At 52.9% G+C, this 81,312-nt stretch carries 78 protein-coding genes, 4 tRNA genes and 1 other RNA gene; 67 read left to right on the plus strand and 16 right to left on the minus strand.

What is annotated here, in order from left to right; all coding sequences use genetic code 11:
* Together AC3DKE_RS03750 and AC3DKE_RS03755 are read left to right on the plus strand one after the other, a co-directional pair.
* Positions 1-767: hypothetical protein (locus AC3DKE_RS03750; protein WP_487990098.1), on the plus strand; the 767-nt coding region annotated here is incomplete at its 5' end.
* 2 nt (positions 768-769) lie between these two features.
* Positions 770-2,311, plus strand: coding sequence for a hypothetical protein (locus AC3DKE_RS03755; RefSeq protein WP_487990099.1), 1,542 nt, complete (start codon positions 770-772; stop codon positions 2,309-2,311).
* Between the two features lie 613 nt (positions 2,312-2,924).
* On the opposite strand, the gene AC3DKE_RS03760 is transcribed toward AC3DKE_RS03755, so the two are convergent.
* Both AC3DKE_RS03760 and AC3DKE_RS03765 read right to left on the minus strand, forming a co-directional pair.
* Positions 2,925-3,000: transfer RNA gene (locus AC3DKE_RS03760), tRNA-Lys, on the minus strand.
* 86 nt (positions 3,001-3,086) lie between these two features.
* On the minus strand, positions 3,087-4,601 hold the full coding sequence (locus AC3DKE_RS03765) for a DUF3336 domain-containing protein (RefSeq protein ID WP_379069007.1): 1,515 nt from the start codon (positions 4,599-4,601) through the stop codon (positions 3,087-3,089).
* 150 nt (positions 4,602-4,751) lie between these two features.
* Between AC3DKE_RS03765 and AC3DKE_RS03770 the strand changes: the two genes are divergently transcribed.
* From AC3DKE_RS03770 to AC3DKE_RS03790, 5 genes are read left to right on the plus strand one after another with little or no spacing between them, the layout of a single operon-like run.
* Complete coding sequence (locus tag AC3DKE_RS03770) at positions 4,752-7,676, plus strand: insulinase family protein (protein ID WP_487990100.1); 2,925 nt, start codon at positions 4,752-4,754, stop codon at positions 7,674-7,676.
* A gap of 58 nt (positions 7,677-7,734) precedes the next feature.
* On the plus strand, positions 7,735-8,589 hold the full coding sequence (locus AC3DKE_RS03775; protein WP_411730173.1) for an alpha/beta fold hydrolase: 855 nt from the start codon (positions 7,735-7,737) through the stop codon (positions 8,587-8,589).
* Positions 8,586-9,461, plus strand: coding sequence for an alpha/beta fold hydrolase (locus AC3DKE_RS03780; protein WP_379069016.1), 876 nt, complete (start codon positions 8,586-8,588; stop codon positions 9,459-9,461). The genes AC3DKE_RS03775 and AC3DKE_RS03780 overlap by 4 nt, the downstream gene beginning before the upstream one ends.
* A 41-nt stretch (positions 9,462-9,502) precedes the next feature.
* Positions 9,503-9,976, plus strand: coding sequence for an Mpo1 family 2-hydroxy fatty acid dioxygenase (locus tag AC3DKE_RS03785; protein ID WP_379069019.1), 474 nt, complete (start codon positions 9,503-9,505; stop codon positions 9,974-9,976).
* A gap of 24 nt (positions 9,977-10,000) precedes the next feature.
* The gene (locus tag AC3DKE_RS03790) at positions 10,001-10,912 is read left to right on the plus strand and encodes a DMT family transporter (RefSeq protein WP_487990101.1); all 912 of its coding nucleotides are present in this window, start codon (positions 10,001-10,003) and stop codon (positions 10,910-10,912) included.
* A gap of 74 nt (positions 10,913-10,986) precedes the next feature.
* Here AC3DKE_RS03790 and AC3DKE_RS03795 read toward each other — a convergent pair whose 3' ends face one another.
* From AC3DKE_RS03795 to AC3DKE_RS03805, 3 genes are all read right to left on the minus strand, one after another.
* Complete coding sequence (locus AC3DKE_RS03795) at positions 10,987-12,441, minus strand: mechanosensitive ion channel (RefSeq protein ID WP_340674929.1); 1,455 nt, start codon at positions 12,439-12,441, stop codon at positions 10,987-10,989.
* A gap of 138 nt (positions 12,442-12,579) precedes the next feature.
* A complete protein-coding gene (gene folE, locus AC3DKE_RS03800) occupies positions 12,580-13,128 on the minus strand; it encodes a GTP cyclohydrolase I FolE (RefSeq protein ID WP_340674991.1) in 549 nt (182 codons plus the stop codon).
* A gap of 58 nt (positions 13,129-13,186) precedes the next feature.
* Positions 13,187-13,864, minus strand: a complete 678-nt coding sequence (locus AC3DKE_RS03805; RefSeq protein WP_379069026.1) for a Smr/MutS family protein — start codon at positions 13,862-13,864, stop codon at positions 13,187-13,189.
* Positions 13,865-13,994: 130 nt separating this feature from the next.
* On the opposite strand from AC3DKE_RS03805, the gene prmB reads away from it, so the two are divergent.
* Genes prmB through AC3DKE_RS03820 form a run of 3 tightly spaced genes read left to right on the plus strand, consistent with a single transcriptional unit; the run spans position 13,995 to position 17,226 of the window.
* Complete coding sequence (gene prmB, locus AC3DKE_RS03810) at positions 13,995-14,951, plus strand: 50S ribosomal protein L3 N(5)-glutamine methyltransferase (protein WP_487990102.1); 957 nt, start codon at positions 13,995-13,997, stop codon at positions 14,949-14,951.
* Positions 14,951-16,066 carry a chorismate synthase gene (aroC, locus tag AC3DKE_RS03815; protein ID WP_379069030.1) on the plus strand — a complete coding sequence of 372 codons (1,116 nt, stop codon included), beginning with the start codon at positions 14,951-14,953 and terminating at the stop codon, positions 16,064-16,066. The genes prmB and aroC overlap by 1 nt, the downstream gene beginning before the upstream one ends.
* A complete protein-coding gene (locus AC3DKE_RS03820; protein WP_487990103.1) occupies positions 16,063-17,226 on the plus strand; it encodes an MFS transporter in 1,164 nt (387 codons plus the stop codon). The genes aroC and AC3DKE_RS03820 overlap by 4 nt, the downstream gene beginning before the upstream one ends.
* Here the strand turns inward: AC3DKE_RS03820 and AC3DKE_RS03825 are convergent.
* The gene (locus tag AC3DKE_RS03825) at positions 17,223-18,089 is read right to left on the minus strand and encodes a class I SAM-dependent methyltransferase (RefSeq protein WP_487990104.1); all 867 of its coding nucleotides are present in this window, start codon (positions 18,087-18,089) and stop codon (positions 17,223-17,225) included. The two genes, AC3DKE_RS03820 and AC3DKE_RS03825, sit on opposite strands and share 4 nt — an antisense overlap.
* A gap of 171 nt (positions 18,090-18,260) precedes the next feature.
* On the opposite strand from AC3DKE_RS03825, the gene AC3DKE_RS03830 reads away from it, so the two are divergent.
* Together AC3DKE_RS03830 and AC3DKE_RS03835 are read left to right on the plus strand one after the other, a co-directional pair.
* On the plus strand, positions 18,261-19,124 hold the full coding sequence (locus tag AC3DKE_RS03830) for an alpha/beta hydrolase fold domain-containing protein (protein ID WP_487990105.1): 864 nt from the start codon (positions 18,261-18,263) through the stop codon (positions 19,122-19,124).
* The gene (locus AC3DKE_RS03835) at positions 19,124-19,876 is read left to right on the plus strand and encodes a hypothetical protein (protein ID WP_487990106.1); all 753 of its coding nucleotides are present in this window, start codon (positions 19,124-19,126) and stop codon (positions 19,874-19,876) included. The genes AC3DKE_RS03830 and AC3DKE_RS03835 overlap by 1 nt, the downstream gene beginning before the upstream one ends.
* A gap of 40 nt (positions 19,877-19,916) precedes the next feature.
* On the opposite strand, the gene AC3DKE_RS03840 is transcribed toward AC3DKE_RS03835, so the two are convergent.
* Positions 19,917-20,816, minus strand: coding sequence for an alpha/beta fold hydrolase (locus tag AC3DKE_RS03840; RefSeq protein WP_487990107.1), 900 nt, complete (start codon positions 20,814-20,816; stop codon positions 19,917-19,919).
* Positions 20,813-21,724, minus strand: a complete 912-nt coding sequence (locus tag AC3DKE_RS03845) for a LysR family transcriptional regulator (protein WP_340674938.1) — start codon at positions 21,722-21,724, stop codon at positions 20,813-20,815. Before AC3DKE_RS03845 ends, AC3DKE_RS03840 begins: the two co-directional genes overlap by 4 nt.
* 152 nt (positions 21,725-21,876) lie before the next feature.
* On the opposite strand from AC3DKE_RS03845, the gene leuC reads away from it, so the two are divergent.
* The 18 genes from leuC (at position 21,877) to AC3DKE_RS03935 (ending at position 41,274) form a co-directional block, all read left to right on the plus strand.
* Positions 21,877-23,295, plus strand: coding sequence for a 3-isopropylmalate dehydratase large subunit (gene leuC, locus AC3DKE_RS03850; RefSeq protein WP_379069051.1), 1,419 nt, complete (start codon positions 21,877-21,879; stop codon positions 23,293-23,295).
* Positions 23,296-23,322: 27 nt separating this feature from the next.
* The gene (leuD, locus tag AC3DKE_RS03855) at positions 23,323-23,973 is read left to right on the plus strand and encodes a 3-isopropylmalate dehydratase small subunit (protein WP_340674940.1); all 651 of its coding nucleotides are present in this window, start codon (positions 23,323-23,325) and stop codon (positions 23,971-23,973) included.
* A gap of 40 nt (positions 23,974-24,013) precedes the next feature.
* Positions 24,014-25,093: a 3-isopropylmalate dehydrogenase gene (leuB, locus tag AC3DKE_RS03860; protein ID WP_379069055.1), complete on the plus strand. Its 1,080-nt coding sequence runs from the start codon at positions 24,014-24,016 to the stop codon at positions 25,091-25,093.
* 81 nt (positions 25,094-25,174) lie between these two features.
* Positions 25,175-26,290, plus strand: coding sequence for an aspartate-semialdehyde dehydrogenase (gene asd, locus AC3DKE_RS03865; RefSeq protein WP_340674942.1), 1,116 nt, complete (start codon positions 25,175-25,177; stop codon positions 26,288-26,290).
* Positions 26,291-26,295: 5 nt separating this feature from the next.
* Positions 26,296-27,267, plus strand: coding sequence for an Asd/ArgC dimerization domain-containing protein (locus AC3DKE_RS03870; protein WP_487990108.1), 972 nt, complete (start codon positions 26,296-26,298; stop codon positions 27,265-27,267).
* A 48-nt stretch (positions 27,268-27,315) separates the two neighbouring features.
* On the plus strand, positions 27,316-28,923 hold the full coding sequence (locus tag AC3DKE_RS03875; protein ID WP_487990109.1) for a motility hub landmark protein FimV: 1,608 nt from the start codon (positions 27,316-27,318) through the stop codon (positions 28,921-28,923).
* An 11-nt stretch (positions 28,924-28,934) separates the two neighbouring features.
* Positions 28,935-29,735 (plus strand): tRNA pseudouridine(38-40) synthase TruA, encoded by an 801-nt coding sequence (truA, locus tag AC3DKE_RS03880; RefSeq protein WP_487990110.1) that lies wholly within the window; start codon positions 28,935-28,937, stop codon positions 29,733-29,735.
* 112 nt (positions 29,736-29,847) lie between these two features.
* Positions 29,848-30,999, plus strand: a complete 1,152-nt coding sequence (locus tag AC3DKE_RS03885; RefSeq protein WP_340674946.1) for a FimV/HubP-related protein — start codon at positions 29,848-29,850, stop codon at positions 30,997-30,999.
* Between the two features lie 77 nt (positions 31,000-31,076).
* Positions 31,077-31,712, plus strand: coding sequence for a phosphoribosylanthranilate isomerase (locus AC3DKE_RS03890; protein WP_379072079.1), 636 nt, complete (start codon positions 31,077-31,079; stop codon positions 31,710-31,712).
* Positions 31,709-32,929: a tryptophan synthase subunit beta gene (gene trpB, locus AC3DKE_RS03895; RefSeq protein ID WP_340674947.1), complete on the plus strand. Its 1,221-nt coding sequence runs from the start codon at positions 31,709-31,711 to the stop codon at positions 32,927-32,929. Before AC3DKE_RS03890 ends, trpB begins: the two co-directional genes overlap by 4 nt.
* A 3-nt stretch (positions 32,930-32,932) precedes the next feature.
* Entirely contained in the window at positions 32,933-33,739 is an 807-nt protein-coding gene (gene trpA, locus AC3DKE_RS03900) for a tryptophan synthase subunit alpha (RefSeq protein WP_487990111.1), read from the plus strand.
* A gap of 39 nt (positions 33,740-33,778) precedes the next feature.
* Positions 33,779-34,645, plus strand: a complete 867-nt coding sequence (accD, locus tag AC3DKE_RS03905) for an acetyl-CoA carboxylase, carboxyltransferase subunit beta (protein WP_340674949.1) — start codon at positions 33,779-33,781, stop codon at positions 34,643-34,645.
* A gap of 20 nt (positions 34,646-34,665) precedes the next feature.
* The gene (gene folC / locus AC3DKE_RS03910) at positions 34,666-35,955 is read left to right on the plus strand and encodes a bifunctional tetrahydrofolate synthase/dihydrofolate synthase (RefSeq protein ID WP_487990112.1); all 1,290 of its coding nucleotides are present in this window, start codon (positions 34,666-34,668) and stop codon (positions 35,953-35,955) included.
* Positions 35,956-35,958: 3 nt separating this feature from the next.
* Positions 35,959-36,753, plus strand: a complete 795-nt coding sequence (locus AC3DKE_RS03915) for an SPOR domain-containing protein (RefSeq protein ID WP_487990113.1) — start codon at positions 35,959-35,961, stop codon at positions 36,751-36,753.
* Positions 36,754-36,830: 77 nt separating this feature from the next.
* The gene (locus AC3DKE_RS03920) at positions 36,831-37,340 is read left to right on the plus strand and encodes a CvpA family protein (RefSeq protein WP_340674952.1); all 510 of its coding nucleotides are present in this window, start codon (positions 36,831-36,833) and stop codon (positions 37,338-37,340) included.
* Between the two features lie 15 nt (positions 37,341-37,355).
* The gene (gene purF, locus AC3DKE_RS03925) at positions 37,356-38,864 is read left to right on the plus strand and encodes an amidophosphoribosyltransferase (RefSeq protein ID WP_340674953.1); all 1,509 of its coding nucleotides are present in this window, start codon (positions 37,356-37,358) and stop codon (positions 38,862-38,864) included.
* Positions 38,865-38,884: 20 nt separating this feature from the next.
* Positions 38,885-40,072, plus strand: a complete 1,188-nt coding sequence (locus AC3DKE_RS03930) for an O-succinylhomoserine sulfhydrylase (protein ID WP_379069081.1) — start codon at positions 38,885-38,887, stop codon at positions 40,070-40,072.
* An 8-nt stretch (positions 40,073-40,080) separates the two neighbouring features.
* A complete protein-coding gene (locus AC3DKE_RS03935; RefSeq protein WP_340674955.1) occupies positions 40,081-41,274 on the plus strand; it encodes an MFS transporter in 1,194 nt (397 codons plus the stop codon).
* On the opposite strand, the gene AC3DKE_RS03940 is transcribed toward AC3DKE_RS03935, so the two are convergent.
* Positions 41,239-41,478 (minus strand): GlsB/YeaQ/YmgE family stress response membrane protein, encoded by a 240-nt coding sequence (locus tag AC3DKE_RS03940; RefSeq protein WP_340674956.1) that lies wholly within the window; start codon positions 41,476-41,478, stop codon positions 41,239-41,241. The two genes, AC3DKE_RS03935 and AC3DKE_RS03940, sit on opposite strands and share 36 nt — an antisense overlap.
* 255 nt (positions 41,479-41,733) lie before the next feature.
* On the opposite strand from AC3DKE_RS03940, the gene AC3DKE_RS03945 reads away from it, so the two are divergent.
* From AC3DKE_RS03945 to gltX, 3 genes are all read left to right on the plus strand, one after another.
* Complete coding sequence (locus tag AC3DKE_RS03945; RefSeq protein WP_340674957.1) at positions 41,734-42,120, plus strand: (deoxy)nucleoside triphosphate pyrophosphohydrolase; 387 nt, start codon at positions 41,734-41,736, stop codon at positions 42,118-42,120.
* 122 nt (positions 42,121-42,242) lie between these two features.
* Positions 42,243-45,254 (plus strand): parallel beta-helix domain-containing protein, encoded by a 3,012-nt coding sequence (locus AC3DKE_RS03950; RefSeq protein ID WP_487990114.1) that lies wholly within the window; start codon positions 42,243-42,245, stop codon positions 45,252-45,254.
* A gap of 106 nt (positions 45,255-45,360) precedes the next feature.
* Positions 45,361-46,911 carry a glutamate--tRNA ligase gene (gene gltX, locus AC3DKE_RS03955; RefSeq protein WP_487990115.1) on the plus strand — a complete coding sequence of 517 codons (1,551 nt, stop codon included), beginning with the start codon at positions 45,361-45,363 and terminating at the stop codon, positions 46,909-46,911.
* Between the two features lie 27 nt (positions 46,912-46,938).
* On the opposite strand, the gene AC3DKE_RS03960 is transcribed toward gltX, so the two are convergent.
* Both AC3DKE_RS03960 and AC3DKE_RS03965 read right to left on the minus strand, forming a co-directional pair.
* Positions 46,939-47,481, minus strand: a complete 543-nt coding sequence (locus AC3DKE_RS03960; RefSeq protein WP_340674960.1) for a methylated-DNA--[protein]-cysteine S-methyltransferase — start codon at positions 47,479-47,481, stop codon at positions 46,939-46,941.
* Positions 47,456-49,150: a 2-isopropylmalate synthase gene (locus AC3DKE_RS03965; protein WP_487990116.1), complete on the minus strand. Its 1,695-nt coding sequence runs from the start codon at positions 49,148-49,150 to the stop codon at positions 47,456-47,458. Before AC3DKE_RS03965 ends, AC3DKE_RS03960 begins: the two co-directional genes overlap by 26 nt.
* A 142-nt stretch (positions 49,151-49,292) precedes the next feature.
* On the opposite strand from AC3DKE_RS03965, the gene AC3DKE_RS03970 reads away from it, so the two are divergent.
* The 11 genes from AC3DKE_RS03970 to AC3DKE_RS04020 all read left to right on the plus strand — a co-directional run bounded on the left by AC3DKE_RS03970 (position 49,293) and on the right by AC3DKE_RS04020 (position 56,579).
* Complete coding sequence (locus tag AC3DKE_RS03970; RefSeq protein ID WP_340674962.1) at positions 49,293-49,778, plus strand: Lrp/AsnC family transcriptional regulator; 486 nt, start codon at positions 49,293-49,295, stop codon at positions 49,776-49,778.
* 49 nt (positions 49,779-49,827) lie between these two features.
* Complete coding sequence (locus AC3DKE_RS03975) at positions 49,828-50,289, plus strand: flavodoxin family protein (RefSeq protein WP_340674963.1); 462 nt, start codon at positions 49,828-49,830, stop codon at positions 50,287-50,289.
* Between the two features lie 176 nt (positions 50,290-50,465).
* Positions 50,466-50,541 (plus strand) — tRNA-Ala (locus AC3DKE_RS03980).
* A gap of 5 nt (positions 50,542-50,546) precedes the next feature.
* Positions 50,547-50,621 (plus strand) — tRNA-Glu (locus AC3DKE_RS03985).
* 178 nt (positions 50,622-50,799) lie between these two features.
* Complete coding sequence (locus AC3DKE_RS03990) at positions 50,800-51,678, plus strand: SDR family oxidoreductase (RefSeq protein ID WP_379069101.1); 879 nt, start codon at positions 50,800-50,802, stop codon at positions 51,676-51,678.
* An 8-nt stretch (positions 51,679-51,686) separates the two neighbouring features.
* Positions 51,687-51,956, plus strand: coding sequence for a 4a-hydroxytetrahydrobiopterin dehydratase (locus AC3DKE_RS03995; protein WP_340674965.1), 270 nt, complete (start codon positions 51,687-51,689; stop codon positions 51,954-51,956).
* A gap of 57 nt (positions 51,957-52,013) precedes the next feature.
* The gene (locus tag AC3DKE_RS04000; RefSeq protein WP_340674966.1) at positions 52,014-53,777 is read left to right on the plus strand and encodes a cation:proton antiporter; all 1,764 of its coding nucleotides are present in this window, start codon (positions 52,014-52,016) and stop codon (positions 53,775-53,777) included.
* A gap of 24 nt (positions 53,778-53,801) precedes the next feature.
* Positions 53,802-54,776, plus strand: a complete 975-nt coding sequence (locus AC3DKE_RS04005; RefSeq protein WP_340674967.1) for an alpha/beta fold hydrolase — start codon at positions 53,802-53,804, stop codon at positions 54,774-54,776.
* 86 nt (positions 54,777-54,862) lie between these two features.
* Positions 54,863-54,958, plus strand: an RNA gene (gene ffs / locus AC3DKE_RS04010) — signal recognition particle sRNA small type.
* A 31-nt stretch (positions 54,959-54,989) separates the two neighbouring features.
* The gene (locus tag AC3DKE_RS04015; RefSeq protein ID WP_487990117.1) at positions 54,990-56,258 is read left to right on the plus strand and encodes a BaiN/RdsA family NAD(P)/FAD-dependent oxidoreductase; all 1,269 of its coding nucleotides are present in this window, start codon (positions 54,990-54,992) and stop codon (positions 56,256-56,258) included.
* A gap of 30 nt (positions 56,259-56,288) precedes the next feature.
* Positions 56,289-56,579: a sll1863 family stress response protein gene (locus tag AC3DKE_RS04020; RefSeq protein ID WP_340674969.1), complete on the plus strand. Its 291-nt coding sequence runs from the start codon at positions 56,289-56,291 to the stop codon at positions 56,577-56,579.
* Between the two features lie 68 nt (positions 56,580-56,647).
* On the opposite strand, the gene AC3DKE_RS04025 is transcribed toward AC3DKE_RS04020, so the two are convergent.
* Positions 56,648-57,919, minus strand: a complete 1,272-nt coding sequence (locus AC3DKE_RS04025) for an alpha/beta hydrolase family protein (RefSeq protein ID WP_379069116.1) — start codon at positions 57,917-57,919, stop codon at positions 56,648-56,650.
* Between the two features lie 166 nt (positions 57,920-58,085).
* Between AC3DKE_RS04025 and dnaX the strand changes: the two genes are divergently transcribed.
* The 6 genes from dnaX to AC3DKE_RS04055 are packed head-to-tail and all read left to right on the plus strand — an operon-like array spanning position 58,086 to position 63,085.
* Positions 58,086-59,924 carry a DNA polymerase III subunit gamma/tau gene (gene dnaX / locus AC3DKE_RS04030; RefSeq protein WP_487990118.1) on the plus strand — a complete coding sequence of 613 codons (1,839 nt, stop codon included), beginning with the start codon at positions 58,086-58,088 and terminating at the stop codon, positions 59,922-59,924.
* Between the two features lie 27 nt (positions 59,925-59,951).
* Complete coding sequence (locus AC3DKE_RS04035; protein WP_340674972.1) at positions 59,952-60,281, plus strand: YbaB/EbfC family nucleoid-associated protein; 330 nt, start codon at positions 59,952-59,954, stop codon at positions 60,279-60,281.
* A 3-nt stretch (positions 60,282-60,284) separates the two neighbouring features.
* The gene (recR, locus tag AC3DKE_RS04040; protein ID WP_379069122.1) at positions 60,285-60,884 is read left to right on the plus strand and encodes a recombination mediator RecR; all 600 of its coding nucleotides are present in this window, start codon (positions 60,285-60,287) and stop codon (positions 60,882-60,884) included.
* 21 nt (positions 60,885-60,905) lie between these two features.
* Entirely contained in the window at positions 60,906-62,015 is a 1,110-nt protein-coding gene (locus AC3DKE_RS04045; RefSeq protein WP_340674974.1) for an NAD(P)H-dependent flavin oxidoreductase, read from the plus strand.
* A 12-nt stretch (positions 62,016-62,027) separates the two neighbouring features.
* Entirely contained in the window at positions 62,028-62,585 is a 558-nt protein-coding gene (locus tag AC3DKE_RS04050; protein WP_487990119.1) for a nitroreductase family protein, read from the plus strand.
* Positions 62,586-62,602: 17 nt separating this feature from the next.
* Positions 62,603-63,085: a YiiD C-terminal domain-containing protein gene (locus AC3DKE_RS04055; RefSeq protein WP_379069129.1), complete on the plus strand. Its 483-nt coding sequence runs from the start codon at positions 62,603-62,605 to the stop codon at positions 63,083-63,085.
* An 80-nt stretch (positions 63,086-63,165) separates the two neighbouring features.
* Here AC3DKE_RS04055 and AC3DKE_RS04060 read toward each other — a convergent pair whose 3' ends face one another.
* Positions 63,166-63,339, minus strand: a complete 174-nt coding sequence (locus AC3DKE_RS04060; protein ID WP_379069132.1) for a PA1571 family protein — start codon at positions 63,337-63,339, stop codon at positions 63,166-63,168.
* A gap of 86 nt (positions 63,340-63,425) precedes the next feature.
* Between AC3DKE_RS04060 and AC3DKE_RS04065 the strand changes: the two genes are divergently transcribed.
* Positions 63,426-64,607: an ATP-NAD kinase family protein gene (locus tag AC3DKE_RS04065; protein ID WP_379069135.1), complete on the plus strand. Its 1,182-nt coding sequence runs from the start codon at positions 63,426-63,428 to the stop codon at positions 64,605-64,607.
* Positions 64,608-64,632: 25 nt separating this feature from the next.
* Positions 64,633-65,724 carry an N-ethylmaleimide reductase gene (gene nemA / locus AC3DKE_RS04070; protein ID WP_487990120.1) on the plus strand — a complete coding sequence of 364 codons (1,092 nt, stop codon included), beginning with the start codon at positions 64,633-64,635 and terminating at the stop codon, positions 65,722-65,724.
* Positions 65,725-65,992: 268 nt separating this feature from the next.
* Here nemA and htpX read toward each other — a convergent pair whose 3' ends face one another.
* Positions 65,993-66,889, minus strand: a complete 897-nt coding sequence (gene htpX, locus AC3DKE_RS04075) for a protease HtpX (protein WP_340674980.1) — start codon at positions 66,887-66,889, stop codon at positions 65,993-65,995.
* An 88-nt stretch (positions 66,890-66,977) separates the two neighbouring features.
* Positions 66,978-68,222 (minus strand): pyridoxal phosphate-dependent aminotransferase, encoded by a 1,245-nt coding sequence (locus AC3DKE_RS04080; protein ID WP_340674981.1) that lies wholly within the window; start codon positions 68,220-68,222, stop codon positions 66,978-66,980.
* 175 nt (positions 68,223-68,397) lie between these two features.
* Between AC3DKE_RS04080 and msrB the strand changes: the two genes are divergently transcribed.
* The gene (msrB, locus tag AC3DKE_RS04085; RefSeq protein ID WP_340674982.1) at positions 68,398-68,784 is read left to right on the plus strand and encodes a peptide-methionine (R)-S-oxide reductase MsrB; all 387 of its coding nucleotides are present in this window, start codon (positions 68,398-68,400) and stop codon (positions 68,782-68,784) included.
* Between the two features lie 32 nt (positions 68,785-68,816).
* Positions 68,817-69,302, plus strand: coding sequence for a glutathione peroxidase (locus tag AC3DKE_RS04090; RefSeq protein WP_340674983.1), 486 nt, complete (start codon positions 68,817-68,819; stop codon positions 69,300-69,302).
* Between the two features lie 2 nt (positions 69,303-69,304).
* On the opposite strand, the gene AC3DKE_RS04095 is transcribed toward AC3DKE_RS04090, so the two are convergent.
* The gene (locus tag AC3DKE_RS04095) at positions 69,305-70,141 is read right to left on the minus strand and encodes an SDR family NAD(P)-dependent oxidoreductase (protein ID WP_487990121.1); all 837 of its coding nucleotides are present in this window, start codon (positions 70,139-70,141) and stop codon (positions 69,305-69,307) included.
* Between the two features lie 125 nt (positions 70,142-70,266).
* On the opposite strand from AC3DKE_RS04095, the gene AC3DKE_RS04100 reads away from it, so the two are divergent.
* The 13 genes from AC3DKE_RS04100 to AC3DKE_RS04160 form a co-directional block, all read left to right on the plus strand.
* On the plus strand, positions 70,267-71,280 hold the full coding sequence (locus AC3DKE_RS04100; RefSeq protein WP_379069146.1) for a 2-dehydropantoate 2-reductase: 1,014 nt from the start codon (positions 70,267-70,269) through the stop codon (positions 71,278-71,280).
* Between the two features lie 108 nt (positions 71,281-71,388).
* Positions 71,389-71,464 (plus strand) — tRNA-Glu (locus tag AC3DKE_RS04105).
* A gap of 76 nt (positions 71,465-71,540) precedes the next feature.
* Entirely contained in the window at positions 71,541-71,942 is a 402-nt protein-coding gene (locus AC3DKE_RS04110; protein WP_340674986.1) for an OsmC family protein, read from the plus strand.
* 210 nt (positions 71,943-72,152) lie between these two features.
* On the plus strand, positions 72,153-72,539 hold the full coding sequence (locus AC3DKE_RS04115; RefSeq protein ID WP_340674987.1) for a metalloregulator ArsR/SmtB family transcription factor: 387 nt from the start codon (positions 72,153-72,155) through the stop codon (positions 72,537-72,539).
* Positions 72,540-72,558: 19 nt separating this feature from the next.
* Complete coding sequence (locus tag AC3DKE_RS04120) at positions 72,559-73,032, plus strand: arsenate reductase ArsC (protein WP_340674988.1); 474 nt, start codon at positions 72,559-72,561, stop codon at positions 73,030-73,032.
* Between the two features lie 3 nt (positions 73,033-73,035).
* A complete protein-coding gene (arsB, locus tag AC3DKE_RS04125; RefSeq protein WP_379069155.1) occupies positions 73,036-74,055 on the plus strand; it encodes an ACR3 family arsenite efflux transporter in 1,020 nt (339 codons plus the stop codon).
* Complete coding sequence (locus AC3DKE_RS04130; RefSeq protein WP_487990122.1) at positions 74,052-74,756, plus strand: glutathione S-transferase family protein; 705 nt, start codon at positions 74,052-74,054, stop codon at positions 74,754-74,756. Before arsB ends, AC3DKE_RS04130 begins: the two co-directional genes overlap by 4 nt.
* A gap of 171 nt (positions 74,757-74,927) precedes the next feature.
* Positions 74,928-75,290: a response regulator gene (locus AC3DKE_RS04135; protein ID WP_411730206.1), complete on the plus strand. Its 363-nt coding sequence runs from the start codon at positions 74,928-74,930 to the stop codon at positions 75,288-75,290.
* Between the two features lie 10 nt (positions 75,291-75,300).
* On the plus strand, positions 75,301-75,768 hold the full coding sequence (locus AC3DKE_RS04140) for a hypothetical protein (protein ID WP_487990123.1): 468 nt from the start codon (positions 75,301-75,303) through the stop codon (positions 75,766-75,768).
* Positions 75,765-77,459 (plus strand): chemotaxis protein CheA, encoded by a 1,695-nt coding sequence (locus AC3DKE_RS04145; protein ID WP_487990124.1) that lies wholly within the window; start codon positions 75,765-75,767, stop codon positions 77,457-77,459. The genes AC3DKE_RS04140 and AC3DKE_RS04145 overlap by 4 nt, the downstream gene beginning before the upstream one ends.
* Positions 77,460-77,468: 9 nt before the next feature.
* The gene (locus AC3DKE_RS04150) at positions 77,469-77,978 is read left to right on the plus strand and encodes a chemotaxis protein CheW (protein ID WP_379069169.1); all 510 of its coding nucleotides are present in this window, start codon (positions 77,469-77,471) and stop codon (positions 77,976-77,978) included.
* A 20-nt stretch (positions 77,979-77,998) separates the two neighbouring features.
* On the plus strand, positions 77,999-80,362 hold the full coding sequence (locus AC3DKE_RS04155; RefSeq protein ID WP_487990125.1) for a methyl-accepting chemotaxis protein: 2,364 nt from the start codon (positions 77,999-78,001) through the stop codon (positions 80,360-80,362).
* A gap of 86 nt (positions 80,363-80,448) precedes the next feature.
* A partial coding sequence (locus tag AC3DKE_RS04160; RefSeq protein WP_487990126.1) for a CheR family methyltransferase occupies positions 80,449-81,312 on the plus strand: 864 nt, incomplete at its 3' end.

Genomic DNA, 81,312 nt, shown 5'->3' on the forward strand with positions numbered 1-81,312 from the left:
CCGCGCCCGGTATCGTGACGGCTGACTACACGGCAATTTTCCTGGGCGGGGCCTACAAAAATCAGGACTGGAGCAGCAATGCGCGCATTGAGTGGCGCGGTAGCGTCGCCGACACCAAGACCAACCTGTTGCTAGGCGCGCAGCGCAACCTTGAGAAAGGTCGCAGCGTGGCCGCCGGGTTGGCTTACAGCTTGGTCAATGGCAGCAGAAACAGCCGCAAGCTCGACACCCGACTGAGTTATGCGCACCGGCCCTTGAATACCCGATGGATCTGGCTTGACCGGCTGGAGTATGTGCAAGAGTCCACGCAAGATGCAGTGGTGGTCCGCCTGCGTACGCGCAAGCTCATCAACAACCTCAACGCCAACTGGATGCCGAGCCGCAGCACCCAGATCGCGCTGCAGTATGGCGCCAAGTATGTGCAAGACAGCATCGACGGCAGCGCCTACAAAGGCTTTACCGACCTGATCGGCATCGAGGCCCGGCACGACCTCGGCAAACATCTGGACATCGGCCTACATACCGGCATGCTGCGCTCGTTGCAGACCGATGCGTGCGACTACCAGCTCGGCATGTCGGTGGGTATCAAGCTGGCCGACAATGCCTGGCTGTCGGTAGGTTACAACCAGCGCGGCTTTGTCGATCCTGACTTCATCGGCGCTGCGTACCGTGCCCAGGGCCTGTACCTGAACCTGCGAATCAAATTCGACCAGCACACCTTCAACCTCAACGACCGCGACCCGGGTCAGTTGCTACTCAGGCGATAGGTATGCATTTCATGCGACTTTTCAAGTTCTTCAAAGTATGGGCTCTGACTGGACCGCTGCCCTGGATCAGTAAACAGCGCTCGTCCGTGTTTTTGACGCTGTTGCTGCTCTCGCTGCCAGCACAGGCTGTAACATACACTTTCCCCGGTTTCCTGCCCCCAGGTTGCGTCGACAATGGTGGCGGAAGTTACGACTGCGGCGTGCTCTCGCTCGCCGCTGGCGATACGGTCACCATTGACGCACCGACACCTGCCACAGTCACTACCAGCGGTGAATTCGGTACCGGTGCCGGCGTTTTCGTTAACGCAGGGGGGAATATAGCCAATCTCACCCTGGTGATAAACGGCGCGACCACGCTGGGTGCCGGCTCGATTGTGAATGCGAATATGAAAACCTTGGGCGCCGGCGCCGTGACCGTCGGCGCGGACAGTTGGATTGGCGGCAGCGTCAGTACCGAAACGGGCTTCGTCTCCATAGAGGCCGCAACCATTCCACCGCCAGCAGCACCGGCGCCTCAGCAAACTGGGGTGGGTGGCAATGTCAGCACCGTGACGGGCTATGTGCTGATTGGGGCTGATTCAGTCATCAATGGCTCGATTACCACACAGAGTGCTGGCTACGTCGTGCTGGGGGCTAATGCAAAAGTTGGCGGCTCGATTACCACGCTGGGTGCCGGTTACGTCACACTCGGGGCTGACGCACAGGTCAGTGGCTCGATTACAGCCAGTGGCACCACGGGGGCAGACTATGTCACAACCGGGGCTGGAGCCGTAGTCGGCTGCGGTATCAGCACCGCCGGCAGTTATATAGTCCTCGGTGCCAGTACCCAGGTGAGTGGCAATCTCAGCACCAAGATTGGTTACATTACCGTCGGTGCTACTAGCACGGTCGGTGGGCAGATCTCCATGAACGATCCCACCCCGAGCTACATTAGTATTGGTGCGGGGAGCAAAGTTTATGCCGTATGCTGTAATGGCAGCGACGCAAGTTGCGTGAGTGATGGCTCGGGCATAACGCCCGGCCCGTTAGTATGCGTCGTTCCAAGTGAGTCTACCGGAAGTCAATGTGCAGTACCGACGGACCCGCCCAGCCTGGTCTTCATGAAAACCGTCTCTGTCACCAGCGACCCGGTGAACGGCACGACCAACCCGAAAAACATTCCAGGCGCCGAAGTGCTGTACAACCTGCGCGTCACCAACACCGGCGCGGGCTCGGTAGACAACACCACCATCTTTATCACCGACCCGATACCGGCCAACACCGACCTGTTCGTCGGTGATTTGGGGGTGGTGGGTTCGGGACCGATCGTATTTGTGCAAGGCAGCCCCACCAGCAATCTCACCTACACTTTCACCTCGCTCGCCAGCAGCACCGATGATGTCGAGTTTTCCAACGACGGCGGCGCCACTTGGACGTATGTGCCGACGCCGCCCTTTGACCCGACGGTCAATCGGATTCGCCTGAACCCCAAGGGCACCATGGCCGGAGCCAGCGGCGGCTTGAGTCCTTTCTTCGAATTGCGATTCCGAGCGCGCGTCAGATAGTTTTCCGGTTGGCGCAAGGGTACTGACAAGTTAACTCGTGGGTTGAGATAGTTTGGTCATGAGTACCTACAAACGACACCGTTTTCATCCCAGCATCATTAGCTATGCAGCCTGGATCTACTATCGATTAAACATGAGCTTCCGTGATATCGAAGACTTGCTGGCAGAGAAGGGCATCTTTGTCAGTTATGAGGCGATCCGATTGTGGTGTATCAAATTCGGACCTAGCTATGCTCGTAAGCTTAAGCAAAGACATCGCGGTTCAGGGAGCGGGGAATGCGACGGTTCAAATCTCTGAACCAGGCGCAACTATTTCTAACGAACCATGCAGCAATATCTAATTTATTCAATCTTGGAAGACACCTAACCACAGCAAGTCATTATCGACGCAGTCGGACAGCTGCGTTCACAGTGTGGAGAGCAGTGGTTGCTTAAAGGCGCAAAGGTCAACTATTGCTGAGCTAAGAAGTTAACTTGCCAGCACCTACTAAAGGCTTATTTTTAGTGTGCTAACAAGATTGGGCAAAAAAGAGGCACAAAAAGGGCACAAATCGCAGGCAAAAAAAGACGCTCATCAGAGCGTCTTTTTTTCGTTGATAAATCAACAGTGTAGTGGTGGGCCGTCCGCGACTCGAACGCGGGACCAATTGGTTAAAAGCCAACTGCTCTACCAACTGAGCTAACGGCCCACATGCTTGCAAGGCTTGGCCTGTGCTAGCGGGGCGTAGTTTAGGGGCACACTGTCAGTAGGGCAATACCGTTTAGGTTCAACTGATCAAGATTTTACCAATTTATGTGATTTTTCTTGGCTAATGATGGCGCGAACCTCTGCATCGTGCCAATTATGGGCTTTTCGTTTGCGTAAATGAGCAATACAGCGCTCGAGTGTGATGCTGATATCGGACTGTGTGCGGATCTGATCGATCTTCGGCCAAGTCGCGCGCTCGCCTTGCTGGCGGAACCAAACCACGGATTCTTTTGTGGGATTTTGCAGCATGTGCTTGTAGTGCTGGCGCGTGTAGCCATTTGGCGCGATGGTGGCGTCGCCGTGGTAGCTCTGCGAGATCATGGTGTAGGCGTGGCTGAGCATTTGCCGTAGAGCTTCATTGCGCGAGTTATCGTGGATGGTCTGCAAAGTGCCCATACCGAGCATGCGCGCTTGGGTTTTTAAAATACGGCGTGGCAGTGAGCGAATTTTCGCCTTACCTGAGTGGCGCTGCTCGGAAGCCAGTAACGGCACGATGTGCGGGTTAACTTGGCTGGCGATGAAATAGTTGACGTTATAAAGGCGCATCAGGCGGCGGCGCGGCATATCACTGCGCATTGAGCCATCGACCCAACGTTCTAGCGGCATATAAGGCGAGTGTGTGCCTTCAGCGGTTTTCGTAGTCAGTGTCACTGGCGGGAACATAATTGGCACGGCGCAGGATGCGAGCACGGCGCTCCAAACCAATAAGTATGGCGAGGTTAGCTCGTTCATCAGGCGTGACTTTTGGTTGCTACCCACTGGCGAGATGCTGACGTTGATGTGACGGCCAGTTTTCTCGAAGGCTTCTTGGAAGCTCAGCTCGCCGACATTTTGGCGAATAAAGGTCTCTAGCTGTTTCTGATTGGCAAAACCTTTGCCGCGCAGGCCATCGCTAATTTTGTTCCAGCTCCAGGCGTGCTTATAAAGCGCATCGCCATCGTAATAGGATTCCATTTCTTCGCGGGTATGGGTGCCGATCATGGAGGCGACGAGTGAGCCGGCACTAGAGCCGGAGATGACATTGGGCAATAGGCCTTGTTCATCGAGCGCTTTGCAAACACCAATATGGAACATGCCGAGTGTGGCGCCACCAGAGAGTTGTAGGGCAGGGCGGCCGAAGCTGCTTAAGATGTCTTCAAACAGTGTGAGCTTCTCGTCATTGCTGAGGTGCTCGATCTCGGAGTCGCAGAGATACTCCATGCTGGCGCAAACTTGAGTGACGAAATCTTCAATCAGGCGTTTGGTGCCGACATGCGTGCGCGTAAACAAGAGAGGGTTACTCATATTGCCGAGGTCGTGGTGCAGACCTTCGCGTAAGGCACGAATCAGCAGCTTGTGATTATGCGTCGCTTGGCATTGGCGCAGAGTGAGCATGCGCTCGCGCAATAGTTCGTGGTGGTACTGACTCGATGCAGTCTCAATTTTCCATAAATCTAGGCCAGTTAGTGCATCTAGTTCGAGTGAGATTTTGCGCCATTCGCCGTAGCTACTAGCTTGTTCGCGGGCAGCTTTTAAGCGACCGATTTTCGGATTGATGGCCATAATCGAGTACAGTACCGACAATTGTAAAACGTCGATGCTACCATGCGGTCAGGCCTCGTTCATCCGTTTAGAGTATGGAAAGCGGCGTGTCACTGTATGTTTTTTGTCTAGTTATTTATTACGACTTTGTAGTGTGTTTCTTTGGAGGCTATGTTGAATTCTTCTTTATCCCCTGAGTTAGTCAACCATTCTGCTTTTGAGTGCTTGCGCGTGGTGGAGTTGCCGCATTTACAGGCCACGTTTGCGGAGTACCGCCATCGCGTTACCGGCGCGCGCCATTTGCATTTAGCCGCAGATAATCCCGAGAACGTATTTTTGGTGGCGTTTAAAACCATGCCCGAAGATTCGCGCGGCGTGGCGCATATTCTTGAGCACACGGCCTTGTGCGGCTCGGAAAAATACCCCGTGCGCGACCCATTCTTTTTGATGATTCGGCGCTCACTCAACACTTTTATGAATGCCTTCACCGCCAGTGATTGGACAGCGTATCCATTCGCCAGCACCAATACTCAAGATTTCGATAACTTGCTCAGCGTGTATTTAGACGCAGCGTTTTTCCCGCACTTGCACGAATTAGATTTCGCTCAAGAGGGTATACGCCGCGAATTTGCTAGCGACGCCGCTGATGCGCCACTGGTCTATAAAGGTGTGGTGTTTAACGAAATGAAAGGCGCAATGAGCTCGGCGCATAGCGTGCTCTACGAAACGCTCAATCATTATCTATTCCCCAACACGACTTATCACAATAATTCCGGTGGCGACCCAGCGCATATTCCTGATTTAACTCACGATGATCTGCTGGCGTTTCACCGCCGCCATTACCATCCCTCCAATGCCGTGTTCATGACCTTTGGCGATGAGTCGGTGCTGAGCCTGCAAACGCGCTTTCAGGACCAAGCATTGGCGCGCTTTAATGATGTTGCCACGCCAGTTTTGGGCCGCGATGAGAAGCGCTATGTCGCGCCATTAAGCGTTGAAGCTGCGTATGCACCTGAGAGCGATGAAGGCCCGCAAACGCATCATGTCATGGGTTGGTTGCTGGGTTCGGCGAGTGATACCAATGCGCGCTTTGAGGCACATTTATTAAGCGGCGTGTTGTTGGAAAACTCGGCCTCGCCATTGCGCGCGGCATTAGAAACTAGCGAGTTAGGCGAAGCGCCATCAGGCCTATGTGGCGTTGATGACAATAGCCGTGAGATGACGTTTTTGTGCGGGATGGAGGGCTCCGAGCCAGAGCGCGCTGGCGCAGTTGAGGCTTTGATTCTTTCAACGCTTGAGCAGGTTGCGCGCGATGGCATCCCGCTGGCCGATGTTGAGGCTGTGCTGCATCAGTTCGAGCTCAGTCAGCGCGAAATTGGTGGCGATAGCTATCCCTACGGCCTGCAACTATTGCTCAATGGCCTAAGTCCGGCGCTGCAAGATGCCGACCCGATCGCTGTCTGGGATGTTGAGCCAGCCTTGGCGCGCTTGCGTGAGGCCATTAAAGACCCACGTTTTGTGCCTGATCTGGTGCAGCGCGTATTGCTTGATAACCCGCATCGCGTGCGCCTCACCTTGCGCCCCGATGCCGAGCTGTCAACTCGCCGCGATGCGCTTGAAGCTAGCCAATTAGCCGCTGAGTGCGCCCGCTTGAGTGAGGCCGATTGTGCCGATATTCGTACTCAAACCGAGGCCTTGAAGCAGCGCCAAGAAGAAACGCCAAATACCGACATCTTGCCGAAAGTCACACTGGCCGATGTGCCGGCGAAGGCGAAAGCGCTGACTGGCGAGCGAGTGCCGGTTAAGCACGCCGAGCTGCCATTAACGACTTACGCTCAGGGCACTAATGGTCTGTTTTACGAGCAAGTGATCATCGAGCTGCCGCATTTCAGCGCGCGCCAAACGCAATTATTGCCGCTTTATACCTCGGTATTTGCCGAGCTCGGTGCTGGCACGCAGGACTATAAGCAGCTGCAGCAACGCCAAAGTGCCGTGACTGGCGGCTTGCGCATGAGCTTGTCGGCGCGCACCACGCGCACTCAGGCCAATGTGGCGCAGGCGCATTTGATCGTTAGCGGTAAGGCTCTGAGCTATAACCAAGGCGCATTTCAGCAGTTGCTAGACGAGACTTTATTTAACCAACGCTTCGATGAAATCGCGCGTATTGGCGAGCTCTTGGCTCAACTCAAAGGTCGCTGGGAAGGTAGCGTTACTGGTCAAGGCCACGCTTTGGCAATGGGCGCGGCATCTCGTGGCATGAGCGCTTTGGCGGCGTTTCAGCAAAGCCATAGCGGCCTGTTTGGCATTCGTTTCTTGCGCGAATTACATAGCGCAAATGATTTAACGGCGCTGGCTGCTGAGCTCTCAGCCATGCACAGCTTGGTGCTGGCGATGCCGCGCCAACTCTTGATGATTGCCGAGCCTGAAACGCTGGCTCAGGCCAGTGCGCAGGCGCAAAGCATCTGGACAAGCCGCACAGCTGCCGGTGGCGAGACCATGCCGTGGGTAGTGCCAACGGAGCGCGTCAATGAGGCGTGGCTCACGCAGACTCAGGTGCATTTCTGCGCCAGGGCTTATCCGGCAGTGCCGACTGGTCACGCCGATGCTCCGGCCCTGATGGCATTGGGCGGCATTCTGCGAAATGGCTTTTTGCATCGCGCCATCCGTGAGCAGGGCGGTGCTTATGGTGGTGGTGCGAGCTTCGATGGCAATAGCTGTGCCTTCCGCTTCTTCTCCTATCGCGACCCACGCTTAACCGAAACCTTGGCCGACTTCGACGCCAGCTTAGATTGGCTGCATAGCCAGCCACTGCCGGCATCGGCCTTGGAAGAAGTCTTGCTTGGCGTGTTTGCTGATCTCGATAAGCCGATGTCGCCTGCTGGCGAGGCGCGTCAAGATTTCCATCAGCAACTTTATGGCCGCACGCTAGCCGATCGCCAATCGCTGCGCGAGAAACTGTTGGCACTAACTAGCGATGACATTGTGCGCGTGGCCAGCGACTATTTGCGGCCTGAGCTGGCACAAACAGCGGTTATTGCGCCGGTTGCTGCTGCTGAACAGGTTGCCGCGCTGGGCTTGAGCGTACAAAAACTCTAACTTTGATTATGCCCATGTCGCTCAAAGCAGCGGCAGGGCAGCGCGCAGGAGCGCAAGCATGAGCAACACAACACGACCGCTGGTGCATTTTGGCCATGCTAATGGCTTTCCTAGTGGCAGCTACGGCGCTTTTTTTAAAGCGCTAGGCGATGACATCGACGTTATTTCTATACCTAAGCTTGGCCACAATCCGCGCTATGCCATTGCGCCAAATTGGCATGGTTTAGGCGATGAGCTTGCCGACTCTGTGCGCGCGCAAGCCAATGGCCGCCCGGTTATTGCTGTAGGTCATTCCTTGGGCGGCATGTGCTCATTAATTGCTGCACATCGCGACCCCACGTTATTTCAAGGCATGATCCTGATGGACCCAGCCTGTGTTAGCCCTCTGGCCGGGGTATTTGTTGCGTTTATGAAGGCGATTAGGCAAGTCGATCGCATCACGCCCGCTGGTCGCAGCAAAAATCGTCGAGCGCAGTGGCCCAACGCGCAAGCTATGCACGACTCATTGCGCACTAAAGGCCTGTTTAAAGCCTTTAGCGATGAAAGCTTTAAGCTCTATGTGGAGCATGGTCTAGTCGCCGACGGCGATGGCGTGCGTTTGGCATTTGATCCCAAGCGTGAAGTGGAAATGTTCCGCAATACACCGAGCGATAGCTGGCGTTATTGGCGGCCACTGAATATGCCGCGCGTAGTGATGACCGGCGCTGAAAGTGAGTTTTTAAGCAGCGGCGAAATGACGAAGTTGGCGAAAGCCCAGCGCGTACCATTAGAGATAACCGCTGGTAATCATATGTTCCCGCTAGAGCAGCCTGAGCATACGGCTGCGCGTGTACGTGAGCATATTTTGGCGATGCACGCTGGTACGCATGCCAGCATGCCACGCTCGATCAACACTGGCTCGCAAGCAAAATGAGCGACTATCGCATCGCGCTACCGTTAGACCGTGGCGACTTGGCGGTGAAAACATGGCACGACGCATCGATTCAAGCCGTGCCCATCCTCGCAGTACACGGCTGGATGGACAACGCCGGCACATTTAATCGACTCGCGCCTATGCTCAAAGGCCATCGCATTCATGCCCTAGACCTTGCTGGCCACGGCCTTAGCGATCCGCGCCCCGATGGCATGCGCTATCACAACGCCGATTTTCTCGACGACATTTACGCCGCCATGCAGCATATCGCGCCAAATGATGGCCCGCTGATACTACTCGGGCATTCGCTTGGTGCCGGCTTACTCATGCTCTTGGCCGGCATTTTCCCTGAGCGCATCCAAGCCTTGATCATGATCGATGGTCTCGGCCCAATCAGTGCCGACCCTAGCAACTACGCAACCGATACTCGCGCGGCATTGGAAGGCTTAATGAGTTATAGCCCAAGCCGAAGGCCTATCGCCACGGTAGAGCAGGCCGTGACCGCACGCCGCCAAGGTATCACCGGCATGCTTAGCGAATCTGCCTCACGAGATTTATGCGAACGCGCCTTGATCGAGTTTGAGTCTGGCGAATTGCGTTGGCGCACGGATAAACGCTTACGCTTAAACTCGCTGATGCGCTTCAGCGAAGAGCAGGTATTGGCCTGTATTAACGCCATCACTGCGCCGTGCTTATTAGTCACCGGCGATGCTGGCCTGCCTAAGCAGTTGGGCAAAAATAAACCACGTTACGCCGCAAGACTTTCCCACTTTAATCAGCTTGAGCAGGTGAATTTGGCCGGAGGCCATCATTTACATTTAGATGATTGCCCTGAGCAAGTTGCAGATGCTATTAATGCGTTTCTAGCGTAGTTTCACACCTATAACTAAGCGGATTAATCAGGGAGAGTTTTATGCGCAGTATTGACGAATTTTTAAACGAATATGGCAAAACCCATCGCAATCCACGCAATCAGCTCATTCATTTTGTTTGCGTGCCGGTTATTTTAATCAGCTCATTGGCCTTTGGTTGGCCATTAAGCATGGCGATGCTAGGCAGTGAGGCTGCTTGGGCGCCTTATGTCAATGTCGCGACAGTGGCTTCGATATTGATGTTGGCGGCGTTTTATTCGCGCTTAGGATGGCGTGCCGTTGCGGCCATGGTCGTATTCTTAGGCGTCTCCATCGCGGTTATTATGGCGGTCGAAAGCAGTCCCTTGCCGCTGATTTGGACGGCAGTTATCGCTTGGATAGCGGCGTGGCTTGTCCAGCTTATTGGCCACAATATTGAAGGTGCCAAACCTAGCTTTCTTGATGATTTAGTGTTTTTGTTGATCGGGCCATTGTTCGTTCTGGAGGAATGGGGCGTTCCATTGCGCACTAAGTAAGCTCATCCCCCTTGAGGTCTGTCCATGCGTGCGCTGCAACCTGTTGAAAAAGGCTATATTTTCGCGCTGTTAACTATCTGCATTTGGTCAGGCTTCATCGTCATATCGCGTGTTGGCGGGCAAAGTCCGCTAACACCATTCGATGTTGCCGCACTGCGCACGGTGTTTGCCGCTGCCATCCTGATGCCGTGGTGGTTGCCTCGCGTACTGAACTCTTCTAAGCGCAAATTGCCGTGGTATCAATCACTTACCTTTGCCTTATTGGCAGGCGTGAGCTATCCCTTGTTTGCCTATGGCGGCTTCCAATACGCACCGGCTAATCACGGCGCGGTGCTAATCGCTGGCACATTGCCATTTTTTACTACCTTATTTGCCTTGGCGCTGGTGCGCGAAAAGCCAAGCTTTCAGCGCATGTTGGGCTTGGCATTAATCATCTCCGGTGTAACCACGCTATTTGTCGCCATGATGCGCGGCGTCAGCTGGGAGAGCTTGCCTGGCGATCTGATGTTTCTTGGCGCGAGCATTTGTTGGTCGTTATTTGCGGTGTTGCTGCGGCACTGGCAAACCCGCGCCTTCGATGTGACCTTGGGCGTGGTGGCGTTTTCGCTGCTGGTGTATATCCCGATTTATGCCGTGTTTCTGCCAAAAGCTCTATCACAGGCAAGCTGGGGCGATATTGCGCTGCAGGGCTTTTATCAGGGTGGAATTGTTGTCTGTTGCGCGATGTGGACCTTTGCTAAGGCCACCGAATTGCTCGGTGCTGTGCGTGTGGCGGTGATGATGTCTGCGGTGCCAGTAGCTGGTACGTTATTGGCGATTGCCATACTGGGTGAGGTGTTAACACCGGCGTCTGCTATCGGTCTCATGCTTATCTTTTTAGGTGCACTAGTTGGCGCGCTAGCTAGGGCAAGAGTGATATTGCCAGTTAGCCCTTAGTGCATATCCACGGCAGGGCCAACTGACAACATCTTCATGGCGTCACTGCAAGCAGCGCCGCCATGTGCAAGGCTTTAGTCTTCCTTGCGTGATACCCAACGATCAAGCAATTTAGCGGCGGCTTCACGGCCACCCAAGCCAAAGGCGAGGGCGAATGCCACGGCCACAGCGCCTAGCGTTAGGCCAAAGGCGAGATTGACGATGGAGTCGGCAATGCCCATGGCGCGTAGGCCCATGGCAATGACTAAGCCCATAACCAAGGTGCGAACGAGACCGGAGAGCCAGGTGCTTTCGCTGCGATTGTTTTGTGCAACGACCTGCGCCAATACATTCGCTAGCCAGAAGCCCACCAGCAAGATCACCGCACCCAGCAGAATGTCGCCGCCGAACAGGATAAACGCGCTGACTAAGTGGCTGACGGCGCTAAAGCCAAGCTGATTAGCGGCTTCGATGGTGGCGAAGAGCATAGCGAAGAACATCACCAACTGACCGATCACAGCTGACAGTGGACGTGAGCCTAGGGCTTTAGCCATGCCAATTTTTTCTGGCAAGGTGTCGAAGCCGGCACTGGCCATTAGGCGAGTAACAAAGGCCGAGGCGAAGCGCGCGACATAGTAGGTCAGCACAATGATCAACGCGGCTGCGATGATGCCTGGTACGGCTGAAACCAACTGGTCTAGCAAGTTTTTCGCAGGCCCTGCAATCGCTTCAATGGCGAGTGCGTCGAGAGCAGAGATCAATGCTGGCACGAAGATCACCAGAAACACGATGCTGCCAATGCCTTTTGCTAGGTCAATGCTGTCACTTAAGCCCATTTGCGAGGCCGCAGAAGATAAGCGTGTGGCACCTAATAGATTGCTGACGACACCGCTAACGATCTTGGCAACGCCATAACCAACGACGCTTATGACAACAGCGGCGATGATATTGGGCAGATAAGCCATCAAGCTATCGATAAGGTTTTGCACCGGCTGCATCAAACCATCGAGGTTTAATGTACCTAAGATCAGTGGCACAAAAAGCAATAAAATCAGCCAGTAAGCCACTTGGCCCATGTTTTCGCTGATCGGACGCATGCCTGCTTCAGCACTCAAGCGCTCATCGACAGAGGTGGAGTCTAGAAGCTTGGTAATGCCGGTGCGTACTAGCGATGCCAATACCCAACCCACGACTAAAAGCACAAGGCCAGACACTAAGCGCGGCAAATACGTCATGACCTCGCCGAGCATATTCGACAGGGGCGCTGAGACATTGAACAGACTGAGTATATTGAAGCTAGCAATTAGCGCGATTAGGAAGATGAACCAGAACGCAATGCGAGACACAATGGCTTCTAAGTTAGCTTCGATGCCGGTGCTGCTTTGCACGCGAGTATTGAGGCCAACACTGCTTAAGACTTTACGCGATAGGGCCGCAGCCATGAGCGCGACAATCCAGCCAACGAGCAGAAGCAAGAGCGCGCCAATAATGGCAGGCACTTGACCGCTGAGGGTGTCTTGTAGGCGCTCGGCTAATGAAAAATGTTCCACGGGAAATTCTCCAAACCAAGGGAAGTAGCTATCTTATTGATTTCAATAAGGTGCTGCCTTTTTACCCTAGGGGAGATAGCCGCCGCTGTAAACCTTTCGCAGGCTTTCAGCGACGACTGTCATGGTTGGTGGCGATTTTTATCCTGTAATGAGTGACAAATACTCATTACGTGTTTGTGGGTTATCGCGGAACATACCTAGCATGATGGATGTTTTCATCACTGAATTTTGCTTTTCGACTCCACGCATCATCATGCACATATGCTTGGCCTCAATCGTTACTGCCACGCCATGAGCATTAGTAACCTGCTGAATTGCGTCGGCAATTTGCTTGGTGAGGTTTTCTTGAATTTGCAGGCGGCGCGAATACATATCGGCGATGCGAGCTACTTTCGAAAGCCCCAAAACTTGGCCTGATGGAATATAGGCAACATGAACCTTGCCAATGAAGGGCAGTAAATGGTGCTCACAGAGCGAATACAGCTCGATGTCCTTAACCAACACCATTTGGTCATTGTCCGACGGAAAGACTGCACCATTGACCAAGGTGTCTAGGTCTTCGTTATAGCCTTTGCACAGATACTTAAAGGCTTTGGCGGCGCGTTTTGGTGTGTCGAGCAGGCCAGGACGGCCCAGGTCTTCACCCACTGCGCGGATAATATCTGCGTAGGCGTTTTCCATGATTATTCTCGTGTCTTGATTGATAAGGCCTGCACGCTAGCGACTAACGCTCAGGGAGTAAAGCCTACAGCACTTCGGGCTTGTCTAGTCTTGGATCAATTCGCGCTTGCCGGTCGCGTTTTAGCAGCAATAGCACCGCGCCAGTGCCGCCTTCGCGTGCTGGTGCTGAGCTAAAAGCCAGTATTTGCGGCAGCTGTTTGAGCCAGCCATTAACAGCGCTTTTTAGCACGGCTTGGCCGTTAATCAGGCCTTTGCCGTGAACGATTTTGGCGACATGCAGCTGCTCTTTTTGGCAGTTATCGAGCAGGCTAAGTACTGCCTCACGAGCTTGATCTAGTGTGCAGCCGTGTAAATCAACCGCTGCCTGCCATGGTAGTTTGCCGAGCTTGAGTTGCTCGAATTGGCGAGGCTGCACGCCATTTTGCCGAAACTCTAAGATGGCTTCGGGTGCGACACCAGCGAGTAGGGCGACAGTGTCTGATAATGGTTGGTTGGCACGTTCAAGCTCGCCTTCGGCTTGGGCGCGCCGCATTAAGGCTTGTGCGCTAGGTGTGGGGCGGCGCTTGGGTCGAGGCGGTGGCGGTGGAGCTTCCATGCGCGTGGCACCCTGCATGGCTCGAGTGAACAGTTCTTCTTCGCTCAACTCAGGTGGCGGGGCGGCCACAATAGGCTTGGCCAGCTTCGGCACTGGCGTTTCGGCTTTAAGTTGACGCTTCAATGTGGTCAACAACGGGTCTTTCATGACGCTAATTCCTCGTCTGTCGGCGACAGTCTCCCCTTAAGGGCGCTAGCTAGTATAAAATCCAAAGTCTTTGCAGCCTACACGAGGTTGCCGTTTTTTCTGCTATCTACGTGATGGCCTGGGAGTGCATGTGAGCGAATCGAGCGCTGAACTAACCTTATCCGATGAGGTTTTGGCTGAAGCCCAGCAACATTTAGTCAATATTCGTGACTGGATTCGTTTTTGCGTTAGCTGCTTTCGTGGCTGCGATGTGCATTTAGGTCATGGCAGCGACGATCCCTTTGCTGAGGCGACAGCATTGGTCATGCAAACGCTGAACTTGTCGTGGTCCGCCGATGGCGAAATCATCGATGCACGCGTACTGCCCAGCGAGGCAGCGGCGATTGCCGATATTCTCAAGCGCCGCGTCAATGACCGCACGCCTTTGGCCTATTTACTGAATCTGTCTTACTTCGCCAATCTGCCATTTTATGTCGATGAGCGCGTGCTCGTACCGCGCTCGCCCATTGCTGAGCTGATTGAAAGCCGCTTTTTGCCTTGGCTAGATCATGAGCCACAGCGCATTTTAGATCTTTGCACTGGTTCTGGCTGCATCGCGATTGCTTGCGCTGTGGAGTTCCCTGATGCCTTGGTCGATGGCACGGATATTTCCATCGATGCCTTGAGTGTGGCTGCGCTCAACGTTGAGCATCACGACTTACAAGAGCGCGTTGGCTTACTCGAGTCTGATGTGTTTAACAAATTGCCTGGCCAACGCTACGATCTGATTATCAGCAACCCGCCTTATGTTGATGCCGAAGACATGGCTGATTTGCCGCTAGAGTTTACTCGCGAGCCGGAGTTGGGCTTGGCCTCGGGCATTGATGGCTTAGACATTACCAAGCGCATTTTGGCCGAAGCGGCTGATTACCTCAGCGAGGACGGCGTATTGGTGGTGGAGGTGGGCAATTCGCAATGGGCCTTGCAGCAAACCTTCCCTGACGTGCCCTTTGTTTGGGTCGACTTTGTCCGTGGCGGGCATGGCGTGTTTGTCTTGACCGCGGCCGATTGCCGTGAGCATCAAGCCACTTTTGAGAGCAGCATCTAATGGCCGGCAATAGCATTGGGCAAGTGTTTCGCGTGATGACCGCAGGTGAGTCGCATGGGCCGGCACTAACAGCGATTGTCGATGGCGTGCCCCCGGGCATTACGCTGTCTGAAGCAGATTTGCAGGGCGATTTAGATCGCCGTAAACCTGGCACATCTTCGTTTTCTACGCAGCGCCGCGAAGACGATGTGGTGCGTATTTTATCCGGCGTATTTGAGGGGAAAACCACCGGCACGCCGATTGCGCTGGTGATTGAAAACACCGATCAGCGCTCGAAAGACTACGGCAATATTGCCGACACCTTTCGCCCCGCACACGCCGACTACACTTACACGCATAAATATGGTTTTCGTGATTACCGTGGCGGTGGTCGCTCCAGTGCGCGTGAAACCGCAATGCGTGTGGCTGCCGGTGCCATTGCTCGCAAGGTTTTAAGCGAGCAGTTTGGCGTCAGTATTCGCGGTCGTGTCTCGCAAATTGGCGACATTAAAGCGCAGGTCTGCGACTGGAATTATGTCCGTGAAAATCCATTTTTCTGCGGTGATCGCGACGCCGTGACACAGATGGAGGCCTTGGTGCTGAGCATGCGCACCGAAGGTTCGAGCATTGGCGCGGCCATTGAGGTGTTTGCCGAAGGCCTGCCCGTGGGTTGGGGCGAGCCGGTATTTGATCGTCTCGATGCCGATTTGGCACACGCGATGATGAGTATTAACGCGGTGAAAGGCGTGGAAGTCGGTGATGGTTTTGCTGTGGTCAATCAGCGTGGCGAGCAGCATCGCGATGAGATCACACCAGAAGGCTTTTTGAGTAATCACGCCGGTGGTGTGTTGGGTGGTATTTCCACTGGGCAAGAGCTGGTGGTGCGTATTGCTTTGAAACCTACTTCGAGCATTACCACGCCAGGCCGCAGCATTAATTTGGCCGGTGAGGCGATAGATGTGGTCACTAAAGGTCGTCACGACCCCTGTGTCGGTGTGCGTGCAACACCGATAGCCGAAGCCATGATGGCCATCGTTTTACTCGATCATGCGCTGCGTCATCGTGCGCAAAATGCTTTGGTGCAATGCACTACGCCAGTCGTGCCAGGCCGAGTCTTGGGCTCAACGACTTCGTGAGTTCGAGTCCCCGCCCGCCGTTTATTCGGCTGGGCGCGTTTTACTTCTTCTACTTCGCCGTCATCGGCGGCTTCATGCCCTACTGGGGCTTGTATCTGCAAAGCCTTGGCTTCAACGCCGAGGCTATCGGCCAGCTAATGGCCGTGGTCATGGCCACGCGCATCATTGCGCCGAATTTCTGGGGCTATATCGCCGACAGCACCGGTCAGCGTTTGCGCTTGGTGCGTATCGGCGCCTTCATGATTTGCATCGGCTGGTTGGGCGTCTTTGTTGCTCGCGAGTTTTGGCCATTAGCCGCGGTATTACTGGCCTATGGCTTCTTTCAAAATGCCATTTTGGCGCAGTTTGAAGCAGTGACTATGGCGCACTTGGGCCGCCAGCGTGAACGCTATAGTCAAGTCCGCGTCTGGGGCTCGCTGGGCTTTATTGTCACCGGCACGGGGCTAGGGTTGGCGTTTGATCATTATGACGTTGCAATGTTGCCACTGGCATTGCTCGCCTGTGCTGTAGCCACATGGTTGGCGAGTTTATTTGTGCCAGACATCGCCACACCCACACGGCACGAAGCCGATTCAAATGTTTGGCAGCTACTAAAGCAGACGCCGGTCTGGAGCTTTTTTCTTGCGCATTTCTTGCTGCAGCTTTCGCATGCGCCGTATTACACCTTCTACAGTATTTTTCTCGAAGAGCATGGCTACTCGCGCACGCACATAGGTTGGTTATGGGGTGTTGGCGTGTTTGCCGAAGTCGCAATTTTTATCGTCATGCATAAGTTTTTGCCGTGGGTTGGCGAGCAACGGCTGATGCTGATTAGCTTACTGCTGGCGGCTCTGCGCTGGGTATTGATAGGGCAGTTTGTTGATACTGTAGAGGTTATTTGGTTGGCGCAGCTGCTGCACGCCGCGAGTTTTGCCACCTTCCATGCCGCTGCTATGACGCGAATTTATCGCTACTTTGGCGATGGCAACCAAGGCCAAGGTCAGGCGGTGTACAGCATGCTGTGGGGCACAGGTGTGGCGTTGGGTTCATGGTGGGTCGGCATGTTGTGGGCGCCAGATACCGGACCATGGATATTTACAGTTGCTGCTGGCCTGTGCGTGCTGGCATTTATAGCACTGCACTATGGCGCACGGCGTTCACTGCCAACAATCAGTGCCTAACCCCAGTTGCCAGTTCGAGCCGCAATCACTCGTACTTGATTAGCACCTTTTGCGCGGCAATAAGGCAGTCGCTCAGCAAAATCGCGTGGGCGTAGCAAATGTGCGCTGCCAAAGCCAGAGAGTAATAAGGCCTGTTCAGCACTCGCTTCACCATCAAAATGCAGATGCACCTGGCTGCGAACAAAGCGTGACAGCATTTTCACAAAGGCTTTGCTTGCTAGATCGTTACTGAGGTTACTTAGATGAATGTCGGATAGATAAATACCACGTTGCATATGGCCTAGTGCATCGGCTATACGGCTCCAAAGGCCAATCACGCTGTTGGTATCGAAGTAATTGATCAAACCCTCGGTGATGATGGCTGTGCCTTTGCGGCGGTCTAAGGTGCTGATCAGTGCGTTCAAGCTTAGCGGGCAATCATCGCTAAAAGCATCTATATCAACGACACGATGATTGCTGCTTTCGAGGCCAGCGTTTTTTAGTAGCTCGCGTTTGCGCTGAGCCATGGCCGGCAAGTCCGCCTCGATATACTCAATCGCATCACCATGACGCTCCGCAAAGCGCCAACCGCGAGGTGATAAGCCACTAGCAATTTCGATCACTTGAGTGATTGCGCCGCTACTAATGGCACGCTCTAGCTGGAGGTCGATGAGTGTGTGTCGCGCCAGTAAAATATTATCCATGCTGGGGCCGCTTAGGCGTTGCGAAAGCCATTGTGGCCCGCGTAATGCGGCGTATAAGGCTTGGCCTTTAAGTGTGGCAAAAGAGGGGTGGGATAGGCCGTTGGCAACCCAGACATAGCCGGTGTAATGCGCGGTGGGGCTGATGTTATTGTTATTTTTTTCTTGGCTATTTTTGGCCATGACCACTCCAATTAAAAGTCACGCTAGGCGGCTCTCGCACTCGTGCTTAGCGCTCGCAGACTACGGCGATTTTTATGATGGCGCTAGCGCATTGGTCGTTCTTGTTGTGTAACGCTTGCCAACTTGCGGAGTCTAAGGGTGTAGATGGGCCATTTAATGAGTGTAATGACTATGCGATTACCGTGTCTGATTCGATCTGTACTGCTCCACGCGCTGCTGCTTTGCGGTCTCTCACCATTGCTTCATGCCGAGGAGTTACCATCGCCAGAAACTGTGCGTTATAGCTCGCCGCAATGGCCAGCTAATCTGCAGGCCGATATTTATCGCCCCAATAGTTTAGCGTTAGCGCCAACGGTCCTGGTGATTCACGGCGGTGGCTGGAGTAGTGGTGCGCGTGACGATGGCTATGTAAAAGAAATTTGCGAACATTTACAGGCTGCGGGCTATGCCGCTGTCTCAGTGTCGTATCGACTAGCACCTGAATGGCGCTTTCCTGCACAGCTAGATGACATGAGTGAGGCGGTGCGCTGGCTAGCCACGCAGGGTGCTGAGCATGGTCTTGATACGTCGAGTATTGCCGTATGGGGATATTCGGCGGGCGCACACTTGGCTTCGTTATTGGCTATGCAGCCACAGGCATTGCCGATAGCAGCTGTCATTGCTGGCGGCATACCGGCCGACCTGCGCGAATGGCCGAACTCAAATATGGTGAAAGACTTGCTCGGCAAGTCGCGTGATGAGGCACCTGAACTCTGGGCTCTAGCTTCGCCAGTGACGCAAGTGAGCGCGCAGACTCCACCGTATTTTCTCTATCATGGCCGCCTAGATACGATGGTGAGCTATCAGCAGGCTAAACAAATGCAGGCAGCGCTAGCGCGCGCTGATGTGCCAGTCACACTCTATACACGCTGGTTTTATGGCCACTTTTTTGCAGCACTTTTCACCGGTGGTAGCAGCGCTGCGGCAACTAATTTTCTCGCCTCATACTTGGCGCCTGCCTCGATACCTGCGCATGTCGTCGGGAGTGATATGTGATGGGCGTGATTAACGTAGTGGCCACGCTAGTTATTGCTGCTAGTGCCTTATTGAGCACTCCTGCATCGGCAATAGAAACGAAGTCCTATTATGGCTATGCCACCGATTTGAAGACAGGCGAGTACCTTTATACCGAGGTGCATAATCACCAATACGATGGCGATCGTTGGCTATCTGGCACGATGAAGTTCTACGCTCCTGATGGCCGCTTCATGGGCGATAAAGCCTTAGATTTCAGCAAAGACGCCTATATCCCACTAGTAACATTCACGCTTGGCGGCGGCCGCTACCAAGACTCCATCACCGCGATCAGCGCCAAATCTGTCACGGTGAAAACTAAGCGTGATAAAGACATAGAAACCAAGAGAGTTGCCCGCCAAAAAAACCTAGCAGCCGACTCTGGTTTTAATGCATTACTCGTCGATAACCTAGACGATTTTAAGGCGGGAAATTCCATCGACTTAAGCTTGATAGTGATTGGTCGTCGCGACTTTTATCGCTTTAAGGCTGTACCCAAAGGCCAGTTGAATTTTGCTGGAGAGACGGCCATTCGTATAAGCATTCAGCCCGACTCGCTGCTGCGCTTTGTGGTTGATCCTCTCAATGTCATTTACGGCTTAGAGAGTAAGTCCTTGCTGCGTTATGAGGGCATCTCTAATATTCTCGATCGTGCTACGGGCAAACCCTTCAATGTGCGCATCGATTATCGCGTCAAACCTGATAAAGCACCGGCAAAACTGCCTGGACTCTAATACGTAAAAGACGAAATTGGCGGCTACCGATGGTGTTTGATCATCGCTTCTGGGTAGTGATAAATCTCAACACATAATCTGCCACCATTCGTGGGTTTTCAGCTTGCAGAAAATGCCCTACGCCAGGCAGCAAATGGCTTTGTGAGTTTCCAACTAGATCTTTCGTGAGCCGCTCATGAAAGCCACTGTGCATGCATCCATCATCGCGGCCGGCTAGCAAAAGCAGCGGCTGGCGGATGGGCTTACTCATCAATGCGTAGACTTGGCGAGTGCTGGCCCGCCACGGTGTAAATAGCGAACGATAATAGCGAGTGGCGGCCCAGGCGATGTCGGGCTGGCTCAGTGTCGCGCGTGCTTCCGCGATGTCATCTGGCGTGAATAACCAACTTGGTGACCAACGCTGCCAGGTTTTTTCTACCCAAGCGGCATGGTCTGCACTGACCCATCGCCACGATTGTGCAGATTGCAGATGCGCCATATAGGACGATAGCTTGAGCTGTTTTGGCAGGCTGGGTAGGGCGTGAGTGCTTCTAAGCAGCGGATAAAAGGCCGGAATGGCTAACAAGCTGATGCTTTGCCATAACGGCTGGTCTGCTTGTGTGGCGTGTAGTGCCGCGATTTGCGCTAAAACTGCGCCCCAATCATGACCAACTAAATGCGCTTGCGGCTGGCCAAGCTCATTGCACCATGCCGCTAAGTCTTCAGCGCAAGAGATTAAGTCATAGGCCGCATCGCGCTTTGCGCTGTCTTCGGTATAACCACGAAGCCACGGCATCAGAACCTGATATCCCGCGTCAACAAGTTGCTCGGCAACGCCATACCAACTGTGCGGCGTGTCGGGGAAACCATGCACAAGCATAACTAAGGGCGCTGTTGGTGAGCCCCAGTGTTCGGCGCGCAGCAAAAGGCCGCCGCGTTGCATAAAGCGGGTGTTTTTCATTGCGAGTCATCTCCAGAAGCGTGTTCACGTAATAGTGTCAGCATGGCTAGCGCCGCTCGTGAGAGCGCGCGTTTAGGGTGATAAACCACGCCAAGCTCTCGAGCCAGTGCGACTTTTTTCACAGGAATTGCCACCACGTCGGCATCACATAAATTAGTCGGCAATACGCTCCAGCCTAGCCCAACTGAAGTCATCATCTTTAGCGTTTCAAGATAATTAGTTTCTAAGCTGACCTGCAATTGCAGCCCCTCACGCGCCAACATGGCTTCGGTTATTTGCCGCGTGAAGGTGTTGCTGGCGGGTAAAATAGCCTCATATAAAGCCAAGTCTGCTGCCGCAATGCTGCCCTTGCGAGCGGCTTTGATAGCAAGCGGATGCGTCGGTGCTGCGACTACACTTAAAGGGTCTGGCCAAATAACTTCGTTATGCAGACGAGGATCTGGCGTTGGCGGCAGAGTAACGATGCCCAACTCAAGATCGCCGCTGCGCACTGCTTCATAAGCCTGCTCGGAGTCAATAAAGCGAATATCGAGCCGGACTTTGGGGTGCGCGCGGCTAAATGCGCGCAAGGTCGGCGGCAGGCGGTGGAGGCCAATATGATGACTGGTGCCCAGCAGCAAAGTGCCGCTCAAGGGTTCTTGTGCGGTGGCGGCGACATCGCGCGCTTGCCGATGCATATCGTCTAACTCGTGCAGCCAGTCGCGTGCTCGTGGCAGCAGGGCATGGCCAGTTTCGGTCAGGCTGATGTGCCGACCAACCCGATCAAATAGCGGCGCGTCGAGATGCGCCTCGAGCTGGCTGATGCGTTTGCTCACTGCCGGCTGCGTAATATGCAGAGCATCGGCAGCTTGTGAAAATGAAGCATAGCGCGCGACTTCGACAAAAGCGCGCCATAAAGAGCTATCCATTCGCATTCCATTTGGTAATGGCTTGTATGAAAACTATAAATTGGATTTATCACATACGCTAGCCTATTCTGGCAGGCCTAAAAGCAGTAAAGACACTGAAACGCGCCCAGCGAAGCTATAAAAGCTCATGCAGCGCAGACAAGGAGGCAATCATGGCCGGCAAAACTTTATACGATAAATTGTGGGAAGACCACGAAGTGACGCGCCGAGATGACGGCTCGAGCTTGATTTATATCGATCGCCATCTCTTGCATGAAGTTACTTCGCCGCAAGCGTTTGAGGGCTTGAAGTTAGCTGGCCGCAAGCCTTGGCGTTTGGATGCCAACGTGGCAACGCCTGACCATAATGTGCCGACTGAAAGTGTCGAGCGTGCTGGCGGCGTGGCGGCGATTGCCGATGTTACCTCGCGCATTCAAGTGCAAACGCTAAATGACAACTGCAATGATTTCGGCGTTGTCGAATTCACCATCAATGATATTCGCCAAGGCATTGTGCACGTGGTGGGGCCAGAGCAGGGCTTAACTTTGCCGGGCATGACCGTGGTCTGCGGCGATTCGCATACGGCAACTCACGGCGCATTTGCCTGCTTGGCGCATGGCATTGGTACCTCAGAAGTTGAGCATGTGTTAGCGACTCAATGCTTGATTCAGAAGAAAAGTAAAAACATGTTGGTACGTGTCGATGGCGTGCTTGGCGCTGGCGTGACACCGAAAGATGTGGTGTTGGCCATTATCGCGAAAATTGGCACGGCGGGCGGCAATGGCCATGCCATCGAATTTGGCGGCCAAGTCTTCCGCGACATGAGCATGGAAGGCCGCATGACCGTGTGCAATATGGCGATTGAGGCCGGTGCACGCGTAGGCATGGTTGCCGCCGATGATAAAACCATTGCCTATTTTGAAGGTCGCCCGTATGCACCAACTGGTGAGCAATGGGCTGGTGCGGTGGCTTATTGGCAGACTTTGCACTCCGACAATGATGCTGTTTTTGACACCACAGTCATCATCGATGGCAGCACCATTGCGCCACAAGTGAGCTGGGGCACTAGCCCTGAAATGGTCGTGCCGATTACCGCCAATGTGCCAACACCCGCCGATGCCCGTGACGCCGTGCAGCGCAGCTCGTTTGAACGCGCTTATGAATACATGGGCTTAACGGCTGGTCAGGCAATCACCGACATTTATTTAGATCGCGTGTTTATTGGTTCTTGCACTAACTCGCGCATCGAAGATTTGCGCGCCGCCGCAGTAGTAGCAAAAGGCCGCAAAGTCGCTAGCAGCATCAAGCAAGCCTTAGTGGTGCCGGGTTCTGGTTTGGTTAAGCAGCAAGCCGAAAGTGAAGGTCTGCACACGATTTTCATTGAAGCTGGTTTTGAGTGGCGCGAGCCCGGCTGCTCAATGTGCTTGGCGATGAATGCCGACAAACTCGGCTCGGGCGAGCATTGCGCTTCGACCTCGAACCGCAACTTTGAAGGTCGCCAAGGCAATGGCGGGCGTACGCATTTGGTCAGCCCCGCGATGGCGGCAGCGGCAGCGATTGCCGGCCATTTTGTCGATGTCCGTTCGTTCTAATCGACCACGAGTTTAGGAGTTAGCAGCATGCAAAAATTTACGACTATGACTGGCTTGGTTGCACCGCTAGATCGTGCCAATGTCGATACCGACCAGATTATTCCAAAGCAATTTTTGAAGTCGATTAAGCGCACCGGCTTTGGTGTCAACTTATTCGATGAGTGGCGTTATTTAGACGAAGGCTATCCTGGTCAAGACAATAGTGTACGGCCGTTAAACACCGAGTTTGTGTTGAATCAGGCACGCTACCAAGGCGCGCAAGTGCTGTTGGCGCGGCAAAACTTTGGTTGCGGCAGCTCGCGTGAACACGCGCCTTGGGCCTTAGATGAGTACGGTTTTCGCACCGTAATTTCATCGAGCTTTGCCGATATCTTCTTCAATAACTGCTTCAAAAATGGCTTATTGCCCGTGGTGTTAAGCGAAGCCGAACTTGACCAGCTATTTACAGAATGCGAAGCCAGCGAAGGCTATGCCTTGACTATCGATTTAGCCGCCCAAGAAGTACGCACGCCCAGCGGTGCGGCCTTTAGTTTTGAGGTCGATGCTTTCCGTAAGCACTGCTTGATCAACGGCCTCGATGATATTGGCCTGACCTTGCAAGATGCCGATGCTATTAGCGCCTTCGAAGTCAAAGCACGCGCCGCACGCCCATGGGTTTTCAACGCGCTCGCGCGCTGATATTAAGCACAACTTTTAGAGAATTTTTAGGAAATTAAACATGAGCCAACACATTGTTTTACTCGCCGGCGATGGCATCGGCCCTGAGATCGTCGCTGAAGCAGAAAAAGTATTAACACAGGTCAATGAGCAGTTTTCATTAGGCCTAAGCTGGAACCATGAGCTATTAGGTGGCGCCGCCATCGATGCTCACGGCGTGCCGCTGCCCGATGTCACCTTAGATGCCGCGCGTAAAGCCGATGCGATCTTGCTCGGTGCCGTTGGCGGCCCAAAATGGGATGCGATTGAGCGCTCCATTCGCCCTGAGCGCGGCCTGCTGAAAATTCGTGCTGAGCTGAATTTGTTCGCTAATTTGCGCCCAGCATTGCTGTATCCGCAGTTAGCTGCTGCCTCATCGCTGAAGCCAGAAATCGTCTCAGGTCTAGATCTGCTGATCGTGCGTGAGTTGACTGGCGGTATTTATTTCGGCCAGCCACGAGGCATTCGCATCCTAGAAAATGGTGAGCGCCAAGGCTTCAATACCGACATCTATAGCGAGTCAGAAATTCGTCGCATTGCGCATGTGGCTTTCCAGCTTGCGCAAAAGCGCAATAAACGCGTGCTCTCGGTCGACAAAGCCAACGTCTTGGAAGTCACTGAATTGTGGAAGCAGGTGGTCACTGAGGTCTCGGCCGAGTATCCTGACGTCGCCTTGTCGCATATGTATGTCGATAACGCCGCCATGCAGCTAGTGCGCGCGCCAAAACAGTTCGATGTCATCGTCACCGGTAACTTGTTCGGCGATATTCTCTCTGACCAAGCCGCCATGCTCACCGGTTCGATTGGCATGCTGCCATCGGCCTCGTTAGATCAGCAGAAGAAGGGCATGTATGAGCCTTGCCACGGTTCGGCTCCAGACATTGCCGGCCAAGGCATTGCCAATCCTTTAGCGACTATTTTGTCGGTGGCGATGATGCTGCGTTATAGCTTGAATGCACCGCTGGCCGCTGAAGCTATCGAAGCCGCCGTTGGTCGCGTGCTCGATCAAGGTCTGCGTACTGCCGACATTTTCAGCGAAGGCACTACGCGAGTTGGCACCAAAGCCATGGGCGATGCCGTTGTTGCCGCGCTTGCTGGCTAAGGCTCGAGACCCAGTACAGACATTTTAAGCGTCATTCTCGATGAGTTTGGTGCCACTTAATTTGATGAGATGGAGACGAAAATGAAAGTAGGTTTAGTCGGTTGGCGTGGCATGGTGGGTTCAGTACTGATGCAGCGCATGAGCACTGAAAAAGATTTCGATCACATCGATCCCGTGTATTTCACCACATCAAGCCCAGGCAGCATCGCGCCGCATTTTGGCGATAAAGATGCCGGTGTATTGCAAGACGCACACAGCATCGACGCGCTCAAAGCCATGGACACCATCATCAGCTGCCAAGGCGGTGATTACACCAGCGAAATTTTCCCTAAACTGCGCGAAGCTGGCTGGGATGGTTACTGGATCGACGCCGCCTCCACATTACGCATGGAAGACGATGCCGTCATCGTGCTCGATCCCGTCAATGACGACTTGATCGACGCTGCACTCGATAAAGGCGTGAAAAACTTTATCGGCGGCAACTGCACCAACTCTATCTTGCTGATGGGTGTTGGCGGTTTGTTCAAAGCCGGTTTGGTTGATTGGGTCACGTCGATGACTTACCAAGCAGCCTCGGGTGGTGGTGCCAATCATATGCGCGAATTATTGCGCGGTATGGGCGTGATTCACGATGCCGTTAGCGAAGAGCTAGACACGCCATCGTCGGCAATTTTGGCCATCGATCGCAAAGTCTCCAACACCATTCGCAACGATGTGCCGCGCGAATTTTTCGGCGCGCCATTGGCCGGTGGTTTGATTCCGTGGATCGATAAACAACTCGACAACGGTCAAACCAAAGAAGAGTGGAAGGGCCAGGCTGAGGTCAACAAAATTCTTGGTACTAGCGCCACAGTGCCCGTTGATGGCCTCTGCGTGCGCATCGGTGCCATGCGCTGCCATAGCTTAGCGCTCACGCTGAAGCTGAAAAAAGATCTGCCATTGGAAGAAATCGAGCAAATCATCCGAGCCGGTAACGACTGGGTGAAATGGGTGCCGAATGACCGCGACGAGACTGTTGCTGAACTGACGCCAGCGGCTATTACCGGCACTTTGCAAATAGGTGTTGGCCGTGTTCGCAAGCTCAATATGGGCCCTGAGTATGTCTCGGCCTTTGTCATTGGTGACCAATTATTGTGGGGCGCTGCTGAACCATTGCGTCGCATGCTGCGCATCTTACTTGCGCGTCAAGGAGCTTAAAATAGATGGCCGCTATCACGCAGTCAGTGGGTTTGTTTGGGGTGACAGGCGAGGTCGGGCGCGCATTTTTCGATGGTCTCGAAGCGCAACCCGCATTCGTTGGGCGTTTGCGTTTGTTCGCCAGTGCCGCCTCCGGCGAGGAAACCCGCGTCTATCGTGATCGGCCCATCGCCATCGAGGTGGTCGAGGAGTTAGCGGCCGACCGCTTCGATGATTTGAGCGAAGCCATTTTGGCCGTGCCTGCTGATGTTGCCGACGAGTTAGCCGCGCAGCTTTTGCAGGCCGGCGTTCGCGTTTGGGATGTCACCGGGCATTTGCGTGCTCACCCACGCGCCGTGCCCTTGTCACAAGCTACTGGTGCTGACCTGTTGATCGTCTGCGATGATCCATTAGTCGCGCTGTGTCAGCCCGTGCTCGATGCATTAGCTGAGCAAGCACCGCTCACAGAGTTGGCAATTACAGCACTGTCATCAGTGTCGTTGCGCGGTAAAGCTGGTGTGAAAGAGTTAGCAGCCCAAACCGGCAACCTACTCAACGGACGTGGCATTGAGCCTACAGTCTGGACACAGCAAATTGCCTTTAACGTACTTTTAGCTGATGGCCAACGCGATAGCTCAGGCCGTACTGCTCGCGAACGCCGCATCGAAAAATCATTTAGCGCCTACGCACCAGTGATTAGCGTCGAGCAAGTCGTTATGCCGCTGTTTTTCGGCGCTATGGTGCAGCTGCGCTGGCATACAGAAACAGCCATTACCGCAGATATAGATAAGTTACTGAGCACGCTACCGCATACGCAAGTGACAGCGGCTCAGGCCAGCGAATTACCAAGCCCAGTGTCCGATGGTGCTGATCATGATGGCGTTAGCATTGCCCGTGTGCAGGTCAGTGATAATCGCGGTTCGTTATGGATAATTGCCGACCCAATTCGCGCTGGGCTGGTACGCCCTGTGCTTAACGTCTTGATGAATTTAGGATAAAGCGGCATTATCGCGACAAGAAGAATACGTTCGCCAAGGAGACACCCCATGCGCCACGGCCTGCAATACGCCGCCTTTGTGGCCCTAGGCCTGATGTTGACGACGCCTGCATTGGCTGTCTCCGTCGGTGAAATACGCCCGCAATCACGTGTTGGTGAACCATTGGCAGTGCAAATTGCCATCATCGATAGCGAAGGTTTTGCTGACGATAGCATTCTAGTTACGCCAGCAACCGCCGCTGATCACGCACTTCTGGGCATGCAACGCCCAATTTGGCTCGACCAAATGGTGTTTACCACTGTGCGTGATGCCAAGGGTCAGCTACAGGTGCGTGGTAAAGCTTCAGCATTGGCTCCCAATAGCGAGCAAAACTTCTTAGTGCAACTCAGTTGGCCTGGCCATGTGCGCTTGCAGCAAGTCAGCGTTAGCTTGCCCGCTGCGGGTAGTGCGTTGCCAGCAAACGACAGTGTTGCAGAGTCGGCAGGGCCAGCGGCATTACCGACAACTGAAGCTACTGTCGTTATTCCTGTGCGGCCTAGAGCTGTCGAAAAGTTCACCGCAGTGCCGGTGGTCGAGAGCCCAGTGCAAGCTCGTAGTGGTCAACTTTTAGTCCGCCACGGCGATACATTGAGTCAAATTGCCAGTGAATGGGATCAGGATTTAAGCCTGAATCAACGCCAAAAAATCATTCGTGAGCGTAACCCGCAGGCCTTTATCAGCGGCAATATAAACCTTATCCGTGCCGGTGCTAGCCTTAGCTTGCCTGATACTACAACTATCGAAATCCCAACTGAGCGCGCTGCCAATCGTTGGTATCAAAAAGCTTTAAAACAGGCCGAAGGCTTACTTGAGCCGACACTGAAGAAGCCAGTGGTTGCTGCTGCAGGCGCTGAAAATGGTGAAGCAAGTGCTGATGCTAATCTGACACTGGTATCACCAGGAAAAGATAGTGGTGGTGCTAGTGGTGCGGCCGAAAACTCAGGTAGTGACGCCGCTGCTAGCGCTTTAGCCGATGCTGAGACTGAGCGCACGAGTCTGCTCGACAAACGCCTGCAATTAAGCAATCGACTAGCTGCTTTAAATGAAGAAAATGCCGATGCTGATAAGCGTTTGCAGGTATTGGATGAGCGTTTAGCTGCTATGGAGCGCGGTGAGCCAGTGGCAGATGATGCGGCCGACGCTGTCAGCGATGAATCATCGGAACATGACAATAACTGGCTGTGGTGGCTAGCCGCTGGCATCTTTTGGCTGCTGCTTTTTGTGGTGTTGCTGCGCCAACGTGCTCAAAACAAAGAAGCTGCAAGCGCAGCAGAGTCAGCTCCAGAAAGCTCGAAAGAGGATGCCGTCGAAGCTGCTACCGAAGATCGCACCGAACCCACATTCGACGATACCTTCGCGAATTTGACAGCAGGCTCATCCTCATTAGGTAGCTATGCTGATGAACCCGCTGGCGACGATGATGCCGAAGATGAGGGTGAGTACGACTTCCTCAATGACAGTGAATCCGAAGCGTTCCAAACCCGTCTCGATTTAGCTCAAGCCTATTTGGATATGAACGAGGTTGATGCTGCACGTCAATTGCTCGATCGTGTTGTTGAAGGTGGCACTAGCGAGCAGCGTGCGCGCGCTAAAGCACTTATTGATGAGCTAGGCTAAGCGCGAATTTGATGACTCAGCGCTATGCTATCGGCATCGAGTTCGATGGCCGTTTTTATCGTGGCTGGCAAACTCAGCAAGTCGGCGTTGCTAGTGTTCAAGCTACGCTAGAGGCGGCGCTCAGCAAGGTCGCCAATCATCCTGTCATTGTTCATGGTGCCGGCCGCACCGATGCCGGCGTGCATGCTTCTGGCATGATCGCCCATTTCAATAGCCCATCGATTCGTACCGAGCGTAACTGGCTAATGGGCGTCAATACCTGCCTGCCCGAGAGTATTACTCTACGCTGGCTAACGCCGATTCGTGATGATTTTCATGCGCGCTTTCAAGCCACAGCGCGACGCTATCACTACATTATTTATAACCATCCGCGCCGCTCCAGCCATTTAACTGGGCGAGCAACTTGGCATTACCATGCGCTCAACGCAGGGCGCATGCACGAGGCCGCTCAGCACTTGGTCGGTGTCCATGATTTCAGCGCTTACCGTGCAGTCGCTTGCCAATCCAATCGGCCGGTACGCGATGTTCATTTCATTAATATTGAGCGGCGCGGGCCATTGATTCGTTTGGATATTCAGGCCGATGGTTTTTTGCATCATATGGTGCGCAATATCGTGGGCGTGTTACTCGCGATAGGGCAGGGGGATGCCGAGCCTGTCTGGGCGGCTGAGGTGCTTGCCAGTGGCGATCGCAGTGCTGGTGGCATTACGGCAGCACCAGATGGCTTGTACTTTGTCGACGCGCACTATCCTGATGCATTGCCGCGTGAGACTTTGGGCCCAAGCTGGCTGTCGGCTTGGCCGATTGCTTAGGCTGTTAAGCTGCTTGAAAAGTGTCATAAAATTGGCGTAGCACTTGGCAGCAAGCTCATTTGCGAGTTTACTGCGCAACATATAAAAATAATATGATCATTGGAGAACGTCTGTGCAGAAATTATTTCAAGCCACATGTTTGGCGATAGCTACTTTAGGCTTGAGTGCAACTGCGCAAGCATTCACTGTTGAAAATATGTCGGCGTGGTCGGCTGCCAAGCAGCCATTACGCATGGATATTGAGCTGGGTGATTTGGCCATTACCAATGCCAATGAAGTTCAGGTACGTGTTGCCAGTGAGGCCGAACACGCTCGTCTTGGCCTGACCCGCCCAAGCTGGGGCGATAACGTTCGCTTCCAAATGATTACGCTGCCCAATTTTCATGTCGTAGCACGAGCCACTACTGCCGATGCCTTCCCCGATGAGCGCGTGTCGTTTGTCGTGAACATTAGTACAGCTGGCGAAGGCCGCTTACAGCAAGTGGGCTCGGCTTTAGGCCTGCAACCCATTGCTGCGAAAAACCCGCCACCTGAGCGTCCAGTAATTAAAATTACGCCTGAGAAGAAGCCGGTTGAGGTAGTTGATTCAAAGCCCGCTGCCTCTAATGCAGTTAAGCCGGTATCTATTCAGTCGCAGGCTAAGCCCTATAATCCAACGGTTGAGTCTGTAGCTCCAGTAGCTAAAGCGGAAACCAGTAAGCCTGCTGCAGAAGCGCCGGCACCAAGCAAGAAGCCAGCTACTAAGCCAACCGCACCAGTCGTCAAAAAGTCTGCCGAGGTCGCCGCGGCTCCTGTTGTTGCCGCCAAGCCTGCCCAGCCAGCTCAGTCAAGTGCCCCGACAAGTTCGCAAGACCGTGCCACTCTTGAGCAAGGGCTGAAGGCAGCGAAAGCGCAAGTGGCCGATTTGGAAGCGCAAATTGCTGCATTCGATAGCGCTGCCGCCAAAGGTGCGGCGACTAAAGAAGCTGCTGCCGCAAACGTAACTGCTGATGTGGACTCTGCAGCAACAGATGGCGCAGTGGTAGCTTCTACAGATGACATGCTCATCGTTGAAAGTGATGCAGCTACTGAGAATGAGGTTGATGCTGAAACAGCAAATGCTCAGGCAGTAGCAGCGGCTACAGTTGTCAGTGATGAGACACTGGTAGCTCCGGTGACCTCTACACTGAAGCCGTATCAGTGGTTTGCCCGTATCATGGTCCTCTTTGTTTTGCTGATTTTACTGGTTTTCTTCCTTATCGATAAAATACGCAATCGTCGCTAATTACGCGGCTCAGGCCGTGCCACTAGGCACGGCCTTTGCTACACTCGCAGGCTGATTTGGCCAAGGGTGTCAGCACAGTGTCATTGCCTATTCACGCAAGAACGCGCGTTAAAATCTGCGGTATCACCCGCAAGGAAGATGCACTTCATGCTATTACAGCTGGTGCAGATGCTTTGGGCTTTGTGTTTTATGAGCCTAGCCCACGTGCCGTGAGTGCAGCTCAGGCCGCCGCCATCATTGCTAGCTTGCCGCCGTTTGTGAGCACCGTTGGGCTCTTTGTCGATGCTCCTGCCCAGCAAGTGCACGCTACGCTAGCGACCGCACCATTAAGCCTGCTGCAATTTCATGGCGATGAGACCGAAGCCTACTGCCAGCAATTTCAACGTCCTTATATCAAAGCGTTACGTGTGCAGTCCGGCGATGATGTTGCCGCTCGTATGCGTGAATATCCATCTGCGGCAGCGATTTTGCTCGATGCATGGCACCCAAATCAGCCCGGTGGCACGGGCTTATGTTTTGACTGGCAGCAAGTTCCTAAAGAGATGTCTACGCGTGTGGTGTTGGCAGGCGGCTTAAGCGCGTCTAATGTAGCCGATGCCATTCGCGCAGTCAGGCCTTATGCCGTAGATGTTAGCGGTGGCGTTGAATCAGCTAAAGGCATTAAAAGTGCCGAAAAATTAATCGCCTTTATGGCAGGAGTTCAAGCAGCATGAGTGCACCGCAGTCCATTGATTTTTCTAAATTTCCCGATGCTCGCGGTCATTTTGGCATCCACGGTGGTCGTTTCGCCTCAGAAACACTAATGGCCGCACTTGATGAACTCGATCAGCTTTATGCGCGCCTAAAAAATGATCCTGATTTTCTTGCAGAGTTTGATCACGATTTAGCGCATTACGTTGGCCGTCCATCGCCGCTGTATCACGCAGAGCGCTGGAGTCGTGAGCTCGGTGGCGCACAGATTTATCTTAAGCGTGAAGATTTAAATCACACTGGCGCACACAAAATTAACAACACCATTGGCCAGGCTTTGCTGGCCAAGATTTCGGGCAAAACCCGTGTGATTGCTGAGACGGGCGCAGGCCAACATGGTGTTGCTACGGCGACCATTGCTGCGCGTTTAGGCATGGAGTGCGTGGTCTATATGGGCTCCGAAGATGTTAAGCGCCAGTCGCCAAATGTCTATCGTATGAAGCTCTTGGGCGCGACGGTAGTGCCGGTGACTTCTGGCTCGAAAACACTGAAAGATGCCTTGAACGAGGCCATGCGTGACTGGGTAACCAACGTCGAAAACACTTTTTACATCATTGGTACTGTGGCCGGCCCACACCCATACCCAATGATGGTGCGCGACTTCCAGTCAGTCATTGGTCGTGAAGCGCGGCGTCAGTGTTTAGAGCAGACTGGCAAGCTGCCCGACGCGTTGGTTGCTTGCGTTGGCGGTGGCTCTAATGCCATTGGCTTGTTCCATCCTTTTTTAGCCGATGAGTCAGTGAAAATATTCGGCGTGGAAGCAGCAGGGCACGGCATTAATGCTGGCGATGGCCAACATTCGGCACCATTAAATGCCGGCCGCCCAGGCGTATTGCACGGCAACCGCACCTACCTAATGAGCGACAAAGACGGTCAAGTCATCGAAACACATTCAATTTCTGCTGGTTTGGATTATCCCGGTGTCGGCCCAGAGCATAGCTGGTTAAAAGACATTGGCCGTGCCGACTACGTCACCATTAATGACACTGAAGCGCTTGCGGGCTTTCATCGTTTAACACGTACTGAAGGCATCATTCCTGCGCTTGAGTCCAGCCATGCTTTGGCCTATGTCGAAAAGCTGGCACCAACCATGAGCCCAGAGCAAATCATCATTGTGAATTTATCTGGCCGTGGCGACAAAGACTTGATGACTGTCGCCAATCTTGATCAAGAGGGTTAATGCGTGAGCCGTTTAACAGCCTGTTTTGCCGCGCTAAAAGCTAGCGGCACCAAAGCCTTAATACCCTATATTGTTGCTGGCGATCCAACACCAGAAATTACCGTTGATGTTCTGCATGCGCTAGTCACCGCAGGCTCCAATGTGCTCGAAATTGGCGTGCCATTTTCTGACCCAATGGCTGATGGTCCGACCATTACCTTGGGCCATGAACGTGCATTGACACATCACGTCTCATTGCGTGATGTACTAAAAATGGTCACCGAGTTTCGCCGCAAAGATAGCCAAACACCGATTGTCTTGATGGGCTATTTAAACCCCGTCGAAGCCATGGGTTACGCCACATTTGCCGATGCCTGCGCTGAAGCGGGCATTGATGGTGTGCTCACTGTAGACATGCCGCCAGAAGAGGCTGATGAGCTAATGGCAGAATATAAGCGAGTGGGCATCGATCCAATTTACTTGCTCGCACCAACCACTACCATGGCCCGCGCCGCCCGCATTACCGCAGCAGCCAGCGGCTATGTGTATTATGTCTCGCTTAATGGCGTAACCGGCTCTGCCGCGCTCGATGTTGGCGCGGTAAGCGCACGTATTGCCCAACTGCGTACTTTGACGCAATTGCCCATTGGCGTTGGTTTTGGTATCAAGGATGCTGAATCTGCCGCTGCTGTGGCGCGTGTCGCTGATGGTGTCGTGGTGGGCTCAGTATTAGTGCAGCGTATGGGCGAGCTTGCCGCTACGCCACAACAAATTCCTGCTGCCGTAGCGAATATTTTAGCGCCGCTACGCGCTGCAATAGATCAGGCCTGAGGGCCGAGTCAGCGTGAGCTGGCTCATAAGGAGTCATCGATGAGTTCGAGTTGGTTAGAGCGCATTCTTCCGAATGTTGGTGCCCAGTCTGCAGCCGATCGCCGTGTTGCGGTGCCTGAGGGCCTGTGGCGTAAGTGCCCCAAGTGTGAGTCCGTACTCTATCAAGCAGAGGTTGAGCGTAACCAACATGTCTGCCCTAAATGCCAGCACCATTTACGCATTGGTGCACGTCACCGTATCGACATCACTCTCGATACCGAAGGTCGTGAAGAGCTAGGGCAGGAACTATCGCCTGTCGATATTTTACGCTTCAAAGATTCCAAGCGTTACAGCGATCGCCTAGCCGATGCTCAAGCAAATACTGGCGAAAAAGACGCGCTAGTGGTGATGAAAGGCACAATCAATGAGCTGCCTGTTGTTGTCGTCGCTTTCGAATTTGACTTTATGGGCGGCTCCATGGGTTCAGTTGTGGGTTCGCGCTTTGTTTTGGCAGCTGAGTATTGCTTGAAGCACAGAGTGCCTCTGATTTGCTTCGCGGCCTCTGGCGGTGCCCGTATGCAAGAGGCGCTATTTTCGCTGATGCAAATGGCGCGTACATCGGCTGCTTTGGAGCGTATGAAAGAGGCTGGCGTACCTTATATTTCAGTGCTCACCGATCCTGTTTATGGCGGCGTCTCAGCGAGTTTAGCCATGCTTGGTGACATTAATGCCGCAGAGCCAAACGCCTTAATCGGCTTTGCCGGCCCGCGCGTGATTGAGCAAACCGTCCGTCAAAAATTGCCTGAGGGCTTTCAGCGCTCGGAGTTTTTGCTCGCTCATGGCACGGTCGATGTCATTATTCATCGCCACGAAATGCGCGATAGCTTATTCCGCCTACTCGCTAAATTTATGCACTTTCCCGTGTGATCAAACCGGTAGGTGCCCGCATGATGTCTGCGTTAGATGAAAATGCCAAAAGCGTCAGCGATTGGCTTGCGATACTTGAGCAGCGTCATCCAAGCGCGATTGATCTTGGTCTTGAGCGTGTTGGCGAGGTAGCCGACCGACTCAATCTGCGCCAATTTCCCTGCCCTGTAATCACCGTTGCAGGCACCAATGGCAAAGGCTCGACCGTGGCGACTATTGTCGCCATTGCGCGTGCTGCCGGATGGCGCGTGGCCAGCTATACATCCCCACATTTAGTGCATTTTCATGAGCGTATTAATTGCGATGGCGCATTCATTTCCGATGCAGATTTAGTCAATTCGCTTGATGCTATTGAGGCTGTGCGTGCCGACACCTCATTGACCTATTTCGAACATACCACGCTTGCTGCTTTTTACTGGTTTCAGCGCCAAAACCCAGACCTGCTTGTGCTTGAAGTGGGATTGGGTGGGCGCTTAGACGCTGTTAATTTAGTAGACCCCAGCGTGGCTGTTATCACTAATATCGGCCTCGATCATACCGACTGGCTAGGCGATAACTTAGCCAGCATTGCGCGTGAAAAGGCTGGCATCATGCGTGCCGGCCGCCCAGTAATCTTAGGCGAGCGCGAGCCACAAGCTGCGCTGATTGAGCATGCTCAAGCCTTAGATGCACCGACTTGGGTGAAAGGCCGAGACTACGATTTTGCTGTTAAGGCCGATCGGGGCGCATGGCAGTATGGTGATTGGCTTTTGCCTTTGCCGAGCGTGGCCTTAGACAACGCCGCTACGGCCATTGCTGCATTGCAAGCATTGGCAGAGCTCACGGATAAACCTATTGCCGCTGCAGAAATAGCTGAAGGTCTCCGCCAAACTAGTGTTGCAGGGCGGATGCAGCGCCTGCCTTGGCCTAAGAATCTTGCAGGCAAGGCATCTGTGCCTGAGCTAATACTAGATGTCGCGCACAACCCTCATGGCGCTAAGTTTTTATGGCAGCACATAGCGCCGTTGGCTGCACCAGGGCGCACCATCGCGGTCTTGGCCATGCTTGCCGATAAAGATAGCGCCGGCGTGATGGCGAGCAGTAAGGCCTATGTCGACAGCTGGTGTTTGGCCAGTTTGTCGTGCCCTCGCGGACAGTCCGCTGCGGCATTGGCAGATATAGCAGCAAGTATCGATTTAACTGCGTGTTCTGCGCACGATAGTGTGGCTGAGGCGTTAGCATCTGCTCGTCTTCAGGCTACTGAGCACGATAGAATTGTCGTCTTTGGTTCGTTCTACACGGTTGCCGCCGTGTTGGCACTCAGCGAGTAAGCTATGGAAAAAGTGATTGGGCAGCGTGTTTTAGGCGGTGTGGTGTTAGTAGCAGCCGCTATTTTATTTTTGCCCATGGTATTGGAGGGTGCCGGTGTTGCTGCGTTGCAGCCGCCAGAGATCCCTGCGAAGCCCGCTGTGCCTACCGCCAATGACCTTGCGCCAGCGCTGCAAGACCAAGCAGCAGAGCTTGAGGCAAGTATTGCCGATAGTCATGGCGAACCAACATTTTATCCTGTGCAGCCGACTACTCAGGCCGCACCCGAAACAACCGAAGATGTTCCTGAGCGCTTTCGCTTAGCGGGCGAAAATGAAAAAACTAGTGCTCCGGCTGCTGCGAAGCCAGCTGCTCCAGCGCCAGTTAAAGTTGCGCCGACTGTAGTGGCTACAACTAAGCCAGTAGAGGTTAAATCGGCGGAGGCCAAGGTTGCAGCCGCGCCAGCTGTCGAGACCAAAGCTGCACCGGTCAGCAAGCCCGAAGCTAAGCCTGTCGTCAAAACTGAAGCGAAGTCAGATCCCAAACCAGCCATTAAAGCTGAGGCCAAGCCGGCTGGCCCAGGTTTACCAAGCGCTTGGGTTGTGCAAGTTGCCAGCCTTAGTAGCAAAGCCAGTGCCGATGACTTAGTTGCACGATTGCGCAAAAATGGCTTCCGTGCATCAGCTGTAGAGCAGGGCGGTGTATTTAAAGTGAGTGTTGGCCCTGAGTTAGATCGCGGCATTGCCGAGTCTTTAAAACAGCGCTTAAGCGCCGATGCTGAGCTCAAACTCAACGGTTTTATTGTGCCCTATCGCCCTTAAGTCCATGACGGCGCAAGTCGCAGTTGGTATGATGCGCGCCATCCGGCCTTAGCCTCCCGCCATTGACTCTGAGTTCTATGCATCCGGCAGATATCGTCATCTTGGTTGTGCTCGCGCTATCGCTAATCTTCGGATTCTGGCGTGGTTTGGTGCGCGAGGCGATCTCCCTCACCGGTTGGGTTCTCGCAATTTATCTCGCCCGCACTTACAACGAGCCCATGGCCGCATGGCTGGCACAGTGGGTCGGCACTCCCTCAATACGCCTCGTCATGTCCTATGGCGGCTTATTTTTAGGCACATTAGTGGTGTGCAGCCTTGGCGGATACGCCGTTAGTATGATGTTGCGCGCCGGCGGCTTAAGCCTTGTCGATCGATTTTTTGGCGGCGTCTTTGGTGTTGCCCGAGGCTTTGTGCTCTGTCTTGTCGCGCTCATGCTGATGGCACCGTTTATCGTTAACGATGCTTGGTTTCGCGAAGCCCAGCTACCGCGTGCCATCTTGAAATATGAATCCGTTGCTCGTCACCTGAAAGATCAGGCGATTACCATTATTCGTTCCCCAAATACTAGCGAGTCAGCTAGCCACTAAGCTCGAGAGGTCACCATGTGCGGAATCGTTGCCATCGCCGGCAAAGGCCCGGTTAATCAGGCACTTTATGACGCGCTCACGGTGTTACAGCATCGCGGACAAGACGCTGCTGGTATTGTCACCAGCGATAATCATCGCTTATTTCTGCGCAAAGACAACGGCATGGTGCGCGATGTATTTCATACCCGCCACATGCTGCGCTTGGTCGGCAACTATGGCATCGGCCATGTTCGCTACCCAACAGCCGGCTCGTCTAGTTCAGCTGAAGCGCAGCCGTTTTACGTCAACTCACCGTATGGCATCACGCTCGCGCACAACGGCAACCTGACCAACTCAGAAGCCTTGGCGAAAGATATTTATCGCTCCGATTTGCGTCACGTCAACACCGACTCTGACTCCGAAGTATTGCTCAATGTGTTTGCACATGAGCTGCAAATTCGCGGCAAAATTGTGCCCGGCATTGACGATATTTTTGCTGCTGTCAGTGGTGTGCATGTTCGTTGCAAGGGCGCTTACGCAGTCGTCGCAATGATCAGTGGCTACGGCATTATCGGTTTTCGCGACCCCTTCGGCATTCGCCCGATTATTTTTGGCGAACGCGACACCGCGAATGGTAAGGAATACATCATCGCATCGGAGTCGGTAGCGATTACTTCAGTGGGCTTCCGTGTTGTGCGCGACTTGAAGCCGGGTGAAGCGATTTTCATCGATAACGAAGGCAATATGCACACGCGCCAGTGTGCGGAGAATCCGGTGTATTCACCGTGCATTTTTGAGCATGTGTATTTCGCTCGCCCTGACTCGTTTATCGATAAAATTTCGGTCTATAAAGCTCGCCTGCGTATGGGTGAGACGCTGGCCAATACCATTTTGAAAGAGCATCCCGACCTAGAAATCGATGTGGTGATTCCGATTCCTGACACTAGCCGCACGGCGGCGTTAGAGTTGGCAAATCATTTGAACGTGAAGTACCGCGAGGGCTTCATGAAAAACCGTTATATCGGCCGCACGTTCATTATGCCGGGCCAGGGTCAGCGGAAAAAATCCGTACGCCAAAAGCTCAACCCGATTGAGCTCGAGTTTATGGGCAAAAATGTCCTGCTGGTTGATGACTCCATTGTCCGTGGCACCACCTGCCGTGAAATCATCCAGATGGCTCGCGATGCTGGCGCTAAGCATGTCTATTTCGCTTCGGCCGCACCGGCAGTGAAATATCCAAATGTGTATGGCATCGATATGCCGGCGCGCACGGAGCTGATCGCTCATGGCCGTACTGAGCAAGAAATTTGTGAGCTTATTGGCGCTGATGCGTTGATTTTCCAAAAGCTGGAAGATTTAGTCGCTGCTGCACGCGAAGGCAATCCCGATATCGAGCGCTTTGATTGCTCAGTATTTGATGGCGAATACGTAACTGGCGATATCGATGAGTGCTACCTCGATGCCTTACAAGCCTCGCGTAGCGATGGCGCTAAGCATCGAGTTCAGCAAGGGCCAAACCTCGTCGATTTATCCAACGGCGACTAATTTCTTAGTGTGAGGCAAGCATGTCTAACGAGCATTCCACCCCGAAGTTTGACACGCTTGCCGTGCGTGCCGGCAATATTCGTAGCGATCATGGCGAGCATTCAGAAGCTTTATTTCTGACTTCGTCGTATGTTTTTGCCTCTGCAGAGGAAGCCGCGGCACGCTTCGATGGCTCCAAGCCTGGCAATGTCTATTCGCGCTATACCAACCCCACAGTGCAATGCTTTGAGGAGCGCTTAGCCGCACTCGAGGGCGGTGAAAAAGCGGTTGCCACCAGCTCCGGCATGGCAGCGATTTTGTCCACCGTGCTAGGCCTTTTGAAATCGGGTGATGCTATCGTGACATCGCAAAGCCTATTTGGCACGAGCAATGTCTTGTTCACCAAATACGCTCATAACTTCGGCGTTAGCACCACCTTCGTGCCATTAGCCGATCTATCTGCATGGGAAGCGGCCATTACGCCGGCGACAAAATTGTTCTTTGTAGAATCGCCGAGCAATCCATTGGGTGAGTTAGTCGACATTGCCGCACTCGCCACATTGGCGCATAAGCATGGCATTTTGCTTGCCGTGGATAACTGTTTCTGTACACCGGCTCAGCAATTGCCTTTGGCGCTAGGCGCTGACTTGGTGATTCATTCCGCAACTAAATACATCGATGGTCAAGGCCGTACGCTAGGCGGTGCTGTGGTTGGTTCAGCGGTGCTTATTAATGAAATTTTGGGTGTTGTGCGTACTTGTGGGCCAACCATGAGCCCATTCAATGCCTGGGTCTTTCTCAAAGGCCTAGAGACCTTACGTATTCGTATGACTGCGCATGCGCAAAATGCCCTAGCCTTGGCGCAATGGCTGGAGCAGCAGCCGAACGTACTAGCCGTACATTACACCGGCTTGAAGTCGCACCCGCAGTATGAGCTGGCTTGTCGTCAGCAAAGTGGTTTTGGCGGCGTATTGTCGTTTGAAGTAGAGGGCGGGCGAGAAGCCGCTTGGCGCTTTATCAATGCGACTCAGCTGCTCTCAATCACCGCTAATTTGGGCGATACGAAATCGACAATTACTCATCCGGGCTCAACGACTCACGGGCGCTTAAGTCCTGAGGCAAAAGTGTTGGCGCGAATTAGTGAGGGGCTGATTCGCATTGCTGTCGGCCTTGAAGATATCGACGACTTGAAAGCGGATTGCGCGCGCGGGTTTGCTGCCCTTGCATGAGTAAACAGATGCCCGGTTACCGCCGGGTTTCGTATGCGCTTTTGCTCGGTGGCTTTGCCACTTTCTGGCTTCTGTATTGGCCGCAGCCATTGCTGCCGCACTTTGCCCGCGACCTACAGTTATCGCCAGCGCAAAGCTCATTTATCCTCTCTATTGCCACCGCCGCATTAGGTTTGGCATTAATCCCTGCAAGCCTACTCGCCGACCGCTTTGGCCGCCGCCCGGTTATGTGCTGGGCGATGTTCATTGCTGCTGTATTCACGGTGATGACTGCATGGGCGCAAAACCTCGAGCAACTTCTCATGCTACGTGCATTGGCCGGAATTGCGCTCGCCGGCCTACCTGCGACAGCGATGGCTTATGCCGGCGAAGAGGTTGAGCCACGAGCAGTGGGCGGCGTGATTGGCATCTATGTTGCCGGCACCGCATTGGGCGGCATGAGTGGTCGTCTAGTCACCGCCGTAGTTGCTGAGCATTGGCCATGGGCAGATGCGGTCGCAGTAGTTGGAGTTGTCGGCGTACTTGCTGCTATCGTCATGTGGTGGTTTTTACCACCTTCTCAGCACTTTCACGCCCGCGCTTTGCCATGGTCTCGACAGGGGCGACAGGCCTTTGCCGGCGCGATAAAAGCCATTACCTCCGATACCCAGCTCTGGGCGCTCTACATCACGGGCTTTTTGCTTTTAGGCATATTTGTCGGGCTGTATAACTATTTAAGCTTTCGTCTTGAGTTGCCGCCATTTTCGCTCAGTTCGGCGGCTATCGGCGCTGTATTTCTACTGTATTTACCCGGCTCATTGGCTTCAGCGTGGTCGGGTCGCCTAACACGGCAGCTAGGGCGACCTGCAGCATTGGCTTGGATGTGGTTGCTGATGTTTCTGGGTTTATGGCTGTCATTGGCCAGTAACTTGGCTTGTCTTCTCGCAGGTGTGGCGTTGCTAACGTTTGCTTTTTTTGGTGCGCATGCCATTGCGAGTAGCTGGGTAGGGCAGCGCGCTGGCCAATATAAAGCATTGGCCGCCGCGCTGTATTTACTGAGTTATTACCTCGGCGCCAGCGTGCTCGGCACTTTGGCTGGTGTGGCCTGGGCTGGCCAAGGTTGGTTAGGCGTTGTCATCTTGCTGACATGTGCCTTGGCGCTTGGCATAGCATTACTCTGGTGGGTTTTACGCGCGTTTGATGAAACGTATGATGGCAATTAATACTACTGCACCAACAGTGGCAACGATGATGCTGGCGATAAAACCGCCGCTCGATGCCAAGCCTAGTGCCTCAAATAGTTTACCGCCGATGACAGCGCCGACAATGCCCACGACGATATCGCCAATGATGCCGTAGCCGCCGCCCTTCATCACGACGCCAGCCAACCAGCCGGCAATTAGACCTACTATAATCATGCTTAACATAGACATCTCCGATTGATTTAATAATGCGCCACGATACAGTTTGTATCATGAGAGCGAGGCAAACGCGTAGCTAAGACAACAATTTGGCCACATGATAACTAACGGAAGTTGCACACTTTGCATTGAAATAAGTACTCTTACGACTACACGTACGCGGTAAGGTTTCTTTACGCGCTAAAAAGCTATTCTTATGGCGTTGCTTTGTTGGCACAAACCACTCTTTGGATAAAAAGCTTTTATTAACAAGGATATGGAATGATTAAGGTTGTTGCAGCGATTGCCTTGCGTGATGGCTTAGTGTTGGTAGCTAGGCGCGCACTCGGTCAGCGTCAAGCAGGGCTTTGGGAGTTTCCTGGCGGTAAGATTGAGGCCGGCGAAAGCGAAGCAGAAGCATTGGCGCGTGAGCTGCACGAAGAGCTCAATATTGCTGCGCATATTGGTGAGGAATTTGCGCGCACGCAGCATCATTATGCCGATGTCAGCATCGAGCTAATTGGCCTGTTTACTGAATTGCCCGAGATGGACTGTGTGCTCAGTGTGCATGACCAAATAGATTGGGTGCCAATAGGGCATTTAGCAATGGTAGATCTAGCGCCTGCAGACATTGTATTAGCGCAAAAACTGATGCGTGAGTTTGCCTAGTCGCCATTTTGTGCCAGCAGATTGGCCGGTATGAAAGGTGATTTGTATGAAAAGTGTTGTTACTAAGTTTCACTCATGATGTATATTGCCAAACATAAGTAATACAAAAAAGGCAGTACCCCATGTTCATTTCATTTCGAAAGGCAACGCTTGTTGCTCTTGCTGCGTCTACAGCACTTTTAGCTGCCTGTAGCGACTCAACTAAAACGTCTACGACAACTCCTCCTACTCCTCGCATAGATGCTGCCTGTATTGAGGCTGGCCCAAATGCTCGCGAGCAAGTCTTAACGCGACTATCTCTTGCCCGAGCCGGCGACACAGTGGCGTTTTGCGAAGGCTATTTTGAGATGTCCACGGGTTTGCTGGTCAATAGCAAAAACGGCATTACCCTGAAAGGTGCGGGTAAAGATAAAACCATTCTTAATTTTCTTAATAGCGACAGTGGTGAGGGCATTAATGCCAGCTACGCCGACGGCTTGATTTTGCAAGGCTTTACCGTGGAAGACACACCGGGCAACGGTGTTCGTGTGTTCCGCTCTGAGTCAGTGACGATTCGTGACGTGCGTGTGCGCTGGCACGACGCCGCTGGCCGTGACGAGACTAGCGATAAATATACGCCACGCTCCGATGTCGGCGCTTATGGCTTGTATCCTGTTGAGACTCAACATGTCCTGATGGAGGATTGTGAGTCTCATGGCGCTTCCGATGCGGGCATTTATGTAGGCCAGTCTAACGACGTCATCGTGCGAAATTGTTTAGCGACATACAACGTCGCTGGTTTCGAGTTTGAAAATACCTACCGAGCATTATTTGAAGATAATGTGGCGACAAAAAATACCGGTGGGTTCTTAATTTTTGACTTGCCTGACTTGCGCCAGTACGGCGAAAAAAACGTTGTGCGTCGCAACAAATCCTATAACAACAACACGGATAACTTTGCGCCAACTGGCAATATTGTAGGTCTTGTGCCACGCGGTACCGGTATGTTGGTTCTCGCATCAGATCAGCTAGAAATTTACGACAACGATATTACGGGCAACGACAGCTTCGGTATTGCAGTCGTTAACTATGGCTTAGTCGATCGCAACTATCCTGATCTGCGCTATGATTTTTATCCAGAAGGTATTGAGATTCATAACAACCGTTTCTCCGGTAATGGTCAGAGTCCGCAGCTGCCAATAGCCGATCGTGGTGTCGCCTCCGTCTTACCTTTGTTGATGCGTGTGAAGAACTTTGGTCGTGGTGCTGATATCGTTTGGGACGGTGGTGAGGATGAGCCTAACGACTGCACAGACTATCCTGTTGATGAAGATGGTATTGCGCTCAACAAGCCAAACAATGCTGAAACACGCTATGAACCGCGAGTGGATGAGCGTGGCCGTCCTAACTACTATCGCTCAGATAAAGACCCGAAATGCAAATACAACGCATGGAAGTTTGATGCTCAGAAAAAACTGAAAAAACCCGAAAATGGTTTGTGTTTAAGTAATAACACCCACAAATCAAACCCGTTGGTGACACCGTTCTTAAATGCTGGTTTGAATCGATCAGATATTGGCCCAGAGTTAATTCAGCAAATTATTGTGCCTGGAAGCAGTGATACCGCACCGTTTGCTTGTGACCTGCCAGATCGTCCAATTCCCGTGCTTAAGCTACCTTATAAAATAGTCAAAGAAGAAGCGGCTCCTCCTGTAGCTACTATCGCTGCGGCGTGCTCTGCGGTTAAGCCCGGTCAGGTTAACTGGAATGCATTAGCAAAATATGACTGCCCTGAGCTGAGTCAATATGGCCTGTTTAAGGTGGCAAATGATCCGCTGAGCGGAGGTCAGGGCTCGTTTGTTATGCCCTACGAACTCAATAGCACACTGTTTTCTGACTATGCCAGTAAGTATCGTGTGATCTTCTTGCCGCCAAATGCTCAAGGTGGTGTGCAGCCAGCTAAGTATCAAGACAAGAAGTCGACCAATAGCATCAATGAGTCACTGGACTTCCCAGTTGGCACTGTGATTTCGAAGACATTCACTTTCCGCACGGAGGATGCTGGTGGACAGCTGCTACGCGAGCATATTGTCGAGACACGTCTGATCATCAAACGTGATACCGCCGTTGGTGAGCGCTGGATTGGTCTACCCTATGTGTGGCAGCAAGGCAGTGACGGCAAACCAACCAAAGCTGTTCTAGCTCTAGCTGGCGACAATGTTGCTGTGCAGTGGGATTATTTAGATCCGAATCCTAATGTGAAGAAAAATAACGAACGTGCGCGCTATAAAGGTGCCTCTGCTGCCTATGCCGTACCAGCCGCACTGAACTGCATCACCTGTCATGGTGGTGATGATCGTCTGGGTGCCGCACCAATTGGGCCAAAAGCACGCAATATGGATCGTGGCATTAACAAAGATAAAACCGGTGAGAATCAGTTAGCGTTTATGGCACGTAAAGGCTGGCTAACGGGCTTTAATGCTGACGCATCTAAGCGTGACACTCCGATGGCGACCATGGAGATTCCAGGCAGTGGGCCAAGTAAGGCTTTACCTGGCACACCGCGTGATGTTCATGAGCGAGTGCGAGCTTATCTAGAAGTAAACTGCGCGTACTGTCATAACAACAATGGTGGCGCCTCCAACTCGGGCTTATTCTTAGATAGTTTCCGTACCGTTGGTGTTCGTTACGGTATTTGTAAAAAGCCTGTTGCAGCTGGACGTGGTTCAGGTAATCGTGGCCACGATATTGTGCTGGGTAATGCCGCAGCTTCCATCATGAGCTATCGCGTTGGCTCAGCCGAGGCTGGTATTCGTATGCCGCCAATTGCTCGTAGCGTCGTCCATGGCGAAGCATCAGCGCTGATTAATGAATGGATCAATACTGGCTTGCCAGGCGTGAATGCTGAAAATAATGACGAAATTCAAAATGAGAACAGCTGTAATGATAGTGAGTTGCCACTGCTATTGACTGAGTTGCTGCCAGCGGAGCTCAGTGATGTGCTCTCTCAAATCCAGGCAGCCTCTGGTGGCCTCGTCAACATCAGTGCGGTTACTGATTTACTTGAGTCCATCACCAAAGGCGTAACGAGTGCGTTATCGCCCACGCAGCAGAGTGAGCGCGCTATGAAGGGAACCCCAGCAGCTAACCGTTAGTTTCCTGCTTCGTTGCTGTAGAAAAACGCCGTCTCCTGAAAGCCAAGCAGGAGGCGGCGTTTTTTCTTATACTGCCGCCCTCGATTATGTTCATTGAAGCTATTTTATGACTGCCGCTCAAAAGCCTATTCGCACCCGTGTAGCCCCATCGCCCACTGGCGATCCGCACGTTGGTACCGCCTACATTGCTCTTTTTAACTTATGTTTTGCGCGCCAGCACGGTGGTCAATTCATTTTGCGCATTGAAGATACTGATCAGCAGCGCTCCACGCCTGAGTCTGAGCAACAAATTTTAAGCTCGCTAAAATGGCTAGGCCTGAACTGGGATGAGGGCCCTGACATTGGCGGCCCGCACGCGCCATACCGCCAAAGTGAGCGTAGCGACATCTATAAGGCGCACACGCAGCAGCTCATCGATAACGGCCATGCTTTCCATTGCTTCTGCAGCAATGAGCGCCTAGATGCTCTACGCGCTGAGCAAACCGCCGCAAAAGCCAGTATTGGCTACGATGGCCATTGCCTGAGCTTGAGTAAAGCTAATGTCGCGGAGCGCCTAGCCGCTGGCGAGTCATCGGTGGTGCGTTTGAATGTGCCAAGACCAGCCGCTGATGCTCCCGCTAGCGAGCGCCTGTGCACTTTCACCGACATGCTGCGTGGCGACATTGAAATCGCCTGGGAGCAGGTCGATATGCAGGTACTGATGAAGGCTGATGGCCTACCGACTTACCATTTAGCTAACGTCGTCGATGACCATTTGATGGAGATCACCCACGTGCTGCGCGGTGAGGAATGGATTAGCTCAGCGCCCAAACATCAGCTGCTGTATCGCTATTTTGGCTGGGATATGCCGGCACTATGCCATATGCCATTGCTGCGTAATCCGGACAAATCCAAGCTGTCGAAGCGCAAAAACCCGACGTCAATTACCTATTATGAGCGCATGGGTTACTTGCCACAGACCGTGGTGAATTACCTTGGCCGCATGGGTTGGTCCATGCCCGATGAGCGTGAGCAATTTAGTCTTGCTGAGATGATTGCGCACTTCGACGTCACGCGCGTGTCGCTGGGCGGGCCGATTTTCGATGTGGAAAAACTCGCTTGGCTCAATGGCCAGTGGATCAAAGCCTTGCCTGTAGCCGATTTTGTTGCGGCGTTTCAGCAGTGGATCACGCCAGAGTATCTCGCGCGCGTGGCCAGTCAAATTCAAACACGAGTGCAGACTTTGTCTGAGGCCGTGGATTGGGCCGGTTTCTTTTTTGCCGGCTCAGTGGGCTTGACTGCTGAGAAACTGCAGCAGAAAAAACTCACACCAGAGCAAGTAAAGCAGTTACTGCAACTGAGCTTGTGGGAGCTGGAAGTGTTGCCGCAATGGGATCATGAGCACATCAGCGCACTCATGCAGCGCTTGAGCGAGGCTTTGGGCTGGAAGATGCGTGATGTCATGGCACCGTTTTTCGTCACTATCGCCGGCACGCCATCGGCACCGCCGATTATGGAGGCTATGGCGATTATCGGCCCCGATATGACGCGGGCGCGCTTGCGCGAGGCCATTGCCGTGTTGGGTGGCGTGTCGAAGAAAGAAACTAAGGTACTCGAGGCTCAACTTGCGGCATTTCGCCGTGGTGAGTCGCTGATTGAAGCGCCCGCTGAAGGTTAAAACGCAGTCGAAGCAGGGCGTTAAGTGCTAGTCGAGCTGCTCGCGCCTAAGTAGTTCGACCTTGTGCGCCACGCCCCATTTGTAGCCGCCCATGCCGCCATCGCTAGCAATCACGCGGTGGCAGGGCACGATTAGCGCTAAGGGATTGGCGCCGCAAGCGCTAGCCGCCGCGCGAATAGCGCGTGGTCTGCCAACGGCATCGGCCAAGGCTTTATAGCTGATGGTTTGCCCGCGCGGGATGCGACAGAGCGCTTGCCATACTGCCTGTTGAAACTCCGTGCCTGGCAGCGCCATGGGCAGAGCGACATTAGCCGCCTGACCTTGACTCATCGCCTCGATGGCTTTGGCTGTGGCGGCATGTTCGCGCTGTTGCTCGGCGTTCATGGGTGCGCATTGCGCTTTCGGATGCTCAGAGATCAAGCCTGCAACCAGCTCCTCATCATCCTCGCCAATAATCACCGATGCTAAGCCATTGTGGCCAACGGCTATTAACAGCCGGCCTGCTGCACCATCGAAGCAATGGTAGAGCAGGGTGGTATCAGTTTTAAACTGCGGCGACTTCTGGCTCATGAATCTGTTCTCGCTCAAGCTCTGCAATGAGTCTTCCCCAAGCCGATACCACGGCCTGAATGCTCGCCAAGGTCGTATCATTGGCCATGGCGCTGGCAATAATTGTGCACTCACCATGACGAATTTGCACGCAGGCCAAGGCCTCGGCAGCGGTGTTATTGCTCAAGCTAAACTCATCGTAATGCTCAACGCTAGCCTCTATGCCGGAGTGCTGGCTTAAGCCGTTAACGACAGCTGAGATTAAGCCATCGCCAACGCCGACAATATGTTGCGAGCCTAAGTCGACTTCGATGCGTACTTGGCCATCACGGCGCTGTGCTTGATAGTCGCTGACTTGCCAGCCGGCGGGCACATCCAAGCAGTGTGCATCGAACAAGCTGGAGATGGTGTCGGCATCGACTTCACCGCCGCTGGCCTCGGCCGCCGCCTGCACGCGTTTGGAGAAGGCAATTTGCATCCAGCGCGGCAAAGTAATGCCAACGTGTTGCTCTAGCACATGCAAAACACCGCCTTTACCCGACTGCGAGTTGATGCGCACAACCTCTTCGTAGCGACGACCCAAGTCGCGTGGGTCAATCGGCAAATAGGCCACATCCCAAGGCGAATCAACGCTTGGCGGCACCGCTTGCCGGTTTAAGCATTTGCGAATGGCATCTTGGTGGCTGCCTGAAAACGCCGTGAACACTAATTCGCCAGCATAGGCGTGGCGCGGGTGTGTGGTGATTTCGGTGACAGCTTCCACGGTGTCAATGATGTCGCGCATATCCGATAAGTCGAGCTCGGGATCTATACCTTGGCTGTACAGATTCATCGCCATGGTGACCAAGTCCATATTGCCGGTGCGCTCACCATTGCCCAATAAAGTGCCTTCGACGCGATCAGCGCCGGCCATGACACCGAGTTCTGCTGCCGCGACACCGCAGCCACGATCATTGTGCGTGTGCAAGGAAACACACACGTGCTCGCGCTGCGCCATATGCTCGATCATCCACTCAATGCAGTCGGCATAAACATTAGGCGTGCTGACTTCCACCGTGGCCGGCAAGTTAATGATCACTGGCTGGCCTTTGGTGGGCTGCCAGATTTCAATCACGGCATTGACGATTTCCGCCGCCACTGACAGCTCGGTGCCGGTGAAGCTTTCCGGCGAATACTGAAATGTCCATTCGGTCTCAGGATGCAGTGCGGCGTGTTCGGCGACACAGCGCGCACCGGCGACAGCAATGGCTTTCACGCCAGCGACATCGGTCTGAAAAACTTGCTCGCGCTGGGTAATAGAGGTCGAGTTATAAACGTGCACGATGGCACGCTTGACGCCTTTTAATGACTCATAGGTGCGAGCAATTAATTCAGGCCTCGCCTGTGTTAACACTTGAATGGTGACGTTGTCGGGGATGCGATCTTGCTCAATCAAGGCGCGGACAAAGTCAAAGTCGGGCTGCGAGGCGGCCGGAAAGCCAACTTCGATTTCACGGAAGCCGCAACGTACCAAGCACTCAAACAGACGGATTTTTTGCGGCACGGTCATCGGTTTCACCAGCGCCTGATTGCCATCGCGCAAATCCACGGCACACCAGCGCGGTGCTTGGGTGATGACGTGGTTAGGCCATTGCCGCTGTGGTCTGGCGACGACGGGCGTGGGGCGGTATTTGCGATGATCAAAAGCCATGATGGTGTCCTACGTAGTGCTTTAGGGAGTGAGCTAAGTGTAGGAGGGTGGGTGCGCAATTGCTGAGCTTAAATTGACTTGATTAAGGATTAATAGGTGATACATTGCTATTAATGTATTTAAAGTGGTTTTAAATTGCGCTATGGCACATTACGACAGCATTCTTGATAAGTTCGATAAGCATATTCTCGCGCTACTGCAGAAAGATGCCTCGTTAAGCAACCTAGAGCTGGCCGAGCGCGTTGGACTGTCGCCATCGCCGTGTTTGCGCCGTGTGCAAAAGCTCGAAGCCATGGGCGTGATTACGGGTCGACGTGCCTTGTTGTCGCCTAAAGCTTTAGGCTTGGGACTAACGGTGATGATTCAAATCAGTGTTGATCGTCACACGCCAGAACGCTTTGAGCAGTTTGAGGCTGCTGTATCTAGCTATGATGAAGTGCAGCAGTGCTATCTGATTACTGGCCAAAGCGCAGATTATTTATTGAAAGTGGTGGTGCCGGATATGGATCGTTATCAGGATTTTTTGCTCAATAAGCTCACGCGTATAGAAGGTGTTAGTGGTGTGCATTCGAGCTTTGTCATGCGCCGCGTGGTCGACACCACAGCGCTGCCGCTGCACTACTTGTAGTTGATAGCTATAGTCGGTCGTTGAAACCGACTTAAACGAGGAGGGCACAATGAAGCAGCTATTAATCGTTGCTCACGCACCATCAGAAAATATGCAGGCGCTTGTCTCTGCTTTAACTGAAGGTGCGCAAGACAGCGAGATCGATGACGTCACAGTTGTCGTTGCCGAGGCGCTGAAAACTACACCGAAGCAAGTGTTAGCCTGCGATGGCATTATTTTGTTTACCTCAGAAAACCTCGCTTATATGAGCGGGGGAATGAAAGATTTTTTCGACCGCTGCTACTACCCTGTGCTTGAGCTTAAGCAGGGTTTGCCATGTGCACTGCTCATTCGTGCTGGTTCCGATGGCACCGGTACGCGACGTGCCATTGAGTCGATCGTCACAGGATTGCGCTGGCAATGGGTGCAAGAGCCGTTAATTTGCCGTGGCGCGTGGCAAACTGAGTTTGTCGGGCAAGCGCGCGAATTAGGCATGGGCATGGCGGCGGGGCTATCGGCAGGTATTTTTTAGCTTACTTAGCTCACACCGATGAAATTTTGGCTGTGTTTTAAGCAAATACCGCAAGAACTGAGCAAAGCGTGTGCAGATGTGCGGAAAATTGCGATTAGTGTGTTGACAGCATCTAGCCTGCTCAATAAACTGCGCGCCTCGAACAGCAGCAAGCACCCAGTAGCTGTTCGAAGTGTGGGGCTTTAGCTCAGCTGGGAGAGCGCTACAATGGCATTGTAGAGGTCAGCGGTTCGATCCCGCTAAGCTCCACCAAGTTTGGCCCCATCGTCTAGCGGTTAGGACATCGCCCTTTCACGGCGGTAACCGGGGTTCAATTCCCCGTGGGGTCACCACACAGCGAAAGCCCAGCTCTAAACAGCTGGGCTTTTCTGTTTCTGCAGCAAGCGTTTTCCGCAATACAGTTTCTGCGAAGCTTCTACATACTGCCTCTGAGTTTTTCTTGACTTTCCAGTCATGAAATTGTGTCATTCGCCAACCGTTTCTGTCGACGGATGTCATAAAGGATCTCTCATGTCGTATCGTTCTGCTTTCCGCGCCGATCTTTTTGCCGGCCAAACTCATATTGTTACTGGTGGTGGCTCAGGCATTGGTCGTTGCTGTGCTCATGAACTTGCTGCACTCGGCGCCAACGTCATTCTCATTGGCCGTAATATTGAGCGCCTAGAGTCCACACAAGCCGAAATCATTGCCGATGGCGGCAAGGCTAGCTATTACAGCGTAGACATCCGCCAAGAGGCTGATGTGCGCGATACCGTCGCTAAAATTGTTGCAGATCACGGTCAAATTCATGGCCTAGTGAACAACGCCGGCGGTCAGTTTCCGGCACCATTGCTGAAGATTTCGAAAAATGGTTGGGATGCCGTAGTTAGCAGCAATTTAACCGGCGGCTTTTTGATGGCGCGAGAGGTGATGAACCAATCTATGCGCGAGAAAGGCGGATCTATCGTCAACATCATTGCCGATATGTGGCGTGGTATGCCCAGCATGGGTCATTCCGGTGCCGCACGTGCCGGCATGCTCAGCTTCACCGAAACTGCGGCTGTCGAATGGGCTTCATACGGCGTGCGCGTTAATGCCGTGGCGCCAGGCTTTATCGCCTCCAGCGGCATGGATAGCTATGGCGATGAGTTCGCCAACCACGTTATTCCGCAAATGCGCGGCACGATTCCCTCCAGTCGCATGGGCGATGAAGACGAAATCAGCAGCGTCATCACCTTTTTACTCTCACCTGCAGCATCCTACACCACAGGTGCTTGCATCTGCGTCGACGGCGGCTCATCGCTCAATACCAAGCTCTTTGGCTTGAAAGAGCATGACCGTATGCCCGAACAAAAAGCCTTTCATCGTGCCGTAAAGCCTATGGCTGTTCAGCGCATGATGAAAAAGTGAGCATGGGCATGGACGGAGTGTGGCCAGAATGGCAGGTGAGGGCAGATGGCCTACACATAGCACTACGCTTTGGCCATTTCGACGCCGTTCAAGGCTTTATTACTGAGCTGATGGCGTGGGCGCAGCGTAATGATCATCACCCAGAAGTCAGCTTTGGCTACGCTCAAGCTACGGTGGCATGGTTTAGTCATGATGTTGAGATGGTTACTGAACGTGACCATCGCGCCGCACGAGCTACTCAGCAGCTAATGACTACCTGGGGCGCTACGGCGATTTAGCGCAATCGGTTACACTCCTTTTTTTCTGGCTGTTTTGGCCAATCATGGAGTGGTTGCTTGACGCATACCGAAGCCTTTTTAAAAGATCTTGCCATCATCATGATGGCCGCCGGTTTTATTACGCTCGTATTTCACCGCTTTAAACAGCCTGTGGTGCTTGGCTATATTTTGGCAGGCATCATTATTGGCCCGCACACACCACCATTCCCGCTGATTTCCGACCGCGACACTATCCAAACCATGGCCGATTTAGGCGTGGTGTTTTTGCTGTTTTCGCTAGGTCTTGAGTTCAATGTTAGCAAGCTGAAAAAAGTTGGTGGCACGGCTTTAATTGCCGGCACTGCCGAAATTAGTTTGATGCTCTGGGCCGGTTACAGCCTAGGCCGCGCCTTTGGTTGGAGCGAGATGGATGCCATTTTCTTGGGCGCCATGCTATCGATTTCGTCGACCACCATCATTGTGAAAGCGCTTGATGAGCTAAAGCTGAAACGAGAGCGTTTTGCCCAGTTTATTTTTGGCGTGCTTATCGTTGAGGATATTCTCGCCATCGCCATGATAGTGCTGCTCTCAGGGCTAGCGCTTACTGGCGAGGTTAGCGTGAGCAGCGTTGCCAACACGCTTGGGCGATTGGGCATTTTCTTGGTGGTGGCGCTGTTACTAGGGCTATTGCTAGTACCGCGTTTGCTGTCGGTGGTGGCGCGTTACCAAAGCAAAGAAATGCTTTTGGTGACTGTTTTAGGCCTGTGTTTTGGCTTCTGCTTATTGGTGGTGGAGCTGGGCTATAGCATGGCGCTGGGCGCATTTGTTATGGGTGCGATCATTGCTGAGTCTAAACAGATCCATGTCATTGAGCGCTTAGTCGAACCCTTGCGCGATATGTTTACGGCAATTTTCTTTGTCGCCATCGGCATGATGGTTGACCCAAGCGTGCTGGTCGAATACTGGGTGCCGATTTTGATCATCACGGCCGTGGTGGTTATAGGTAAAACCACGGCCAATACCTTGGCGACTATTGCCACTGGTCACGATGCCCGCACCTCGCTGAAAGTCGGCATGGGCTTGTCCCAAATTGGCGAGTTCTCTTTTATTATCGCGAGCTTAGGCGTAACACTTGGCGTCACTAGCGGCTTCCTTTACCCGGTGGTGGTGTCGGTGTCTGTGCTGACAACCATACTTACGCCATATCTGATTAGAAACTCTGATCTCGCGGCTTCGACCTTCCGCCATTTAGTGCCGAACTCACTACAAGGCAGTTTAACCGCCTATGAAAACTGGCTAGGCAGCATGGGCTCGAGTGCTCAAGAAAATCATGTGTCGGCCTTTATTCGTCGCATTTTGCTGCATGTGGTGCTGAACTTTTGCGTTATTGCCGCCTTGTTTATCGCGGGCGCGGCTTTGGTAGCCCATACCGATTTAACTGAATGGTTGGCGGTACTGCCGCAAGAGTGGCGTAGCACGGTGTTTTGGGCAGCGACTTTGGTGTTGGCTATGCCATTTATGGTGGCGGCATATCGCAAGCTAGAAGCGCTGGCAATGATTTTGACTGAGCTTGGTGCGGGCGTTGCCACCACACCTGCGCGGGTGACATTGTATCGCCTGTTTGCGCGCGCCTTACCAACGGCGGCCTTAGTGGCGATGTTGCTGTTGATCTCAGCCTTAAGCTCGATTATTTTGCCGCCCTTGCACTTGTTTGTTGCCGTGCTGGTATTAGTTTTATTACTGGCACTGGCATTATGGCCGCGCGTGGTGCGTTGGCATTCGCAGCTGCAAGTAGCGCTGCGCGAGACAATTGCTCAGCAAGCTGATGATCCTAATAAATAAAAATTAAATATCAAAGGACGCAATATGCTTAAGGAACAGGGATTTACCAGTCATGGCCGTGGCTTTTTAAAGGCATTTTTTATTGAGTTCGCACTTTATGTGCTTATTGGTGGCGCCTTTGTTGCCACAGGCAGCAGCTGGTTATGTGTCGTGCTGAGCTGTGTTGCTATCTTTGCTTTGCTACGTTTGCTGATGGTCATGGGCAACGTCATCCCGACCTATAAAAATCGCTCGGCTAAGCGCGCTGAACATGAAGTTGGCTGCTTTTCTACGGTGGCTATGCTGCTGCGAGAATGGTGGGCAGCGATCCTAACCTATCCGTTTTTATTCGCTTTTGAGCCGTGGTTGGTGCCGACAAATCCGCCGGCTGGCCTTACGCATCGCGGCGACCCGATTGTGCTAGTGCCTGGCTTCTTCACTAACCGCGGCTATTTATGGGCCTGGCGTCGGTATTTATTAAAAAATGGCTATGGCAAAGTCTACGCCGTCAGCCCCGAGCCGATTTTTCATAGCGTTGAGAAAAACGCCGAGCATTTGGCACGCTTTGTCGATGAAGTGCTCGTTGAAACCGGTAGTAAACGCGTGATTTTACTTGGTCACTCCATGGGCGGCTTAGTGATTCGTCTGTATTTGCATCGTTTTGGCGGCATGCCGAAAGCATCGTTGGCGGTAGCCGTTGGTTCACCGCTAGTTGGCACCGTGCTGGCTGAAGGTAAAGAGAAAATGGGGCCGATCATTGCTCAGCTAACGCGAAGCAATGCTTGGGCTTTGGATTTTTTGCGTGAGGCCGAAGCTGCCCCATGCCCGATTCCATTTATTAGCGTGTGGTCGCCGCACGACACTATTGTTGCACCGCAAAACACCTCCATGGTGGCGGAGCATTATGGCCGCAACATCACGCTGCCCGGTGTTGGCCATATGGAAATGGTGAACTCAGCGCAAGTGATGCGCGTGCTCAAGCAAACTCTCGACGAGTTTCATGACGCTAAAGCTAATTAAGCGCTGCACTGCCTTTGCAGGCGAGGGCTATTTCACTATACTGCGCCCTCGCTGCAGGCATCGCGCCCGCTGCGCTATGGTGACCCTACCGGTCTCCTCGCACGATAAAACAGTTAACCCCGCCAGATCCGGAAGGAAGCAACGGTCACTGTCGAGTCGGTGCCGAGGCCGGGCTGGTAGGGTTGCCACCCAATCTCTCGCAAGACCCTCCCTATGATTCCTATTGCCATTATTGGCGGTGGTCCAGCTGGTTTAATGGCCGCTGAACAGCTAACGCGTGCTGGTATTGCCGTTGAGCTCTTCGACTCCATGCCTTCATTAGGCCGTAAACTTTTGTTGGCTGGCATTGGTGGTTTAAACATCACGCACAGTGAGTCTGCTCCGCAGTTTTTGCGCCGCTATGGCCAGTCGCAAACACGATTACAACCTGTCTTAGCCGAGTTCGACGCAGACGCATTGCGGGCCTGGGTGCATGAGCTAGGCATTGAAACCTTTGTCGGTAGCTCGGGGCGTGTGTTTCCGCTCGAGATGAAGGCTGCGCCTTTGCTACGGCGTTGGCTGAGTCGCTTACGGGCGCAAGGGCTGGTAGTGCATACGCGGCATCGTTGTGTCGGCGTTAGAGGCATAACAGCAGAAGCACCTGCAGAGGCTGGATACGAGCTTGATTTTGTCTCGCCCGATGGCCAACGCAGTATTCGCGCTTGCGCCGTGATTTTTGCCATGGGTGGGGGCAGCTGGGCGCGTTTAGGTTCAGATGCAGCGTGGCAACATTGGCTGCCAGCGTTGGCTATTCAGCCGTTAAAGCCCGCTAACTGCGGATTTCACAGTACTCATAGTGCGATGGTTCAAGTCTTGGCCGGCAGCCCGCTGAAAAATATTACGCTGCAGCTGCCGTGGCTAGACGTATCACTTAAGCCTGCTCGCGGCGAAGCGGTTGTGACTCAATGGGGCATTGAAGGTAGCGTTATTTACGCCCACAGCGCGATGATCCGTGATCGTATCGAGACCAACGGTAATGCTGAAGTAGTCTTGGATTTGCTGCCTGATCATTCGGTCGAGCACTTATTTCAGCAGCTACAAAGCAGCAATCCTAAGCACAGCCTAAGCCGTCAGTGGCAGGGCATTGGTCTTAGCGGTATCAAAGCAGCGCTACTGCGCGATGCCTTGCCAAAGGCCCATTGGTCGGATGCCCAGCGCGTGATTAATACCGCCAAAGCCTTGACGCTGAAGCTCACTGCCGCGCGGCCAATCGATGAGGCCATCAGCACAGCAGGCGGCGTGTGTTGGACAGAGTTAGCGATGACACTTGCCTCAGAGCGCTATCCGGGGCTTTTTTTCGCCGGCGAAATGATCGATTGGGAGGCGCCAACTGGCGGTTATTTGCTAACCGCTTGCTTTGCCACTGGTCGCAAAGCTGGGCTATCGGCTCACGCTTTTTTGACGCATGACTTGAGAAAGTCACGAACTCGAGAGTATAACTAGCATCCACTTTAAAATTGCATGGAGCGTGTCATGGTTGATATTGATGCTTACCAAAAAAAATTAACGGCTCAACTAAACGAATGGAAAGCGCAAGCTGACCTTTTGAAAGCACGCGCAGAGGGCGCCGGCGCAGACCTACAGCTCGAACTCAACAAACAAATCGAGAATCTAAAAGGCCTGCAAGCCGATGCGCAGAGCAAGTTTGAAGCAATGCGTAACGTTGGCGAAGATAAAGCCAACGAGATTAAAAGCATGGTTGATGGCATGGTTGGCGAAATCGGCAGCACCTTGAAATCGATTGGCTCGCGCTTAAAAAAATAAGCCTGTGCTGAATAAAAAAGCCGCCCATTTCTGAGGCGGCTTTTTTATGTTCGCTAATCAGGCAAGCACTACTTATGAGCAGTAGAGGTGGTTTCAACTGAGGCGTTAGCACTGGCTCCGACAGCAAAGCCAATATGCTGTAGGAAGTTACGCATAGCTTTTAGATAGCGGCCTTGATCTAAGTGCATCAAGTGATTACCAGGGAACCAATGCAGGCGGCAGCGCTGCCAATGCTCCCAGAGCAGGTGCGTATGCTTTGGTGGTGCTAAACGATCGCCAGCTCCGGCGATGAGCATTAGGCGGTCGCGTGGCAGTTTGGTGGGATAACTCAGTGCCGACTGCACGGCGACTGCAGCACGAGCATCGGTGATGCTCATGCCGGCAAGCTTTAAGCCAGTGCGCACAATCGGGCCAGTGGGGAACCATTCAAGCATGATGTCGATAATGCTCACCACCGGCACATTGGGTATGCAAAAGGCTAGCCTATCCTCAACGCAGGCCAGTAGCGCCGAGGTGTAGCCGCCTAGGCTAATGCCGGTGACACCCATTTGCGGCACGCCTTGGTCTTCCAGGTAGTCCATAAAGACACGAATATCGTGGATGGCATGGGCCACAGTTTCGTTCATATGGCAGAAGCCGTGGGAGAAGTAGCCATGGCCGCTGAAGGGCGAGAATTTGCCTTGGCGCTTGCCGTGAAATGGTAGCGTGACCATCAGGACGTCATAGCCTTGTTCGTAAAACCATGGCATCGCTAAAAATCGGCTATTGAGCCAATACGGGTCGGCGGTGAAGCCGTGAATGACAATGATGGTGGGGCGCGGTTTGTCATCATGCTGCCAATGCTCGGCCCACGCCGTGGCGTTGCGCTCGTAGCTTGAGTAATGCTCACGTAAGGCAGGGTTGACGGCTTCAAATGCGCTATCGAATGATAGTAAGTCGATGTGACCAATATTAGGGCGGTATTGCAGGTAGTTCGATTTTTGTCTGCGCATGCTTACGCCGCGCTTCGGCCGCTGATAAAAGGCATCGGCATCGCCATTTCGAGCAAACTCTTCGTAGAACGCGCGCTGCTCGCGATCGATCGCTACTTGCTTGGGCCTTAACGTGGTTGGAATAGCTAGTAGTCCAGCCATCGTCGCTAAGCTGGTACGGATAACATTATCAATTTGCTTGGTGCCGGCGACCATGAGCTTTGCGACGCCGTTAAGCTCAAATTCATCCTGCCATTCGGGAAAGTCTTCGGGTAAATGCTGCCACCATGGGCTGCCGGTAATAGCGAGTTTGCTCTGGCGATAGGCTTGATTAGCAACACGGGAGACTCGTTGGGCGGGTGATGCCATGATTATTCCGTATAAAAATAAAAATACCGCGCAGAATGTAGCGACTGATCAGTCACTGAGCAAGCTTTGCCTTTAATTGAGCGTAAGTGAAATTACCCGAAAGGCTTGGGGTAGGCACGCGCATCCGCTAGGATAGACTTTGATTAAATAAGTAGAAGCGCCGCTCATGAGTTATCACGTACTTGCCCGTAAATACCGTCCACGCTGCTTTCAGGAGCTTGTTGGGCAAGAAGTGGTGGCGCGTGCGTTAAGCCATGCACTGGAGCAAAATCGGCTGCATCACGCTTATTTGTTTACGGGCACGCGCGGTGTGGGGAAAACCACGATTGCACGTATTTTATCGCGCTGCTTGAACTGCGAAGAGGGCATAAGCGCCAATCCTTGTGGCGTGTGCAGTACTTGTCGTGAGATCGACGAAGGCCGCTTTGTTGATTTAATTGAGGTCGACGCGGCTTCGCGCACCAAAGTCGAAGACACCCGCGAGTTGCTCGATAATGTGCAGTACGCGCCAACACGCGGGCGCTACAAGGTGTATTTGATCGATGAGGTGCATATGCTCTCGGGGCACTCTTTCAATGCCTTGCTGAAAACCCTCGAAGAGCCGCCGCCCCATGTGAAGTTTTTGCTCGCCACTACCGATCCGCAAAAATTGCCGATGACGATCTTGTCGCGCTGCCTACAATTTGCTTTAAAGCCGATGACGCCAGAGCGTGTGGTTGGGCATTTGCAGCATGTTTTGCATGCCGAAAACATTAGCTTTGAAGACGCTGCACTGTGGTTGCTTGCCCGTGGTGCTCAGGGCTCGATGCGCGATGCGCTATCGCTGACTGACCAAGCCATTGCCTTTGGCCATGGTTCGCTGATTGAGGCCGATGTGCGCACGCTGCTCGGGAGTATCGACCGTGACTTGGTGTTTCGTGTGCTTGATGCCTTGCTGTCTCAAGATGCTGCTTCAGTACTTTCAGTAGTTTCTGGAATGGCTGAACAAAGCATTGATTTTGCAGGCGCTATTACAGAGTTGATTAGTGTCTTGCATCGCCTAGCTGTAGCACAGGCAGTGCCAGATGCTATTGATAATAGTGAGGGTGATAGAGATCGCTTGCTGGCTATTGCGGCGGCGCTGACAGCGGAAGACTTGCAGCTGTATTACCAAATGGCGCTGCATGGTCGTCGCGACCTGCCATTGGCAGTGGATGCTCGTTCAGGCTTTGAGATGACGCTGCTGCGGATGTTGAGCTTTCGGCCTGATACGACTGCGCCAGTAAGTGGCGGTGGGGCGCGAGCGCAGCGAGCGGCGCCTACAACGGCTCAGCCGGCAACGCCTTCAGTGGCTTCTGCTTCTTCTACGACGGCTATGGCTACTTCAGCGCCGCAAATTTCAGTGCAGCCGCCAACAGCCGTGGTGCCTGCTGCAGCGCTTGAACGACCGGTGGTAGCGCAGCCTAGCGCAGTTTCGGCTGCGCCGGTCTCACCAGAGCCAACGCCAAGATACGAGCCACCAGCCGTAAATCAAAACATCGCCGCTGAAGCCCCATCATCGAATGAAGAAGCTGCGAGTCCACAGACTCAAGCTGCAACTGCAGAGCCTGCCGATCACCCGCAATCACGCCTAATGGCCGGCGACTGGTCAGCAGAGGCATGGGCGCAATGGGTAGACCGCTCCGGCCTTACTGGCGCGCCGTTGAACTTGGCGCGCCACACTTATTTGCATCAACAAGCCGATACCGCTTGGGAATTACGCTTATCGCCCCAACATCAAATGCTGGCGGGTGGCCAAGCGTTTCCGCCATTGCAGCAGGCATTGGCACGCGACTTTCCAGCGCAGGCGATTCATTTATCGTTGGTAGAGCCCGACGTAGAAACGCCAATTCAGCGCCGCCAACGCTTAGCTGCCGCACGCCGCGAGGCCGCTGAAACGGCCTTGCGCAATGATCCGGTGGTGAAGGCCTTAGAGTCTACTTTTGGCGCTAGGCTACTGCCTGAGTCATTAACACTAACGCACTAATTTACATTAAGAGATGGATTTAAGATTATGAATATGCAACAAATGATGCAACAAGCTCAGCGCATGCAAGAGCAAATGCAGAAGAAAATGGAAGCCGCTCAAGCCGAGCTAGCAGCCGCCGAAATTCAGGGCGAAGCCGGCGCTGGTTTGGTAAAAATCACCATGAATGGTCAGCACGGCGTAAAGCGCGTCAGCATCGATGCCAGCTTACTCAGCGAAGATAAAGACATCTTGGAAGACTTAATTGCCGCTGCGATAAATGACACGGTGCGCAAAGTCGAAGCCACTAGCAAAGAAGCGATGGGCGCAGCCACCAGCGGCTTAGGCTTGCCGCCTGGCTTTAAGATGCCATTCTAAGACATGCTCAGCCCACTCATCAGCGAGCTGATTGACGCACTACGCATCTTGCCAGGTGTTGGTCCTAAGTCGGCGCAGCGCATGGCCTTAAACTTGTTGGAGCGCCAGCGCCCCGGCGGTTTACGGCTTATGAAAGCGCTAGAGCAAGCCCTGCATCAAGTGGAGCATTGCAGCAGCTGTCGCATGCTCACTGAGCAAACGACTTGCCGCCTATGCCAAGATGCCAGCCGCGATGACAGCGCCTTATGCGTGGTCGAAAGCCCCATGGATGTGATCGCGCTAGAGCAAAGCGGCAGTTTTCGGGGCCGCTATTTTGTTTTGCTTGGGCGTTTATCTCCGCTCGATGGCATCGGCCCCAATGAGCTTGGCCTGCCTGCGCTACTGAGCCGCTTGCGCGAAAACCCCAGCATTACGGAGCTGATCATCGCTACCAATGCCACGGTGGAGGGCGAGGCGACTGCGCATTATTTGCGTGAAGCCACGCGCGCACTGCCATTAGTTGTGAGTCGCATTGGTCACGGTGTGCCCATGGGCGGTGAGCTTGAGTTTGTCGATGGCAATACGCTGACTCACGCCCTAAGTGGCCGCCGCCCAGTATTGTGACACTTTATTAGGAATGGCTTTATGAGCTGGCAAACCCGCATCACCACGCTGTTTGGCATCCGCTATCCACAGATTTGCGCAGGCATGACCTATGTCTCCAATGCTGAGCTGGCAGCTGCTGTAAGCAATGCTGGCGGGCTAGGCTTGATCCAAATTGGCCATCTCACGCCTGAGCAAGCTCGTGCCGAAATTAGAAAAGCACGGACCTTAACCAGCCAACCATTTGGTGTTGGCTTGGCCTTAATCATGCCGGGTGCTCATGAAAACGCCGAAGTGGCGCTTGAAGAGCAAGTGCCGGTGATTAATTTCTCGCTAGGCAAGGGCGATTGGCTATGCAAGCGCGCCCATGCCTATGGCGGCAAAGTCATCGCAACCGTTGTGACTGAGCGACATGCCATCGCTGCCGAGCGTGATGGCGCCGATGCTTTACTGGTCACCGGCCATGAGGCCGCTGCGCATGGTGGCGATGTCACAACACTGGTGCTAGTGCCGGCCATCCGCCGTGTTTGCCGAATTCCGATTATCGCCGCTGGCGGGATTGCCAATGGCAGTGGCCTAGTTGCAGCGCTAGCCTTAGGTGCTGATGCGGTGGTGATGGGCACGCGCTGGGCGATGACTCAGGAAAGCCCAGTACACGCCAACACGCGCGCTGTGATTGCGAAAAAATCGGTCAGCGACACGCTCTACACCAAAAACTTCGATGGCATGCCTTGCCGCATCATGGATACACCAGCGGCGCGAGATGCTGCCCGCAAACCCATGAGCCCGCTGCGTGCGCTCTGGGCCTCTTTAAAGCTTATGCGCGAGCAGAGCACACCGATTAGCCAGGTCATCGCTAACCTGCGCCGTCACGGCCCATTAGCGACATTGCAGCTGAGCTTCTTCGCTGCTGCGGTTGAGCGTATTCGCTTAGCTATTCTTGATGGCGACCTTGATCGCGGCGTACAACTTATTGGCCAAGCGCAAGGTTTGATTGACGATGTGCCTAGCTGCGATGAGTTGATGCAGCGGCTAATGCACGAGGCCGATGCAAGCTTTACCGCTGTCGCCGCTTTATCTGGGCATATCGCTAAAAGCCCCACACAAGCCGCTGAAATACACTCGCCGCATCCGCAGCCAGTCACCAGTTAACTAGAGGCTTTTATGGATGCATTAACCGCTATTCGAACTCGCCGCTCATTGCCACGCTTAGGCTTGCCAGTGCCAACGCCGGAGCAGCTAGCTATCGCATTTGAGGCTGCAGCCTGCGCGCCAGATCATCGCGTCATAAGACCGTGGCGCTATTTGGTGATCGAAGGTGATGGCCTTGCGCAGCTTGGTGAGGTTTTTGTCGCCGCTATAGCAAAGACAGACCCTGCTCGTGCCGAGGTCGAAGCTGAGCGTTTTCGCCAATTACCGCTTCGCGCACCAATGATTATCGTCGCAATTTTAAGCCTGCAAGATCATCCGGGCGTGCCTGAATGGGAGCAGTGGCTGAGCTTGGGCGCTTCGGTACAAAATCTGCTGCTAGCGCTGCACGCGCAAGGTATGGCTGCGATATGGCGCACAGGTGAGATGGCAACCGAGAAGCATGTGTGCGCCGAGCTCGGCTTAGCGCCACATGAGCATATTGGTGGCTTGGTTTATGTTGGTAGCGCTCTGGCTGATAAAGCCGCACCGGCATTGCCAGAAAAGCTTTGGGCGCAATGGCCAGCGAAATAACAAGGATAAGTGACGCTATGGCTTCAAACCCGCAAGCAAGCAGTACTTTGGCTGAGGCTCAAACATTTTGGGCAAGCGTGCGCGATGAAATTCCCATGCTCAGCTATATGCAAACCTCGCTTGAAGCTTGGGATGGCCAGTCGCTATGCATCGCCGCGCCGCTTGCGCCCAACACCAATGACAAAAGCACGGCCTTTGCCGGCTCACTCGCCACACTAGCAACCGTTACCGGTTGGGCAACGCTCACCTTATGGGCGAAGTCGCAGTATGTGCCGTGCTTGGTTGCTGCCGCAGATTCACATATTCGTTATAGAAAGCCGGTGATGAGTGACTTCAAAGCCATCGCGATATTGCCTAGTGCTGAGGATTTAGCCGGCTTGAAAGCACGCATTGCCAGTCATGGCCGTGGCCGCGTGAGCGTGCAAGTAGTGGTGCAAAGTGCGGGCGAGGATGCATTGACGCTAGAGGCAAGCTACGCTGTATGGCCTAGCAAAGGCTGATAAGCAGTATTTTCTGTAAAAGTTGTAGGCAACAAAAAGCCGCTATTGAAGCGGCTTATGTTTAGCAAGCTAGCGCTGAATTAAGCGGCGCGGCTTTGCGGAAAATGGCAGCGTTTAGCTAGGTCGGCACAGGCTTGCTGGATCATCTCTTCAGTGATCGCAATTTCATGGCCCTGTTCATCGACTAGCACGGCAAATTGAAATGCGTTGCTGTATTGGCGATTTTCGATGTGGTTTGCGTTGACTGTATTCATGGGGCACCTCGTGCGTTTCCTTGAGTTCAATATAGTGAGTGCCCTCGGGTGCGTCATGGACTTTCCTGCGTAAAATGTAACCATCTATGAAATCATTTCAGACTGTTTCAGAAACCACCACTTCGCGCGCCTTGCGTATTGGCCTGCTCATCAACCCCTATGCCGGTGTTGGCGGGCCTTTAGCGCTAAAAGGCAGCGATGAAATCCCCTCCGATGTGCGTGCGCAACTTGTGATACAAACGCTTGCTGGCGAGAGCCCAGCGCAGTGTCGAATGCTTGCATTCTTCACCGCACTCGATGAGATGTTGCAAGAAGACCTAGTAAAACCGCACTGGGTCAGTATCGACGGCCCCATGGGTGGCTCTACACTCAGCCAATTAGGCCTAGCCTATGAGCCTGTGCCCATCGCTATTAATCAGCCATCCACAGCGCAAGATACTCAAGTACTTGCGCAAGCTATAAAAGCAGCAGGTGTTGATCTTTTACTCTTCGCAGGCGGCGATGGCACGGCGCGCGATGTCTGCACAGCTATTGGCACAACGACGCCTGTATTGGGCTTGCCGGCTGGCGTGAAAATGCATTCGGGTGTGTTTGCCATTAACCCGAAAGCGGCAGCGGAGTTACTACTAGCCTTATTACGTGGCGAATGGGTGGCGCTCGATACTGCCGAAGTGCGAGATATTGATGAAGCAGCTTTGCGAAATGGCCGCGTCATTGCTAAACACTTTGGCGAAATGCGTGTGCCCGTGGCGGCGAATCAATTGCAGCAGGTGAAATGCTCAGGCCTTGAGGTCGAGGCTTTAGTTGTTGCAGAGATCGCAGCCAGCGTAGTCGAAGATATGTTGCCTGGTCAGTATTACGCCTTAGGTCCGGGCACGACGGTTGCTGCCGTTGCCGAGGCCTTAGCGCTGCCAAACACCTTATTAGGCTTCGATATCATTTGCGATGGCGAGCTAGTTTGCGCCGATGCTACTGCCGCCGATTTACTGCGCGTTGCCGAGCAAGACTCACTGATCATCATCATCACGCCAACGGGTGGGCAGGGCAGCCTTATTGGTCGTGGTAATCAGCAGTTAAGTGCGGCGTTGCTAGAAATAATTGGTCGTGACGCATTGCGTGTGCTGGCTACGCCCGCCAAGCTTGCTGCACTATCGGGTCGGCCACTTAGGCTAGATACGAATAATGCCAATTTAGATCGTGCGTGGTCTGGGCTTTGGCCGATTATCACGGGTTATCAGCAGGCCGCACTCTACGTTGTTGCGGGCTGAATCATTGCTTTCTTAGGAGCTAGACATGAGTCAATTATTTGAGCCATTAACGGTAGGCGCTTTAACGCTGCCTAACCGTGTTGTTATGGCGCCGCTAACGCGTATGCGAGCCAGTGCAGGCGATGTGCCCAGTGATATTTCGGTGACTTATTATCAGCAGCGTGCTGGCGCTGGCTTAATCATCACTGAGGCCTCGCAAATTTCGCCACAGGGCAAAGGCTATATGCAAACGCCTGGTATTTATTCTCCCGAGCAAATCGCCGGATGGCAGCGCGTGACCAGTGCCGTGCATGAGGTCGGTGGTCATATTGCTATGCAGCTTTGGCATGTTGGGCGCATTTCGCACAGCAGCTTGCAGATCGATAATCAGCCGCCAGTGTCGGCTTCTGACTTGCCTGCAAGAACAAAAACTACCGTGCTTGGTGCTGATGGTAAGCCTGAGCGTGTGCCCTGTAGCACGCCACGTGCCTTAGCACTGGAGGAAATTCCTGAGCTAATTGCGAGCTATGTGCATGCCACACGCGCATCTCAAGAGGCTGGCTTCGACTATGTTGAAATTCACGCCGCGCATGGCTATTTGCTGCATCAGTTTCAATCCACAGAAAGCAACCATCGCAGCGATGCCTACGGTGGCAGCTTGGAAAATCGCGCTCGTTTAACGCTGGAAGTACTGGATGCGGTGATTGCCACGTGGGATGCCGATCGCGTTGGTATTCGTATTTCGCCGATGGGCAATTTTAATGCCCTCGATGACTCTGAAGGCGAGGCCATGGGCCTGTATTTAGCCGAAGAATTTACGAAACGCGGTATTGCTTTTTTGCATTTGTCTGAGCCTGATTGGGCTGGCGGTCCATTGCTGAGCGATCGCTTTCGTATTGCCCTGAGAGCGCGCTTCCCTGGCGTGATTATCGGTGCTGGTAATTATACGAAAGAGAAGGCGTCTGCCTTATTGGGCAAGTCGTTGATTGATGCGGCGGCGTTTGGGCGCCCGTATATTGCCAATCCAGATTTGGCTGAGCGTTTGCGTTTGGATGCCTCGCTGAATGAGCAGCGGCCAGAGTTGTTTTATGGTGGTGGGGCTGAGGGATATACGGATTATCCGACTTTAGCTGGGTAGGGCTTTAAATACGCTGTTTGGCGGGGAGTAAGTGGGTCGCCCGCTACGCTTTGCTATTCGCGGGGGACCCACTTACTCCCCGCGAAACAGCTGCGCCACATCAGCACCAAGGTCGTTGGGCCGAAGCAATATGCATACATAGCTCAGCATGGTGGGCATATTGCTTCGGCCCAATGGCCGTCTCCGTCTAGCTAATCTAGCAACAATCGTGAAGCCAAAAAAAGGCCCGAATCATCGGGCCTTTTTCACAACAACTTTCGTCAAACCATTAAGCAATCTGCATATTCTGCAACGCAGCAATACGCTTCTCTAATGGCGGGTGCGACATAAACAGCGACGCAATGCTAAAGCCTTCGCGCTTACCAGCGGTGATGGCCATTGCCGTCATTTCTGCAGGCATTTGATCTGGCACTTCATGTTCACGTTGCAAAGCACGCAGTGCGTTAATCATCGACTGGCGGCCAGCTAGGCGTGCACCGGCTTCATCAGCACGGAATTCGCGGTAGCGTGAGAAGTACATCACGATGGTGGAGGCGAGAATGCCAAGCACGATGTCAGCCACGATGCTGGTGACAAAATAGGCGATGCCTGGGCCTTCTTCATTTTTAAACACCACGCGATCGACAAAGTTACCGATGATGCGCGAGAAGAACATCACGAATGCGTTAACTACGCCTTGGATCAGCGCGAGGGTGACCATGTCGCCGTTGGCAACGTGACCAATTTCGTGGCCTAAAACGGCGCGCACTTCATCGCGATTCATGCGTTGCAGTAGGCCAGAGGAGACAGCAACGAGGGCATCGTTTTTGTTCCAACCAGTCGCAAAGGCATTGGATTGATAGCTGGGGAAAATACCGATTTCTGGCATTTTGATACCGGCTTTCTGTGACAGCTCAGTAACGGTTTCAAACAGCCATTTTTCTTCGTTGGAGCGCGGGGTTTCGATCAGTTGCACACCCATCGAGCGTTTAGCCATCCATTTCGATAGCAGCAGCGAGACCACCGAACCTACCATGCCAAAAACGAAGCACATAATGAGCAGGTTGCCCAATTGCAAGGTATTGCCTGCGCCATGTGTTGAGCCCACGCCTAGTAGGCTGAGTACAACACCAGCAACCACCAAGACGGCTAAGTTGGTGAGCAGGAACAAGAAGATGCGTAACATGGGCTTTTAAGCTCCTAGATAGTTGGAATCAGTAGTTAACTTAGGGGCGCAAGATGATGTTTTCAAGTCATCCCGCGCTTATTTTGTGTCAGGTGTTTGCTAATAGCGCATCGGTGCCATGACGGCGGCGATAATCGGCTAAAAAACGAGCTAAACGATTGACGGCTTCGATCAATTCTTCGCGGTGTGGCAAAAACACCACGCGGAAATGATCAGGGTTAGGCCAATTAAAGCCTGTGCCTTGCACTAGCAGCACACGTTCGGCATTTAGCAATTCCAGAATAAACGCCTGATCATCCTTAATGGGATAAATCGCGGGGTCTAAACGTGGGAATAAATACAGCGCGCCTTGAGGCTTCACGCAGCTTACGCCGGGGATGTCAGTGAGCATTTTCCACGCCAGCTCGCGCTGCTCGTATAGGCGTCCACCAGGACGGATCAAGTCGTTGATACTTTGATATCCGCCTAGTGCCGTTTGAATGGCAAATTGTGCTTGCACATTGGCGCACAGACGCATGGAGGCGAGCATATCTAAGCCTTCGATATAGTCGGCGGCTTGTGCCTTAGCACCACTGACCATCAGCCAGCCAGAGCGGAAGCCTGCGACGCGATAGCTTTTTGATAGGCCATTGAAGGTGATGCAGAGCAAATCATTGGCAAGCGTGGCAATGGAGGTGTGATGCGCCTCGTCGTATAGAATTTTGTCGTAAATTTCATCGGCAAAAATGATTAGCTGATGCTTACGCGCCAACGCCACAATGCCCTCAAGAATCTCTAGCGAATACACTGCGCCAGTCGGGTTATTGGGGTTGATCACCACAATGCCACGGGTTTTTGGCGTGATTTTGCGCTCGATATCGGCTAAGTCTGGGAACCAGCCATTGTCTTCATCGCAGAGATAATGCACGGCATTGCCGCCAGCGAGGGTGACGGCAGCAGTCCATAGCGGATAGTCTGGCGCTGGCACTAGCATTTCGTCATCGTTATTCAATAAGGCCTGCATGGCCATGACGATAAGCTCAGATACGCCGTTGCCGATGTAAATATCGCCGACATCAACGCCGCGTAAGCCTTTGGTTTGATAGTAGTGCACGACCGCTTTACGCGCAGCAAATAAGCCTTTTGAGTCGCAATAACCAACGGCATTAGGCAAATTGCTAATGACATCGGAGAGAATTTCTTGAGGCGCTTCAAAGCCAAACGGCGCAGGGTTGCCAATGTTTAGCTTAATGATGCGGTGACCTTGCTCCTCCATTACGTTGGCGGCTTTCAATACCGGCCCACGAATGTCGTAGCAGACGTCTTTGAGTTTTAGCGATTTCGAAATGGCCATGAGCGCTCACACCTACAAATTAAGCACCCATTCTAGTGCAAATCCGTAGCGCTGTTGATATTGGCGGCTAGAGAATTCATCATCGAAAATGGGCTTTCATGTTAAAACACTAAATTATGCTGCTTAGGCATATTGAGTTTTTTGCCTTGGCCCGACTAATAGGAGTTAGCTCATTATGAAAAAAACTGAGGCGCAGTGGCGCGCAGAACTTAGCGAAGATGAGTTTCGCATTACCCGTGAAAAGGGCACTGAGCGGGCTTTTACGGGCGAATATAACGGCTGCAAGGCCGATGGCATTTACGCCTGCCGTTGCTGCGGTGAAGCTTTGTTTGACGCATCAACAAAGTATGATTCGGGCTCAGGTTGGCCCAGTTTCTATCAGCCGCAAATGTCTAGCGCTGTAGCGGAGCACAAAGACAGCAGCCATGGTATGACTCGTGTAGAAGTCACTTGCCAAGCTTGTGACGCTCATCTTGGCCATGTTTTCCCTGATGGCCCAGCGCCAACAGGCCTACGCTATTGCATTAACTCGGCATCGTTAACACTTAAGCCACGCGATTGAGCGCGGCACACTCTCACTAATTAGGATAATAAATGAGTACTTTAGGCGATTTTTCAGCAAAACGAATTGATGGCGAAACCGTGTCATTAAAGGATTACGAAGGCCGGGTGGTTTTGGTCGTAAACACAGCGAGCAAATGTGGTTTCACGCCGCAGTTCACTGGCTTAGAGGCTGTATTTCAGCGCTTTCATGACAAAGGCTTTGTTGTACTGGGCTTTCCCTGCAATCAGTTTCTAAACCAAGACCCCGGCAGCGATAGCGATATTGCCCAGTTTTGCAGCCTCGATTACGGCGTGACCTTTCCGATGTTTGCCAAGATCGACGTCAATGGCCCAGATGCGCACCCACTATTTCAGCACCTAACCCAAGCCGCACCGGGCCTGCTCGGCAGCAAAAAAGTGAAGTGGAATTTCACTAAGTTTTTAGTCGGTAAAGATGGCAAGGTGATTGATCGTTATGCACCCACCACCAAGCCCGAAGACTTGGTTGCAGATATCGAAAAAGCCTTGGCAAGCTGAGCTTATAGCCCAGCAATCGCCTCGCTTTCTGCCCAAAGACGTTCAGCTACGGCGGCGTTTTTGGACTCACTCGACGTCATGGCCTTTTTACGGCGCACAAAGTATTGGCCGTGATGATGCTCGGCCTCAGTTGCTAGCGCTAGCCATATGGCGGTATCGGCACCTTGTTTAGGGCTGATTAACACTTTATCGACCAGCCATTGCGCCGGTGCCGGTAATTCACGCCAAATGCCAGTAGCGACGCCGCCTGGATGGAAAGCATTGACGCGAATGGAGCTGCCTTGCAGCTGAGTAGCGAGCGTGCGGGCATAAACTAAGTTGGCCAATTTCGCGCTGCCATAGGCGGCAAAATCACTCCAATAACGACTTGGGTTTTCATAGCGCTTAGCGTTTAAGTGGCCGGCCCAATGAGCAACTGAGCTGGTGACTACGACGCGTGCAAGGCTGGTCTCACCCAAGCGCGGTAAAAGATGCTGCATGAGACGGAAATGACCGAAATGCATCGTGCCCATCATACTTTCAATGCCGTTATCGAGCTGGCGCAGACCGCGGGTAAAACTACCGGCGTTAAGCATGACGGTATCAAGTTCGGGCAGAGTGCTAAGCACGGTCAGCGCGGCGGCATCGATTTGAGTGAAATCGGCGAGATCAAGTGCAATGGCATGTAGTTTGGCATCTGGGTGTTGGCGGCGAATATCGATTATTGCGGCCTCAGTTTTTGCTAAGTCGCGTGCAGCAATGGCAACTTCATGGCCAGCGGCGGCAAAGGCTTTAACCATTTCGAGGCCAATACCGCTATTGCCTCCGGTAACTAAAATTTGACGCGATGCCTCTGTCATATGTTTCGTCCTGCACCAGTCGTAAATGTGTAACAACGCTGAGAGCATTTGCAATACAGCGCTGTAAGTTCGACGATACTACGATATAACAGGCCATTGAGCATCTACGGGTGGAGTGATTCATAGTGGTAATTGGTATTTTTGGTGCAGGCAGTGTCGGCTGTTATTTAGGCGGGTGCTTGATGGCGGCGGGTACTGAAGTGGTCTTAGTGGGTCGCTCCTCTCGCCGCGATGAACTGCGCGAGCACGGCTTGCGTGTAAGCGACTATATGGGCCGTGAACATAAATTCGATACGGTGAAAGTGGCCACTGATGCCTCTGCGTTGAGTGCAGTCGATGTGGTGTTAGTCACCGTGAAGTCTGCCGATAGCGCACAAGCTGCGGTTGATTTAGCGCCACACCTGCGCGACGGCACTTGGGTGGTGAGCATGCAAAATGGCATCGATAATGCTGCTACTTTAAGTCGTGGCTTGCAGCGCTGCCGTGTGGTGGCGGGCATGGTGCCATTTAATGTGGCGCGGCGTGCACCGGGCGTATTTCATCAGGGTACCGAAGGCTATCCTGCGATTGCGCGCGAAGTGGGTTTGCAAGCGCTGATTGCCAAGTCATTTACCAAGGCAAAGCTTACCTTGCAATGGCATGACGATATGAGCGCAGTGCTCTGGGCCAAGCTGCTACTGAACTTAAATAATCCAATCAATGCCTTATCGGGCCGTCCTTTAAAAGAAGAGCTGTCGCTTTGGTCCTATCGTCGCTGTTTGGCGATGGCGCAGCGTGAGGCCTTGGATCTGTTGAGAAAAGCTGGGATTAAGCCTGCACGATTAACGCCATTAGCGCCGCAGTGGATTCCGCGGCTTATGTCATTGCCAGATTTCTTCTTTTCGCGCCTTGCGCATAAATTGCTCGAAATTGACCCCGTGGCGCGCTCATCCATGTGGGAGGATTTTGAGTCTGGTAGACGCACCGAGATCGATTGGATTAATGGCGAGGTGGTGCGCTTAGCTGAGCGTTTGGGGGAGGTCGCCCCAGTTAACAAGCAGCTCGTACGCTTAGTGCGAGATGCCGAACAGGGCGGCTTGCGGCAGTGGGATGGTTCCGCACTATTACTCTCGCTAAAAGCGGCGGCCGACAGCGCTTAAACGCATATTGCATGATGGGAGCCTTGACACAACGACGACTGGCTCCCTACCATCCGCGCCGCAGCGTTTGCTGTTGCCTCGTGAGCTTATTCAAGCATCGCGCTCGACGTCCCCATCGTCTAGAGGCCTAGGACATCGCCCTTTCACGGCGGTAACCGGGGTTCGAATCCCCGTGGGGACGCCACTTACGCCTTAGACTTCGCCCTTGTTATGATGACCGGCAGCTACATTCTGAACCGTGCATAACTTGAGGTGCTCCCATGAAAGAAATTGCCCACGCAAGCGTGAAAAACTGCCGCCCAGCGTATCGCCAAGAGATTAGTGCGGGTGGCTTTGCCATGCTTTCTGATGAGCCCGTAACTGCCGGCGGCCAAGGCGTAGGGCCTGCACCTTATGATTATATTTTGGCGGGCTTAGGTTCTTGCACCAGCATTACGCTGCAGATGTATGCCGACCGCAAGGGTTGGGTGCTGGACGATTTGCGCGTTGAGCTGAAGCTGAGCAAAGATGAGCATGGCGATACGTTTATTGAGCGTATTGTCTCTTGCAAGAATGCGTTGACGGTAGAGCAGTGGGAAAAGCTGCTGAATATTGCCGGTAAAACACCGGTCACTCGCACCATGTTGGCGGGTGCTAAAATCAGCACAACTCATCTGCCTTAAGGCTTTTTTGTGTTGAAAACGCAGATGCCTACTGACGGTGCTGTGCGTTATTGTTCGTAGCCAATGCCAGTGTGAAATCACTGCGACGAATTAATGCATAACGCAAAGAATTGAGCTCCGATATGAAGTCATTATATGCGATATTCCATATATATGATTTTTCAGATATCATCCTGAGAGTTGACGAAGCCAATCGGTTTGGCAGGAGTGATGGCATTGCAAAATATAGACAACACAGACGCTCAAGCACAGTTGGCGCCAGTCACCTTATTTAAGTGTTTGGCCGATGACACGCGCGCTCGAATGATGAGCTTAATCACGACGGAGCAGGAGCTTTGTGTGTGTGAGCTGACCTGTGCCTTGGATGAAAGCCAGCCCAAGATATCTCGACATTTAGCTCAGCTTCGAGCCTGCGGCCTGCTTCTAGATAGGCGTGCCGGCCAGTGGGTGTATTACCGCCTTCATCCAAATTTGCCAGCCTGGGCTTGTGAGATCGTAAGCATCGCAGCAAAAGCGCAACGACAGATGCTCAAGATGGATGCAGAGCGATTACAAGCCATGGGTGACCGCCCATTACGCCAAGAAACATGCTGCTAAATAACGTAGAGAGAGACCGGTGAATATACTTTTTATTTGTACCCATAATCGTTGCCGCAGCATTTTGAGCGAAGCAATCGCAAACCATCTTTCGGATGGACGCATTACGGCCTATAGCGCGGGTAGTCAGCCAGCGGGTCAAGTACACCCATTAACGCTGAAGTACCTTGAGCAGCGGGGAATAGCGATTGATGGCTTAAAAAGCCAGTCATGGGATGTGTTTACTGAGACTGTGACAGATGTCGTGATTACGGTCTGTGATAATGCCGCCAACGAAGCATGCCCGCTGTGGTTTGGTAACACGGTCAAGGTGCATTGGGGGCTGCCAGATCCATCAAAAATGACTGGCTCAGATGAAGCTATCAAGGCTGAGTTTTTTGCGGTGATGGACACCATTGAGCAACGCATTAATGCCATGTTAGCGCTCGACTTAGCGGTGCTTTCGGCAGATGAGTTGAGTAATGCATTAAACAAGATTGCTCAGGAGGCGTGAGTCATGGGCTTTTTTGAACGCTATTTATCATTATGGGTAGCTTTGTGTTTGCTGGCTGGTGTGCTGCTAGGCAGCTGGGTTCCTGAGGTATTTCAGGCGGTAGCTGCACTAGAAATGGCGCATGTGAACCTGCCCATTGCTGCGTTTATTTGGCTGATGATCTACCCCATGATGGTGCAAATTGATTTTGCCGCTATTAAGGCCGTGAGGAAGCAGCCGCAGGGGTTATTACTGACCATCGTTATTAATTGGCTAATTAAGCCAATTACCATGGCGGCGTTAGGTTGGCTTTTTTTCAGAGTTATTTTTGCCGACCTTGTCGATCCGCAATCCGCTACTGAATATATCGCCGGCATGATTTTATTGGGTGTTGCGCCGTGTACAGCAATGGTCTTTGTTTGGAGCCAGTTGGTGAAGGGCGATGCGAATTACACGCTAGTTCAAGTCTCACTGAATGACTTAATCATGATAGTCGCATTTGCCCCGATAGCTGCTTGGTTGCTCGGTGTGAGCAATATTATCGTGCCGTGGGATACGTTGATGCTGTCGGTGTTGCTCTATGTGGTGGCGCCATTATTAGCTGGCGTACTAACACGTCGTTGGCTGCTTTCAACAGGCTCAACAGAGCGTCTGAATACATTTCTGCAAACAGTGAAGCCCTTGTCGATTATCGGCTTACTGGCGACCGTTATTTTGCTATTCGGTTTTCAGGCAGAGACACTCCTCACTAAACCAGAAATGGTCATGCTCATTGCCATTCCTTTGCTAATTCAAACCTATGGTATTTTTGCGCTAGCGTATGGAGCAGCCAAGCTCATGCGACTACCGCATCGCATTGCAGCACCGGCGTGCATGATTGCCACGTCAAACTTTTTCGAACTAGCAGTAGCAGTAGCAATTTCACTCTTTGGTTTGCATTCAGGAGCGGCTTTAGCGACAGTGGTTGGTGTATTAGTTGAAGTTCCGGTCATGCTTAGTTTGGTGGCTTTCGCAAATCACACACGACATTGGTTCACAACATGATTGATTTATATACCGCATCTACACCAAATGGTTGGAAGGTCTCTGTTGTTCTTGAGGAGTTAGGCCAGCCTTATAATGTGCATGCCATCGACTTAATGAGCCAAGCGCAAAAGCAGCCTGAGTTTTTAGCGATTAATCCCAATGGCCGTATTCCAGCCATCATTGATCATGATCCTGCAGATGGTGGTGAGCCGATTACTGTGTTTGAGTCAGGCGCTATCATGGTTTATCTCGCCGAAAAAACGGGCCGCCTGATGCCGCAAGACACGCGTGGACGTTTTTCTTGCTTGCAATGGCTGATGTTTCAAATGGGTGGTATTGGTCCGATGATGGGGCAGGCTAATGTGTTTTTTCGCTATATGCCGGAGAAAATTCCAACTGCCATTGCACGCTATCAAAATGAGTCACGTCGCTTGTTTGAAGTACTCGATCGTCGCCTAGGTGAGAGCGAATGGCTGGCGGGTAGTGAATTCTCCATTGCCGATATCGCCAACTGGTGTTGGGTGCGCACCTATAAATGGTCTGGAGTTTCTGTTGATGAGCTGCCAAACCTGCGGCGCTGGCTCGATGCCATTAAAACTCGCGAAGCTTGCCTAAAAGGCGTAGCGATTCCGCATCCCATGCCATCGCTAGATGATGATGGTGCTGAGGAAGCTAAAGCTAACTTCGTCAAAGGCGCACAAACCATGGTGCAACGTTAAGTATTGATTGTTTTATAAGCGATATTTACGAAGCTGCCGACAATGCAACACGACAGCAACACTCGGCAGCAAATCTACTAAGAACTGAGCTTCCTTCTCACTAAAGCGCGACAGATACCTACCGATAAAGGTTGCAGGATCAATCTATCGAGAAATTACAGGTATCGCGCTATGAAACTATTGATTGCCGACGACAGCAAAGCCATGCGACTGGTTATCGGCCATATGCTTCGCCAAGCCGGCTTTAAAGGCCATGACATCGTTGAAGCCGCCGACGGCACTGAAGCTTACGACGTCATTCATAAAGAAGACCCTGAATTAATTATTTCTGACTGGAACATGCCTGGCATGACCGGCATCGAAGTCTTGGAAAAAATTCGCTCCGAAGGCATCGATACCACATTTGGATTTGTCACCACGGAAGTAAGCCAAGAGATGCGTGCTTTAGCTGAGGGCGCGGGCGCGGCCTTTCTGATTGGCAAGCCGTTTACGCCTGATGATTTTGAGCGCGCACTAGACGAATACTTGGGCTAAGGGGCAGCTCATGCATAAGTTACCTACCGCGGATGCTGTTGCTCTCACGCTGACGACATTTTTACGCCGTAAAGTGCAGGTCGCTGCTGCCATTACACCAGATCGCCTACCCATTTTGGGTCTATATCGCTCGACTGCTGACCATAATGTGGCGTCGTGTGAGTGTGATGTGGCTTTCGCTGCAATTACCGCAGCTGCCTTCGCGCTTATTCCTGCGGCTGTGGCTCATGAGTCGGTAAAAGCTAACCAGTTAGATGAAAGCCTGCAAGAAATTTACGGCGAAGTGCTCAACGTCTTGTCGCGCTTATTTGCCGATACCGATGGCGTGCGCATCACGCTCTCTAGCACGACCTTCCCACCATCACCTCTACCAGAAAACATGTCGCAGCGCCCAGCAGGCGGTGTTGTCAGCTTTGAAGTCAGCGTCGATGGCTATGGCAAGGGCTTGCTTAGCTTAGGGCTTTTGGAGGCGGTATGAGTCTAGACATGGACATGAGTGAGTTCCACGGCATCTTCTTTGAAGAGACCTCGGAGCACCTGGCCAGTCTGGAAACACTGCTGGTCGGGCTCGATCGCGAACAACCTGACCCCGAAGCAATGAATGCAATTTTTCGTGCCGCGCACTCCATTAAAGGTAGTGCCGGCACTTTTGGTTTTCCTGACATGGCAGCAGTTACCCATGACTTGGAAACTCTTTTAGATAAGGCTCGTAAAGGTGAATTGGTATTGACCGAAGAAATAGTCGATATCACCTTGGAAGCTCGCGATGTTTTGCTGGCTCAGCTTGATCATCACCAAGGCGCAGCAGCAGTTGCGCAATCGGTAGTTGATAGCTTGTGTGCCCGTGTTCGCGCCTTGGCATCTGGCACTACGTCGGCAGTTGCAGAGGCTGCTGCGACAGTTGAAGTGGTAGAGGTGGAGAAGCCCAAAGCCGCAGTCAAAGTCATTGAGTCTTCGTCTATTCGTGTCAGTGTTGAAAAAGTCGATCAGCTCATCAACCTAGTTGGCGAACTAGTTATCACGCAGTCGATGTTGGCACTCACCGAACAAAGCCCACTTAATGATGGTAGCGCTGATGCTGAGCGCTTACTTGAGCGCTTGCAGCAGTTAGAGCGCAACACGCGCGAGCTGCAAGAAACCGTGATGAGCATTCGTATGTTGCCGGTGAGTGCGGTGTTTAACCGCTTCCCGCGTTTGGTGCGCGACCTTGCCGGCAAGCTCGATAAGCAAATTGAGCTGCGCACCTTTGGTGAGTCCACCGAGCTGGATCGTGGCGTCATTGAAAAAATCACCGACCCGCTGACACACCTAATTCGTAATAGCGTTGATCACGGCATTGAATTGCCCGATGAGCGCGTCGCCGCCGGCAAACCAGCGAAAGGCATTTTGACCTTATCGGCGTATCACCAAGGCGGCAGTGTGGTGATCAAGATTCAAGATGATGGCAAAGGCTTTGATCGCGACCGCATCTTGGCGAAGGCCCGCGAGCGCAATATTCCTTTGAGTGACACGCCGACAGATCAAGAAATTTGGAATCTGATTTTCGCACCCGGTTTCTCTACCGCCGATACCGTAACCGATGTCTCTGGTCGTGGCGTGGGCATGGATGTGGTGCGGCGAAATATCGAAAACCTTGGCGGCCGTGTCGATCTGCAATCGGCGCCAGGCGTTGGCACCACCATCACCATTCGCTTGCCGCTGACCTTGGCCATTATGGATGGCATGTCGGTGGGCATCGGTGAGCAAAATTACATTGTGCCGCTAACAGCGATTATCGAATCGATGCGGCCATTGCCGAAAGACTTGAAATCATTGGTAGGTCACGACGGCAGCAAAGGCCGACTAGTGCTAGTTCGTGGCGAGTATTTGCCGCTGGTGGCATTGCACGAAGTATTCAATATCGAGCCAAAAAGCGCAGAACCTGAAAAAGGCATTTTGATCATTGTCGACACGGAAAGCGGTCGTGCAGCGCTCTTTGTTGATGAGCTTTTAGGTCAGCGCCAAGTAGTGATCAAAAGCTTGGAATCGAATTATCGCAAAGTGCCCGGCATTTCAGCCGCAACCATTATGGGTGATGGCAGTGTGTCGATGATTTTGGATGTATCGGAGGCTGTTCGCTTAGGGCGGCGGCATGGTGTAGCGGCAGTAGCGATGGCGCAGGCTGTCTAGGGAGTTGGTATGGATATTTTACAGCGTGATAATTCAAAACCGAACACAGGGCATGAGTTTCTAACTTTTGCTTTGGGCGCTGAAGAGTACGGCATCGATATTTTAAAAGTACAAGAGATTCGCTGCTATGAGCGGGTGACGCATATTGTTAATGCGCCGGCGTTTATTAAAGGCGTGATTAACTTGCGCGGCATTATTGTGCCGATTATCGATTTGCGCCTGAAGTTCAATTTGGGCAGCGCTGATTACACCGCATTTACGGTGGTGATTATTCTTAATTTAAATTCGCGTGTGGTTGGCGTAGTCGTCGACAGCGTATCAGATGTGATTCAGCTCGAAACTGATGAAATTCGTGAAGCGCCCAGCCTAAGCAGCGTCGATTTAGATGCTCAATTTATTCGCGGTCTGGCCACGCTAAATGAGCGCATGGTGATTCTCATGGACATTGAAGCGTTGATGAGCAGCCGAGACATGGCATTAACAAATACACCGACGCCGGCTAGTGCCGACGCCGCCTGATTGGAACAAGGAGACACATCATGCGTAATAACTTACCGGTGACAGGCACAGAGCGATTTTTAGGCGAGGGCGAGTTCATCCTCTCTAAGGCCGATCAGCAGGGCAATATTGTCTATATGAACCGCACGTTTATTGAAATTAGCGGTTTTACGGAAGCGGAGCTGATTAATCAGCCGCACAATATTTTGCGCCACCCTGATATGCCAACAGAGGCCTTTCGTGACTTTTGGATGACGCTTAAGTCTGGCAAGGCGTGGAGCGGCATTATTAAAAATCGCTGTAAAAACGGCGATCATTATTGGGTGCAGGCCAACGCCGCGCCAATTTGGGAAAATGGCGTAATTACTGGCTATATGTCGGTACGTACCCGCCCAGACCGTAAAACGGTAGAGGCGACCGATGAGCTCTATCGCAAAATGCGTAATAAAGAGACCAAGGTCACTTTATCTGAAGGCCGCCTCATGCAGCCTGGTTTTGCAGGCTTAGTGCAACGCTTAGGTGACATCAGCTTAAAACGCCGCATGACATTGGTGTTTTTAGCTGCATTGGCATTGTGGGGAGTGCTTGGCTACAAGGCTCTGGGCGTATCAGGAGGCAGCACTCTTCAATGGGAAATTATTGCAACAATAGTATTTGGCGCGGTCCTTAATGCGGCGTTGCTTTATCGCATTTTCTCGGTGGTGACTAAGCCGTTAGATCGTGCACGCAAGCAGATGGTTGAGATCACCAACGGCAATATGTCCTTGCTGGTACACACCGATCGTCATGATGAAGTGGGTGCGATGACCGACGCCTTTAAATCGATGTTTATCAAGCTGCGTTATGACATGGCTGATACGCGTCGTGCTGCAGACGAAGCGCAACGCATGGGCTTCGCGCTGGCCAGTGTGAACGCTCCGGTCACTGTGTCGAACGAAGAAAACAATCTGATTTATATGAATAACTCGGCGCGCCGTTTGTTTGAGGACGTTCTGGGCAGCGGTCAGGCTGTCGATAAACTGATGGGAAAACCTATTACTGAGTCACTCGATGACCCAGATTTGAAGTGTATTACAGCCGGTAAACTAGATGTGCCAAAGGCAGCCGATGGCATGGTCATTGGGCGCAATATCCGCTTAAGCACACGCCCAGTAGTTCATACTGATGGCACATATCTAGGTCGCGTATGTCAGTGGAATGATCGTACTTCAGAGGTTCGTTCAGAGCAGCAGATCTCGCATATGGTTGAATCTGCCGCCATGGGTGACTTCACGCAACGCATTGATACAAAAGGTAAAGATGGCTTCTTCTTAGCATTGGCAAACAATCTAAACGAGCTGATCGATGCCACTGGCCAAAGTTTGGAGGATGTTGTTCGTGTCTTGAATGCGCTCGCCAAAGGCGACTTAACGCAAACGATTGAGCGCGAATATCAAGGCACTTTTGCGCAGATGAAATCTGATGCAAACACTACCGTGACGCAGCTGAAAGACATCATCACGACAATCACAGAAGCGACCGATGCAATTAACGGTGCAGCCAAAGAAATTGCTGCCGGTAACGCCGACTTGTCACGCCGTACCGAGTCGCAAGCCGCAAGCTTGGAGCAAACAGCATCTAGCACCGAGCAGCTAACTAACACGGTGCGTAATAACGCCGATAACGCCACGCAGGCTAGCCAGTTAGCACGCACTTCCTCGGAAGTCGCCGATCGCGGTGGCCGTGTTGTTAGCGAAGTGGTCACAACCATGGGCGCCATTGCTGAGTCTTCTAGCAAAATCGCTGAAATCATCAACGTTATCGATGGCATCGCTTTCCAAACCAACATCTTGGCGCTAAACGCCGCTGTTGAAGCGGCGCGTGCCGGTGAACAGGGTCGTGGCTTTGCGGTGGTGGCAGGTGAGGTGCGTAACTTGGCGCAGCGCAGTGCCTCGGCCGCAAAAGAGATCAAAGAGTTGATTTCTGAGTCGGTAGCGAAAGTGTCGAATGGCTACAAGTTAGTGGAAACTGCTGGTCAAACCATGCAGGAAATCGTCAGCTCGACGCAGCAAGTGGCATCGATCATGAACGATATTTCGGCGGCATCGGAAGAGCAGCGTACCGGCATCATGCAGCTTAATAGCGCCATCACCACGATGGACGAAACCACGCAGCAAAACGCAGCACTGGTGGAAGAGGCTGCTGCCGCTGCGCAATCGCTTGAGGATCAGTCCACCAATCTTACTGAGGCAGTGGGCGTGTTCCGCATCGATGGCCGTGAACGCTCAGGCTTCGGTTCACGCAAAGTAGAGCGTCTGCCATTCCGTACGGTTGGCAAAGCACCAGCCTTCAAGTCATCGCCAAAGCCTAAAGCAGTGGGTGGCTCAGCCGCTGCCCGCCTCGATGATGAATGGGAAGAGTTCTAAATAACAGGGCATAACCCTGAAACGGGTCGTGAGTTCCGACGCTGGCCACCATATTGGGTGGTCAGCGCAACAAGGAGATGCGGGTCGTGAAAGCAAATAATGAGCGCGTAGTCACCATTGATGGAAAAGAGGCTGGATTTGCCTTTAATCAAGGTGACTTTCGGCAAGTTAAAAAACTAATTTATGACCATGCCGGCATCAATTTAGCCGACACCAAACAAGACATGGTGTATTCGCGAATTATTCGCCGTTTGCGCGCAACGGGCACGCAAACCTTTCGTGAATATTTACAACTGGTGGAAAAAAATCCGGAAGAGTGGGAGGCCTTTGTTAACAGCCTAACCACCAACTTAACGGCGTTTTTTCGCGAGGAATATCACTTTCCCATCCTTGAGTCCTTGATGCGCTCGCACACAGACAAAAGCCGGCCATTTCGCATTTGGTGCAGCGCTGCGTCTACAGGCGAGGAGCCTTACTCTTTGGCGATGACGGCCTTAGAGGTCTTCGGCAAAAATCCGCCAGTGGAAATTATTTCAACAGATATCGACACCAGTGTATTGGCGAAAGCAGATGCTGGCGTGTATCGAGCAGATCGTATTGAGAAGCTAGACCCTAAATATTTGCGCTACTTTATGCGTGGTAAAGGTAGCAATGAGGGCATGGTGCGTGTGCGCCCCGAAGTGCGGGAATTGGTAACTTTTAAGCCACTCAATCTGCTCGATAATCAATGGCCTATCCAAGGCATTTTCGACGCGCTATTTTGCCGTAACGTATTGATCTATTTTGATAAAGATACACAGCGCAAGGTGTTAGAGAAGTTTACGCCCTATATGAATGCTAACTCTCAGTTATTTGTTGGGCATTCTGAGTCCTTGCTGCATTTAAACGATCTTTTCCGCTTACGTGGCAAGACAGTATACGAGCACCAGCTACCGCGCTCGTCGGCTGGG

This window comes from Paraperlucidibaca sp. (assembly GCF_982810325.1).

What these genes read in the sequence shown, in the direction of transcription:
- AC3DKE_RS03915 (WP_487990113.1), top strand. Translation starts at nt 35,959, where the DNA reads ATGGAAAAAGTGATTGGGCAGCGTGTTTTAGGCGGTGTGGTGTTAGTA.
- gltX (WP_487990115.1), top strand. Translation starts at nt 45,361, where the DNA reads ATGACTGCCGCTCAAAAGCCTATTCGCACCCGTGTAGCCCCATCGCCC.
- accD (WP_340674949.1), top strand. Translation starts at nt 33,779, where the DNA reads ATGAGTTCGAGTTGGTTAGAGCGCATTCTTCCGAATGTTGGTGCCCAG.
- asd (WP_340674942.1), top strand. Translation starts at nt 25,175, where the DNA reads ATGAAAGTAGGTTTAGTCGGTTGGCGTGGCATGGTGGGTTCAGTACTG.
- AC3DKE_RS03945 (WP_340674957.1), top strand. Translation starts at nt 41,734, where the DNA reads ATGATTAAGGTTGTTGCAGCGATTGCCTTGCGTGATGGCTTAGTGTTG.
- AC3DKE_RS04130 (WP_487990122.1), top strand. Translation starts at nt 74,052, where the DNA reads ATGATTGATTTATATACCGCATCTACACCAAATGGTTGGAAGGTCTCT.
- AC3DKE_RS04080 (WP_340674981.1), bottom strand. Translation starts at nt 68,222, where the DNA reads ATGGCCATTTCGAAATCGCTAAAACTCAAAGACGTCTGCTACGACATT.
- AC3DKE_RS03940 (WP_340674956.1), bottom strand. Translation starts at nt 41,478, where the DNA reads ATGTTAAGCATGATTATAGTAGGTCTAATTGCCGGCTGGTTGGCTGGC.
- AC3DKE_RS03935 (WP_340674955.1), top strand. Translation starts at nt 40,081, where the DNA reads ATGCCCGGTTACCGCCGGGTTTCGTATGCGCTTTTGCTCGGTGGCTTT.
- AC3DKE_RS04055 (WP_379069129.1), top strand. Translation starts at nt 62,603, where the DNA reads ATGGCTTCAAACCCGCAAGCAAGCAGTACTTTGGCTGAGGCTCAAACA.
- AC3DKE_RS04065 (WP_379069135.1), top strand. Translation starts at nt 63,426, where the DNA reads ATGAAATCATTTCAGACTGTTTCAGAAACCACCACTTCGCGCGCCTTG.
- AC3DKE_RS04025 (WP_379069116.1), bottom strand. Translation starts at nt 57,919, where the DNA reads ATGGCATCACCCGCCCAACGAGTCTCCCGTGTTGCTAATCAAGCCTAT.
- AC3DKE_RS03995 (WP_340674965.1), top strand. Translation starts at nt 51,687, where the DNA reads ATGGACGGAGTGTGGCCAGAATGGCAGGTGAGGGCAGATGGCCTACAC.
- AC3DKE_RS03755 (WP_487990099.1), top strand. Translation starts at nt 770, where the DNA reads ATGCATTTCATGCGACTTTTCAAGTTCTTCAAAGTATGGGCTCTGACT.
- AC3DKE_RS03805 (WP_379069026.1), bottom strand. Translation starts at nt 13,864, where the DNA reads ATGAAAGACCCGTTGTTGACCACATTGAAGCGTCAACTTAAAGCCGAA.
- AC3DKE_RS03770 (WP_487990100.1), top strand. Translation starts at nt 4,752, where the DNA reads ATGTTGAATTCTTCTTTATCCCCTGAGTTAGTCAACCATTCTGCTTTT.
- AC3DKE_RS04015 (WP_487990117.1), top strand. Translation starts at nt 54,990, where the DNA reads ATGATTCCTATTGCCATTATTGGCGGTGGTCCAGCTGGTTTAATGGCC.
- AC3DKE_RS03950 (WP_487990114.1), top strand. Translation starts at nt 42,243, where the DNA reads ATGTTCATTTCATTTCGAAAGGCAACGCTTGTTGCTCTTGCTGCGTCT.
- AC3DKE_RS04145 (WP_487990124.1), top strand. Translation starts at nt 75,765, where the DNA reads ATGAGTCTAGACATGGACATGAGTGAGTTCCACGGCATCTTCTTTGAA.
- dnaX (WP_487990118.1), top strand. Translation starts at nt 58,086, where the DNA reads ATGAGTTATCACGTACTTGCCCGTAAATACCGTCCACGCTGCTTTCAG.
- AC3DKE_RS03835 (WP_487990106.1), top strand. Translation starts at nt 19,124, where the DNA reads ATGGGCGTGATTAACGTAGTGGCCACGCTAGTTATTGCTGCTAGTGCC.
- AC3DKE_RS03840 (WP_487990107.1), bottom strand. Translation starts at nt 20,816, where the DNA reads ATGAAAAACACCCGCTTTATGCAACGCGGCGGCCTTTTGCTGCGCGCC.
- AC3DKE_RS04090 (WP_340674983.1), top strand. Translation starts at nt 68,817, where the DNA reads ATGAGTACTTTAGGCGATTTTTCAGCAAAACGAATTGATGGCGAAACC.
- arsB (WP_379069155.1), top strand. Translation starts at nt 73,036, where the DNA reads ATGGGCTTTTTTGAACGCTATTTATCATTATGGGTAGCTTTGTGTTTG.
- msrB (WP_340674982.1), top strand. Translation starts at nt 68,398, where the DNA reads ATGAAAAAAACTGAGGCGCAGTGGCGCGCAGAACTTAGCGAAGATGAG.
- AC3DKE_RS03920 (WP_340674952.1), top strand. Translation starts at nt 36,831, where the DNA reads ATGCATCCGGCAGATATCGTCATCTTGGTTGTGCTCGCGCTATCGCTA.
- AC3DKE_RS04135 (WP_411730206.1), top strand. Translation starts at nt 74,928, where the DNA reads ATGAAACTATTGATTGCCGACGACAGCAAAGCCATGCGACTGGTTATC.
- AC3DKE_RS03845 (WP_340674938.1), bottom strand. Translation starts at nt 21,724, where the DNA reads ATGGATAGCTCTTTATGGCGCGCTTTTGTCGAAGTCGCGCGCTATGCT.
- folC (WP_487990112.1), top strand. Translation starts at nt 34,666, where the DNA reads ATGATGTCTGCGTTAGATGAAAATGCCAAAAGCGTCAGCGATTGGCTT.
- leuB (WP_379069055.1), top strand. Translation starts at nt 24,014, where the DNA reads ATGAGCCAACACATTGTTTTACTCGCCGGCGATGGCATCGGCCCTGAG.
- AC3DKE_RS03765 (WP_379069007.1), bottom strand. Translation starts at nt 4,601, where the DNA reads ATGGCCATCAATCCGAAAATCGGTCGCTTAAAAGCTGCCCGCGAACAA.
- leuC (WP_379069051.1), top strand. Translation starts at nt 21,877, where the DNA reads ATGGCCGGCAAAACTTTATACGATAAATTGTGGGAAGACCACGAAGTG.
- AC3DKE_RS04095 (WP_487990121.1), bottom strand. Translation starts at nt 70,141, where the DNA reads ATGACAGAGGCATCGCGTCAAATTTTAGTTACCGGAGGCAATAGCGGT.
- AC3DKE_RS03875 (WP_487990109.1), top strand. Translation starts at nt 27,316, where the DNA reads ATGCGCCACGGCCTGCAATACGCCGCCTTTGTGGCCCTAGGCCTGATG.
- AC3DKE_RS03830 (WP_487990105.1), top strand. Translation starts at nt 18,261, where the DNA reads ATGCGATTACCGTGTCTGATTCGATCTGTACTGCTCCACGCGCTGCTG.
- truA (WP_487990110.1), top strand. Translation starts at nt 28,935, where the DNA reads ATGACTCAGCGCTATGCTATCGGCATCGAGTTCGATGGCCGTTTTTAT.
- AC3DKE_RS04150 (WP_379069169.1), top strand. Translation starts at nt 77,469, where the DNA reads ATGGATATTTTACAGCGTGATAATTCAAAACCGAACACAGGGCATGAG.
- AC3DKE_RS03930 (WP_379069081.1), top strand. Translation starts at nt 38,885, where the DNA reads ATGTCTAACGAGCATTCCACCCCGAAGTTTGACACGCTTGCCGTGCGT.
- htpX (WP_340674980.1), bottom strand. Translation starts at nt 66,889, where the DNA reads ATGTTACGCATCTTCTTGTTCCTGCTCACCAACTTAGCCGTCTTGGTG.
- trpB (WP_340674947.1), top strand. Translation starts at nt 31,709, where the DNA reads ATGAGTGCACCGCAGTCCATTGATTTTTCTAAATTTCCCGATGCTCGC.
- AC3DKE_RS03965 (WP_487990116.1), bottom strand. Translation starts at nt 49,150, where the DNA reads ATGGCTTTTGATCATCGCAAATACCGCCCCACGCCCGTCGTCGCCAGA.
- aroC (WP_379069030.1), top strand. Translation starts at nt 14,951, where the DNA reads ATGGCCGGCAATAGCATTGGGCAAGTGTTTCGCGTGATGACCGCAGGT.
- recR (WP_379069122.1), top strand. Translation starts at nt 60,285, where the DNA reads ATGCTCAGCCCACTCATCAGCGAGCTGATTGACGCACTACGCATCTTG.
- AC3DKE_RS03975 (WP_340674963.1), top strand. Translation starts at nt 49,828, where the DNA reads ATGAAGCAGCTATTAATCGTTGCTCACGCACCATCAGAAAATATGCAG.
- AC3DKE_RS03790 (WP_487990101.1), top strand. Translation starts at nt 10,001, where the DNA reads ATGCGTGCGCTGCAACCTGTTGAAAAAGGCTATATTTTCGCGCTGTTA.
- AC3DKE_RS03825 (WP_487990104.1), bottom strand. Translation starts at nt 18,089, where the DNA reads ATGGCCAAAAATAGCCAAGAAAAAAATAACAATAACATCAGCCCCACC.
- AC3DKE_RS04140 (WP_487990123.1), top strand. Translation starts at nt 75,301, where the DNA reads ATGCATAAGTTACCTACCGCGGATGCTGTTGCTCTCACGCTGACGACA.
- AC3DKE_RS03780 (WP_379069016.1), top strand. Translation starts at nt 8,586, where the DNA reads ATGAGCGACTATCGCATCGCGCTACCGTTAGACCGTGGCGACTTGGCG.
- AC3DKE_RS04155 (WP_487990125.1), top strand. Translation starts at nt 77,999, where the DNA reads ATGCGTAATAACTTACCGGTGACAGGCACAGAGCGATTTTTAGGCGAG.
- nemA (WP_487990120.1), top strand. Translation starts at nt 64,633, where the DNA reads ATGAGTCAATTATTTGAGCCATTAACGGTAGGCGCTTTAACGCTGCCT.
- AC3DKE_RS04035 (WP_340674972.1), top strand. Translation starts at nt 59,952, where the DNA reads ATGAATATGCAACAAATGATGCAACAAGCTCAGCGCATGCAAGAGCAA.
- AC3DKE_RS04060 (WP_379069132.1), bottom strand. Translation starts at nt 63,339, where the DNA reads ATGAATACAGTCAACGCAAACCACATCGAAAATCGCCAATACAGCAAC.
- AC3DKE_RS04115 (WP_340674987.1), top strand. Translation starts at nt 72,153, where the DNA reads ATGGCATTGCAAAATATAGACAACACAGACGCTCAAGCACAGTTGGCG.
- AC3DKE_RS03775 (WP_411730173.1), top strand. Translation starts at nt 7,735, where the DNA reads ATGAGCAACACAACACGACCGCTGGTGCATTTTGGCCATGCTAATGGC.
- AC3DKE_RS03960 (WP_340674960.1), bottom strand. Translation starts at nt 47,481, where the DNA reads ATGAGCCAGAAGTCGCCGCAGTTTAAAACTGATACCACCCTGCTCTAC.
- leuD (WP_340674940.1), top strand. Translation starts at nt 23,323, where the DNA reads ATGCAAAAATTTACGACTATGACTGGCTTGGTTGCACCGCTAGATCGT.
- AC3DKE_RS03970 (WP_340674962.1), top strand. Translation starts at nt 49,293, where the DNA reads ATGGCACATTACGACAGCATTCTTGATAAGTTCGATAAGCATATTCTC.
- AC3DKE_RS04045 (WP_340674974.1), top strand. Translation starts at nt 60,906, where the DNA reads ATGAGCTGGCAAACCCGCATCACCACGCTGTTTGGCATCCGCTATCCA.
- AC3DKE_RS04050 (WP_487990119.1), top strand. Translation starts at nt 62,028, where the DNA reads ATGGATGCATTAACCGCTATTCGAACTCGCCGCTCATTGCCACGCTTA.
- purF (WP_340674953.1), top strand. Translation starts at nt 37,356, where the DNA reads ATGTGCGGAATCGTTGCCATCGCCGGCAAAGGCCCGGTTAATCAGGCA.
- AC3DKE_RS03870 (WP_487990108.1), top strand. Translation starts at nt 26,296, where the DNA reads ATGGCCGCTATCACGCAGTCAGTGGGTTTGTTTGGGGTGACAGGCGAG.
- AC3DKE_RS04110 (WP_340674986.1), top strand. Translation starts at nt 71,541, where the DNA reads ATGAAAGAAATTGCCCACGCAAGCGTGAAAAACTGCCGCCCAGCGTAT.
- AC3DKE_RS04020 (WP_340674969.1), top strand. Translation starts at nt 56,289, where the DNA reads ATGGTTGATATTGATGCTTACCAAAAAAAATTAACGGCTCAACTAAAC.
- AC3DKE_RS03990 (WP_379069101.1), top strand. Translation starts at nt 50,800, where the DNA reads ATGTCGTATCGTTCTGCTTTCCGCGCCGATCTTTTTGCCGGCCAAACT.
- AC3DKE_RS04005 (WP_340674967.1), top strand. Translation starts at nt 53,802, where the DNA reads ATGCTTAAGGAACAGGGATTTACCAGTCATGGCCGTGGCTTTTTAAAG.
- AC3DKE_RS03785 (WP_379069019.1), top strand. Translation starts at nt 9,503, where the DNA reads ATGCGCAGTATTGACGAATTTTTAAACGAATATGGCAAAACCCATCGC.